This window comes from Microbacterium sp. MDV22-iso44, from assembly GCF_058629135.1.
In genome coordinates this window covers 1-115,343 of sequence record NZ_JBZVWS010000005.1, presented here as the reverse complement: position 1 = coordinate 115,343, position 115,343 = coordinate 1, and the positions used below count along the sequence as shown (strand labels likewise).

Below are 115,343 nucleotides of genomic sequence, written 5' to 3'. Positions count from 1 at the left end.
TCCCGGCAGTCGCACGCGGCCCGCCGGCGACGAGATGAGCGTCTGCGTCTGTGTGATCGTGAAGAAGGCGGATGCCGCGTCCTCCGCGACGACCCCGCGGACGTCGAGTCCGGGGTCGGCGACGTCCGCGTTCACCAGGCGGCCCGTGGCGACGAGGGGGCGCACCCGCTTGGCCAGGGCGACCCACGCGCCGACGGTCGCGGCATCCGTCTCGGACAGGGTCGTGACGTCCCATTCGATGCCGAAGTGGCCGAACAGAGCCACGGCGCCGCTGAGGCTGAGCGATACGGTGCGGCCGGTGGAGTGCACGTGCGGGGTGGTGAGGTGCATGCCCATCATCTCTGGCGGGACGACGAGCGCGGTGTAGCGCTGGTTCTCGAGGCGCTCGACGGGGTCGAGGCAGTCGCTCGTCCAGATGCGGTCGGTGCGGTCGAGGATGCCGAGGTCGACGCGCGCGCCGCCCGAGGCGCAGCTCTCGATCTCGAGGCCGGGGTGGGCGGCCTTGAGTTCGTCGATCAGGCGGTAGACGGCGAGGGTCTGCGCATGGACGCGGGCCGCACCGCCGGGGCCGGCGGCGGCGTCGACGAGGTCGCGGTTGTGGTCCCACTTGACGTACGAGATCGGGTACGCGGCGAGAATGTCGGAGATGACCTGGCGGATGTACGCGTACGCCTCGGGGTGCGCGAGGTTCAGCACCTGCTGCTGACGCGCGGACGGCGGTAGGTCGGTGCGCCCGCGGAGGATCCAGTCGGGGTGCGAACGGGCGAGGTCGCTGTCGGGGTTGACCATCTCGGGCTCGAACCAGAGGCCGAACTCCATCCCCTTCGCGACGACGTGGTCGGCGATGGGATGCAGGCCGTCGGGCCAGACGGTGTCGTCGACGTACCAGTCGCCGAGGCCCGCGGTGTCGTCGCGGCGGTGACGGAACCAGCCGTCGTCGAGGACGTAGCGCTCCACGCCGATCTCGGCCGCCGCATCGGCGAGGGCGACGAGCTTGGGCAGGCGGTGGTCGAAGTAGACCGCCTCCCACGTGTTGAGGGTGATCGGCCGGGGGCGGGTCGGGTGCTGAGGGCGTGCTCGCCACTCTTCGTGGAATCGCACCGCGAGCTCGTCGAGGCCGTTTCCCCAGGAGCCGAGCAGTTCGGGCGAGGAGATCTCCTCGCCCTGCGCGAGACGGATCTCGCCGGGCAGGTAGAGCTCGCCCGCCCCGAGGAAGGACTCGCCCGTCGGCATCCGCTCCGCGAAGATCCGGGAGTTGCCGCTCCAGGCGAGGTGCGCGCCGTGCACGGTGCCGCGCTCGAACCCGAACCCGGGCGTCCCGGCGGCCAACAGCAGGGTGAAGTCCGCCCCCGGACGGCCGCGACGCGACTCCCTCACGTGCGTGCCGAACGTGAGCTCATGGCGTTGCGCCGAGCGCTCCCGCAGGTGGCGCCCCGTCGTGTCGAGGATCTCGGTCGCGTCCCACGGCAGCGGCAGCGTCGTGTGCAGGGCCTGCACCGTGTAGACACCCGCGCCGTCGTTGCGGACCGTCGTCCGGGCCCGCACGAGACCGGATGCCGTGACCCGCAGCTCGTACCGGGCCGACAGCTGCATCTCGCTGTCCGTGAAGTGTAGCTCGAGGGTGTTCTCGGTCGCCCTCAGGTCGGTCAGCGCGAAGAGGGCGCCGACGTCCTCGCCGTCGCGGTGACCCTCCAGGGTCGGCGTTCCCGCCCAGCCGGATGCCGCGGTTCCGACCACGCCGAGGCGCACCGTGCGGTCGAGCCCGCCCGAGACCCGCTGCAGACGCGAGGCGGTCGCGAGCGAGACGAGCGTCTCGTGCGGCACATCGCCGAGATCCGCGCCCCAGTGGGCGATGGCCGGGGCGGTGTCGGGCTGCAGGTCGACGACGACGCTGGTGCCGCCGGAGCGGAGGTGGATGACGGTCTCGTCAGAGGGGAGAACGGGCATTCCTCAAGTCTGGCAGTCGCCGTCCGTGAACGTGCACACACTGCGCGTCTTCCGCCCGTCTGAACGCCCCGGGACACCCCGGGTGTAGGCGCAGCACAAGTCGCACAGACCACGTCGGAGGCCACGCTTGTCTCCCTTCCACAATGCAGTTGGCGTGCTGTTGGAGGACTCCTACGGTGAATGTCGAACTTCCCTGTCCCGTCGCCCCGACCGGGCGTCCTCAGAAAGGCCAGTGATGACCGACACCGTCGTCCGCTCCTCCACTCCCGCCGCCGACAAGCGCACCCCCGCCGGAGGCGCTCCGACCGCGCCGCACAGCGCCGACGAGGCGCACGAGCCCCGCATCGACATCGACGCCGTGGGCGCGATGCTCCGTGGCACCTGGGGCGAGACCCGCCTGACCGTCCGCGAGCTCCTCAAGGACCCCGCCTACTGGCGTGTCGACGGCCAGAGCGTCGCCGAGCATCGCGAGCGCGTCATGGGTCAGGTCAGGTTGCTGGCGAAGAACAGCGGGTCCACGCGTGCGCTCCCGAAGGAGTACGGCGGCGACGAGGACAACGGTGCCAACCTCGCCGGCTTCGAGGAGCTCGTCGTCGCCGACCCGAGCATGCAGATCAAGGCGGGTGTGCAGTGGGGCCTGTTCGGCTCGGCCGTCCTGCAGCTGGGCACCAAGGAGCACCACGACAGGTGGATCCCCGACATCCGCGACGCCAAGCTCCCCGGCGCCTTCGCCATGACCGAGATCGGCCACGGGTCGGATGTCGCGGCGATCGGCACGACGGCCACGTACGACCCCGAGACCGAAGAGTTCGTCATCCACACGCCGTTCCGCGCGGCGTGGAAGGACTACCTCGGCAACGCCGCCGTCTACGGCCAGGCCGCGACCGTGTTCGCGCAGCTCATCACGAAGGGCGTGAACCACGGCGTGCACTGCTTCTTCGTCCCCATCCGCACGACCGACGGCGAGCTGCTCCCCGGCGTGCAGAGCGAGGACGACGGCGTCAAGGGCGGGCTGAACGGCATCGACAACGGCCGCCTCGCCTTCGATCACGTGCGTGTTCCCCGGACGAACCTGCTCAACCGCTACGGCGACGTCGCTCCCGACGGCACCTACTCGAGCCCGATCGAGAGCACCGGACGCCGCTTCTTCACGATGCTCGGCGCCCTCGTGCAGGGCCGTGTCTCGCTCGACGGCTCGGCCACGATCGCGTCCTCGCTCGCCCTGCACATCGCGCTGACGTACGCCAACCAGCGCCGCCAATTCGACTCGGGCGCGGGCACCGACGAGGTCGTGCTGCTCGACTACGGCAAGCACCAGCGGCGCCTCCTGCCCCTGCTCGCCCAGAACTACGCGCAGTACTTCGCGCACGACGAGCTGCTCCGCACCTTCGACGGCGTCTTCAGCGGCAGAGTCGACACCCCGGCCGAGCGGGAGAACCTCGAGACCCTCGCCGCCGCTCTCAAGCCCCTCAGCACGTGGAACGCCCTGAACACGATCCAGGAGGCCCGCGAGGCCTGCGGCGGGTCGGGCTTCATGGCCGAGAACCGCCTCGTCGGACTCCGCTCGGACCTCGACGTCTACGTGACCTTCGAGGGCGACAACAACGTCCTCCTGCAGCTCGTCGGCAAGCGTCTGCTCGCCGACTTCGCGAAGCAGTTCAAGGGGGCGGATGCCGCGACCCTCGCGAAGTTCGCCGTCGGCCAGACCGCGGGCAAGGTCTTCCACGGGGCGGGCCTGCGGAGCCTCGGTCAGACTGTCGCCGACTTCGGGTCGACCGCCCGCTCGGTCGAGCTCGGTCTGCGCGCCGAACAGCAGCACGAGCTGCTCGCCGGACGCGTCGAGCAGATGGTCGCCGACATCGCGGGTGCGCTGCGCCCGGCATCCAAACTGCCCTCCGACAAAGCTGCCGCGCTGTTCAACCAGCACCAGGCCGAGCTCATCGAAGCGGCGCGGGCGCACGGCGAGCTGCTGCAGTGGGAGGCGTTCTCGGATGCCGTGAAGGGCACCGAGAACGAGAGCACGCGTCAGGTCCTCACCTGGCTGCGCGACCTCTTCGGTCTGCACCTCATCGAGAAGCACCTCGCGTGGCACCTCATCAACGGGCGGCTGTCGACTCAGCGCGGCGCGGCGGTGTCGAAGTACATCGACCGGCTGTGCGCGCGACTGCGTCCGCACGCGCAGGACCTCGTCGATGCGTTCGGCTTCGCCCCCGAGCACGTGCGGGCTCCCATCGCGTCGGGCGTCGAGCGTCAGCGTCAGGACGAGGCCCGCGCGCACTACGCGGACCTCGCGGCGCGCGGCGAGGCGCCTATCCCGGAGAAGTCGCTCAAGAAGAAGAAGTGAGCGTCGGAGGCCGTCGGTAGCCTGAGCGCGTGGACATGCGACTCGGGCCCGACGGCCTCCTTCGTTGCGGCTGGGTCGGGGACGACGCCGAGTATCGGAGATACCACGACGAGGAGTGGGGCCGCCCGCTGCGCGGCGATCGCGCTCTCTTCGAGAAGATGAGCCTCGAAGGGTTCCAGGCGGGGCTCTCGTGGATCACGATCCTCCGCAAGCGCCCGCGCTTCCGCGAGGTGTTCGCCGGCTTCGAGCCCGCGACCGTGGCCGCCTTCGACGAGTCCGACGTCGAGCGGCTCATGGGCGACGCGGGCATCATCCGCAACCGGGCGAAGATCCTCGCCACCATCGGCAACGCACGGCTCGTCACCGAGATGGCCCCCGGCGAGCTCGACGCGTTCATGTGGTCGTTCGCCCCGGCATCCCATCGCCGGCCGTCCTCGTTCGCCGAGGTCCCCGCAACGACGACGGAGTCCGACGCGATGTCCCAGGCCCTCCGCAAGCGGGGGTTCCGATTCGTCGGCTCCACGACGATGTACGCGCTCATGCAGTCCTCGGGCATGGTCGACGACCACGTCGTCGGATGCCACCGCGCCGCAGACTGACGACGTTGCAGAAGTGGGGAGGAGTCCCCATGGGCGACTCGGCGACGAGTCGGTAGCGTCGATGCCGATCGGGGGTGACGATGAGCGACGTGCAGTTGGACCTGGCGGAGTTGGCCGCAGCCAGAGACCGCGCGATCGCCGCATACGACACCTTCTCGTCGGCGGATGCGGTGAGCGGGGACCTCGCCGACCTCACCGGCGAGGCACGGCTGGCGGACAAGGTCCGAGACTTCGCGGCGAACTGGGACTACAACCGCGGAAATCTCGAAGACCAGCTCGTCACCGTCCGCGATCTGCTCACGGCGATCGTCGACTCCTTCACGGAGCTCGACGCAGAGGGGGGACGTCAGCCGTGAGCGCGTTGTCGGTGGAGTTCGAGGACCTCTTCGACGGCCGTCCCGACGACCTCGAGGGTCGGGCTCGGGACCTGGGCCGGACGGCCGAGGCGATCGCTTCGGCGGCCGTCGCGCTCCGGAACCTCGTGCAGCAGCAGCACAGCCTGTCGACGGATGCCGCGGGCACCGCCTCGAGCGAGGCTGCCGCCGGACTGCAACGCGCGCAGGATCGATATCAGGGGACGTCGACTGCGCTCGTGACCTACGCGGTGGAGTTGGGGGACATCCAGCGCGAGGCGCGCGCGGCCATCGAAGAGGGTGACGCGCACCTCAGTCAGATCCCGCTGCAGGAGGCGGAGGTCCACGACCTCGAGAACGCGCTCACGCTCGCCATCGCGAAGGGCGAGTCGACGAGCACCATCGAGGACCGCCTGGGGGAGGCGCGCTCGGCTCTCAGCACCGCGATGGGGGGCGCCGAGGATGCACGACAGGCCCTCAACTCGGCGCGGCGGCGACTGTGGGACGCCGCCGACCGCGCCGGCGAACAGATAGCCACGGCGATCGAGGAGGGCGCCGACTCGTTCGGCGACAACTGGAACCAGTTCTGGGAGGGCGTCGGCGAGGTGTTCGCCATCGTCCGGGACTGGGCCGAAGGGGTGCTCGCGGCGATCGTCTTCGAGCTGGCGGAGCTGGTCAGCGCTCTCGTCTCGGCCGCGGTCGTCGCGGTGATGATCCTCGTCGGCGTGCTGGTGCTCGGCTTCGTCTACCTGACGTTGGGCGGCGCGGGCCTGCTCCTGCTCATCGCTCTCGTCTCGGCATCCCTCATATCGATGGCGATCCGCGAGCTCATGGCGCCACCGGTCGTGCAGCGCACGGACCGCTTCGAGGTGTCCGACGACCTCGAACCCCGCGACTACCGCGACCTGTTCGGCGAACTGGCCGCGCAGGACGGTGCCGGCGGCGAGGAGTACACCGAGATCCGGGTCGTGGCGGTGCGGGACGGGTCCGGCGAGACCGTCGCCTGGCGTGTCCAGCTGCCGAGCACACAGCAGTGGTCGCCCTCCAACACCGACGGAGCGCTCAACGACCTCCGCACCGACGTGATGCTTTCGATGTTCCCCGAGCTGCAGACGCAGTACGAGCAGGCCGCCTGGCAGGCGATGACGGATGCCGGTGTCTTCCAGAGCGACGCCCCGATCATGTTCACCGGGTGGTCGCTGGGCGGGATGATGGCGGGCGAGATGGCGACGGACCCGCGGGTGTCGGACCGCGTCGAGTCCGTCGTGACGGCAGGCTCGGCGATCGACAAGCACTACAGCGACATGCCTCCCGACGTCCGTGTGACGCAGTTCAACAACGGCATCGATCCGGTGCACACGCTCGAGTTCTTCGGGCTCGGAATCGAGGACTACGTCCGGCTGGACCAGGACTGGCAGACGTACCGGCCCCTCAGCTGGCCGATGCACGATGCCACGATGTACGGCGATGCCGCCGAGCGGTATCTGCCCGAACCGCGGCCCGGGGACGACATCTTCTTCGCGGGTGCGGGAGACTCGGGCAGCGAAGAGGTCTACGTCGCCGAGTACACCCGAGGATCGTGAGGTTCGCATGCCCCGTCAGCGCCGCCCCCTGACCGTGTTCGCCGTCGCGGCGATCACGCTCTGCGCCGGAGCGCTCGGCCTCTCCGGATGCGCCGCATCCGCGGACCCCGACACGGCGGGGCTCGAAAGCGAGCTCGCGTCGGTCGGGGGAGTCAACGGCGCGTTCGTGTGGACGACGCATCCGAACGCACCGTGGGTGACCCGCGTGCAGGTGATGCTGTTCCTCGACGACCCCTCGGATGCCGGAGTCGTCGACGCCGTGCGCGCCGCCGCCCCCGTGCTGTCGGCCGATGATGCCGTCGCCGACGCGGATGCGGTGGCGCTGACGTTCATCGACGGTCAGCGCGGCGACTACACGGCCCGCGGTGAGGCGAACCGCGACGTCATCGGCCTCGCGCCCGAGATCGCGTCCACCCTCGGTGTGACCGATGCCGGCAAGCGTCAGCTGCTCGTCTCGCCCGACGAACTGCGGGCGCTCGCCGGTACGGAGTGAGCGTGATGGCACGGCTCGCCTTCGCTCTGCCGGGGACCTGGCTCGCGATAGATCCGCGAGACGAAGAAGCATCCTTCGACCGAGTGGATGCCGCCGTTCGAGACGTCGTGGGCGTGGCCGACGATGCCGCCGCGGCCCGTCGGCGGCTGCGCGATCAGCTCCGGACTGTGGTCGGGTCGGCCCGGGCGTCGGGGGCGCAGGGCGTCTTCCTCTGCCTCGAGGTCGCGCCGGGGGTGCGGTTGCCCGCGACGCTCACGGTGCACGCGCCCTCGGCGATGTCCATGACCCCCGCGATCGGCACCGCGTCGGCCGCCGTGCTCGACACCCTTCATCGCAGCCTCCAGACGCTGGAGGTGGCGGGTATCGACACCGCCGTTCGCGTGCCGACACCCGACGGGGGAGCGCTGCGCATCCACCGGCGCATCGACGAGACGGTCGAGGGGGCGTCCGTCGAGGCGCCGCCCGTCGAGACGCCAGTGCAGCGGCTGGAGGTCGATTACTGGTTCGCCGTCCCCGGGCTCCAAGCGCGTCGTGCTCGCGAGCTTCGGGGCGCCGCTCGGACACCTGCACGACGCGATGCTGAACCTCTTCGACTCGATGGCCGCAGCGGCGAGGTTCGAGTCCGCCGCGCCGAGCCTTGCCCCGTGAGGTCTGCTCCCGGGATCATGTGGAGACGGCGACCGGGAGGCAGACATGACGGGGTACGAGATCACCGAGATCGGCGGGCTCGATCAGTGGCGCGACCACTTCGGCGGCTTCGCGCCGGCGCGCTCGCGTGACGGTCGACGCGTCGTCGATCACGAGCTGGCGATGCAGTACATCGGGTTGACCGCCAACGCCCTCGAACCGGGGGAGGAGGCCGGCTACTGGCACACCCACTCCGAGGTCGAGGAGCTCTACGTCTTCCTCGAGGGTCGGGGTCAGATGGGACTCGACGACGACCTCGTCGAGGTCGGTCCAGGCTCCGTCGTCCGGGTCGGCCAGGGCGTGTGGCGCACGTGGCGCGCCCACCCCGAGAGCCCCGGTCAGCTCCGCTGGCTGTGCATCCGCGCCGGCGGGGAGGAGCTCCCCGAGGTGCCGTCGGATTCGACGCGCGCCGAGCGGCCGATGCCGTGGTCCGCGCCGGAGGCGTGAGCCGTGGCATCCGATCGTCACGTCGCCGACGCGCACGACGTCATCCGCGTCGTCGGGGCGCGTGAGAACAACCTCAAGGACGTCGACGTCGAGATCCCCAAGCGACGCCTGACGGTGTTCACCGGCGTGAGCGGATCGGGCAAGTCCTCGCTCGTGTTCGGCACGATCGCCGTCGAGTCCCAGCGCCTCATCAACGAGACCTACCCGACCTTCGTGCAGCAGTTCATGGCGCAGCTGAGCCGCCCCGACGTCGACGGACTCGAGAACATCAGTCCCGCGATCATCGTCGACCAGGAACGCATGGGGGCCAACGCGCGCTCGACGGTCGGCACCGTGACCGACGCCTATGCCATGCTCCGCCTGCTCTTCAGCCGCCTCGGCGAGCCGCACATCGGATCGCCGCAGGCCTTCTCGTTCAACATCCCCTCCGCGCCGGGATCCGACACCGTCACCGGTGGCATGTGCCCGCGCTGCGAGGGGCTCGGCGAGGTGAGCGACGTCGACCTCGACGAACTCTTCGACAGCTCGAAGTCCCTGTCGGAAGGCGCGATCACCGTGCCCGGCTACAACGTCGACGGCTGGATGGTGCGCATCTTCACCGAGTCCGGGTTCCTGGATGCCGCCAAACCGATCGCGTCGTATTCGCCACAGGAGCGCGCGGACTTCCTCTACAAGGAGCCCACCAAGGTGAAGCTCCAGAACATGAACATGACCTACGAGGGTCTCGTTCCGAAGATCACGAAGTCGTTCCTGCAGAAGGATCGCGAGGCTCTGCAGCCGCACATCCGTGCGTTCGTCGATCGGGCGGTCAAGTTCCTGCCGTGCCCGGAGTGCGGCGGCAGCCGTCTCAACGCCGGCGCCCGCTCGTCGAAGATCGGCGGGGTCGACATCGCCGAGGTCTCCGCGATGCAGATCACCGATCTGTCGGCCTGGCTCGACAGCGTCGACCCGACGTCGATCGGTCCGCTGCTGTCGTCGCTCAAACGGGTCATCGCCTCGTTCATCGACATCGGCCTCGGCTACCTGTCGCTCGACCGCTCGTCGGGGACGCTGTCGGGCGGCGAGGCGCAGCGCACGAAGATGATCCGTCATCTCGGTTCCGCGCTGACCGACGTGACCTATGTCTTCGACGAGCCCACCGCGGGCCTTCACCCGCACGACATCCAGCGGATGAACGACCTGCTCCTGCTGCTGCGCGACAAGGGCAACACCGTGCTCGTCGTCGAGCACAAGCCCGAGGTCATCGCGATCGCCGACCACGTCGTCGACCTGGGACCGCAGGCGGGCTCGCGCGGCGGGCAGATCATGTACGAGGGGGATGTCGCGGGTCTGCGCGCCTCCGGCACGCTCACGGGCCGGCACCTCGACCACCGCGCGGCGCTCAAGACGAGCACGCGCACCGCGACCGGCTCGCTGCCGATCCGCGGTGCGACCCAGCACAACCTCACGGGCGTCGACGTCGACATCCCGCTCGGCGTGCTGACCGTCGTCACGGGTGTCGCCGGCTCGGGCAAGTCGTCCCTCATCCACGGGAACGTCCCCGGATTCGATGACGTCGTCGTCGTCGACCAATCGCCCATCAAGGGTTCGCGCCGGTCGAGCCCCGCGACGTACACCGGCGTGCTCGACGCGATCCGGACCGCGTTCGCCAAGGCCAACGGCGTGAAGGCCTCGCTGTTCAGCGCGAACTCCGAGGGCGCGTGCCCCGCGTGCAAGGGGCTCGGCGTGATCATCACGAACCTGGGCTACACCCAGAGTGTCGAGACGCGCTGCGAGGTGTGCGACGGGTCCGGGTTCAGCGACGCCGTCCTGGAGTACACCCTCGACGGCAAGAACATCGCCGAGGTCCTCGCGATGTCGGCCGAGGAGGCCCACGGCTTCACGACGGGGTCGGCCAAGACGACGCTCGCCCGGATGATCGACGTCGGCCTCGGCTACATCACGCTCGGTCAGGCGCTCAACACCCTGTCCGGAGGTGAGCGCCAGCGGCTGAAGCTCGCGATCGCCATGGCGAAGAAGGGGGCGGTGTACGTCCTCGACGAGCCGACCACGGGTCTGCACCTCGCCGACGTCGACAACCTGCTGTCGCTTCTCGACCGATTGGTGGATGCCGGCAACTCCGTCATCGTCATCGAGCACCATCAGGCGGTCATGGCGCACGCCGACCACCTCATCGACCTCGGTCCGGGCGCGGGACGGGACGGCGGACGGGTCGTGTTCGAAGGGACGCCGGCGGCACTGGTGAAGGAGCGGTCGACGCTGACGGGAGAGCACCTCGCACGGTACGTCGGCGCGGTCTGAACCGCCTCGGCACGGCCGAACCCACGAGCATAGATGGGGAGAACTCCCCACGTCACGCGCTCGCCCGATATTCGTCTCTCGCTTAGTCTTTATGGCGTCCACACGCCGTGGCAGTCGGTCTTCTCACCGGCCGCCACGGTTCTGCATGCATGACTGCCTCGGGGGAAGTCAGAACACTCATGAAGTCGTTCACCTGGCTGCGTTCTCGGCCCAAGACGTTCGCCTCGATCGGTGCGGTGACGGCCGCGGTTGTCGCTGTCAGCGTCCTCGCCCTGACCTACGACGGTGAGCCGACGACCGAGGTCGAGCTCAACGACGGCGGTGTCTGGCTCACCAAGCAGACGAGCTTGCTCGTCGGACACTTCAACAACGAGTCGCGCGTGCTCGACGGGGGTCTTCGCACGCTGTCGGCGGACTACGACATCCAGCAGGCCGGCAACCGGGTCCTCGTCACGGACGAAGCAGAGAACACCGCCACCGCGATCGACCCGTCACGGGTCGTGCTCTCGGACAGCGCCGACATCCCCTCGGGCGCGAACGTGGTGCTCGGCGGCCCCACCGTCGCGACGATCGACGAGGACGGCGCCCTGCGTGCCGCCCCCTTCACCTCGATCGCCGCGGTCGGCAAGGAAGCCGGCGATCCGATCGCGAAGCTCGGTCGCGGCGCCGCGGTGACCGTCAGCACCGCCGGCGTCGTCTACGCCGTCTCGGCGAAGTCCGGCAAGATCTTCGCCTACGGCCCCAACGCCGAGGGCACCTACGTGCAGACCGCCGAGCGCGAGCTGGAGGGCATCGATAAGGACGACGAGCTCTCGATCACCTCCGTCGGCGGAGTCAGCGTGGTCCTCGACCAGACCACCTCGATGCTCTACTCGACCGACGGCCTCCAGGCCGAAGTGCCGGGCGACGCGGTTCTCCAGCAGCCCTCCAACGCGACCGACACCGTGACGCTCGCGACGCCGTCGCAGCTCGTCCGCGTGCCCCTGGGCGGCGGCGACCTCGTGACGAAGGATGCCGGCAGCGGCGGCGGTGCCCCGGCTCAGCCGGTGTACGTCGCGGGGTGCGCGTACGGTGCCTGGTCGGGCACCGGCGCCTTCGTGCGCGACTGCACGGGCGACGGCGACGACGTGCAGAAGACCATCAAGGGTGTCAAGAAGTCCAGCCAGCTCCGGTTCCGCGTGAACCGGGACGTTGTCGTCCTGAACGACATCTTCGGCGGATCGGCGTGGATGGCGAGCGACGCACTGCAGCAGGTCGACAACTGGGAGGACATCACTCCTCCCGAGGGCGAGGGTGAGGAGGAGGAGGAGACGACGGAGGAGACCATCCAGTCGACCCTCCCCGAGCGCACCGAGCAGAACACGGCTCCCGTCGCCGAGAACGACCGCTACGGCGTCCGTCCGGGTCGCACGACGGTCCTCCCCGTCCTCGAGAACGACCTCGACGCCGATGGCGACGTCCTCGTTGCGAAGGTGGTCACGCCCCCGTCGGTCGGGAAGGTGACGCCGATCTACGACGGCACCGCCCTGCAGATCGCCATGCCCGATGACGCGAGCGGAACCACCTCGTTCACCTATGAGGTCTCCGACGGTCGCGGCGGCAAGGACTCGGCGCGCGTCGCGCTCACCGTCCGGCCGTTGAGCGAGAACTCCCCGCCGGTCCAGAAGCGCAAGACCGCGATCACCGTGGAGACGGGGGGCGTGGTCTCGTACAACGTGCTGACTGATTGGGTAGACCCCGACGGGGACGACATCTTCCTGCAATCTGTCACCCCCGACGGCGGCGACGAGGCCGAGTTCACCTCTGACGGCCAGATCACCTACCGCGCGATCGGCGGCACGCAGGGGCGCAAGGACGTGCCCATCGCGGTATCCGACGGCAGCGAATCCGCCCAAGGCATCGCACGGTACGACATCCGCCCCCTCGGAACTACCCTCCCGGTCACGAACGCAGACCACGTCGTGACGCGCCCCGACCGGCCGGCCACCGTTCGGCCGCTGACGAACGACACGAGCACCGGCAACGAGCAGCTCCGCCTCACCCGCGTCGACGACGTCGAGGGCGGCACCGTCACCCGCGACTACCCCGACAAGTCCTTCACGTTCCAGTCGTCGAAGACGGGGACTTACTACGCGACCTACCTGGCGTCGGCCGGCGCGAACTCCGCCCCCGGCATCGTGCGCATCGACGTCCTGCCCGAAGAGGATGTCGACGTCGCACCGATCGCCGTCCGCGACGTCGCGCTCCTGCCGGCCGGCGGCGACGTGCTCGTCAATGTGCTGGGCAACGACACCGACCCGGCGGGCGGCGTTCTGGTCGTTCAGTCCGTGGCCGTCGATGAGGACGCGGGTGTGGCCGCGGCCGTGCTCGGGCATGAGACCGTCCGCGTCAGCGACCAGGCGTCGCTCGACAAGCAGGTCCGCTTGACGTACACGATCTCGAACGGATCGCAGTCGGCCGAGGGCGAGATCATCGTCATCCCGGTGCCGGCGCCCGAGAAGCTCCGTCCCCCCATCGCCGTCGACGACGAGGTCGTCGTACGTACCGGCGACGTCGTGACCATTCCGGTGATGGACAACGACTACAGCCCGAACAACGACGAGATCCAGATCTCGCCCGAACTCGTGCCGCCGCTCGTCGACGATGCGGACGGCGACCTCTTCGTCTCCGAGGACACGCTGCGCTTCCGCGCCGGGCCGGAGCCGAAGACGGTCAACGCGACGTATGAGGTCGAGGACTCCAGCGGCCAACGCGACGCCGGTTACGTCACGATCCGGATCCTGCCCCGCGACGACACGTCGAACGCCGCGCCGCGACCGCGCGACGTGACGGTCCGCACGCTCAGCGGGTCGGCGGTCACGGTTCCCGTCGACCTGAACGGGATCGACGCGGACGGCGATTCCGTCGAGCTCGTGGGTCTCGCATCCTCGCCGAAGAAGGGCCGGGTGTCTGCGATCGAGGCTGGCTCCTTCACTTACACCGCTTTCGAAGATGCGGTCGGTGTCGATCGGTTCCAGTACCGGGTACGCGACGCTCTCGGCAAGGAGGCGACAGCATCCGTTCAGATCGGCATCGCCCCGGCCCCGACGACCAACCAGGCTCCGTACGCAGTGCGCGACACGATCACGATGCGGCCTGGGCGCACGGTCGCCGTCGACGTGCTGAAGAACGACTCCGACCCCGACGGTGACAAGTTCACGTTCGCCAAGAACGCGGTGGAGGTCCCCGACGTCGCGGGGCTCAGCGCGAAGGTCTCAGGACAGCAGTTGCTCATCACCGCGCCTGAGAACCCGATGCAGACGAGTGTCGTCTACACGATCGCCGACGAGCGCGGGCTCCGCGCGACGACGTCCGTGCAGATCACGGTCGACCCCGATGTCCCTCTCGCCCGTCCGATAGCGCGAGACGATCGCGTCCTCCCCGACCAGGTGAAGGAAGACGGCACCGTGACGGTCGATGTCCTCGCCAACGACGATGACCCCGACGGCACAAGGTCTGCCCTTGAGGTGTCGCTTGGCAAGGGCGGAGAAAATGCGCGTGTCGGATCAGGCGGTCGCGTCAGCTTGACCGTGACCGATCAGCGTCAGCTCATCACGTATCTCGTCAAGGACGAGGACGACCAGGTCGCTGCAGCATTCATCCACGTTCCGGCGCTCGTTGATCTTCCGCCCACCCTTCTCTCGACCGAGGGCGTGACTGTCAAGAGCGGCGAGTCGATCGACCTGCCCCTGTCGAAGTACGTACGCGCTTCGGGTGGCGGCAATGTCGTGATCACCGAGACCGAGAAGGTCTCGGCGGCACACAGCAACGGGGCGAGCCTCGTCAAGGACGAGTCGACGCTCACCTACACCTCTGCGGAGCGCTACTTCGGCTCTGATGCACTGACCTTCGAGGTCACCGACGGCTCCGGGCCCGATGATGACACCGGCCGCAAGGCGACGTTGACCATCCCCATTACGGTGTTGCCTCCCGACAACGAGCCGCCCACGATGACGGGTGCGTCGATCTCTGTCGCCCCCGGCGAAGATGCCACGACTCTCGGTCTGCGGGAATTGACGTCGGACCCCGACCCGGGCGACATGGAAAAACTGAAGTTCTCCCTCGCATCCGATGCACCTTCGGGCGTGAATGCATCGATCGACGGGCAGACGCTGCAGGTCTCGGCGCAATCGGATGTCAAGAAGGGGACCCGGTTCTCTCTGACCGTTCGCGTCACCGACGGCGAGACCGAGCCCGTCGAGGCCAACATTCAGGTCACGGTCACTGCGTCTACCCGCGAGCTCCCCTCGGTCAACGACGACGTCGTGCGACAGGCAGACCAGGGTGAGACCGTCTCGGTCAACGTGCTCCGCAACGACGTCAATCCGTTCCCGGAAAAAGCGCTCGAAATCGTGAAGACCCAGATCGAAACGGGTGACGTCACGAGCGTGAACGTGTCTGGCCCCAACGTAAACGTGACCACGGCGAAGGAGTTCGTCGGCAACGTCGTCGTGCGCTACACCGTGCAGGATGCGACGGGCGATGCCGATCGACGCGTTGACGGCCGCATCCGCATAACCGTCCAGGGGCGACCGGACGCACCCGGCAAGCCCACCGTTACGACTGTCCGAAGCCGGACGGTGGTTCTCAGCTGGACCCCGCCGGTGGACAACGGCCGTCGGATCTCGGGGTACACGGTCACGTCGACAGCGGGTGGGTACGCAAGGGAATGCCCGTCCACGACGTGCACTCTCGACGGGCTCACGAACAACGTCGAGTACAACTTCGTCGTGACAGCGACCAACAGCGTCGGCGAGTCCGAGCCGTCGGTTCCGTCCGAGACCGCGCGTCCCGACGTCCGTCCAGACCAGCCTGCGCCTCCCGCGCTCGCGTTCGGCGACCGCAGTCTCGACGTCACGTGGAAGACGCCGGCCACCGAGGGATCGCCGGTCGAGAGCTACACGCTTGAGATCTCGCCCGCGCCGCCTTCGGGCGTCGCACAGAAGACAGGCGTGACCGGGAACAAGCTGAAGTGGGACGGTCTGCAGAACGGTACCGAATACCAGGTCCGGGTTCGCGCGCATAACCGCGCACCCGAGCCGTCGGACTTCTCACAGTGGTCCGCGGGAGAGATCCCGGCCGCGCCGCCCGCAGCAGCGGGCGCTCCAACGGTGGCCCGCCTCGAGCCGGTCGGCAACCGGGCGCAGATGCGTGTCTCGTGGAACGCACCGGCCAACAACGGCGACGCCATCGCGGGCTACGAGCTGAGCGTCATCCGCGGCGGCAGCGTCATCCAGAAGATCTCCGTCGCGGCCGGCCAAACCAGCCAGGCGGTCGTCGTCGACACTTCCGAGACGAACTACACCTACAGCGTCCGGGCGAAGAACAAGGCTGGGTGGGGCAAGATGAGCCCGCAGTCGGCTCCGCGCCGTGCCTTCACGCCGCCGGGTGCTCCGTCTGGTGTCACCGCGGGCGAGGGCGACAACCAGGTCACAGTCCAATGGCAGCCGGCCGCGTCGAACGGTGCCACCGCGAACGAGATCCAATACCAGTACAACGTGAACGGCGGCGGGTGGCGTGCCGATTGGGTCGCGGGCGGCGGTTCAGGAACGTCCGGCACGATCGGCAACGGTGTGGTCAACAACAACGGCACATACACCGTTCAGATTCGGGCTGTGGCCACCGCGGACGGCACGACCTACGAGGGACCCGCGTCGGCTGCATCCAACCAGGTCGCGCCGTACGGGCAGATCGGCAACCCGGGCGCATCAGCCTCTGCCGGCGCTACCAACGTCAACGTGAGTTGGTCCCTGCCGACTGCGAATGGGCGTCCCGTCTCCGCCACGGTCAACATCAGCGGTGCAGTCAACGAGACGTTCCAGGTGACCGGCGACGGGTCGCGCTCGTACAACCCCGGGTACAGCAAGAAGGTCGAGATCAATGTCGTCGCCCGGTCCGATGGGAGTCGGGACACGAGCGCGACGGCGTCGGCTACGACTCAGGACGCGCCGCCGCCGCCGAAGCCTCGCGTCTGGGTCACGCGCGGCGATTATGTCTCGGGCTGCGTGAACGGGTGCTACAAGTTCGTCGTCAACACGGAGAACTTCGACGGGGGACGGTACACCGTGGCCTGCAAGTACAGCGGCGGCAATGTCAGCGACAACTTCTACGCATACGACATCCCCTCTAACGGTTCGAAGCAGATCGAGTGCTGGCTCGGTGCCGACGGGTACGACGTCTGGGTCGACCTACAGGGCTGGGGTGGGGCCGTCGACACCGAGAAGCAACCCTGGCCGCGTGGATGACGTGACCAACGATTTCGAGAGCAAGGACTGAACGAATGAGCATGACCCCTGAACAGGCGGCCTGGTTCCGCGACACGTTCACGCGACTCGTCGACAACGTCGACCAGGCGCTGATGGGCAAGCGTGAGGTCGTGGGCCTCGTGCTGGCGGCGATGCTCGCCGAAGGTCACGTCCTCCTCGAGGACGCGCCGGGCACGGGCAAGACGAGCCTCGCGAAGGCACTCGCGGCGAGCGTGCAGGGGTCGTCGACCCGCATCCAATTCACGCCGGACCTGCTGCCCTCGGACGTGACGGGCGTCACGATCTACGACCAGCAGAACCACAAGTTCGAGTTCCACAAGGGTCCCGTGTTCGCCTCGATCGTCCTCGCCGACGAGATCAACCGCGCCTCGCCGAAGACGCAGTCGGCGCTCCTCGAGGTCATGGAGGAGTCCCGCGTGACGGTCGACGGCGTGCCGCACGAGGTGGGTCGACCGTTCCTCGTCATCGCGACGCAGAACCCCATCGAGCAAGCGGGAACGTACAAGCTCCCCGAGGCGCAGCTCGACCGCTTCATGATCAAGACCTCGATCGGCTACCCGTCTCTCGCCGTCGCCGAGCGGATCCTCGCCGGCGACGTCGACCGCAACCCGTCGGGCAAGCTGAGCCCCGTCATCACGACGAAGGCCGTCGCCGACATGGCCGACCTGGCCGCCACCGTCCACGTCGACCCGGCCGTCGCGCGCTACGCCGCGCAGCTCGTCGAGTCGACCCGCGAATCGGATGCCACGAAGCTCGGCGTCTCGGTCCGTGGCGCGATCTCGATGATGCGGATCGCGCGTGTGGTCGCGGCATCCCAGGGTCGTCACTACGTCATCCCCGATGACGTGAAGGCGCTGGCGGCACCTGTCTGGACCCACCGTCTCGTCCTCGACCCCGAGGCCGAGTTCTCGGGGACGACGTCCGAGTCGGTCATCGAGCGCGCCCTCGGCCAGGTCGAGGCGCCTCTCGCGAGGGCGTCCGCCGAATGACGATGACGCCGGAGACGGTCGCCGAGGCGCCGGACGCGCCCGGCCCCTCCGGCGCGCCCGCGGGCACCGCACCGGACGCCGCCGAGGACACGGCGCTGCTCGCGCCCCGCGAAGCGACGCGGTGGGAGAAGCTGCGAGAGGATGCCGGGGTGTGGGCGCGCCGCGCAGGTTCCCGCGCGCGGATCATCGCCGAGGTGATCCAGCTCACCGGATGGGTGGTCATCGCCGCCGCGATCATCCTCTGGATCACGGCATTCTCGCTCGGCTGGCAGGAGGCGTTCGTCGCGGCGATCGTGGCGACGGTGCTGGCGCTCCTATGCATCGTCTTCCTCTTCGGGCGGACCGCGTACGAGGTCGACCTCGACCTCACCCGCACGCGCGTCGTGGTGGGCGAGCGGGCCGTCGGTGCGCTGAAGCTCGCGAACCTCACGTCCCGCTCGCTGCTGCCCTCCGAGATCGTCCTGCCGGTTGGTTCCGGTCGCGGCGTCTTCCAGGTGCCGCGGCTTCAGGCGGGGGAGGAGCACGAGGACCTCTTCGCCATCCCGACGACCCACCGCGGCGTGCTCGCCGTCGGTCCGGTGAGCGTCCTCCGCGGCGACCCGCTGGGTCTGTTCGAACGCACGCACGACCGCCGTCAGGCCGTCGACCTTTTCGTACACCCGCGGACGCTGCCGCTCGAGGGGCTCTCGCTCGGGCAGATGCGCGACCTCGAGGGCCTGCCCGATCAGCACCTCGCCCGTGACGACGTCTCGTTCCACGCGCTGCGCGAGTACCAGCCCGGCGACGATCTGCGCCACGTGCACTGGAAGTCCACGGCGCGCACCGGCACGCTCATGGTGCGCGAGTACGAGCAGACCCGTCGCTCGCACTTCGTCGTGGCGCTGTCGACGCACCCCGGCGAGTACCGCGACCCCGAGGAGTTCGAGACCGCGATCTCCGTCGCCGGCTCCGTGGGCCTGCGCGCCCTCCGCGACTCGCGCACCCTGGACGTGCGCACGTCGGCCGGCAAGATCCGTGCCGAGACCGGTCGCCGGTACCTCGACTCGCTCTCCGCGCTCGAGAGCACGAAGCCGCGCGACGGCGGGATCGTCGCGCTCGCCGGCATCCTGGCCGCGCACTCCCCGGATGCCGCCGTCGCGGTCCTGCTCTGCGGGTCGACGGTCGACGCCGGACAGCTGCGCGTCGCCTGCTCGCGCGTGCCCTTCGGCGTGCGGACCCTCGCGATCATCGCCGACAGTCGCCTCGAATCGCCGGTCCTCCGCCGCGTGGGCGACGCTGATGTCGTCGCCCTCGGCCACCTCGATCAGCTTCCCAACGCCCTCCGCAAGGTCCTCTCGTGAACCGGCTCGCCTTCTTTCTGCTGCCGGGTGCGACCTGGCGGCGTCTCGTCGCCGACATCGCCGCCGTCGTGCTCCTGCTCGGCGTCGGGATCGTCGGGTTCGCCGCGACCTTCGACGGCCCGGCCTACCTCCTCGCGGCGATCGGCGCGCTGGTGTTCGGCCTGGCTCTCGCGTGGGTGGGTGCCCGGTGGCGCTGGGGCATCCTGTCCCTCGCCGGGGCGACGATCGCGCTCTACTTCCTGCTCGGCGGTGCGCTGGCACTGCCGAACACGACCTTCCTCGGCGTCGTGCCGACCCTCGAGACGTGGCGCCAGCTGGCGCTCGGCGCCGTCACCTCGTGGAAGGACCTCCTCACGACGGTGCCGCCGGTCGACCCGGGCGACGGCCACCTGATCGTCCCGTTCCTGATGACCCTCGTCGCGACGGTGCTCACGGCGTCCCTCGCGCTGCGCCTGCGTCGCGCGGCGTGGGCGCTGATCCCGGCATCCGTCTACATCGCCGGTGAGATCCTCCTCGGCACGGCGCAGACCGTGGCGCCGATCGTGCAGGGCGCCCTCTTCGTCGCCGTCGCCGTCGTGTGGCTCGCGCTGCGCACCATGTGGAGTCCGGAGCGCACGGCCGTCGAGGCCGCGACCCCCGGAGCCGACGCCTCGCGCGCCGCTCGGCTGCGCCGTCTGGTGTCGGGCGGGATCGTCCTGGCCCTCGCGACGGGTGCAGGGGCTGCGGTCGCGGCGACCGCCAGCCCGCCGACCCAGCGGTACATCCTGCGCGACTTCGTCGTCCCGCCCTTCGACATCCACGACTACGCGAGCCCGCTGCAGTCCTGGCGCAAGTACGTCCGCGACTTCAAGACCGACCAGCTGTTCACCGTCAGCGGGCTGCCGAAGGACGGGCGCGTGCGCCTCGCGACGATGGACGCCTACGACGGCGTCGTCTACAACGTCGCCGAGGACGGCGCCGGATCGTCGAGCGCCTTCACCTCGATCCGGTCGAACATGTCGCCCGAGGCGACCGGCACCGAGACCAAGGTGCGCGTCGACATCGAGGACCTGTCCGGCGTGTGGCTCCCCTCCGTCGGATCCGCGCGCGACATCGAGTTCCAGGGAGACCGGGCGACCGACCTCCGTCGCGGCGCCCACTTCAACGATGCGACCGGCACCGCGGTGGTCACCTCGGGCGTCCAGTCCGGTGATGCATACACGATCGACACGATCATCCCGCCCGTGATCAAGGACGAGCAGCTCGCCGAGACGCCCTTCGCTCCGCTGAAGATGCCCAAGCAGACCGGCATCCCGCAGGCGCTCAGCGAGATCGCCTCGGATGCGACGGAGGACGCCGAGACGCCCATCGACCAGGCGCGCGCGCTCGAGAGCTACCTGAAGACCGACGGATACTTCAGCCACGGTCTCGCCGACGACGTGTACTCGCCGTCCGGTCACGGCTCGGCACGCATCTCGATGCTCGTGAACAACGACCAGATGGTGGGCGACGACGAGCAGTACGCCGTCACGATGGCGCTCATGGCCACCCAGCTCGGCATGCCTGCCCGTGTCGTCATGGGCTGGCATCCCGATGAGGGTGAGAAGGATGCCGGGGGTGTCTTCACCGCGACGGGCGAGAACATGCACGCCTGGGTCGAGATCGCCTTCGAGGGCAAGGGGTGGATCCCCTTCGACCCGACTCCCGACGAGGACAACGAGCCGAGCCAGCAGAACACGAAGCCGCGCGCCAACCCGAAGCCGCAGGTGCTGCAGCCGCCGCCGCCTGCGCAGGAACCGGCCGATCAGCCGCCGGCACTCGCCGAGGAGCGCGATCAGGATGAGGACGAGGAGCCCGGCCCGGACTGGCTCGGACCCGTGCTCCTCTGGACGGGCGTGGGACTCGGCGGCATCCTGCTGCTGATGTCGCCGTTCCTGGTGATCGGGGGGCTCAAGGCGGCTCGTCGCACCCGGCGACTGCGCGCGGAGCGCACCGCCGACCGCGTGTCGGGCGGCTGGGACGAGCTGGTCGACCGCGCTGTCGACTACCGCGTGGCCGTGCCTCCCGGATCGACCCGCGCCGAGAGCGCAACGGTCGTCGGCGACGCGTTCGACGGTTCTCGCGTCGCGACACTCGCGCAGCAGGCCGACGCCGAGGTGTACGGCCCCGGTGACCCGACCCCTGAGGACGTCGACGCCTTCTGGCGCGAGGTCGACGAGATCGTCGCGGGCATGGCCGGCGGGGCCACGTTCTGGCAGCGTCTTCGGGCCCGGCTGAGCCTGCGATCGCTCCGACGCAGTCGGGCGGGTCGATCGGTGCGCCGGCGATGACCGTGGGTGCCCCCGCGACGATGCCTCACCGCGTCGGCGCCGTCGTCATCGACTCCGTCATCGCGGCGGCGGTCGTCGCCGCGGTCACGGGGGGCGTCCTGGCCGTGTCCGTCCTGTCGGCCGGCGTCGTGGGGATCCTGGTCCTGCTTCCCGCCGTGGCGGGCGCCTCGCTCGCCTGGTTCCTCGTCCACACCGCCCTGCAGGGCGGCCGGGGCTCGATCGGCATGCGCGTCATGGGGCTGCGGCTCGAGCGCGCCGACGAGGGCGACGGGCGGCTCGGCTTCGGCCGCGCACTCGGGCGCAACCTCGTGTGGACGCTCACCTGCAGTGTCGTCGTCGGTCTCTTCTCACCTTTGTTCGACTCGTCGCGGTGGCGGCGGGGATGGCACGACCTGGCCGTGGGTGCCGTCGTCGTCCACCCGGCCGACGTCCCGGCGGTGACGCCCGCCGCGCCTGTCGAGCCCGCGCCGGTCAGGCCTGCGCCCGCGACATCGGTCGAGCGTGCGCCCGCCCTCATCCCCCAGACATCGGGCGCCGCCCTTCCGGCGCCGTCGTGGGCTCCGGCATCCGTTCCGGCGAACCGGCCGATCCCGCGGACGCTGCCGGTCGACGTGATCTCGACCGTCCCCGGAGTGCCGCACCGCGACGGCCGGCCCGCATCGGCCGAACGGGTCTCGCCGCCCGTGATCGCGATCCTGCGCTGGGATGACGGGACGCGGCACACGATCTACGAGCCGACGCTGTTCGGTCGGGGGCCCGGCCAGCAGGAGGGGCGGCGCAGCACACCCGTCCGCGACGAGACCCTGTCGCTGTCGAAGACGCACTTCGAGGTCGGCGCCGACGAGCGGGGCTCGTGGGTCGTCGACCGTCACTCGCTCAACGGCGTCGTGATCGTCCGTGCCGGTCAGCCGCAGCGGCTCGTCCCGGGTGAACCGGCGCGCATCTGGTCGGGCGACGTCCTCGAACTCGGCGATCGACGACTGACGGTGGAGTCCGCGCGATGATCGCGATGGACGTGCAAGTCGGGGCGGCGACGCACCCGGGCCTCCGTCGACGCGTGAACGAGGACTCCCACCTGGCGGAGTATCCGCTCTTCCTCGTCGCCGACGGCATGGGCGGCCACGATGCGGGCGCCGCGGCGAGCTCCGCCGTCGTGGCCGAGTTCCGCGCCCTCGTCGGTCAGGACTCCGTCGGGATCGACGGGATGCGGGCGGTCCTCGCGCGCGCCCGCGCCGCCGTGCACCGCATCGGTCACGAGGGGCGGGCCGCCGGCACCACCCTCACCGGTGTCGCGGTCACCGAAGTCGGCGGCCACGGATACTGGCTCACCGTCAACGTGGGCGACTCTCGCACCTACCGCTTCGCGGACGGTGAGCTCGAGCAGATCAGCGTCGACCACTCCGTCGTGCAGGAGCTCATCGACGCGGGCGAGCTGACCGGCGAAGCCGCCGGACGGGATTCGCGCCGCAACGAGATCACCCGGGCGATCGGCGCGGGCAGCGGCGGCGAGGCGGACTTCTGGCTCATCGCGGCCGAGCCGGGCGATCGCATGCTGATCTGCTCCGACGGCCTGTCGGGCGAGGTTCCCGAGGACCGCATCAGCGACATCCTCCGAGAGGTCGTCGACCCGCAGGATGCCGCGACCCGCCTCGTGCACGAAGCGATGCTCCACGGCGGTCGCGACAACATCACGGCCGTGGTGGTCGATGCCGTCCGCGTGGCGGGGCAGGATGATGATGCGTACGACACGGCTCCCGCGGGGGGCGCGTCGTACGCCGAAGAGGACACACGGCCGCGAGCAGCGGCAGGAGGAGACGCCTGATGCGCGCAGTGCGATATCGGCCCGACGGCGCCCCGGAAGCCTGGCGTGCCGCCGTGACCGGCTCGGCGCTCGCCGTGCTGCCCCCGGCTGTGACCCCGCACGCCGTCGAGGGTGTGTGGCGCCGGCTCGAGAACGGCGGGATCGGCGCCGTCCTCGAATCCCTCACAGGGGCGTTCGGCACGTCGCTCGCGGCGATCCCGCCGTTCGGTCTCGCCGTCGCGGAGGGCGACGGGGTGCGCGTCGCAGTCCGCGGTCCGGTGACCCTCGTCGTCGAGACCGCCGACGGCGTCGATGCGGTCTCGGGTGCCGGCGTCGCGACGTGGACCGAGAGGTTCCTGCCGGGCGTCATCCGCGTGAGCGTCGACCTCGGGACGGCCGCGGATGCCGACCTGTTGCCGATCGAGTCGGGCGTCGTCCCTGTCGCCGAGATCATCTTCGACGTCGCAGAGCCCGAGACCGCCGCGCCGGTCGCAGCGCCCGTGACGGCGGGGGAGCCCCTCGCCGAGCCGGAGCCGGAACCTGTCGCCGAGCCCGAGCCCGAGCCTGTCGCCGAGCCGGAGCCCGAGCTCGAGCCCGAGCCCGCACCGGAGCCGGAGCCCGCACCGGAGCCGGAGCCCGAGCCGGAGCCGGAGGCATCCGCTGTGGCACCCGACGATCTGGGCGAGACCGTCGCCTCGCCGCGCACGCTGGCGAAGGAGCCTGAACCGGAATCGGAGCCGGAGACCGAGACGCCGGGGCTGGTCACGGGGGTTCCGCCGATCCACACGCTCGGCGGCTCGCCCGTCTCGGTCCCCGTGCCGCACGATGCGCCGCGGCCGCCGGACCCCGGCGAGACGATCTCCGGGCCGGATGAGGACGCCGTCCTCGGGGCGACGATCGTGAGTTCCCGGGTGGCGTCGCAGGGCACCGCGCCCGTCCCCGCCCTGCCCCCGTTCGTGCCGCCGCACCCCGCGCCGCCCCTCCCACCGGTTGCGGATGCGTCGGCGCTGGGCGACCACGACGGCGCGACCGTGTCCGTCGCCGAAGCGCGCGCGATGCGGTCGGCATCCTTCGACTCGATCGAGGACGTGCCGCCGCGGAGCCCGTCGCGGGGCCGCATCCGCCTCGCCGACGGCCGCATCGTCGAACTCGAGCGCACAGTCATCATCGGCCGCCGGCCGCGTTCGACGCGACCGGCCGAGAACGAGCTGCCGACCCTCGTCGCCGTGGACGGCCCGCAGCACGACATCTCGCGCAACCATGTCGAGATCCGCGCGGAGGGTGAGCACGTGCTCGCCGTCGACCTCGCGAGCACGAACGGCACCGTCCTGCTCCGGGGCGGCCACGACCCGGTGCGGCTGCACCCGAACGAGCCCACCATGGTGATCGACGGCGACGTGCTCGACCTCGGCGACGGCGTCACCCTGACCTTCGAGGACCTTCCGTGAGCTCGAAGCGAGCCCCCGCCGCGCCACCGGAGCTTCCCGGCTTCTCCTACGTCCAGGTGCTCGGCTCCGGCGGATTCGCCGACGTCTACCTGTACGAGCAGGCGTTGCCCAGGCGTCGCGTCGCCGTCAAGGTGCTCCTCGCCGACAAGATGACGAGCGGCGCGGCCGAGCAGTTCCAGGCCGAGGCGAACGTCATGGCGATGCTCTCGACGCATCCCGCGATCGTCACGATCTACCAGGCCGGTGTCGCCGGCGACGGCAGGTCGTATCTCGTCATGGAGTACTGCTCCAAGCCGAACCTGCAGGTCCGCGCCCGCTCGGCCCCCATCTCGGTGGCCGAGGCGCTGCGCGTCGGCATCCAGGTCGCGGCGGCGGTCGAGACCGCCCATCGTGCGGGCATCCTGCACCGCGACATCAAGCCGGCGAACATCCTCGTCACCGAGTACAACAGGCCCGCCCTCACCGACTTCGGCATCGCGACGACGGCGGACGGCATGGATCCGTCTGCGGGGATGTCGATCCCGTGGTCGCCGCCCGAGTCCTTCGCGGACGCGCCGGACTTCACCGTGCGCTCGGACGTGTGGGCGCTGGGGGCGTCGGTCTACAACCTGCTCGCGGGACGGTCGCCGTTCGAGGTGCCCGGTGGACGCAACGGCGGCGCGGACCTGATCCGCCGGATCGAATCCGAGCCACTCGCCCGCCTCGAGCGGGCCGACGTCCCCGCGTCGCTCTTCCAGGTGCTCGAACGGGCGATGTCCAAGCGCCCGACCGACCGTTTCGAGTCGGCCGTCGCGTTCGCCCGTGCGCTGCAGAAGGTGCAGATCGAGCTGGCCCACTCGGTCACCCCGATCGACATCCTCGACGACGCCCCGCCCGTCGAGGAGCAGGAGGAGGAGGGCGAGCTCACCCGCGTCCGCGGCATCGTCAGCATCGACCCGCACACCTCCCCGGCGGCAGGACCCACGTGGGAGCGGACCGCCCTCGCGGCGGGTCTCGCGACCGGGACGGATGCCACGCAGCACCGCGACACCTCGGGGTGGGCCCCCGGTGCCACGGCCTCCGCGACCGGCGTCGACTCGACCGTCCTGCGACCGCCGACCGCGATCCCGCCGTCGGCCCCCGCCACTGCGGTGTCCGGGCCGGATGACGGCACGATCGTCCGGGGTCCGCAGCGGATCGCTGCCGGCGAGACCCCGCCGGCGACATCACCGACCGCGCCGCCGGCGTCGGCCGGTGAGACCGTCGGTCGGACGGCCGCGCCGGCTCGGTCGCGTCGGGGACTGTGGGTCGGGCTCATCGCCGCTGCCGTTGTCGTCGTCGTGGTGGTCGGCGCGGTCGTCGTCGCATCGCTGCTCGCGCCTCCCGCGACGGAGGCGAAGCCCGCGCAATCCTCGGCCGCGGCTCCGAAACCCCAGGAACCCGACGCGGAGTTCATCGCGGCGCCGACCGACGGGTCGAGCCGCATCCAGAACGGCAAGGCGGTCTTCCGGTGGGTCAACCCCGACCCGCAGGACGGCGACACCTACCTGTGGCAGCAGGTTCGCCTCGACGGCGCCGAAGCCACCCCCGCGAACGCCCCCAAGGCGCGCGTGTCCGTTCCTCTCGGGGACGAGACCCAGATCTGCATCGACGTCAGCGTGCGCCGCGAGAACGGCGCGACGAGCGACCCGCTGCGCATCTGCGCGACATCCTGACGGCGGGGATCAGCCCCGGTCGAGCACCTTCACGATGACCGACCGGCGGCGGAGCTCCGCGACCGTGCGGGTCTCCTCGTGCGCGTCGCGGCCGAGGGCCTTCACGTCGGTGACGACGAGCACGTCGCCGGCGCCGAGGCGCCCGAACAGGCGTGTGAGACGTTCCTCCCAGGTCTCGCCGATGTCGGGGGCGGGATGCCGGAACCCCTCGATCGGCACGCCGAACTGCGCGAGCGCGTCACGCTGGGCGACGACGCTCGGCATGTCGGGCCGCGAGACGACGAGCCCCACGAGTCGTGAGCCGGCGGGGAGCGCCAGCCACCACTCCGGGCTGGGGTGCAGGGCGGCGAAGCCGGGGGCATCCGTCGTCGGATCGTCGGGGATCGCGATGAGGCGCGATTCCGCGTAGTCCCCGGGTGCCGGTTCGTCCGCGTGTGCGTCCACTGTGATCTCCTCCGCGAGCGACGATGCGGTCAGCCCCGTCGCAGTCCATTGTGACCGATCGCCCCATTCTGGCCGACGCGCGACCGTCCCGAACACGGTTCGCGGCACGAATGCAACCCGTGTGCCGTGACGTCCGGGGCGGAGTACGGTCCCGGGCATGACCTTCAACCCGAATGCCGACGTGCGGGGCAAGAGCGCGACTCGCCGCGGGGGCCGCGGCGCCGTCGTCGCCGGCGGGGCCGGAGTCGGCGTCATCGGCATCGCCGTCCTGCTGATCAGCCTCTTCACCGGTCAGGACTTCAGCGGGCTCCTGGGCGGGTCGCCCGGCGGGGGCACCGGCTCCGAGGGCGAAGCGCTGCAGAACTGCACGACAGGCGCCGACGCGAACAACGACGACGCGTGCCGGCTCGACGCCGGCGAGGAGGTCATCAACTCGTACTGGCAGAACGAAGTCGAGGGGTACCGCGCACCCGATCTCGTGCTCGTGGAGCAGCAGACGTCATCGCCCTGCGGCACGGCATCCAATCAGACCGGTCCGTTCTACTGCCCCACCGACGAGACCGTCTACATCGATCCGACGTTCTGGTCGATCCTCCGGAACCAGCTCGGCGCCGAGGGAGGCGAGTTCGCACAGCTGTACGTGCTCGCGCACGAGTACGGCCACCACGTGCAGCACCTCACCGGGATCTTCGAGGACCACCCGCGCGACGGGACCGGCGAGGACAGCAACGCGGTCCGCACCGAGCTGCAAGCCGACTGCTTCGCCGGGGCGTGGGCGGCTGAGGCGCCGAATCAGAAGGATGCCTCCGGTCAGTCCTTCCTGCAGAAGCCGACGCAGGCCCAGATCGACGATGCCCTGTCCGCGGCATCCGCCGTCGGCGACGATCACATCCAGCAGCAGTCCGGACGTGTGAACCCCGAGAGCTGGACGCACGGGTCGAGCGAGCAGCGCCAGCGCTGGTTCATGGCCGGATACACGGGCGGATCCGGCGCCTGCGACACCTTCTCCGTCTCGGGCCAGCAGCTCTGAGAGGCCGGTCCGGGAGCCACCTGATAGGCTGAAAGGGTTGCGGCGCCTTTCCTGGTGCCCCTCGCGTCGTAGAACGCATCATCCGCTGCCGATCCATCGATCGTCGCTGGCGACTCCTTCTCACGGCGAACCCGTCTGCGCACTCGCACTCGGGACACCGATCCGGGCGATCACGCCCGAGTTAGTTCTCTCATGACTGAACCCACGTTCGGCACGCTCGGCGTGCCCGCTCCCCTCGTCGCCGCGCTGGCTGCCGACGGCAAGACCACCGCGTTCCCGATCCAGATCGACACGCTCCCCGACACGCTCGCCGGTCGCGACGTGCTCGGCCGCGGTCGCACCGGCTCGGGCAAGACCCTCGCCTTCTCGATCCCCATGGTCGCCCGCCTCGGGCAGGAGCTCGCCGGCGGCACCCGCCGCCGCGGCCGCATCCTCGGCCTCGTGCTCGCCCCGACCCGCGAGCTCGCGACGCAGATCGACCGCGTGCTCGCTCCGCTGGCAGCCGCCTACGGGATGAAGACCGCCACCGTCTTCGGCGGTGTGAACCAGAACCGTCAGGTCGAGGCCATCCGCGCCGGCGCCGACATCGTCGTGGCCTGCCCGGGCCGCCTCGAGGACCTCATGCAGCAGAAGCTCGTGAGCCTCGACGCCGTCGAGATCACCGTCATCGACGAGGCCGACCACATGGCCGACCTCGGCTTCCTGCCCGGGGTCACCCGCATCCTGAACGCGACCCCGCAGGGTTCGCAGCGCCTGCTGTTCAGCGCCACGCTCGACAACGGCGTGGACAAGCTGGTCAGCCGCTTCCTGCAGAACGAGGTGCTCCACTCGGTCGACGAGGCGCACTCGCCCGTCACCGCCATGACCCACCACGTGTTCCACGTGCCCGGCTCCGACGAGAAGAAGGAGCTCGTGCGCTTCCTCGCCTCGGGCACCGGCCGTCGCATCCTGTTCCTTCGCACCAAGCACGCCGCGAAGAAGCTCGCCAAGCAGCTGACCTCGCAGGGCATCCCGTCGGTCGACCTGCACGGCAACCTGTCGCAGCCGCAGCGCGACCGCAACCTCGCCGCGTTCTCCGCCGGCACCGCCCGTGTGCTCGTCGCGACCGACGTCGCCGCCCGCGGTGTGCACGTCGACAACGTCGAGCTCGTCGTCCACGTCGACCCGCCCATGGAGCACAAGGCGTACCTGCACCGTTCGGGCCGCACCGCCCGCGCCGGCGCCGAGGGCGCCGTCGTCACGATCGTCCTGCCCGAGCAGCGTCGCGACGTCGAGTCGCTGCTGCGCAAGGCCGCGATCTCCGTCACGCCCGAGACCGTGACCGCGGCATCCGCCTCGGTCGTCGAGCTCGTCGGCGAGGTCGCCGCGCACGTCACCCCGGCACCCGAGCAGCCGCAGACCCGCGGCGGCGGTCAGAGCCAGGGCGCGAACGCGCAGCGCAAGCGCGCCGCCCGCGAGGGCCAGGGCGACCGCGGTCGCTCCGGCCAGGGCGGCGGACGCGGCGAGGGTGGCCGTGGCCGTGGCCAGGGTCGTGCCGCCGATTCGACGCGCCGCTCCGCCGACGCGCCGCGCCGTGACGGCCAGCCCGCTCGCACCGCCGGCTCCGGCCAGACCGCGTCGCACGGCGCGCCCAAGGCCGCCCCGGCCGGCGGCGCTCGTCGCACCGGTCGTCGCGCCAGCGGTGGCGGTGCGCTCACCGTCGGGTCGGTCGTCCGCCAGAACGGTGCCGGCCGCCGCAGCGGTCGCTGACCCGCAGCATCCAGGTCGAGAGCCGCACCCCGTCCACAGGGGTGCGGCTCTCGCCGTCTGTCCCGCACGACGGTGGGCGGGACAGGTCTCGAAAAGTCCGGGGCTCAGCCGGCGGCATCCATCAGCGGATCGATGACGGCGCCGGTGACGGTGACCATGCGGCCGGTGATCGAGGCGACGCGGAAGACGGTCGCCTGCGGCGGGGTCGAGGCGTCGAGGGGGAGGATGACAACCTCCACCCGGTAGTCGCCGACGGTCAGGATGCCGTGGCCGGGCGCATCGGCGAGGACCACATAGGTCCGCGCTCGAGCCCGCGCCCAGTCCTGCTCGGCGCGGGAGGAGGCTCTCGGGTCACGGGAGCGGGGGAAGATGCGGCGCAGCGGCGGAGGGTCGAGTCCGCTGGTCGGTCCGCCCAACACCCGCAGGGGGTAGAGGGCGAGGACCTGGCCGACGAACAGTTCGACGACTTCGTCGGGACCCTCGGATCGCGCGCTGTCGTCGCGCGCCGTGGTCACGCCGACTCGGAACGCAGCTCGCGGTCGTACAGCGTCTCGGCTGAGGCGACCTCGAGCGCACGACGCAGCTGGGTGCTCGAGGTGTGCGCCGTGTACGGGAAGTAGACGACCTCGACCCCGACCTCGGCGAACTCCCGTTCGAGACGGTTGCCCTTCTCGGTGCCGCGCCAGTCGTCGCCTTTGAAGAAGTGCGTGAAACCGACCTCGCGCCACACGGCCAGCTTGTCGGGCACGCGCTCGATGTGGACGTGATCCACGAAGCGGATGCCGCGCACGATGTCGGCTCGCTCAGCCGTCGGGATGAACGGGTCGACGCCCTTCACCTCGTGCAGCATCTCGTCGCTGACCACACCGGCGACGAGCATGTCGCAGTTGTCCCTCGCGTGGCGAAGGATGTTCAGATGTCCCACGTGGAACAGATCGAACGCCCCCGCGGCGTAACCGATACGCACAGTCATAGCAAGCTCCCCAGCCAGCTAAATCGAGCCCCAACTCGAACCGAGCCCCCAAAGCCCGATGCGGAGGACACTACACCACGACGGGCGCGGGCGTCACGATCCGGTGCGGGGGCGGTACTCGAGCACGGCGCGTTCGAAGGCGTCGCGATGGTGGGCACCCGCCGCCGCCCACTCGCGACGGGACAGATCCGGTCTCGCGCCGCGCATTCGAGAGTCGTTCCAGGCCCGCTCGATGTCATCCGCGGAGATCTCACCCTCGAACGTGTGGACCCAGCCGGGACCGCACTCCTCGGCGAGCGCACGGTTGACGGCGTTCTCGGGGACGAGCACCGGCCGGTCGAGCGACAGGGCCGCCAGAGCGGTTCCACTGTTGTGCATGTGCCGGTAGGGCAGCACGATGAGCTCCGACGCGCGGATCGCCGTCACGAAATCGGGCTCGTCGAGGAAGCGCGCATCGATCGATATCCGGTCGTCGGATGCCGCTGCCGTACGGAGACCGTCGAGGATTTCGGACGACGACGGCTTACCGGCGACGTGCAGGCTCACTCCTGCCCGGTCCCACTCCTTGAACGCCTCGACGAGGTCTTCGACCCCCTTGTACCGGCGGATCAAGCCGACGTAGCCGACCCGTCCGGCCACGCTGGGCGAGGGCTCCCGTACAGCGAACCAGTCGCGGTAATGCCCGTGCGGGATGGTGACCTGTGGCACGCCGGCGCGAGCAGGGGTGAGGTCGTTGAGAGCGATGTCGAGCGTGGTCGCCCGATCGATCCCGCTCAGGACGACGTGGTCGAACCATGAGATGCCCTGAGGTCTTTCCACGTTGTGCAGGGTCCTGACGACGGGTGTTCGCGTCACGAGCCACCGCAGAACCGTGAGCGCCGCGAGCGTTCGCCGCGCCGCGCGGCCGAGCGCTTTGTGACCGTCGACCATCAGCTCCGGCCAGTGGGCGTGAACGACGTCGTACTTCCCCAGCAGTGCGGTGCGGTAGTCGAACGTCAGGGTCGTGAGGCCCGGGGTCGCCCTCAGGCTGGCGTGGAGCTGCGCGATGTACGGGTTCGTGGTGACCTTCGGTGTACCGAAGGTCTCGAGCACGCGGATCGAGGGTGGATCCGTCGCGCGCAATGCGGTTCGGTACCAGCCGTCGACGAGGGCGGGGAGGCGATGGGCGGACCAGCGATCGTGGGGGCGACCGCCCGCGGTGGCTGCCGCGACGAGCTGGTGCGCGACGGCGCCGGGGAGGTCGCCCCGTAGATCGGCGATGTAGGCGTTGTCTCCCGCGAGCAGAGGCGGCCCACCCAGCGGCAAACACACGACCGGGCATCCCATGGTGCTCGCCTCTGCCGCGACCCATCCGGCCTGGTCATGCATCGACGGGAAGACGAACGCCTCGGCGCGCGCGATCGCATCGAGGACCTCCGGACGCGGTCGGTGACCGGCGAAGGCGACGCGGTCGTCGAGTCCCAGCCGGCTCCTCAGCCGTTCGAGTCGACGGCGTTCGTACCCGTCGCCGAAGATCGTGAGCGTCCAGTCCGCCGCCTGCGGGCGGGCGAGCGCCTCGATGGCGATCGCGGCTCCCTTCCAGGCGAGCAGCCGACCGGCGAAGACAGCGTGCCGTGGCTGCACGGCCGAGGTCACCCGGGCGGGCAGGTCATCCAGGCAGGCATTGGGTTCGACGACGACAGCGTCGTTGAAAGGCTGGAACATGCGGCCGACGTCCGGATTCTGAGCGACGATGAGCGACGCGCGTTTCGCGACCGGCGCCGCCCACAGACGGCGGAAGATGGTGGTCGTCAGGCTCCGGACGAGTTCGGTGAGCGTTCCCCTGACACCGAGCCACCGGCTCAGATGCCGGATCGGGAGGGTGCTCGACCCTCCTACGGGCCCCCAGACGAGGGGTACGTCGCGCAGAGCGGTCAGGCCGCACGGCATCCAGTCGTTCGCGAAGGTCACGTGGTGTGCGACATCGAAGCGCGTGACGTCGTGCAACGATCGCGCCCGCCGTCCGAGAGCGCGCTGCCAGAGGGGGTAGTACCAATACAGGTCCCAGCCTCGGCGCTTGCGGCGCACGACCTTCGGCGGCAGATCGAGGTAGGCGACATGGAGGCGTCGGCGCAGAGCGGCATCCGTCGCGAGGGCCGCGTCGATGGCCTCTCGGAATCGGGGCCGCGTGATGACCCAGACGTCGTGGGTGCGCGCCGCCGCGGTGGCGACCTGCCAGCCTGCGCTCGCTTCCGGTTCCGATACCGGACCGCACGCGTAGGCGCTGATCAGCACGCGAAGCCGTCCCTCGCGCGCACGATCGTCGATGTGTTCCACACGTCCCCCATCACCGTGGATAGACCGCGCCCGTCATCTCCCCAGACAGGCGTGGTGAAGGAATACTAACGACACCACGCGATTTGCACGTCATACTGTCCGTGGGGAGGGCGCTTTCAGTGCCCGCGAACGTCCGGCTACTTGGGGGTGGCGCGAATGACTTCGCTCGTGGGGGAAACGAGTACGGTGCGACCGGGGACACGCGGTGTCCGCGTCGTGATGCCGGTGCACAACGCTGCGGATTACGTGGTCGCCGCGCTGGAGAGCGTGCTGGCGGACCTGCCCAAGGATGGGGAGGTCGTCGTCGTCGACGACGGCTCCCGAGACGGCAGTGGGCAGCTCGTGGACGAGATCGTGCGGCGCGACGATCGGGTCGTCCTGCTGCGCAACGATGAACCGACCGGGGTGTCGCGCGCCCTGAACCGCGGGATGACGTTCGAGAACTGTCCGGAATTCGTCGCCGTCGCGGAGCACGACGATCTCGTGCTCCCCGGGCGCTTCGCCGCCCAGCTCGCGGCATTGCGGTCGGATGCCTCACTCGGAGCCGTCTCCGGTGAGGGCCGGTACCTCGGGCCGACGGGCCGGATCGCAGGACGTGTATCGGTCGGGCCGCGGACGGATGCCGAGTTCCACCGCATGCGCGACGAGGGTCGGGAGATCCTCATTCCTCACCCCGCGATCATGTATCGGCGAGACGCCGTGGTCGCTGCAGGACTGTACGACGCCGAGTTCGACGCGGCGCAGGACCTCGAGATCGTCAACCGGCTCGTCTACTCCGCCGGGTGGCAGGTGCGCACTCTTGCGGAGCCGCACGTGCTCTACCGGATCCACGACACATCGATGTCGTTCTCCCACATCGCGGCGCAGCGGATGATGACGCGCTACATCGTCTACCGCAACCACGCCCAGCTCGAGGGGGGAGCTTACGTCTCCTTCGCCGAGTGGCGGGAGGCGAACCGCCCCGACCGGCGAACCCGGTGGCGGTGGTACCGGAAGGACACCGGTGCGCTGCGATATCGCCAGGCAGGGCTCGCGTGGCTCAACCGGCGACCCGTCGCCTTCGCGGCCAACATGGTCGCGGCCAGCGTGCTGCACCCGCGCTGGGTGCTGATGAAGCTCCGTGTGGCACGCGGCCGATGACCCCCTCCGCATCGATCGATACGACACCGCCGGCGGTGATGGTCGCCGTGCCGACCTACCGCCGACCGGACGACCTGCGACGACTTGTCCGCTCTCTCGATCCCGTCGTCGTGTACGCCACGACTGTGGGCGCGGCATCCCGGGTGGACATCCTCGTCATCGACAACGACCCGGATGCGTCGGGGCTCGCCGTTCTCCCCGATGACGCCCCCGTGATCCGGGTGCACGAGAGGTCGCCCGGCGTCGCCGCTGCCCGCAATCGAGCCCTCGATGAGAGCATCGGTCACGACGTGCTGGTCTTCATTGACGATGACGAAACGCCCGCGGCGAGCGATTGGCTGGCACGTCTTCTGGAGACAGCGCGGGACCATCGTGCCGACGCGGTCGCCGGCCCCGTGCTGACGGTGGTCGATGGGGGGATCGACCCGTGGATCGAGGTGGGCGGCTTCTTCGCGCGTCGTCACACCCGCGGCATCCTCACCGGCGAGGTCATTCAGCGTGCGGCGACGAACAACCTGTTGCTGGACCTCGCCATCGTGCGAGCGAGCGGAGTCCGGTTCGACGACAGATTCGGCCGCACGGGTGGTGAGGACTCGCTGTTCACCAGCCAGTTGCACCGGGCAGGAGCGCGCATGGTGTGGTGTGCCGAGGCGCTCGTCCTCGACCACCTGCCCGAGACACGGCGGACCCGGGCGCATGCGCTGGGGCGCGTTCGGGGCATGTCCGCGGCCGGTGTGCGGGTCGGACTCGTCCTGGCTCCCACCCGCAGCGGGCGCGCCGTGGTCCGCGCGAAGGCGACCCTCGCGGGGGTCGCCCGCATCGCCGCGGGCGTCGCCCGGACCGCGACCGGCGCGCTCGTTCGCTCGGAGCGGCTGGATGCCACGGGTCGCCGGGACACCATGCGGGGTGTCGGGGCGTTGGAAGGCGCCGCCGGACACATCCGCATCCACTACGGAGAACCTGTGCGAGGAGCAAACCGATGACGACGACGGGTTCGACTCCGCCCACTCTCCCCGAGACCCTCGCTCGCCTGCGCGGCGCTCAGAAGGGGCATGCTCGGGGCGCCCCCGCCTACTCGGTGTACGTCAACCGACGGATCGGGCGGTTGTTCGCCGCCGTCGCCTATCGCTGGGGGCTCTCTCCCAATCAGGTCACGATGGTGAGCGCCCTGCACACGTTCGCCGGCATCGCGGTGATCGCGACCGTGCCTTCCTCGTGGTGGGCAGGAGTCGTCGTCGCAGCGCTGCTCGTGGCCGGGTACGCCTGGGACTCGGCCGACGGTCAGGTCGCTCGCCTGCGCGGCGGTGGCTCGATAGCCGGTGAGTGGCTCGACCACTTCGTGGACGCGGTCAAGATCGCCAGCCTGCATCTGGCCGTGGTCGTCGGGCTCTATCGGTTCGGTGACGTCGACGAGGTGGTCCTGCTCGTCCCGATCGGCTTTTCGGTCGTCGCCACGGCGACCTTCTTCGGGATGATCCTCAACGACCTCCTCAAAGCGGCTCGAGGTGTCGCGTCCACCCACGCTCGCGCCGGCGGTACCTTCGCTCGTTCGATGCTCCTGCTGCCGACGGATTTCGGTGTGTTGTGCCTCGCCTTTGTGCTGTGGGGTGCGTCGCCGCTTTTCATCCTGATCTACGGTGCACTGTTCGCGGTCAACGCTCTGTTCCTGTGCGCTGCTGCCGTCAAGTGGTTCAGAGAGATGCGCCGTGTCGACTGAAGGCGATGTGTGGGCCGTCGTGGTCGTCAATTACGGATCGAGTGCGCTGCTGGCCAGGAATCTCGTCGCGACCGTCGCGGAGGCGGACCCCGACCTCGTCGTGGTGGTCGACAATCCGACGACCGCCGCAGAGCGGGAACGCATGCGCGAACTCGCGGAGCGGGAGCGGTGGATCCTCGTGGAGCCCACCGCGAACACGGGATTCGGCGGCGGAGTCAATCTCGGGGTGGCAGCGGCGATCGAGCGCGGAGCGACGGGCTTCCTGTTGCTGAACCCCGACGCACGCATGGACGGGAACGCCGTGAGCGCGCTTCGCGAGGGGACCGTCGGCGCGCCGATGACCCTGTGCGCCCCTCGCATCATCACGCCCGCAGGGGCGGTCTGGTTCGCGGGTGCCGACGTGTCGCTCGTCGACGGCCGCACCCGCGGGCACTCCTCGCGCGCGAAGCACAGTGGCGAGGAGTCGTGGGAGTGGCTCACGGGGGCATGCCTGTGGCTCACCGTGACCTTGTGGGCCGCGGCCGGGGGGTTCGATGAGGAGTACTTCCTCTACTGGGAGGATGTCGATTTCTCGCGTCGAGTGGTGCTCGCGGGGGGAGGCCTCCGACTGATCGACGACGCCGTGGCGGTGCACGACGAGGGCGCGACCCATCGGTCGCGTCGCCAGAGCGACCGCAGCAAGTCCGAGACGTACTACTACTTCAACATCCGGAATCGGATGCTGTTCGCCACCCGCTTCCTCGACGAAGAGGGAGTACGGCGCTGGCGTGCCGAGGTGACGGCGTCGGCCCGCGAGGTCATCCTCCGAGGCGGACGCGCACAGCTGCTTCGATCGCTTGCGCCGTGGCGGGCCTACGTGCGCGGCTCTCGGGATGCGCGCCGGATCGCCGACGGGACGGTGGCGGCGAAGGCGATGTGAATGTCGGGCCGAGCGGTTAGTATCTGGCTGAATCGTGCGACACGTCCACTGGGGAGGACGGCACGTTCTTTGGGGAGGACGTCATCACAATGAAAGACGACGAAGCGTTCGCGCGCGACCGCGACGAGTTCGAGAGGGTGCTGGGCGAGGAGCCGCGACGTCCACGTCGGTGGATCGTCGTAGCCGCGGCGATCGCAGGCGTGGCGGTGATCGGCATCGCAGTCGCCATCGCGGTCGGAGGACTCGGGAGCAGCCAGGTCTCGGCGGCACCGGGCGGGGCGAAGGAGTCCACGGCGTCGACGCCGGCGGACGATCCGGACCCGACGGAGACGCCGAGCGGTTCCGCGGTTCCTCCGGCATCGAATGTGACGCCGACACCGGATCCCGAGGCCGATGAGGGCTCGACGGAGTCGGAACCTGATGCCCGCGAGACGCTGCCACCCGCAGAACTGACGGAGCCCGTGGCGCTGGACGGTGGCCCGCTCGTGTCGGTCAGTTCCATCCAGAGCGTGACCGGTGAAGCCATTCTGCCCGGTGAGGTGAGCGGCCCCGCCGTGCGGATCGCGGTCGATGTCAAGAACACGACGAAGAAGCCGATCGAACTCGCCGCGGCCGTCGTGACTCTTTACACCGGCAACGACGATCTGCAGGCCAGCCCGGTGTCCAAGCCGGCAGGGAAGGCATTCCCGGCAGAGGTCGCGCCGGGAGAAGTCGCCCGGGGCGCCTTCGTTTTCGAGCTGCCGAAGAACCAGCGCGACGGTGTACGAGTCGAAGTCGATCTCTCCCTTTCCGAACCCCTGATCGCCTTCGAAGGCGACATCGGGTGAACGCGTAGGGGCCGAATCTGAAAAACAGTTCGCGCGCGGCACCGCTTATGGCGTATGTTGTGCGAGAAATCCTTTGGGGGGATTTCTGGGGACCCGGCGGCACGACGCATTCTGCGTGTGTGCTGGCGCGTATATAGGGGATGCAAATCGTGGGGACGATTTCTGCGGGCCGTGCGGCTCTGTCGATGATGATTGCGACTGTCGTCGCGGCTGGACTCACGCTGGGGGTGGTGCCGGCAGCGGCTGTCGCTGCTAATCCACCCGTGGCGGCAGCGTCCGATGCCCTGCCTGAGACGGTGTCGGCGGACTCGTTGCCCACGGTCCAGATCGACGGAGGCGTGGTGTGGTCCCAGGTCATCGTGGGGAACACGGTCTACGCGGCGGGACAGTTCTCGAATGCGCGACCGGCGGGAGCCGCACCCGGGACCAGCCTCACTGCGCGTGGCAACATCCTCGCGTACAACCTGACGACGGGCGCGTTGATCACCTCCTTCGCGCCGACGTTCAACAACCGGATCAATGATCTCGCCGCCTCGCCGGACGGGACGAAGCTGTACGTCACCGGCTCGTTCACGCAGGTCAACGGTCAGACCCGGCAGCGCTTCGCCGTCCTCGACATCCCGAGCGGCAACCTCGTGTCGGGAACAGTCGGCCTCAACAACATCGGCAAGGCGATCTACGCCACCTCGAGCGGTGTCTTCGTCGGCGGCTACTTCACCTCGGTGTCGAGCCAGCCGCGACAGCGAATCGTGAAGCTGAACGCTGCGGCGACGGCTGTCCAGCCCTTCGCGATTCCGGTCGACAACGGTCAGGTGCAGAGCATCGTCGTGAACGGCGCCGGTGACCGCGTCGCTCTCTCGGGCAACTTCACCTCGGTCGGCGGTGGAGACACCCCCGGGTTCGGCCTGTATCTGGCCGATGCCACCTCCGGTTCCGGGTTGCCTCTCCCCGCGAACACTCAGGTGCGCAACGCCGGCGACGCCGCCGGATTCATGAGTTTGGCAACCGACGGGACGAAGTTCTACGGGTCCGGTTGGCACTACGGCGGCACGGGCAATGTCGAGGGCACGTTCGCCGTGAACTGGACGGATGGTTCGATCGCCTGGATCGAGGACTGCCACGGGGACACCTACGACATCGCCATCGTGGGCAAGATCGCCTACTCCGCCAGCCACAAGCACTACTGCGGCAACAGCGGCGGATTCCCGCAGACCGACCCGTGGTCCTTCTACCACTCCACCGCATGGACCACCGATGCTCGCGGAACCAACACCGGTGACATCTACGGGTACCCGGACCACCCGGGTACGCCACGTCCCGAGCTGCTCAACTGGTTCCCGCAGACCACGCCCGGCACATTCACCGGCACGAGCCAGGCGGTGTGGACGGTCACCGGCAACTCCGATTACGTCATCTACGGCGGCGAGTTCCCGAGCGTCAACGGCACCCGCCAGCAGGGCCTCGTTCGATACGCCGTCCGCTCGATCGCGCCGAACAAGCAAGGACCTCGCTTGTCCGCTGATGCGTGGAACTTCTCGGCGAAGTCCTTCGCCGCGGGTGAAGTCCGCGTCAAGTACCCCACCAACTGGGACCGGGACGACACCACGCTGACCTATCGCGTCTACCGCGATTCCGAGTCTTCGGCGCCCATCTCCGAGAAGACCGTCTCGACGGTGTTCTGGAAGCCTCAGTCGCAGACGTTCACCGACTCCGGGCTCACGGCGGGAAGCTCCCACCGATATCGGGTGGTCGCCTCCGACCCCTACGGCAACGTCGCGAAGTCGAGCTGGATCAACGTGACGGTGTCGGACGCGGTCCTCAGCGACTACGCGGACGACGTGCTGAAGGATGACGCCGCGCACTACTGGCGGCTCTCCGACCCCGACAACGCGACCGCCAGCGACTGGGCTGGCACGTCGGACCTCACGGTCAACGGCGCTGTGGAGTCTTCCGCAGGAGCGATCTCGTCGGACGCTGACACGGCGAAGACGTTCTCGAACGGTGCGTTCGCATCGATGACCGACTCCATCGAGGGGCCCACCACGTTTGCGGTGGAAGCCTGGGTCAAGACGACCTCGACCTCCGGCGGAAAGATCATCGGCTTCGGCAACAGTGCGACGGCGAACTCGGGAAGCTACGACCGTCACGTGTACATGGACAACGATGGACGGGTCTGGTTTGGCGTCTACCCCGGTGGCGTGAGGACCGTGAACTCCAACGCGGGATACAACGACGGCCAGTGGCATCACATCGTCGCGAGCATGGGCTCGGACGGGATGAAGCTCTACCTCGACGGCAAACGTGTCGCGCAACGCAGCGACACCACCACCGCGCAGGCGTACAACGGGTACTGGCGAGTCGGTGGGGACAACATCGGCGGGTGGCCGAACCAGCCGTCGTCGTCACACCTGAGCGGCACCATCGACGATGTCGCCGTGTACGGAACGCCGCTCACGCTCGCTGAGGTGCAGTCGCACTACCGCGCGTCCGGCCGCACGCTCGACGTGCCTGCTGCGCCGACCGACGCCTACGGTGCGATCGTCTACGAGGCCCAACCGGACATCTACTGGCGCTACAGCGAAACTTCGGGGACGAACGTCGCGGACAGCAGCACCTCGGGGTACGCCGGGGCGATCGCCGGCACGGTGACCCGCAACGCGCCGGGCGCGATCTCGGGGACGACGGACCCGGGCATCACCCTGTCCGGTGCATCGAACGTGTACTCCGTGGCTCAGTTCGGGACTCCCAGCGCCTACACGCTCGAGACCTGGTTCAAGACGACATCGACGCAGGGCGGCAAGATCATCGGCTTCGGCAACGCGCAGTCTGGCACGTCGTCCAGCTATGACCGGCATGTGTACATGCAGGACAACGGTCAACTCGTCTTCGGCACGTGGACCGGGCAGACGAACACGATCACGTCACCCAACGCCTACAACAACGGACAATGGCATCACCTTGTCGCGTCTCAGGGATCCGGCGGCATGGCCATGTACGTCGACGGAGTCCCCGTGGGGACCCATCCGCAGACGTCGGCGCAGGATTACGGCGGATACTGGCGCGTCGGCGGCGACACCACGTGGGGTTCATCGTCCGCGTTCCTCTCCGGGAATTACGACGAGACCGCGATCTACAGCCGTGTACTCAGCGCCGCCGAGGCAGCTCAGCACTTCACCGCGGGCACGACGGGTGAGGCGCCGAACATCGCGCCCACGGCTCAGTTCACCTACTCCCTCGATCACCTCAACGCGTCCTTCCAGGGCTCGGCGTCGTCGGACCCCGACGGCACGATCGCGGCGTATGCGTGGCAGTTCGGCGACGGCGAGACATCGACGGCGATCAGCCCGACGCACCGCTACGCCTCCGGCGGCGAGTACACGGTCAAGCTGACCGTGACCGACGACGACGGCGCCTCGCACACGTCGCAGGTGCCGATCACAGTCGTGGCCAACGCGGCGCCGACGGCTCAAGCCGCGTGGAGCGCGGTCGGTCTCGACGCGACCTTCTCGTCGTCCGGCTCGACCGACGCCGACGGCTCCATCGCCGCCTTCGAGTGGAACTTCGGCGACGGCAACACGGATGCCTCGCCGTCACCGAGCCACACCTACGCGCAAGCCGGGTCGTACACGGTCACCCTCAAGGTCACCGACGACGACGGTGCGACCGCGACGACATCGCTGGACGTCGTCGTCGCCGCACCGGTGAACTCCCCGCCGACCGCCGCCTTCACCCCCACCGTGACGGGCATGTCCGTGTCCGTCACCGGTGCGGCCTCATCCGATACGGACGGGACGATCTCCTCCTACGCGTGGGCGTTCGGCGATGGAGGCACCGCCAGCGGCGCTACGGCTTCCCACACCTACGAGCGTTCCGGCGAGTACACGGTCACGCTCACCGTGACGGACGATGACGGTGCGACGGACGTGAAGACCGCGACCGTGACGATCGAAGCCCCATCCGCGTCGACCCCGCTGTTCTCGGATGACTTCTCGCGAACCGCTGCAACCGGGTGGGGAACCGCCGACGTCGGTGGCGCGTGGTCGCTTCGATCGGTCGCCAGCCGCTACTCGGTCTCGAACGGCAGCGGGAACCTCATTCTTCCGAAGGGTGCGACGGTGTACGCCGATGCGGCCTCAGTGACTGCGGATCGCGTGCGAGTGGACGCGACGTTCTCCGTCGACAAGCTCGCCGAGGGCACCTACGTCGCTGTCACCGGACGCCAGGTCGGTGCGGACTTCTACGTGCTCCGTGTCAGGGTCAGTGCCGACGGCACCGCTCGTCTGTTCATCCTGCGCAACAACTCGGTCGCGATCGGATCGTCGCTCGTGCTGCCGTTCGCGATTCAGCCCGGGCAGAAGTACCACGCCATGTTCGAGGTGGCGGGCACGTCACCCACGTCGCTGAAGGCGAAGGTCTGGGCCGCGACCGGCTCCGAGCCGGCTTGGCAGCGCGAGGCCACCGACGCGACGGCTGCGCTGCAGGCGCCGGGCCGGATCGGGGTCTTCGGGTTCCTCCCGTCCGCCGTGACGAACGACCCCGTGACGGTGTCCTTCGATCGCATCGTCGCGATGAACCCGGATGCTGTGGTTCCCCCGGCGGGCAACTCCGCACCCACTGCGGCATTCACCCACACGAAGACGGGCTTGAAGGTCGACGTGAACGGTAGCGGTTCGACGGATGCCGACGGCAGTATCGCGTCGTATGCCTGGCAGTTCGGTGACCCCGCCGGGAGCACGGCCGTCGGAGCCACGGCTTCGCACACGTACACAGCGGCGGGGACCTACACCGTCCGGCTCACTGTCACGGACGACGACGGAGCGACCGCGACGGTGACCCACGATGTGACGGTGGATGCCCCGGCGGCCAACGTCGCGCCGACGGCCGCGTTCACGCGCACGGCTGCGGGACTGACGGTCGCTGTAGACGGCAGGACCTCGTCGGACTCCGACGGAACCATCGCCTCGTACGCCTGGACATTCGGTGACCCGGGTGCTGGCACGGCGACCGGATCGACGGCCTCCTACACATATGCAACGGGGGGTACGTATTCGATCACCCTCACGGTCACCGATGATGACGGGGCGACGGACACCGAGACTCAGGAGGTCACGGTCGCTTCCCCGCCCGCGGGGGTGCTCTTCGCAGACACCTTCACCCGCACGACGACCGGTGGGTGGGGGACGTCCGACAGCGGCGCGGCGTGGACGACGCGAGGCGCGGCCACCCGTTTCGCGACGGCGGGAGGTGTGGGGACCCTGACGGTGGGCGCGGGCACCTCGTTGTTCGCGGACACCCCCGTCATCGACAGCACCTCTACCAGGATCAGCGGCACGTTCACCGTCGACAAGGTCAACGAAGGCATGTATGTCGGCGTGATCGCCCGTCGGGTCGGGTCGACGCAATGGCTCATTCGTGCACGGATCGCGGCGGATGGAACCGTCAAGCTCAATGTCCTTCGCGGTGACAGCACGTCGGTCGGCGCTGCGGTCACCGTGACCGGACTGACGATCGCTGCTGGGCAGACGTACCGTTTCGAGGTCGACACGAAGACGACCACAACGACATCGATCTCGGCGAGGATCTGGAACGCGTCCGACACCGCTCCGACCACATGGCAGATCGAGCGGAGCGATGCGACCGCTGCACTCCAGGGTGCGGGTTCGGCGGGCGTGTATGGATACCTCCCGAGCGCCACGGCGAACGTCCCGGTCGCGCTGTCGTTCGACGACCTCCAGATCGTGGCGGCTCCGTGATCGTCGGATGCGTACGGGGAGGATGAGACCGGTCGCTGCCGAGAGAAGTGTCGTGCAGCTGTACGAGGTGGTGAGAAGCGCTCATCTGGAGCGGGCTGCGGACATGAGTCCGCGGCCCGTCATCCTCTACCGTCGCACTCGCTACGACTTCGATCCGGTGCTGGCGGAGGCGACGAATCCGCAGCGTAAGAGCTTCTGGGGGGCCGTCGCCTTCGCACTTTCGACCGACATCGACGTGATCGAGGTGAACGAGCCGCTCTCGGGTGACTCATCCCTCCCGAGCGTCGCCTTCGTGGCCGCGGCGCGACTGCGGGCCGCAGCCCGGCGCCGGGAACGGCCCTCCGTGACCACCTACGCGATTGAGAACCTCCACCCGGCCGTGACCGTGCGCCACCTCCCCGTCAAGGCGAGGTGGCGGTATCGGCTCCGCCACCTCGTCACACCCCTGCTCTGGCGGTGGATCGATCGGATCGCGTATGGCACCTCGGCTGCCGAAGCGCTCTACACGAGCGTGTTCGGTGCCTCGGCCCGACAACCGGTCCGCGCGCTGATCCCGGCTTTGCCGACCCCGGCGCGCGCCGCAGAAGGGGTGCGCGATCGGGTCATCCTCTTCCTCGGCGACCTCTCCGAGCGCAAGGGCTTCCCTGATGTGATGTCCGCCTGGCCCGATGTCAGGGCTGCGGTCCCCGACGCGCGGCTCGTCATCGTCGGCCGGGGAGCGGGGGCCGACGACGCCCTCACCCTCGCCGAGACCGACGAGCGGGTCACGGTCCTGATCGACCCGCCTCGTGCCGACATCGCGCACGTCTTGGGCGAGGCGAAAGTCCTGGCGCTCCCCTCACGACGCCGCCCCCTGTGGCGTGAGCAGGTGGGCCTCCCCATCGTCGAAGGTTTGGCGAACGGATGCCTCATCGTGACGACAGGGGAGACGGGGATTGCGGAGTGGCTATCCGCCCACGGGCACTGGGTCCTCTCCGAGCCGAGTGTGGGCGAGGACCTGTCGGCGGCGCTCGTCGCCGCGGTCACGAGCATCCGCTCTGTCGTCGAGGTTCACGCAGCCCTACCCGCCGTGGACGGTAGACGCGCGGCGCAAGAGTGGATGCACGGGGCGCGAGCGACTACGTCCGCGTGATGACCTCGGCGACGCGCGCCGCAAGATGCTCAGTCGTGAAGCCACCAGCGACGTGGGCACTCGCTGCCTCGCCCGCAGCGGCGCCTGCGACAGGGTCCTCCAGCAACCTGAGTGCCTCGCTGGCCAAGGCGTCTGCGTCGCCGACCTGGACCATTCGAGCGGCCGTAGTGCCGCCGAAGTAGTCGTCCATGCCGGGGGTGCGGGTGATCACGAGGGGCCGACCGGTGGCCATCGCCTCGAGTCCGACGGTCATACCCGATACGTGCAGGTTGGGCCGCGTCGCGATCACGACGACAGAGGCCCGAGCGTAGAGATCTCGCAATTCCGTGTGTGTGAGGTACGGGACGACGTTCACGCCTGCAGGCGGGTCGATGCTCGTCTTGCTCTGCACCACGATCTCGACGTCGGGTCGGACCTGCCGCAGCGTCGCCATCGCGCGGAGCAGGGTCTCGGGATCGCGATCTCGGTCACCACCGACACTCACGACGAGCGGGCGCATCGGGTAGGGGGCGTGCCGGAAGAAATCCTGGTCGACGCCGAAGCGAACGTAATGCACCGGAGGAGCGCCCTCGCCGAGGAAGGCGGCGAGGGGTGCGACCTGCGCGTCGGAGAGTACCCAGAGCCCATCCATTCGCCGGAGTGCGCGGCGCAGGCTCGCGAATCGCCCTCCGCCCTGCCGTGCGACACCGTCCGTCAACCAGACCACGCCGGAGTACCGCGCGCTCAGGCGGGTGGTGGTCGCCAGGAGCGCACCAGCGTTCTCATCCCATGTCACCCCGACGGGGTTCGAGGCCCGCCGGTCCGGCGGCAGCAAGGCGATCACGCGTCGCGCGACCCGCGTGATCGGTGTCGCAGCCGGCAGGTTCTTCGAGGTGACACCGGCGATGTGCGACTCGAGCCGATCGAGTCCATATGGCCATCGGTCGGGCGCGGATCCTGCCGCGTGACGCGCGGCCCACGTCTCCAGGTCTCGCTCTGCCGGATAGAAGACGACAGCTTTCGCACCGCTCCCCGAAGCCACGCTCACATCGTATGGCTCACGTACGGCGCACGGGTACGAACCTCGGTCACCGGCCCAGGGCGGGTGAGAACGCGCCGGGCCGCTTCGTTCCCGCTGCGACGCCGATGGAGGCTGCGACGTCCGACGGCAACCCGGACAGCGAGGCACGCGGTGAAGCGAGCACATCGCTGCGCACGGTCAACGAGGACGAGAGGATCGGCGTGCCTGTCCACAGTGCCGAATTCCTGTCGTTGCCCGTGAACGCCGTCAGCTCGGGGAGGGTCTTCACGCTTTTCGTGCCGTTGGCGCCATTCGCCCAGCACGCGAGGTTGGCGGGGGTCGAGGAGTCTCGCCGGAAGTAGACGTTGCTGTCCATCGCCACTCCCACTCCAGCGCCGACGAGTCGGCGTTCGGAATCCTGGGCGAGGATGGGGCAGGTGCTCGAGTCGGTGCCGTAGGAGATGACGTTGTTGCGGACGGTCACGTCGTCGAGGAGCCACGGGATGATCGACTTCAGACCCGACACCGGCTGGCGCCGCTCGTCCTGAGCGAAGCTGAGCGCGCGGGTGGCGGCGTCGATGGTGTTGTTCCAGATGTCGACCTCGCCGCTGTTCATGATCTTGGCGCCGAGAACATTTCTCGAGAGATGGTTGTCGGCGATGATCGCGTTCTCGCTCAGCTCGATCTGAACGCCGGTGGTCGTGTTGCCGGAGATCGTGTTGCCTGTCACACGGATGTCGCGTGAGTTGACGTCGAACCAGACACCCGAGCCGATGTTGTCGGAGACGATGTTGCCATCCACCCGGACCCCGTCCGCTTCTGTGATCTTCACGCCACCCGCGGCAGGCGCCGGCTTGAAGCGCTGCGCGTTGTTGCGCGCGATGACCGAATCCGTCAGGGAGACATCCGCTGCCTTGTTGACGCCGAGTCCCATCAGTCCGTTGCCCGTCACTGTCAGACGACGGAAGTTCTTGACGTCGTTCCATGCGTAGACACCGATGGTCGCGTTGTCGCGCACCACCATGTTCTCGAGCGAGATGTCATCGACCTCTGCGGTCACCGCGCCCATCATGGAGACCGTCGTCGCATAGCGCTCGACACCGAATCCCCGAAGCGTCGTGTGCTTGCCCTGCACCTTGAACGCCCGGGCCAGGGTGCTGGCCTCCACGCGCCTGCCGTTCGGGTCGGAGCCGATCACCAGGCGTCGGCCGCCTTCGTCGACGAAGAAGGTGCCTGCGGTGACCGCGCTCGCCGAGCCGACCTGTCTCAGAGCCTGATCGTCGATCCACACCTGATCGGGGTACCCGGCGAGCGGATTGGTGTCGTCGACGAACCGCGAGGTGTCGTCCCGACCCGCTGTGAACGACACGGAGTGATCGAATCGGTGGGTCCACCCCGTCTTCACCCACGTGTTGCCCGACCTCACCCAGTCGGTCACCGGCGAACTGCCGTCGAACCAGACCGCCTCCCCCGGGTAGGCCTGGATCGTGAGCGCCTTGTTGAATCCGACGTAGACGTACTCCCGGTAGGTGCCGCCGCGGAGCACGATGGTCGAACCCGAAGGTGCCCTCGAGACGGCGTACGCGGCACTCCCGTACGGATCGTTCGCCGTTCCCGAGCCTGTCTGGGTGCCTCTCGGCGCGACGAAGATCGCGCGGGCAGGGACGGGGTAGCTGGTGCTGCCGACCGGCGCGCTCCCCACCGAACCGTTCGCCACAGGGGGCGTGGGGGGCGGAGTCGGGGTGGGCGTGGGGGACGCGGCATCCGAGATGTCGACGTCATCGATGCGCACGGTGTTCGAGGGGGAGCTCGACGACAGATAGGTCGAGATGGCGGGGTAGCCCGCCCGTGCGATGCGCTGCGCGCTGGCGTCGTCGAAGGACGCCTGCCACTCGGGCTTGGTCGCGCCATCCGTCCAGATCCTCGCGCGGATCTTCACGGGAGACGTCCCCGTCAGCGAGAACTCGGCGCGAACGTGCGCGCCGGCGGGGAGCTCCTTGATCGGTTTGAGAGAGCGGAGCACGACTTCCCGGCCACTCGAACCGTCGAAGCGGCTGATCCAGAGGTTCACCCCGCTTCTGCCGAAGCCCACGCGCGCCTGGTACGAATACTTGCCGTCCGAACGGAGTGCCAGTGAGATCGTCGATCCATTGCCCGTGGTGGTCGCCTTCTCGGGCCAGACGGTCGCACTGAGGATCGAGTCCGTGGCTGCGAGGGAACGGATCGACTGAACCGTCGCCGTTCCGGGCGCTTGCAGGACCGCGGCGGCCCCGTCGCGCACGCTCGTGACACGCGAAGAGGAGGTCGTCCACGCGGCCCCGGAGGTCGAGGTCCCCCAGCCGGTCGCGACAGTGCGGCTGAAGGAGTCGGTGACGCGTGTCGCTGCCGCTGCTCCCGTCGCGGTGAAGACGGAGCCGGCTGCGACGAGGCTGAGCGCGACGGCAGCAGCGGTCATCCGCAATCGGGAACGAGTGAGGGCTGGGGGGAGTGACATCTCGGCGTTCGCCTTCGGGTAGGGGGCGCGGACGGAGACTCATCAGAACATGGGGCGTGCCCGAGGCCTTTCGCCATGAGACACTTTTCATCTGCGCAGGGGTGCGTGGGGTGCGCGGTTGGGGCTGCGTCGGTGATGGGGGGTCATCGTGTTCGGATCAGTGTGGCGGCGCGAGTCGACGCTTCCGCAGGGTCGTGTCGACTGGGTCGACGCCGGCAAGGGGCTGGCGATCGCCCTCGTCGTCCTCTTCCACTCCGCACGATGGCTCGCCGGTGTGGCGGGTGATGTGTCGGGATGGATCTGGCTCAACGATGTCCTCGCCACGATGCGGATGCCGCTGTTCTTCACGCTGGCCGGTCTCTTCGCCGCCAAGTGGGTCTCGGTGCCGCTCGCTCAGCTGTGGAACTCGAAGCTTCGGCTGTTCGTCTGGGTGTTCCTGCTCTGGGAGCTCCTGGGGCTCGGGCCGTACCTCCTCGGACAAACGGTTCACGGAGTCGAGATCAACCTGCGCCGAGAGGTCTTCGACACCGTGATCTCGCCCCTCATCCCGCGATTCGAACTCTGGTTCATCTGGGCATTGGCTCTGTTCTTCCTCCTCAACAGGGCGCTGCGCCGGGTCCCTGCGGCCGTCACGATCCCGGTCGCGGCAGCGGCGTCCATCGTCGCGTTCACCGACGTCCTGCCCCTTCCGTCGCCCAGCTGGACCGGCGCCTGCAAGTACTACGTGTTCTTCCTGATAGGCATGGTGGGAAGGCGGGCCCTGTTCTCCTACGCCGCGCGAAGCGGGTGGCTTCTTCGCGGCCTGGTCTTCACCGGCTGGGCGGCGGCTGCATGGGCTGTGACCGTCTTCGACCTCGGGCGCATCCCGGGGGTGTATCCGGCGCTCGCCTGTCTGGGGGTGCTCGCGGGCATCGCCATCAGCCAGGTGTTGCAGCGTTCCGCGCTTGTCGTGCGGCTCGGATCGCGTACCTTGCCGGTCTACCTCGCGCACACGCCGATCGTCATCCTCCTGACTGCAGGCGTCGCGCTCGGGGAGAACAGCGAGATCGTGCGGGCTGCCGCACTGTTCTTGCCGCCGGTCACCGCATGCGTGGCGATTGCGCTGTCTCTCGGCCTCCACCGACTATCGACTCGCCCGCCCCTCAGGTTCCTCTTTGATCCCCCGCGAGGTCTCCTGGTGGCGCATCCTGCCGACCCGACGAGCGCTGCGCGATGACGGCTGCTACGGGCACGGCCAGCACGACCAACGCCAAGGGAAGGGTTTTCATCGCCGAGACAGCCGGGCTGAACGCGAGATCCCAGAGGAGCCGCGTGGCGAGGTAGATCGCCAGCGCTGTGCACGCACCCTCGCGGAGGGCGCGCTCCAGGCCGAGCCCTGCGATGGCCGCGATCACTGCGCACGCCATGAGTCCGGGTAGCCCGAACCACAGCCAGAAGTCGCCGAGCATCGAATGGACTTCGATTCCCCCGCCGAACATGAATCTGTCGACGTAATTGTTGTGCGGGTCGTACCCGATGGCAGCCATCGAGGACTTTGCCGCTGTGATGTCGGCGCGCGAGGCGACGATTCCTGATCCCAAGCCGAGCGGGTGGAGCCGAATGAGGGCCTCGGATGCCGCGATCTCGGGTCGGCCGCCCAGGAGAAGCGATCCCGACTCATCGATCTGTGCCTGTGTGCGATCCTTCGTCGCTTCTCCGAAGAACCCCTCGAGGATGGCGGCCTGCGCGAGGAAGAAGACGGCCACTCCGAAGAGGATGACGCCCACGATGTTGCCGGCACGCCGTCGTGTGGTCCCCGTCGCCCGGCCGATTCGCTGCCAGATCAAGACGACTGCGGCCAGCATGAGCATGGCCGTGTTGGATCGCGCGTCGTTCACGGCACCGATCGCTGCGAGCAGGATGACCACGACGAGTTGAGGCACGAATCGATCTCGGCGGGCAGCCAAGGCCAGGAGCAGGATCGTCAGGGGGATCGAGAAGGTGAACCTCCAGCTGACGTTGCCGCCGAGGTCGCCCGCGATTCCGAGGGCCATCCCGGCCCCGTACGTGATGGCCACGGTCGACAGTCCCACGATCGTCCGGGCCCACAGGAGAGCTCCGACCGCCCCGAGCAGGCCGAGCGCGACGGCGCTGCGTTCGATGACCGCCGAAGGGAGGGAGACGCGTTCTGCCGCCATCCACCAGGTGAGGAGCACTCCTGCCGCGGCGGCTACGACCAGAAGGGCCGCCAGGGCGACGAAGAGACGAGCGCGGCGAAGTAGGGGGAGCCACAGCGGTATCAGAAGGAGTCCGAGGGCGCCGCCGACCGGAACGTTGAAAGGAAGAGTGAGTCTCAGCCCGATGACGACGCACACGACCATCGCCACGACGGATTCAGCCGTCCACTTCCTCTGGAGGAAGGTGGTGCTGTTCGGAAGGACCGCGCGGGTGCTCACGCCCGCGCCTTCGTTCTCCCGCCTAGACGCTCGCTCTTGCGCCATCGTGATGGTTGCGACGTCGCGTAGGCATTGTCGTGGTACGGGCTCGAGTCGACACGCTTGACGGCGTTGAGAACGATGCCGAGGATCCGCGTGCGCGTGGATTCGAGCTCGTCCAGGGTGCGTCGGAGAGCCTGGCGCTTCGTGAAGCGATGTCTGGCGACCACGAGGATGCCGTCGACGACGGGTGCGAGCCAGAGCGGGTCGCTCACGGCGAGGACGGGCGGGCTGTCGATCACGACCACGTCGAAGCGTGCACGTGCATCCTTGACCAGCTCTCGCAGGTGGTCGGACGTCAGAAGTTGGCCAGGATTCGGCGGGATGGTTCCGCTCGCGAGAACGCTGAGATTGCTCGTTCCCCAGTGCTGGATAGCGTCGCCGAAGCCGATGTCGCCCACCAGGATGGTCGTCACGCCGACGCCGCCCTCGAGCCCGGTCATCCTCGCGATCGAACCACGTCGGAGGTCGGCGTCGATGAGCAGAACGCGTTGGCCCTGTTCAGCAAGGATCAGAGCCGTCGAGAGGGCCACGGAGGACTTGCCCTCGTTGGAGGTCGCGGAGGTGACGAGGATGACGCTCGTGTCGCCGTCGACGTTGGCGAAGCGGAGTCCGGCGGCGACGCCGCGGATGGACTCGGCAGCCAGCCCTGTCTCTGCTCTGCGAACGGCATCGGGCAGTGTCGAGCCGCGTGCGACGCCGGTGACCTCGCCGAGCACCGGCGTCTCCGTTACCCCGGCGATGTCCTCGCGGGATTGAAGGCGGGTTGCGAGGAGCCGGCGGAGCCAGGCGTACACCATGCCGGCGACCAGGCCTGCGAGGGCGCCCACGATGATGAGCAGTCTCGTGTTGGGCGCGATGGGAACGCGTGACTCCGCGGCCGGGCTGATCGTCTCGATCCGGACGGCCGGGCCGGATGTGTTCGTCTGCGGGGACAGCCCCTCGACGGCGTCAGCGAGCTCGGTGGCGATCGCGTTCGCGATCCTCGCAGTCCCCGAGGGCGACCCTCCGGTCACCGTGATGTTCAGGACGGCGGAGTCGAGGGGTGTTTCGACGGTGACCTGTCCGGCGAGGGCGCGTGGTGATATCGAGAGCCCGAGTCGATCGATCACCGGTTCGAGCACGACCGGAGACGTCGCCACCAGCGCGTAGGTGTTGACGAGGCTCTGAACGTAGCTCGACCCTTGAACGAGCTCGGCTGTGCTGTCGCCGCGCGCCGGAAGGACCAGGACGGATGACTGTGCGCGGTACACGTCGGTCTGCGTCTGCGCATAGCCGTATCCGATCGCGGCGCCCAGGAAAGCGAGTACGAGGATGGCCAGCCACTGCTTGCGCAGGGCGAGGAAGTAGTCGTTGAGGCTCACCGTGCAGTCCTCGAAGCACCCGAGCGCACGTTCCCCGCGCGGACGACGTCATCCACCATGGCAGATCCCCCCAAGCATCCCGTCCGCCCCAACGGCCCCAGCGGACGCTTTTCTTTTCCGCATTCTACGGGGTCGCCCCCTCGTGCGATGTCGGAAGTGTGTGAATCGTGACGACGAGCGGTATCGTCTGACCTGGGGAATACGCAGACTTGGGGAGTCGCATGCGCACGAGTGGGTTTGGGGTCAGGCGTCTGGGGCGTCGGTTGTCCGAGGCCGTGGACGAGGTGTTCGCACGAGGCGTCGGCGCGGTGCGAAAAGGGCCACCCCGCAGCGTCGGTGTGGTGGGCATCTATCGGAACGCGGAGCCCATCCGCGCGGCCGTCACGGAGCTGAGAGCATCGCGCCACGAGGTGAAGATCCGCCTCGGGGCCATGGGGGACGTTCCGGCGGGGATGCAGGCGGATACCGGCGCCGACCACCTCGTCGCCGGCAAGTTCCAGAATCTCAACGTCTTGGTGCGGGATCTGCCCGAGGTGGATTGGCTCGTGATCATCGACGACGACGTCGTCCTTCCCCACGGGTTCCTGGATCTCGCGATCGAAGTGTGCGAGCGGCTCGACCTCGCCCTCGCGCAGCCGGCGCAGACGCGGTTCAGCAACGCGAACTGGGCGGTTGCGAAGCGTCGTCTGCTGAGTGTCGCTCGAACCACGAGGTTCGTCGAGATCGGTCCGGTCACGCTGGTGCGCGCGGATGCCGCACGGCTGCTGCTGCCGTTCCCGGCGGACCTTCGCTGGGGGTGGGGGCTGGACTTCCAGTGGGCCCGTCTCATGGAGGACGCCGGCCTGGCCATGGGAGTGATCGACGCAGCCGCCGTCGTGCACGCGAGTCGCAAGGTCGCGAGCACGTACTCCTGGGATGCTGCACAGGAGGAGGGGCGGGAGTTCCTTCGCGGCGTCGATCATCTGCCGAACGATGTGGCCAAGGGTCGGGGGCTTCGCACTTACCGCGTTCTGCCGCGCCGTCGATCGGCCGCGACGCTGATGGATGAGGCGGAACGCACCGCTCGTTCGACGTGACGGCGAACGGTCGCGCGGTAGGACTCGGGGGAGTGTCGTCGGAGGGCTTCGGCCCGGCTCCCCTCGACATCCGCTGTCACCGCCACCCACGACTCCGAGAGTGCCCGGAGCTGGGCTGAGATGGCCTCCGGCTCGTCGACGGGCACCATGCGCGCCGTGGCGTACCTGTCGGCGGCCTCGCGCAGACCACTGGTGTCGGCGACGATGACCGGGCGCAGGCCGAGGACGGCCTCAACGGCCGTGTTGCCGAACGGCTCGTCGATCCGCGAAGGCACGACGATGACATCCGACGCTGCGACATAGCTCCACACATCGGGCTGGAAGCCCGCGAAGCGGACCGACATCCTCCTCGGCGCGCGTGACGCTTGCTGCCTCAGCTCCGCTCCGAACCACTCGTATCCGGGGAAGGTGTCGCCCACGAGCGTGACATCGACCGGAAGGCCTTCTTGGGCGAGCAGAGACGCTGCGGAGAGGACCAGGTCGGGCCCCTTCCGAGGAGACAAGCGCCCCATGTACAGAACGCGGAGGGCCCCGTCGGTGTCGGCCCGAGGCGGCTCGGGCCGATCCGGGCCGACGACGCCGTTGAGGACGAGCTGCGCGCGGGAGGCGAGCTTCGGCAGCGCTTGTCGTATCGTCTCCTGGCTGAAACGACTGTTCACCAGTACTTCTTGAGCCAGCATGTGGGGCATGTACAGCATCCGGTTCACCAGGACACTCCCCGAGGCCTCGGCTTCGTGGACATGGCTGACGACCGGCACTCGGCGCAACCACGCGACCAGCGGCCACAGCGGGATGGTGATGGTGCTGACGTACACCGCGTCGGGTTTCACGCGGTGGATGAGCCGCCACGCCGAACCGAAACCGCGCAGGGCCTCTCTGACCAACCGCAACCACCCCGACGGTCGTAGGAGCGCCTTGCGGAGCACGAGGCCAGGAGCAATGACGACCTCGGCGCCGAGAGTGCGCAGCTCGTGGATCAGGGGACCGGTCGTGGGCACGACGACGACGACTCGTGCGCCGCCCTCGCGAAGCCCTGCAACGGACTCACGCAGCATCCGGTCGGAGCCGAACAACTCCGCCCCGGGGTGCGCCACGAGGACCGTTTGCAGCGTGGTCACAGCACTCCGGCCATCGTGAGGATCGACGTCATCGCTGTCGTTGCGGCTCGGGCATTGGGGGTCGGGTCATGCGACACGCGTTCGCCGCGTCGGGCGCGCACGGTCTCTGCCAGATCCTCGTCGCTGACGCCTTCGACGCGCGGGGGGACGGGGCACGCCGCGAAAGCCTCGGCGGTCTTCGCCACGCCGGGGGTGAGCACGGGGGTGCCGAACGAGCCCGCGACGATCGCTGCATGCATGCTCGTCGTGAAGACCACCCCCGCCGCGGCGAACACCGAGACGATCTCGTCCGCGTCGAGGCCGATGAGGGCGCCGACACCGGTTCGCTCGGCTGCCGCGGCCAGAGCGCGGTCCTCGCCGGAATAGGCGCCCAGTGAGAGGACAGCGACGGGGAGGCCGGCCAGAGACCGCAGGGCGGCTTCGATCCGGGCCTCAGGCCAGCCGTGGAACGCCGCGGCATGGAAGACGACGAGCGGCTCGTCGATGCCGAGTCGCCGACGGATGACCTGTCGGCCTCGGTCGGCTGAACCTTGGGGATCGGACAGTGCCGGGTGGGCGAAGACCATGTCGGGCGCCAGGACGATGCGCGAAGCGTCGACGCCCGCCGCCTGGAACTGCTGTGCGGCGTGTGACGTCCGCACCCATACGCCGCGCAGTCGAGTCACGACCGCTCGTGCTCGGGCATCGTGCGCCATCCGACGGGCTCCCACGGAGACCAGGACCGTCGGCGCGCCGCGGACCCAGTCGTCCTCCGGGAGCCACACTCCGGGGCCGGCGAGGAAGTGCCTTCGAGCGAACCACGCCGCTCGCAGTCGGAGGAGGCGCCCATGCCGTTCCGCCTCCGGTATGGCCATGTGGTCGAGAGCGACGGTGGTCGTATCGAAGCGCACGAGGTCCCCGCCGCCGACAAGCACAGCAGTGGCATCCGACCGCCTTATCTCGCGCAGTGGGCGGATCGGCTCGCCGGCCAGGGTGGTTCCCGCAAGAGGAGCGAAATGCGTGATCTCGGAGAGGAGCCCGATGCGGCGGAGCAGGTCAGCGGTCACACCCGGGTAGAGCTGATCGCCCCAATTGGACACGGAGTAGTCGCCGACTTGTGCGAGCCTCACGGGCGAAGTGCGAACGGGCGCCTCTTCTGACAACACGTCACTGATGGCGGACTCCTGTCTCTCGTGTCTCGTCGACGAGCGCGGCGCGACGCGCGCGCTGCCGGACGAGGATCATGTTGGGCGCCAGCTGGCAGATGACGACGGCGACGATGGAGCCGATGAGCGGCCCGGGTGCACCGAGGCTCGGTGTGAGGGAGATCGTCAACCCCAGGTTCACGGGAAGGAGCACGAGCGCGCAGACCGCCTGGAAGGCGAGACCTCTCGGATCGGTGAGCGCCATACCGTACGGCTGCTTGACCGCTTGGACGACGATGAAGATGGCCCCTGCCACGAGGATCGGCCAGCCGAGATGGATGCGCCCACCCGAGGCGAGTTCGGCGAGCCACCCTGAGAGCGAGACGATGAGCGTTCCGCCGATGAGCGCGAGCGCCGCGAACATCCCGGCCATCGCGTGCGGCGAGAAGGGTGTGGCGGTTCCCGTGGCGCGAGCCCGGGCGAAGACCGGCCACAGGGACATTCCCGCCGTGGTGAGAACCCCGAGTGCCGGGCCGAACATCTGCATCGTCAAGCTGTACTCGGTCAGGTCATCGAGCGAGGCGAGATGGCTGAGCACCAGACGGTCCGAGGACATCGCGATAGGAAGGGCGATCATCTGCACGAGCATCGGCCATGCCACGTTGAGCACGCGCTCTCCGCGCACGCGGGGGCTGAAGCTCTGACGGATCGCGATGCCGATCGTGGGCGAGGTCCGGCGAACGGCGACGACGAAGGCGATGACGCTGACCAGGAAGGTGCCCGCGTACGACGCCACGGCGATGTAGCCGCCGCCCGCGCCGGCCGAGATCGTCAGCCAGAGCACGAGGAGGACGATCGGCGTCTGCAGGGCTCCCAGCAGGACGACGAGGGTGTTCAGGCCCAACGCGATCAGGATGCGCTGCCCGAAGGAGACGAGCAGATTGAGGGCGAGGATGGCGAGGCAGAGCGTCGCGGCGAGGGCCCCCGAATCCAGGCTCAACCCGTCGCCGAGCAGAGCGTCCCAGTACCCGAAGGCGTAGATGCCCACGGCGACCGTCAGAAGTACCAGCGCGCAACACGCCAGAAGGCGGATGCACGAGACGAGGACACCCCGGAAGTTCAGGTCTGTGCGGGGGTTTCCGGCTGCGGATGCGGCATTCAGGATCGCGGCGGACAGTCCCAGGTCTGCGAAGGGCAGAAGTGCCGCGATGCCGACCAGGAGCGTGTACTGGGCGTACGTCGCTTCACCGTAATTGTCGAGGATGAGTCGTGTGACGACGATGCCCAGGAGCGCGCTGAGCGGCATCACCGTCAGGCGAGCGATCGCGCTGCCGCCGACGGACGCGAGCATTCCTCGTCGCGTTCCGAGCCGGCGTGCGACGTCGACGTCGATGTCAGGCGACTCTTCGCTCGCGGCGTCGCTGCGGGCACGGACGGTTTCGGCGGCCGTCATGCGGCACCGCCGACGGTCCGGGGGCGAGCGGTGATGAGAGTTCTCCCTTGGGGAAGGCTCGGTGCGCGGAACAGCCAGGAGACACTCCAGTGGCGATTCGCCAGCGCCAGGGGGACGCCGCCGAGAAGTGCGGTGGCGCAGCAGACTCCGACGATCCACAGTCCGAGCGCATCGGCGGTCTGTCGGGCGATCACGCACGCAATGATCATCAGCGGGAAGTGCGTCAGGTAGAAGACCACGGAATTGCGACCGATCCACGCGATCCCGCGCCGGAGGGGGCTTTTCGATGCCCGACGACCGAGCGCGTGCGCGACGCGGATGCTGAGCGCGATGAGCGCGAGCACGAAGACGATCGACGCGGGTGCGAACTCGAAGAAATGCGCTCCGGTCACCGCGGACAGCGTCACCGATGCCGCGGTGAAGGCCGCCGCGACGAGGCCGACGGCGCCGACGAGCGTGCGCGGTGCATTGAGGACGAACGGGATCAGCGTGCGGGCGTAGTGGCCGGCGAAGAAGAACACCGCGAAGAAGCAGATCTTCTGGGGCGACGGATGCGGGATGAGGATCGCGCCGACGGTGAATGCCGGGAGTGCGATCCACCACGGCGCGCGGACGACCAGCGGGGCCACCAGGTAGTAGGCGAAGAGATAGAGGATGAACCACAGGTACCCCGCGCCGAACCACGACATCGGGTCGCTGATCGCCTCACCGGATCCGGGGAAGAGCGACAAGTAGACAGCGGCCCACAAGGCGTAGGGCCAGAGCAGATTCCTCACCTTGCCGACGATGTAGACGGACGCGGGCTTGCGGAGCGAGCCCGCCAAAAGCAGCCCTGACAAGAACATCAGAGTCGGCATCCGCCAGGGCAGGAACGCTTCGTTCACAAGGAACAGCCAGGTCGGCATATCGAACCCGAATCGCACCGGGATGGACGATGCGTGCCAGACGATGAGGAGGAGTATGGCGGTGCCTCGAAGGGTGTCCATCCACTCGACGCGTCCCGTCGTCCGTGACGTCGGCGCCCACTCTGCCGTATGGCGTCCCGGCACATCATGACCCGGTGCGATGAGTGCGTTCCTCGCCTTCATCCGGTGCCCCTCAGGCTGTGCGCTCGGCTGTCGCGGCGAGCCCGGCGGCCTCGAGCGTGCATGGACTCCCCCTGGGCGAGACGCCTCGCCAGGTCTTCGTAATCGCTGGTCACGTCGTCCCACCGGAACGCTGCGGCAGCGCGCTCGCGGGCGTGCAGACCGAGTGCGGCGACCCTGACGGGATCGCTCTCGAGGGTGCTGAAGTGGCGGGTGGCCTCGCCGGCATCCGCGAAGAACAGGCCGTGCTCGTCGAGGGTCTCGTGGTTGAAGCCGACGTCGTAGGCGAGCACGGCGGTGCCCGCACCCATGGCGCGCAGGAGCGAGGGGTTCGTCCCGCCGACCGAGTGCCCGTGCACGTACGACGTCGCGTGGAAGTACAGCGCGTCGAGCAGGTCCTGGTCGTACACGCCGCCCAGGAAGCGGATGCGGGGGTCGTCGCCGGCCGCGGCGCGGATGCGCTGCGTGTACTCGGCGGCGTACGGCGCCGAGCCGACCACGACGAGCGGAGTGGTCGCGGAGCTGGCCCGATAGCCGGCCACGATCTCGAGCACATGGTTCTCGGGCTCGAACCGCGCGACGACCAGGTGGTACCCGCCGGGGGTGAGATCGAGGGCGCGGATGCCGTCGGTCGGTGCACCGTCCAGGATGGGTGCTCCGTAGCGGATCAGCTCCGTCGGGACCCCGAACTCGCGGTCGTAGTACTCGCGGATGCCGGGGGCGTCCGCGATGAGGGCGTCGGCCGTCCGCACGCCGAACTCTTCCGCCCAGCGGTAGTAGGCCTTGCCGCGCCGGCCCCACTTCGAGCGCTTCCATTCGAGACCGTCCATGTGGAGGGCGGTCGGGATGCCGCGGGCACGCAGGACCGGGAGGAACGGCGAGTTCGCGGCGTTGAACACGAAGGCCGCATCCGTCCGCCGGCCGAACACGGCGTGCACGGCGGAGAGCCCGGTGTGGCTGAGGGTCTCGAGCTGCTTCACGGGGACGGCCGGAAGGCGGACGACCCTCATGCCGAGGTACTCCGAGGTCCGGGTCCCCGCGCCCCGCGAGTAGACCGTGATGTCGTGGCCGCGTTCGACGAGGCGACGACCGATCTCCTCGACCGCCGTCTCGAAGCCGCCGTAGCAGGCCGGCACCCCCCGGGTGCCGATCATCGCGATGTGGAGCGTCCGCGTCTCGAGGGTCTGCGTCCGGTGCCGACCGCGGTCGGCGTCGGTGTCGAGCGGGCGCGGGATTTCGATGACCATCAGTACGCTCCCTCACGTGTGACCATGACTTTGGCGGTTCGCCACATCAGGACGAGATCGGTCATGACGGTCCAGTTCTCGACATAGCGGAGGTCGAGGCGGACGCTCTCCTCCCAGGTGAGGTCGCTCCGTCCGCCGACCTGCCACGGTCCGGTGATGCCGGGCTTGATGTAGAGACGGCGGAAGACGGTGCCGTCGTAGGCGGTGACCTCGGCGGGCAGCGGCGGGCGCGGCCCGACGACGCTCATGTCGCCGCGTAGGACGTTCCAGAACTGCGGCACCTCGTCGAGCGAGAACCTCCGGAGGATCTGGCCGACGCGGGTGACCCGGGGGTCCTGCTTCAGTTTGAAGAGCGGGCCCGAGCCCTCGTTGCGGGCGAGCAGTGCGGCGAGCTCGGACTCGGCATCCACCCGCATCGTCCGGAACTTCAGCATCGCGAACTCGTGCCCGTCGCGGCCGACGCGCGCCTGGCGGAAGAAGACCGGGCCGCCGTCGTTCGTCTTGATGGCGAGAGCGATGACCGCGGCCACCGGAGCGAAGGCGAGGAGGGCGGTGATCGATACCAGGATGTCCAGCGCCCGCTTGACGTAGAAGGAAGCCCCCTCGAAGGTCGGGATCTTCACGTGGATGAGCGGCATCCCCTCGACCGGCCGGAGCGACATCCGCGGTCCTGCGACGTCGGCGAGCCGGCTCGAGATCACGAGCTCGGCAGCCGTGCCCTCCAGCGACCAGGAGAGGCGCTTCACATACGTGGGATCGCCCGCCGGCTGGCTCGCGACGACGATCGTGTCGCTTCCGTAGATCTCCGACGCACGGAGGACGGCGTCCTCGCCGTGCATCACCGGGTAGTCGACGCCGTCGACGCTCACGCGCTCGCCGGCGCCTTCGAGGAGCGCGACCCCGACGACGAGGTAGCCGAGCTGGCCCGCGGGCCCGAGGGTGCGGATCGCGTACTCGACGTCATCCCGCGACCCGACGACGACGGTGCGCGAGGCGAACCTGCCCTCGGCGCGCTGCGCGACGAGCCACCGCCGCCATCCCCATCGCGAGAACAGGAGCGCGAGTGTCCCGAGGGGGAGAGCGGTGAACAGCTGCGCGCGGATCCCGCCCCACTCGAAGACGACGAACATGATCGCGAGAAGCCCGAACGCGAGCCCGGTCGCGTGAGCGACGCGGGCGTACTCGACCGAGCCCGAGCCGATGACGCTCGCCGACCGGGTGTTGAAGAGCATCAGCGCGACGAGCCAGAGCGTGCCGGTCGCGAGCGCGATCGCGATCGCGCTGTACGGGACCGGGGCGACGGCGCCCGATGCCGTCACGCGCACGGTCGCGAACGCGCAGGCCACTGCGACGATCGCCGTGTCGCTGGTTCGCAGCCGCACGCGGAAGCGACGCTCCCACTGCTGACGGCTGACCAGCGCGGCGGATGCCCGCGGCGCTTCGCCGGCCCACGTGCGCACGGTCGTCAGCGGGCTCAGCCCCGGCAGCGACAGGCCGGGCGAGATGCCCTCGACCGCGCTCATCGTGCGTCCCCACACACATCGGACGGTGTCCGCATCATGCCCCCAAGCAATGTGCGATCACTGCACCCGCCCCCAAGGCGGATGCATAGTTCCCCAATGAGCTTCGCGGTCCCCCAAGAACCTCCGCGCGACCCCCCGGCCGCGCGATCCACTCGATGGCAACTGTAGCGTGCGACGAACGGTCGTGCGAGCGCGGGGCGTTAACTCGATGTAAACCGACGCGTCATGTCGTCAGAGCCCCCGCGCCTGCGATCCCCGGCTGCGCCGCCGGGCGCCGAGCTCAGGCGCCGAAGGCGCGGGCGAGAGTCACGACGAGCGGGCCGATGCGGCCATCGATCCGGAACCGGGCGAAGCCCTCCGACACCGCGCGTCCCGTGCGCGAGGTCACGAACCACGGCGGTTTCGGCAGCACCGAGAAGCGCCCGCGGCCGAGGGAGCGGGGGAAGGGACGGAACGGTCCGCGGACGACGCTCCGCTCGACCTCGTCCAGCAGGAGTGCGTTATGAACGATCCCGATGCCGCTCGGCGCGTCGTCGACGGTGCCGCCCGGGAACGCGCCCCACGTCGCCGTGGGGGTGAGGAACCCGAACGCCGTCCACGCGTTGATGGCCACCGTGCCGTAGCGCAGGCGAGCCATCGCCTCGTCGAACGGGGAGCCGAGGCGGTGCTGGGTGACGGGGTCGACGAGGACGTTCGCGCCGAGGGTTCCGGTGAGTCGTTCGTTCGCGTGCGCGATGGCGGCATCGACGAACGCGGCGCCGGTGCCGGGCAGGTCGACGATCCCGAGGACCGGGGCGAAGTACTCGGTCGTCTCGATCTCACCGTCACCCACCGCGATCGCCCGCGTGCCGTCGGCGAACCACTCCGCATCGGGGTAGACCTCGCGCACGTGCTCGAGCCGCGCCGCCGCGTTCGGATACCAGACGGGCCGCTTCGGCGTCCGCGCGAAGGCGCGGCGCAGCTCGCGCTCGAAGTCCTCGCGCTGATCCCAGTCGCGGCTGAGGAGCACGACCTGACCGGCGATGCAGTTGTGCCCGCTGTTGTGCAGCCGCATCGTGGCGACGTGCTCGGCCTGGAACCGCAGGTCGGCCGCCGTCCAGCGCCCCGGCACGACGATGATCGGCGACACGCCGCCGAGCTCGGCCGTGATCGGCACGCGCAGGCGGTCGTCGCCGGAGCCGACGATGGCACGGAAGGTCGTCTCCGACCCGGTGATGTGGACGTGGTCGATCTCGGGATGCCGCGTCAGGTAGGCCCCGACGTCACCGCCTCCGCTCACGACTGCGGCGAACCCGGCCTCGATGAGGGGCGCGAACGCCCGCTCGAACACCGGCACGAGCGCATCCTGCGTGGGGTTCACCTTCAGCAGTGCGACGCGCCCCTCGGCGAGCAGCTCGTACAGCACGTCGAGGAAGGGGATCGAGGTCACGTTCCCCGCGCCCAGGACCAGGCCGACCCCGCCGCTGCGGAGCGGATGCCGCGAGGCGAGGCCCGCGGCATCCCTCGCCTCGTGCGCGGTGACGCCCGGCTGCAACCAGACCTCGGTCGTGTAGCCCGAGAGGAGGATCCGGTCGGCGGCGTTCAGCGGCGAGGTGTGGACGACGGTGCGACCGCCGGGCGCGGTGCCGGTGCGGACGCCGGCGAGCGGACTGCGCCCGCGGGCGAGCGCGTCGAGCGTCCCGATGTACGCGTCGAGCGCGACGATGGCGGCGTACGGGCCGGCGAGCCACTCTTCTCCGGCGAGCGGATGCCGCGGCTCGAGCCCTTTGCTCGCGGCGGCGATGCGCGCCCAATCGTCGGCGGCGCCGGCGACGGCGGAGCGGATGCGCCGGAGCAGATCACGACGCCCGGCAGCGGTGAGTGCGGTCCACTCGCTCGCACCGGCGCGCAACCGTGTGAGGGCGGAGTCGAGATCGGTGCGGGCCTCGGGGGAGTGCTCATGCGGCGTGGCCGGTGACGTCGTCGTCATCGTCGCTGTGCCGGTGGACTCAGATGAGCGACAGCTCGCGGAGCTTCGCCGCGACGTCGTCGTTGCTGGGCTCGACGTGATGCGTGGCGTCGGGGTACACGACGACCGGGATGTTGGTGCGTCCGGAGATCTCGCGGGCGATGTCGGCGGCGTCGGGCTCGGCCTCGAGGTCGACGTACCGGTAATCGACTCCGAGGCTGTCGAGCTGCGCCTTCGTGCGGCGGCAGTCGCGGCACCATTCGGCGCCGAACATCGTGATCTGAGTGGACGTGTCGGTCATCACTCCAGGGTACGCCCGCCCGCTGCTGCGGGCTCGGATTCCTGGGCCGCGACGGCACGTCCCGGCCGGCGCGGTGCGTAGACGACGAGTGCGTGGAAGACGAAGCGCAGGACGAAGGCGGCCACGAGCGTGAGAGCCGCGGCCAGCACGGCGGGGATGTGGGTGGCCTCGACGATGATCGACAGGACCGGGATGCGGATGATCGCTTCGAGGCCGTTGAAGGAGAACGACTTGAGGAACCGGGTGAGCATCCGCCCCGACTCGGACCTCATGTCGGCGAAGACGAGGTACTCGAGCAGCAGGAAGTTCGTGATGATCGTGATGACGCTCGCGACGATGGCCGCCGGCACGTAGTCCATCCCCAGCCGGATCAGACCCCACATGATGACGAGGTTCGCGATGGCGCCGAACCCGCCGACGAGGGCGAACGCCGACATCCGACCGAAGCGCAGCATGGCGAGCTGGGTCAGGAAGCGGACGCCCTGCGTGAAGGTCGCCTTCGAGGTGCCGGCGTGGCGGGAGGCGAAGTCGAAGGGGACCTCGTCGACCCGCAGCTGACGTCGCGCGAGGACTTCGAGCAGGATCTTGAAGCCTCGAGGGCGGAGCGCGCCGACGTCGACGGCGTGGGTGTCGAGCAGGAAGAACCCGGTCATCGGGTCGGAGCAGTTCGCGAGCTTCCGCGGGAACATCGCCTTGGTCAGCGCGGTCGAGGCGCGCGAGACGGCGGTGCGGGTCGCATCGGCGAGGCCCTTCGACGTGCCCCCGGACGCGTAGCGCGAGGCGACGACGACGTCGACGTCGCCTCGGTCGGCCCGCTCGATCAGCCGGGGGATGTCTTCGGGCGGATGCTGCAGGTCGCCGTCCATGACGAGGCACCAGCGCGAGGTGGCCGCCTGGAATCCCGCGACGACCGCGCCGCCGAGGCCGGCATCGGCGTTCTCCCGGTGGATGAGGCGCACGGGGAACGGGGCGCCCTTCGCCGCGGCCGCGATGACCTGCGGGGTGTCGTCCGTCGAGTCATCGACGAAGACGACCTCGAACACGCGCCCCTCGAGGCTCTCCCCGATGCGACGCAACAGCTCGTCGATGTTCGGACCCTCGTTGAAGGTCGGGACGATGATCGACAGATCCATGGCGGGGCTCGCGATGCTCGGCGGGCACGGGGACGTCTCAGCCTAGCCGGGACCGGGCGCACCGGACTGAGGATGTCCCCGGCGAACGACAGGGATCCGCTGACGGGGTCCCGGGCCGTCTGATAGACAGATCAGATGATCTGGGGGGATGCCGCTGCGCCGCGCACGCGTCGAGGCGCGAAGGCGGCCGTGATCGCGGCCGCGGTGGTGATGCTGTCGGCGGGATGCGTGTCGACGGTCGTGGAGCCCGCGGGAGAAGCCCGACCGACGGTGGAGGCGCCGGTGGTCGCGCCCGCGCCGGCGTCACCGACGGCCGAGCCGGCTTCGTCGGGCCCGTCGGTGATCGCGACGCAGGCGTTCTCGGGCACCGGGCCCGGCCCCGTCGCCCTCGACGTGCCGGCCGGCACCCAGTCGGTGCTCGTCCAGCTGACGTGCGACCCCGCGGAGCGATTCACGGCGGAGCTCGGCGACTCGATGATGCTCGGGCAGGCGCCGCAGTCCGGATCCTGCGATCCCGATCGCGTCCTCGCCTGGCCGTGGGAGGCCCGGTCGGCGCCGGAGCTCACGCTCGGCCTGGCCCCGGAGGCCGAGTGGGCGGCATCCGTCTCGTATTCATCGGTCCCGTTCCCGCAGGACGCCGCGCTCGCCGAGGAGTGCGAGCTGTTCTCGGGCGTCTACAGCCAGGTCACGAACGCCGACGAGGGCTACGGCTTCTACGCGGCCTTCGGCGCCGACGAGTGGAACCGCCGGGTGGATGCCGCGGCGGATGCGGCGGACACGCTCGCCGCGTCGTCGACGACCACTCTCGCGCCGTACCTGCGGTCGATCCACACGGTTCTCGCGGAGCGCTCGCCGATCCCCGGCGGGATGACCGAGGTGCAGGAGTTCTGGGACGCCCAGAACCCGATCGCCGAGATCTGCGCGGTGAACCACAGCGAGGTGTACGTCCTCGCCGAATTCGGCGGCTGAGCGCTCAGCCCACGGAGTCGCGCCACGAGTGCTGCGGCCGGTAACCGAGCACCCGCTGCGCCTTCGCGGTCGAGAACAGCGAGTCGTTGACCCCGAGGTCGCCGCGGAGCTCGACGCCGGGGAACACCTCGGCGACCAGCTCGTCGTTCGGGCGGCTCATGACGGTGTCGGCCGCGGCGATGAGGAAGTGGTCGAAGCCGGGGCCGGCGACCTCGAGCGCGCGTTCGATGGCCTGCGATCCGTCGCGGGCGTCGATGTAGCTCCACAGGTTCCACTTGCGCTGCCGCGCGTCGGCGTCGAACGAGGGGAACTCCGCGTAGTCCTCGGGCCACATGACGTTCGAGAACCGGAGGGCTGTGATGGATGCCGCCGGGTACCACCGCGTCAGCTCGATCGCCATCTGCTCCTCGAGGTGCTTCACGAGGGAGTAGACCGATTCGGGACGCGCCGGGTAGTCCTCGTCGACGGGGATGTAGGGCGGCGGTGTCTCGAACGGCAGCCCCTGCACGGTCTCGCTCGAGGCGTAGACGATCTTCGTGATGCCGAGACGGAGCGCTGCCCAGAACACGTTGAACGTGGTCGTGATGTTGTTGTGGAAGGTCGCGACGTCGGGCCGGATGCCGGGGGCCGGGATCGCGGCGAGGTGGACGAGGGCGTCGATGCCGTCGTGCTGATCGCCGACACCCGTCAGCGCGTCGACGACCTGTCCGTGGTCGGTGAGGTCGATCTGCACGAAGCCGGGGCCGCGGGTGCCGTGCTGGTCGAAGCCGATCACCTCGTGGCCGGCGGCGGCGAGTTCGCGGACGACGACGGACCCGAGTTTTCCGGACGAACCGGTGACGGCGATGCGCATCCCGTCAGCATGGCACGCGCGTCGGACAGCGAGGGCCGTCACCACCCGTGGGTGTTGAGCCATTCGCGACGACGCGATGCCTCGGCATCCGTCTCGTCCTCGTCCGAGCTCACGTGCTCCTCGAGCAGGCCGTCCACGAGGGGGACGAAGCGGTGGCAGACGGGGCACAGGGCGCGGCCGTGCGGCCACCCGTCCGCGAGCGCGGCGGCGGGGGAGCCCGGCTCGCCGGACCCGGGGCAGCGGGACGGGTCGGCCGCGGCATCCGTCCACATGATCGTGCGGTGGCGGTGCAGACCGGGGTGGTCGAGCGGGCGCGTGCAGCGGCGACCGGCGTTGCGACTGCGGCAGAAGCGGACGACGTCACTCATCAGTTGATGATCTCGCCGCCGGACTCCTCGATCGCGGCGATGCGGCGCTTCCAGTCCGCGAGCGCCTCGGGACTCAGGCGGGGCCAGCCGGTCTCTTCACCGACGACGCGGAGCGGGTCGGTGCTGCGGTACGAGCGCGTGGGGTTGCCGGGGAACTTCTTGTCGGTCACGTTCGGGTCGTCCTCGAACGGGCCGGTCGGCTCGACGCGGTAGACCCGCGGCTCGCCGTCGCCCGCGGCGAGCTCGGCGGCGAGGCCGGCGCCGTCGCGCTGCGCGGTGAAGTAGATGTGGTTCATCACGATCGACGGCCGGTAGTTCGAGCGTCGCCCCGCCGTGAGCAGATCGCCGACGTCGAGGTCGGCTTTCGTGCCGTGGAAGAAGGGACCGGTCTCGTCGGCTGCGCTCACCGCGCCAGGGTAGCGCGGCGGATCAGGCGTCGGAACGGGGCATCGGCGCGAGGCGCGTGAGCTGCGTGACGTGCCGCGGCTCGAGCTCGGCGATCGAGGCGACGCCGAGCAGCTTCATGGTGCGCTCGATCTCGCTGCGGAGGATCTCGATCGTCTTGTCGACGCCCGCCCGCCCGCCGGCCATGAGGCCGTAGAGATAGGCGCGGCCGATCAGGGTGAACTTCGCCCCGAGCGCCATCGCGGCGACGATGTCGGCGCCGTTCATGATGCCGGTGTCGACCATGATGGTCGCGTCCTTGCCGACCTCGCGCACCACGGTGGGCAGCAGGTGGAAGGGGATCGGCGCGCGGTCGAGCTGGCGCCCGCCGTGGTTCGACAGGATGATACCGTCGACGCCGTGGTCGATGAGGCGCTTCGCGTCGGCGACGTTCTGCACGCCCTTGATGACGATCTTGCCGGGCCAGATGCCGCGGATGATCTCGAGGTCCTCGTAGCTGATCGTCGGGTCCATGGCCGCGTTCAGCAGGTCGCCGACGGTGCCGCCGGTGGCTGAGAGCGACGCGAACTCGAGCTTCGGAGTGGTGAGGAAGTCGATCCACCACCACGGCCGCGGGATCGCATTGACGATAGTGCCGAGGGTCAGCTGCGGCGGGATCGAGAAACCGTTGCGCTTGTCGCGCAGGCGTGCGCCGGCGACGGGGGTGTCGACGGTGAACTGCAGGGTGTCGAACCCGGCCTCGGCCGCGCGCTTCGCGAGGCCGTAGGAGATCTCGCGCTCGCGCATCACGTAGAGCTGGAACCAGTTGCGTCCGTGCGGGTTCGCCGCCTTCACGCCCTCGATCGAGGTCGTGCCGAGGGTCGACAGGGTGAACGGGATGCCGGCGGCCCCCGCCGCTCCCGCGCCCGCGACCTCGCCCTCGGTCTGCATGAGCCGGGTGAACCCGGTCGGTGCGATGCCGAAGGGGAGCGCGGACGGTCCGCCGAGGATCTCGACGGACGTGTCGACGTTCTCGGCAGGCCGGAGGACGTCGGGGTGGAACTCGACGTCCTCGAACGCCTGGCGCGCGCGGGCGAGCGAGGTCTCGCCCTCCGCGGCCCCGTCCGTGTAGTCGAAGGCGGCCTTCGGAGTGCGTCGCTTCGCGATCGTGCGGAGGTCCGCGATCGTGAACGCGGCATCCAGCCGTCGCTTCGTGCCGTTCAGCTCGGGCTTCTTGAACTGCATGAGCTCGAGCAGCTCGACCGGCTTCGGGAATTGACGCTGCACCATGGCAACCATCCTCCTCTGGAGTGATCCGACGCGGGCCGGGATTAACGCAGGAACGCGGCGGCGACGCCGGAGTCGACGGGGATGTGGAGCCCGGTCGTGCGTGAGAGTTCCGGTCCGGTCAGCACGTAGACGGCGTCGGCGACGTTCTCGGGGACGACCTCGCGCTTGAGGATCGTGCGGTTCGCGTAGAACTGGCCGAGGTCCTTCTCCTCGACGCCGTATGTGGCGGCGCGGTTGGCGCCCCAGCCGGCGGCGAAGATGCCCGAGCCGCGGACGACGCCGTCGGGGTTGATGCCGTTGACGCGCACGCCGTGCTCGCCGAGCTCGACGGCCAGCAGACGCACCTGGTGGGCCTGGTCGGCCTTGGTCGCCGAGTAGGCGATGTTGTTCGGGCCGGCGAAGACGGAGTTCTTCGACGAGATGTAGATGACGTCGCCGCCCATCTTCTGCTCGATGAGCGCCTTCGCGGCGGCTTTCGCGACGAGGAACGAGCCCTTCGCCATGACGTCGTGCTGCAGGTCCCAGTCCTTCTCGGTGGTCTCGAGCAGCGGCTTCGACAGCGACAGGCCCGCGTTGTTGACGACGAGGTCGACACCGCCGAAGGCGAGGACGGTCGCATCGATCGCGGCCTGCACACCCGCGGCATCCGCCACGTTCGCGGCGACGCCGATGGCGACGTCGGTCCCGCCGAGCTCGGCGGCTGCGGCCTGTGCCTTCTCGAGGTCGAGGTCGGCGACGACGACGCACGCGCCTTCGGCGGCGAGTCGCGTGGCGATGGCCTTGCCGATGCCGGATGCCGCGCCCGTGACGAACGCGATGCGCCCCTGATGGGTCTTGGGCTTCGGCATCCGCTGCAGCTTCGCCTCTTCGAGGGCCCAGTACTCGATGCGGAACTTCTCGGCGTCGGAGATGGGGGAGTAGGTCGAGAGGGCCTCGGCGCCGCGCATGACGTTGATCGCGTTGACGTAGAACTCTCCGGCGACGCGGGCGGTCTGCTTGTTCGCGCCGTAGCTGAACATCCCGACGCCGGGGACGAGCACGATGAGCGGGTCGGCGCCGCGGATCGCGGGGGAGTCCGCCGTCGCGTGGGCGTCGTAATACGCCTGGTAGTCGGCGCGGTAGGCCTCGTGCAGTTCTCGGAGACGTGCGATCGAGTCCTCGACGGACGCGGATGCCGGCAGGTCGAGGATGAGCGGCTTGACCTTCGTGCGCAGGAAGTGGTCAGGGCAGCTCGTGCCGAGTTCTGCGAGCGCGGGAGCCTTCTCGGAGGCGAGGAAGTCGAGGACGACGTCGCTGTCGGTGTAGTGGCCGACCATCGGCTTGTCCGTCGACGCGAGCCCGCGGATCGTCGGGGCGAGCGCCGCGGCCTTCGCGTGACGCTCTTCCTCCGACAGCGCCTCGAAGCCGGAGCGGATGCCGCCGAAGGGCTGCGCCGCACCGTGGGCGTCGATGTGGGCCTGGGCGGTCTCGATGATCCAGAGGCTGTTGCGCTCCGCCTCTTCTGACGTGTCACCCCAGGCGGTGATGCCGTGTCCGCCGAGGATGCAGCCGATCGCGTCGGGGTTCTCGGCCTTGATGGCGGCGATGTCGAGGCCGAGCTGGAAGCCGGGGCGGCGCCAGGGCACCCACGCGACCTTCTCGCCGAAGATCTCAGCGGTCAGCTTCTCGCCGTCGGCGGAGGTGGCGATGGCGATGCCGGCATCGGGATGCAGGTGGTCGACGTGGGCGGCATCCACCAGTCCGTGCATGGCGGTGTCGATCGAGGGAGCCGCGCCGCCCTTGCCGTGGAGGCAGTAGTCGAAGGCGGCGACCATCTCGTCCTCGCGCTCGACGCCGGGGTAGACGTCGACGAGGGCGCGCATGCGGTCGAGGCGGAGGACGGCGAGCCCTTCGGGCTTCAGGGTGCCGAGGTCGCCGCCGGAGCCCTTGACCCACAGGAGCTCGACGGGCTCGCCGGTGACGGGGTCGGTGTCGGTGCCCTTCGCGGACGTGTTGCCGCCCGCGTAGTTGGTGACCTTGGGGTCGGATCCGAGGCGGTTGCTGCGCGCGATGAGTTCGGCGGCGGCCGTGGGCGTGGGGGACATCGACTCTCCTGCGAGGCTCAGACGTGAAAGATCTTGTGAAACCTTTCACAATCTAACAGGCTCAGCGGATGTCGACCAGCCCCCGGAAGACGGAGAGTCGCTCGTCAGCGGGGTCGAGCTCGGTCACGAGCAGGTCGACGTCGGTCCAGGCGAGGGCGCGCGCGACGGCGAGTCGCTCGAGTTTCGACGAGTCCGCGAGCACGACGGTCTCGTCGGCGTGTGTCGAGAGGACGCGCTTGACCTCGGCTTCTTCGAGGGTCGTCTCGCTCGTGCCGAACGCCGGGTCGAGGGCGGCGGCGCTCGTGAAGAAGCGGTCGTAGTGGAACCGGCTCGCGCTCTCGCACGCCTGCGCGCCGACGAAGCTCCCGGTGCGGGGTTCGAGGCGGCCGCCGAGGAGGATCGCGTCGACGCCGGGTCGCCCCTGCGCTGCGCGGAGGTTGTCGTACGAGTTCGTGACGACGAGGAGCTCGTCGCCGTCGTCGAGGGTCGAGATGAGTGCGCCGACGGTGGAGGAGGCATCCATCGCCGCGGCACCGCCGTGGGGGAGCAGGTCGTGCGCTTTGCGGGCGATCTCGGCCTTCGCGCCGCCGCGCGCGGCGATCCGGGCGGTGAAGTCCTGCGGGACGATGGCGGCGACCGCGCCGCCGCGGACCCGCCGCGCGAGCCCTTCGCGGACCAGGTCGTCGAGGTCGCGCCGGACGGTCATCGCCGAGACGCCGAGCGCCTCGGCGGCCGGCTCGAGTCGGACGCTGCCGGACTCGGCGAGCATCTCGAGGAGGAGCGACCGCCGTTCGGCGCTGAGCAACTGCGGCATGCGATCAGGGTAACCGGGTGCCGCGGCGACCTTAGGCTCGAATGGTGAGCGAGCGTCCGGGGGTCATGTGCCCCACCTGCGGGGATCCGCTGCGGTTCGAGATCCTCGACGACGAGCGGTTCACGGTCGCGTGGTCGTGCCTCAACTGCGGGCTCGTGCGCGTGACGGAGCCGCGCTGAAATCAGCGGCGGCGCTCGGCGACGATCGCCGCGACGGGTCGCGCTCCGCGCTCGGCTCGGCGGTGGACGGCGACGACGTCGAAGCCCGCACTCTCGAGAATGCGCTGCAGGTCGTCTGCGTTCCATCGGAACGCGCGCAGGACGGCGTGGTCGAACGCCTCCGTCTCGTCCGCGTCGAAACAGCCGAGCAGCAGCGATCCACCCGGACGCAGCACGCGCGCGAACTCGCCGAGCGGAACCGCGATCGTCGACGGCTCGTGGTGGATCGTCGAGAACCAGGCGAGGATGCCGCCGAGCGCGGCATCCGCCTCATCGATCGACTCGATGCTCTCGACGTCGAACCGGATGCCCGGGTGGGCCGCGCGGGCGTGGTCGATGAACTCCGGCACGAGATCGATCCCGCGGATGTCGGAGCCCCGCTCGGCGAGGTGCTGCGTCCAGTGCCCCGGCCCGCAGCCCGCGTCGATGAGCCGACCGGATGCCGCGGCTCCCCACCTCTCGATGAGGTCGCGATCCGCGTGGTGCATCGCGCTCACCGATCCCAGCGCGTCCGCGTACTCCGTGGCCCGACGGGAGTACGCGGCGGTGATGCGAGTCACCCTGCGAGGCTATCGAGGCCGGCCGCGTGAGACGATCCCGGGGTGAAGATCACCCAGGTGCGTAATGCCACGCTGCTGCTCGAGGTCGGGGGCATCCGCATCCTCGTCGATCCCATGCTGGGTGCGCGGGGCTCGCAGCCCGGCTTCGCCAGTGAGCGCCGCAATCCGCTGGTCGACCTCGTCGTCCCGCTTGCGGACCTTCTCGAGCCCGACATCGTGGTGGTGACGCACACGCATTCCGATCATTGGGATGCCGCGGCTGCCGCGCTCCTGCCTCGGGAGGTCCCCGTCCTCGTCCAGCACGCCGAGGACGCCGCCGTGGTCGGTGACGCGGGCTTCACGCAGGTGATCGTCCTCGACGAGCAGACGACGCTGGGCGGCGTGACCTTCACGCGCACGGGCGGGCAGCACGGCTCCGACGCGACGCTCGCCGCCGCCCCGCGACTCGGCGAGGTCATGGGGGTGGTCATCGCGCATTCCGCGGAGCCGACCCTCTACGTCGCCGGCGACACCGTCTACCACCCGGCCGTCGAGGCGGCGCTCGCCGCCCACCGGCCGGACGTCGTCGTCCTGAACACGGGCGAAGCCGTGCTCCCCGGCCTCGACCCGATCCTCATGGGCGCCGAGGACGTCGTGCGGGTGCACGGCCTCGCCCCCGACGCCCGCATCGTCGCCGTCCACATGGAGGCACTCGACCACTGCACCGTGACCCGCGCCGATGTGCGCGCGAGGGCAGAGGCGCAGGGGATCACCGCGGCCGTCCACGTTCCGGAGGACGGCGACACGCTGACTGTCTGATCAGCGGGGGCGCCCGAACGTCGGGATACGGTCGAGGACGACGGGCTGCTGCAGCCCGGTCCCGGCGATGCCCGACCGTCCCACCCGACGACGCTCCGGCTTGTGCCACTGCCACGGATCGGTGGCCAGTTCGCTCAGTACTCGCGCGCCCTTCGTGCGGTCTTCCCTCGCTCGAAGGAGCACCACCATGCCCTCGTCGACCCCGCCCCGTGCGGCCTCGAACACCACGACCGCGAAGGCGGCCCGTGACAGCAAGCTCCGGTGGATCTCTCTGATACTGGTCCTGGCGACTGCGATCATCGTGATCTCTCCGATCATCTGCACCCTCGCGGTCGCCGTTGCGATCACCGCGGGAGTCTCGCTCGGCAAGAGGACCCCGACGTTCCTGCGGTTCAGGACGCCGGCCACCGCCGCACGTGCGCTGATCATCTCCGTCGTCGTCGCCCTGCTGTCAGCCGGGATGGCGAATCTCGTCCTGCCGCGGGCGGACACGACGGTGGACGAGGCGCCCGTCGCCTTCGCGCCGGCATCCCCGGCCGCCGACGAGGCGGTCGCGGTCGGTGATGATCAGCCGGAGTACGCGGCTCCGGCCGACACCGTCACGCCAGAGCCGGGTACCGCTCTGGCGGCCCTCGAGACCCTCGAGGTGAAGGGGCGTGCCCCCAAGACGGGCTACGACCGCGACGAGTTCGGACAGCGCTGGAAGGACATCGACCGCAACGGCTGCGGGCAGCGCGACGACGTCCTCGCCCGCGACCTCGCGGGCGTGCAGAAGGACGGGCGATGCGTCGTGACCTCCGGCATTCTGGACGATCCGTTCACGGGCGAGCGCATCGCGTTCGAGCGCGGCGAGGACACCTCGTCGCTCGTACAGATCGACCACGTCGTTCCCTTGTCGGATGCCTGGCAGAAGGGCGCGCAGCAACTCACCGCGCACCAGCGCGAGACCCTGGGGAACGACCCGCTCAACCTTCTCGCCGTCGACGGTGCCTCGAACGCGCAGAAGAGCGACAGCGACGCCGCGACGTGGCTGCCGAAGAACACGGAGTTCCGCTGCTCGTACGTCGCGAGGCAGGTCTCGGTGAAGGTCGCGTACGAGCTGTGGGTCACGCAGGCGGAGCGCGACGCGATGGAGCGCATCCTGACGGGGTGCCCGACGGAGCAGCTGCGGACGTCGGACTACGCCGCGGACGCCATGGCGATCGCGGAAGAGCCCGCGGCGAAGCCCCGCCCGAGCATCGCGCCGGCGCCGAATCCGCAGCCCACGCATGAGTCGAAGCCCGCGCCGGCCCCGAAGCCTCAGCCGACGCAGGAGTCGAAGCCCGCCCCGCCGGCGAACGTGTACTTCAAGAACTGCACGGCGGCCCGCGAAGCCGGGGCCGCTCCCGTGCGCGTGGGCGATCCCGGCTACGCGAAGCACCTCGACCGGGACGGTGACGGCGTCGGCTGCGAGTAGCGACGGTCGACAGACGAGTCGGTGGCGACCACACTGGTCGCATGGATCCCCTGACGAGCGCCGTGCTCTTCGTCACCGTGTTCGCCGCCGGCTCGTACGTCCTCTACTGGGTGATCCGCAAGGCCGTCGCGCACGGCATCCAGGAGGCGCGTCGCGCCACGGAGGGTCAGCGGGTCGACGCGGGCTGAGTCCGGTCAGTGCGGGGTGCCTGCCGGAAATGGCCAAACCGCCGCGAATAGAGTCTTTGCTCGGGTTTCTAGAACCGTTGTACTAGCGATTCGCGTGGCTCCGACGGACGTCGATCCCGTGACCTCACGATTCCCAGTCGAGTGCGCCTAATGGGCGGGTAATCACGAGGACCAGTCCGGCGCGCAATCCCGAAAAGTCGTGCTCGTTGGTGATGGCTAGTTCTCGACGGATCCAACCGAGTTCCCAGCCCCGGGCCGGCCGGAAGAGAAGTCTCGCCGGCTCAGGTGCCCGATTGAAGACGTAGTTCAATGGCCCGTTCGATCAACCCCCGATTGACCGGGGAAGCTCCGTCGACGAATATTGTTCGCCTGAACTCCAACTCTCCCATCTCGAGAGCAAGCTTTCCCATAACTTCGTCGGCGAAGCTGGAGGACACCAAGGGGATGCCGCGAAGGTCGAGAACAATTTGATTTGCACCGGCCGTGACATAGTTTCGGATTCGGGTTCGAACCTCGGAACCATGCTGACGTGAACCGACAAGCGCCTCGAGCTCAGACGCGTCGATGCGGTAGTGGTTGTCCGCCGTCGTAATCGTGTCGAGGACAACGCTCTCCATCTCCGGACGGCCAAGCGCCTCGTTGATACTGACGGCCTTTGCGCAATCCAGACGCCAGTCCACGGTCGTTGAGTGGCTTGAGTTCGCGTCCAGCAGCGGTCGACGAACATCTATCGCAGTCGTGACAGCCGCGTCGCGATATCGCCAGGACCCACGGCCGGACCGCACGGATAGCTGGCCGCCGTTGATCTCGACCGCTCTTCGAAGGCCGTGGAGGCCGTTGCCTTGGTTGTCTTTGCCCTTGCTGGTCACCCCCTGTTCGAGGGCGTGTGCGATAGCGCTGTCAGCCGTTCGGACTCGCGTTGGGTCGACCGAGCTGCCGTGGGCCGCATCAACCATGGCGCGATGGATTCCTCGCCCCGTGTCGGTAACGCCCAGTACGCAGGTGCGGTTGCGGGTGTGAACCTGCATCATCACGAAGCCGCGATCGGCATGGCTGTGTTGGAAGACGTTGTCGAGCACTTCATAAATGCACCAGTTCAGCGTGTCGATCACGCCTGACTCACAGGCAACCAGATCGGTGAGGCTCTTCATGAAGGCGTCCGCAAGGAGCTGTGCCTCGTGCTCGCTGTCGTAGCGCCAGACAACATTGGTCGGGTAATCGTCCTTCGATAGCTCGGAGATAGCGCGAGGCGCGTGTAGCCAAGTTTTCGATTGGTTGACGTGGAGGTGATCGGGCAAGAACTTCATACCGCGATGGGTGCGCAGGTAGTCGAGAGCCGCGGCGAAGCTGACAGTCGTGTCCGGCCAGGTCGTGCGCAGACGTTGGAAATTGAGTATCACGGTGTCGCCGTCAGCCCACCCCTTCGACGCCGCGATGACGTCGTCGACAGCGTCCATGCTGCTCAGATTTCGAAGCGTGTGATGAACCAACCCCTGCATGCACCGAGGCTATCGTTCACTGAAGAGAACACCTTCTGGGCTGGCCCACAACCGATCCTAACGCGCGCGGTCCGCGGCTGAATGGATCGGCTTCGAGGGTTTCATCTCGATTCGCCCGTCCGGCACCCGGGGTTTCTCCCTTGCAAGCGCCACAGTAAGCCCCGGAAAAGGCGAAACCCCCGCGAATAGAAGCTTCGCGAGGGTTCCTAGAACCGTTGTAACGACGGTTCGTGTGGCTCCGACGGGCGTCGATCCCGTGACCTCACGATTTTCAGTCGTGCGCTCTACCAACTGAGCTACAGAGCCGCATGGCATCAGAAGTGCCATGTCCTAGACGAAAGGCCCGTGAATTCAACAGAAGCTGAAGACAAGGGCCTGTCGCTCGGAGCGACCCTGACGGGACTTGAACCCGCGACCTCCGCCGTGACAGGGCGGCACGCTAACCAACTGCGCTACAGGGCCATGCTTATTAAATTGTGGGAGTGACCCCAACGGGATTCGAACCCGTGCTACCGCCGTGAAAGGGCGGCGTCCTAGGCCGCTAAACGATGGGGCCGAGCGACCCCGGGGGGATCACGCTTACCGAGGGTCAAGCATATGCGATCCCTCGCGAATGTGCGAATCGAGGGCGCGCCCACCGTTCGGACAGGGGAATCGGGGGCAGGATGGCGGTGCCCCTCTCGGTCTCGACCTGTGACGAATGTGAACAGTGTTGCTACTGTGATGGGCGGATCAGCACGCCATCTGGCCGAGGGAAGGGTGTGTGCAGTGACCGACCTGCCCGAAGCGACCGGAGCCGACTGCGGCTGCGCGCCCACCGCCGAAGAGACGCGCTCGTTCTCGTCGCGCATCAGCCGTCGGAACGCGCTGGGCCTCGGCGTCCTCGGTGTGGCCGCGGCATCCACCGGTCTCGGATTCGCCCTGCCGGCGTTCGCCGCCACGTCCTACCCCAGCTGGGATGACGTCCAGAAGGCGCGTCAGAACGAGGCGTCCAAGGGCACCGAGATCACCCGCATCCAGAACCTCATCTCGTCTCTCGAGAACGACGTCACCGTCAAGCAGGCCGAGGCCGAGCGCTTGGGCGTCGAATACCAAGACGCTCTCATCGAGTACGAGGATGCCGCGGCCCGAGCCGACTCGCTCCAGGCACAGGCCGACGCCGAAGAGAAGCGCGCCAAGGCTGCCGCCGGCAAGCTCGGTGTTCTCGCCGCCGAGCAATACCGATCCGGCAAGGGTGATGCCACCCTTGAGCTCTTCTTCTCGGATTCCTCCGCGAGCGCCGACGACCTCCTCGGCCGCCTCGGCACGATGGATCGCCTCGTCGATGCCAACCGCGATGTGTATGCCGAAGCCGTCGGCGCCCGCGACAGCGCGAAGAGCCTCGCTGATCAGGCCAAGGTCGCCCGCGACGAGCGCGACAAGCGCAAGGTCGAGGCCGAGCAGAAGATGCAGGCCGCGCAGGATGCTGCGCAGGCCGCACAGGCTGCGCTGGCCGCGCAGAACGAGCACCGAGAAGTGCTCGAGGCGCAGCTGCAGGCCCTGCAGGACACCACCGCCAAGACCGTCACCGCCTACAAAGCCGGCGTCGAGGCCGAGCGCAAGCGCCGTGAAGAAGCCGCCCGCAAGGCCCGCGAGGAGGCCGCTCGCCGGGCCCGCGAGGAGGAAGCGCGTCGCCTCGCAGAAGAGAAGCGTCGCCGCGAAGAAGAGGCCAAGAACAACAACAACGGCGGCGGATCCAGCGGCGGCGGATCGTCGTCGGGCGGTTCCTCCGGCGGCGGAAGCAGTAGCGGCGGCAGCGGTGGAGTCGTGCAGCCATCCGGCTGGGTACGCCCCGCCCACGGCTACATCAGCTCCTGGTTCGGCGTCCGCGGCAGCATCTGCACGCCCAGCGGCTGCACGGCCAGCGGCCACCGCGGCATCGACTTCGCCAGCTCGTGCGGATCGCCCATCTACGCGGCTGCCTCCGGCACCGTCGTCTTCGCCGGCTACAGCGGCGGCTGGGGAAACTTCATCAAGGTGCGCCACAGCGACGGCACCATCACCGGCTACGCGCACATCATCGACGGCGGCTACGCAGTCGGATACGGCGATTACGTCCGTGCCGGCCAGACGATCGCCTACATCGGCAGCACCGGCGCCTCCACCGGCTGCCACCTGCACTTCGAGGTCTACCGCGGCGGCATCCGCGTCGACCCGGCACCCTTCCTGCGCGCCCGCGGCATCAGCGTCTGACGCTCAGCGTCCCGAAACGACGAAGGTCGGATGCCGCGCGGCATCCGACCTTCTCGTTGTGAGCCTCAGAGGCTGTTGGGCGCTTCGCCCTCACCCTGCGTGCGGGTCTCGCCCTCGTGCTCGTCGAAGCGCGTGAAGGCCTCGGACACGAGGCGCTCGGCCTCGGCCGCACCGGCCCACTCGTCGACCTTGACCCACTTGCCGGGCTCGAGGTCCTTGTAGCGCTCGAAGAAGTGGCCGATCTCACCCTTGGTCCACTCGTCGATATCGTCGACATCCTGGATGTGCGCCCAACGCGGGTCCTTCGCGAGGACCGCGACGACCTTGTCGTCGCCGCCGGCCTCGTCGCTCATCTTGAGGACGGCGACGGGGCGGACCTTGGCGAGCACGCCGGGGTAGATCTCGCGGTCGAGGAGGACGAGCACGTCGAGCGGGTCGCCGTCCTCGCCGAGCGTGTTCTCGAAGAAGCCGTAGTTCGCGGGGTACCCCATGGGGGTGAACAGAACGCGGTCGAGGAAGACGCGGCCCGTGCCGTGGTCGACCTCGTACTTCACGCGGCTGCCGCGCGGGATCTCGATGACGGCGTCGTACGCGCCCATACCTGTGCTCCTTTGAAAGTCCGGTGGGATGCGCCGACCAGCCTACTGGCGCGGCAGCGTGTGCCGTATTCAGTCCCCGCAGCCGCCGCACCCGCACGAAGCCCCGGAAAGACGCCGCGACCCCGCCCGCGGCGCGGCGCAGAGACTGAGGACGGAACGCCCGGCCGGATAGCGTTACCTCGTGCCGTCCCTGCATCCCGCTGTCGCCGAGGTCCGCCGTGCCGTCCGCTCCGCACTGACCGGCCTCCCGGAGGGCGCCGTCGTCATCGTGGGGCTCTCGGGCGGCGCCGATTCGCTCGCGCTCGCTGCGGCGGTCGGCTTCGAGGCGCCGAAGCTCGGGCTGCGCGCGGCATCGGTCACCGTCGACCACGGTCTGCAGCCGGACTCCGCCGAGGTCGCCTCGGCCGCTGCGCGTGCCGCCGCGACGCTCGGCGTCGATCCGCTCATCGTGCGGGTGGAGGTCGGCACGGAGGGCGGTCCCGAAGCGGCGGCGCGCGATGCGCGATACGGCGTGCTGCGGGATGCCGCGCGCGACGTGCGTGCTGCGGCTGTGCTCCTCGGGCACACGCTGGACGACCAGGCCGAGACGGTGCTCCTGGGCTTGGCACGCGGATCCGGTGCGGGCAGCCTGCAGGGGATGGCGGCGGCATCCGATCTCGACGGCATCCCTCTGCTGCGACCCCTGCTCGAGGTGCGCCGTGCGACCACCCGGGACGCCTGCGCGGCGCAGGGACTCGAGCCGTGGGACGACCCGCACAACCGCGACCCGAAGTACGCGCGGGTGCGCGTCCGCGAGACGGTGCTGCCGATGCTCGAGGCCGAACTCGGACCCGGCATCGCCGAGGCACTGGTGCGCACGGCGGCGCAGCTGCGCGAGGACGCAGAGGCCTTCGACGAGATGATCGACGAGACGATCGAGGACATCGTCGAACCCGCCGAGGCCGGCATCGCGGTCTCGGTCGCCGCGCTCGCCGCCAACCCGCCCGCGCTCCGTCACCGCATCATCCGGCACGTGGTCGCCAGCGAGTTCCACGTCTCGCTCACCCGCACGCAGACGCTCGAGGTGGCGCGACTGGTCACCGAGTGGGCGGGGCAGGGGCCGATCGACCTGCCCGGATGCCGCGCCCGCCGCGCGGGCGCCCTGATCGAGTTCACGGGGGCCGGATCCGGTCTTTAGACTTCTGCAATGCGCGCAGCCGAGATCGCCGACCAGCTCACCGATGTCCTCGTCACCGAGGAGGAGATCCAGGCGAAGCTCGAAGAGCTCGCCCGTCGGGTGGAGGCGGACTACGAGGGCAAGGACCTGCTGCTCGTCGGTGTGCTGAAGGGCGCGGTCATGGTGATGGCCGACTTCGCCCGTTCGCTGAAGCGCCCCATGGAGATGGACTGGATGGCCGTGTCGTCCTATGGTGCCGGCACGAAGTCGAGCGGCGTCGTGCAGATCCGGAAGGACCTCGACACCGACATCTCGGGCAAGCACGTCCTGATCGTCGAGGACATCATCGACTCCGGCCTGACGCTCAGCTGGCTGCTGGAGAACTTCGCCTCGCGCGGCGCGGCGTCGATCGAGGTCCTCGCACTGCTGCGCAAGCCGGAGGCCGCGAAGGTCGAGATCGACTGCCGCTACGTCGGTTTCGACATCCCGGTCGAGTTCGTCGTCGGGTACGGATTGGACTTCGCGGAGAAGTACCGCAACCTCCGCGACGTGGCGGTCCTCGCGCCCCACGTCTACTCCTGAATCCGCGCGGTACGCCCAAAACGAACGCACAGACCCCGCATAGCGCCGCGGGGGTAGCCTGAACGCACAATGAACGTCAAGAAGCTCTCCCGCAACCCGTTCCTCTACGTGGTGCTCATCGGCGTGCTCTTGATCATCGGCATGACGCTGATCTCGAACCTCACCGGCGCCAAGAGCATCACCACGCAGGAGGGCTTGAAGCTCCTCGACGGGTCGACGGTCTCGCAGGCCACGATCACCGACGGCGACAACCGCGTCGACCTCACGCTCAACAAGGCGTTCGAGGGTTCGACGAACGTGCAGTTCTACTACGTCACCGAACGTGCGGACGCGGTGGTGCAGGCGGTTGACTCGGCCGCCCCCAAGGACGGTTACAACGACGTCGTGCCGCAGACCAGCTGGTTCGGCAGCCTGATCTCGATCCTCCTCCCCATCCTCATCCTCGGTCTGCTCTTCTGGTGGTTGCTCTCGAGCGCCCAGGGCGGCGGCAGCAAGGTCATGCAGTTCGGCAAGTCGCGCGCCAAGCTCGTGACCAAGGAGACCCCGACGGTCACCTTCGCAGACGTGGCCGGCTCCGACGAGGCCATCGAGGAGATGCAGGAGATCAAGGACTTCCTGAAGGACCCGGCGAAGTTCCAGGCCGTCGGCGCCCGCATCCCGAAGGGCGTGCTGCTGTACGGCCCTCCCGGAACCGGTAAGACCCTGCTCGCGCGCGCCGTCGCCGGCGAGGCGGGCGTCCCGTTCTACTCGATCTCGGGTTCCGACTTCGTCGAGATGTTCGTGGGTGTCGGCGCGAGCCGCGTGCGCGACCTCTTCAAGGAGGCCAAGGAGAACGCTCCGGCCATCATCTTCATCGACGAGATCGACGCCGTCGGCCGCCACCGCGGCGCCGGCATGGGCGGCGGTCACGACGAGCGCGAGCAGACGCTCAACCAGATGCTCGTCGAGATGGACGGCTTCGACCCGAAGGTCTCGGTGCTCGTGATCGCGGCGACGAACCGCCCCGACATCCTCGACCCCGCGCTCCTCCGCCCGGGCCGCTTCGACCGCCAGATCGGCGTCGACGCGCCCGACCTGAAGGGTCGCCAGCGCATCCTCGAGGTGCACGGCCGCGGCAAGCCGCTCTCGCCCTCGGTCGACCTCGCCGTCATCGCGCGCAAGACGCCCGGCTTCACCGGCGCCGACCTGGCCAACGTCCTGAACGAGGCCGCGCTCCTGACCGCCCGCTCGAATGCCCAGCTCATCGACATGCGCGCCCTCGACGAAGCGATCGACCGCGTCATCGCCGGTCCGCAGCGTCGCACGCGGGTCATGAAGGACAAGGAGAAGCTGATCACGGCGTACCACGAGGGCGGCCACGCCCTCGCCGCCGCAGCGATGAACCACACCGACCCCGTCACGAAGGTCACGATCCTTCCCCGTGGCAAGGCGCTCGGGTACACGATGGTGCTGCCGCTCGACGACAAGTACTCCATCACCCGCAACGAGCTGCAGGACCAGCTGACGTATGCGATGGGCGGCCGCGTCGCCGAGGAGATCGTCTTCCACGACCCCACCACGGGTGCCTCGAACGACATCGAGAAGGCGACCGGCATCGCCCGCAAGATGGTCACCGAGTACGGCATGACCACCGACGTCGGGCCCGTGAAGCTCGGATCGTCGTCGGGCGAGGTCTTCATGGGACGCGACATGGGTCACGGCCGCGACTTCAGCGAGCGCATCGCCGAGCGCGTCGACGCCCAGGTGCGCGGACTCATCGAGCAGGCGCACAACGAGGCGTACGAGGTGCTGAACGCGAACCGCGAGGTCCTCGACCGGCTCGCCCTGGCGCTGCTCGAGAAGGAGACGCTCGACCACCTCGAGCTCGCTGAGATCTTCAAGGACATCAAGCGCCTGCCGCCCCGGCCGCAGTGGCTCTCGAGCAGCGAGCGTCCCGTCTCGACGCTTCCGCCCGTCGAGGTGCCCCGTCGTGCCGAGGCTCCGGTCGCGGCGAACACCGAGGCCGAGCAGCCGGCCCCCGAGACCTCGCCGGCGCGCCACGCGACCGGGCAGGCTCGACCCGCGACGGCCTGAGGCGGCGCGCATGGCGGTCGACCGCGAGCGCGTCTCCGAACTGGTGCGGGAACTGCTCGTCGCCATCGGTGAAGACCCGGAACGTCCCGGCCTGAAGCTGACTCCGCAGCGCGTCGCCGCCGCGTACGCGGAGTTCTTCTCGGGTGTGGGTGAGGATGCCGCAGCCCCGCTCGCGCATACGATCTCGGTCACGCGCGGTCCGGCGCCCGACACGCTCCCCTCCGGTGCGGTCATGCTCCGCGACATCCGCTTCCGCTCCGTCTGCGAGCACCACCTGCTGCCGTTCGCCGGGCACGCGCACGTCGCCTACCTTCCCGGCGAGCAGGTCGTGGGACTCGGCGCTCTGCCGAAGGTGATCGACATCCTCGCGGCGCGCCCGCAGGTGCAGGAGCGCCTGGGCGAGCAGGTCGCCGACACGATCGCCGGCTCGATCGACACCCGCGGCGTGCTCGTCGTGCTCGACGCGGTGCACGAGTGCGTGACGATGCGCGGGGGACGCCAGCCCGCGGCATCCACTGTCACCATCGCCGCCCGCGGCGTGTTCACCGACCCCGTGGCGCGCGCCGAGGCGATCGCCCTGCTGACCGGCGGTCGGACATGACCCTCGTCATGGGCATCGTGAACGTCACGCCGGACTCGTTCAGCGACGGCGGACGGTACGCCACGAACGAGGCAGCGATCGCGCACGGCCGCGCCCTCCTCGCCGACGGGGCTGACCTGCTCGACATCGGCGGGGAGTCCACTCGTCCCGGCGCGACGCGGGTCGCGCAGGGCGACGAGCAGGCGCGCATCCTGCCGGTCATCGAGACGCTCGCCGCCGAGGGGGCGGTCATCAGCGTCGACACGATGAACGCGGGCACCGCGGCTGCCGCGGTCGCAGCCGGTGCCCGGATCGTGAACGACGTCTCGGGCGGCCTCGCCGACCCCGACATGCTCGCCGTCGTCGCCCGCACCGACGCGGAAGTCGTCGTGCAGCACTGGCGCGGGCACTCCGACGACATGTACGGCACCGCCGTCTACGACGACATCGTCGCGGAGGTGGTCGGCGAACTCGCTGAGCGCGTCGCCGCGGCTCGGGCGGCCGGCATCCCGGATCAGCGCATCATCGTGGACCCGGGCTTCGGCTTCGGCAAGACGCCCGAGCAGAACTGGCAGGTCGTCCGGGGCCTCGACGAGCTCGTCGGCGCTGGGCATCGCGTGCTCATCGGCACGAGCCGTAAGCGGATGCTGGCGGTCGCCGCATCCGCCGCGGGTATCGAGCTCAGCGGTGAGTCGGACCTCGACCTCGCCACGGCCGTCACGAGCGTCCTCGCCGCGCAGGCCGGCGCCTGGGCGGTGCGCGTGCACGACGTCGCCGCGACGCGTCTCGCCCTCGCCGTGCGGACCGCGTGGGAGGGTGAAGGATGACGACCGACGAGATCGCGATCACCGGCATCCGTGCCACCGGATTCCACGGCGTCTACGAGCACGAGCGCCGCGACGGGCAGGAGTTCGTCGCCGACCTGGTGCTGTCGCTGTCGTTGGCCCGCGCCGCGGCGACCGACGACGTCACCGACACCGTCCACTACGGGGAGGTCGCCGAGCGCGTCGCCGCGATCCTCGCGGGCGACCCCGTCGACCTCATCGAGACCGTCGCCGAGCGCATCGCGACCGCCGTCCTCACGGGCTGGTCGCTCGTCGACGCGGTCGCCGTCACCGTGCACAAACCCGCCGCGCCGATCCCGGTGCCGTTCGGCGATGTCGCCGTCACGGTGAGGCGGTCCCGCGCATGAGCCGCCGCCTGGCCGAGGGGATGCCGCAGAAGGAGCCGCGCGCGCACGGCCCCGCCCACCGCGCCGTCGTCGCCCTCGGCGCGAATCTGGGTCAGCGCGCCGAGACCATCGCCGAGGCGATCGCCGACCTCGGCCGCCTGCCGATGACCGTGCTGGTCGCCGCGGCCGAGCCGATCGAGTCGGTCGCGATCACCCTCGGCGGGCCGGATGCCGACGCCCCCCGCTACCTGAACACGGTCGCGCTCATCGACACGCGTCTCGCCCCGTCGCTGCTCCTCGGTTATCTGCACGCGATCGAGGGCCGGCACGGCCGTGAACGGCGTGAGCGATGGGGGAGCCGCACGCTCGACCTCGACCTCATCACCTACGGCGACGTGCGTTCCGACGACCCGGCTCTCGTGCTGCCGCATCCCCGTGCCGCGGAACGCGACTTCGTGCTCGACCCGTGGCTGAGCATCGACCCCGACGCGGTGCTCCCCGGCGTGGGCACGGTCGCCGACCTGCGCGCCGCGTTGCCCGGAGGTGCGGGATGAGACGCACGAACCCACTCCTCCTCGTCGCGGTCGCCGTCGTTGCCGGCATCGCGGGGTTCTTCGTCGACCAGGTACTCACGGGGATGGGGCAGCCGACCTTCACCCCGTCCCCGCTGTTACCGATCCTGCTCGTCGCGCTCGGTGCCGCCGTCGTCCTCGCAGCCATCCCGGTCCGCCGGGCGACAGCCGGGACCGCAGCACCGGTCGACCCCTTCCGAGCGCTCCGCATCGCGATGCTGGCCAAGGCATCGAGCATCGTCGGAGCGCTCGTCGCCGGATTCGGCGGAGGGCTTCTCGCCTTCGTGCTCACACGACCCGTGTCGCCCTCGTTAGGCTCAACGGGTGCGGTGATCGCCGCGGTGGGGGGCGGGCTGCTCCTCGTCGCCGGTGCACTCGTCGCCGAACACCTGTGCACCATCCGGAAGGACGATGATGACGACCAGCCCGGACCCGACGAACCCGGCTACGGGCTCTCCCACTCCGACTGACGAGACGTTCACGAAGATCCTCGAACCGCGGGGTGCCTCGCGGCTCCCGCTGGGGGACGGCGCCTGGCGCCAGCTGTCGCGCAAGTACGTGATCGGGCAGGTCATCGGCTACGTCGTCGTGCTCCTGCTGATCGCGGCCGCGGTGCTGACGCTCTGGCTCATGTTCGAAGCGACGTGGCCGTTCATCCCCGGCGGCATCCTCTTCGCGATCTTCCTCGTGACGCTCGTCGTCACGCCGCGGCAGGCGCGGTCGATCGGCTATCAGCTGCGCGAGGACGACCTCGTCTTCCGACGCGGCATCCTGTGGCAGCGGATGGTGTCGGTCCCGTACGGCCGCCTCCAGCTCGTCGACATCACGCACGGCCCGCTCGATCGGATGCTGGGCATCGCGCAGTTGAAGCTCGTCACCGCGGCGGCATCCACCGGCGTCACGATCCCCGGTCTGCCGCAGCGCGACGCGGAGCAGCTGCGCGACACCCTCATCGAGGTGGCTGAGACCCGGCGGACCGGTCTGTGAGCGATCTCGACCCCCAGCCCGCGCCGCTCGAGCAGGCGTCCGCTCCGCCGCCCGCCGCGGTCCGCTCCGAGATGAGCGACGGCGAATGGCATCGGATGCATCCGCTGTCGCCGCTCCTGCGCGGCGGGCTGACGCTCATCGTGATCATCGGCATCCTGGTCGCGAACCTCCGCGACCGACTGATCTCGTTCTTCCTGCCCGAGAACTTCCGCTACGGCGAGGAGGACCCGGTCGACTTCGTCTTGCAGAACGGCATCGCGGTGCAGGCCATCGTCGCCGTGGCGGTCGGCCTCGTCATCCTGATCGCCCTCTTCTGGACGGCCTGGCGCTTCCACACCTTCCGCATCACGGGCGACGAGGTCGAGGTGCGCAGCGGCGTGCTGTTCCGCACGCACCGTCGCGCACCGCTCGACCGCGTGCAGGGCGTCAACCTCACGCGCCCCGCCCTCGCCCGCCTCGTCGGACTCGCCAAGCTCGAGGTGGTCGGCGCCGGCCTCGACGCGAACGTCAAGCTCGAGTACCTGTCGACCCGCAACGCCGAGACGGTCCGCGGCGACATCCTGCGCCTCGCGTCGGGACACCGGACGAAGGATGCCGCGAGCCGCCCGGCATCCGCGGGCGGGCCGCTGACCTCTCGCGTGACCGCCGGGATCAGCGAGATCATCGACGGTGTCGACGACGACGGTGCCGAACCCGAATCCATCGTGCGCGTGCCGATATCGCGCCTCATCCTCGCGGGGTTGCTGTCAGGCTCGACCATCTGGTTCGTGCTGGTCGTGGTGGCGGCGATCGTCGGGCTCGTGCTGCAACCGATCTGGATCATCCCCGCTCTCGGTGCGTCCATCCCCGCGGCGATCGGTTTCGGCGCGTACGCGGTGCGGCAGTTCATCAAGACGGTCCGCTACTCGATCGCGCCGTCGTCGGCGGGGGTGCGCGTCACCTTCGGTCTGCTCACGACGGTCACCGAGACGCTGCCCCCGGGTCGCGTGCACGCCGTCGACATCCGGCAGCCGCTGCTGTGGCGGTGGGGTGGCTGGTACCGGATCCGGGTGAACAAGCTCTCGGGCCGCTCGGCAAGCGACGCATCGGCAGCCCAGATGGGCGACGTGCTGCCCATCGGTACGCAGGCCGACGTCGAGCGGGTCCTGCGACTGCTGCTGCCGTCCCTCTCCGTCGACGCCGCGATGCTCGACGCGGGTCTCCGCGGTCCCCGCGAGGGTGACGGGTACGTCACGTCGCCTGCCCGGGCGCGGGTGATCGACCCGCTCACGTGGCGACGCAACGGCATCCTCGTCCTGCCGCAGGCGGTGCTGATGCGGACCGGCCGGCTGTGGCCGAAGCTCACGATCCTGCCGCTGGCCCGCATGCAGTCCGTGCGTCTCTCGCAGGGCCCGCTCGCGCGTCGCCTCGGGCTGGCCGCCATCACGGGACACACGGTCATGGGACCCGTGAACGGTGCCATCGAGTCGATCGACCACGCTCGCGCCTACGAGCTGTGGCGGGCGATCACGGATGCCGCGGTGGCCGCGGCATCCGCCGAGAGCGCTCAGCCGACCGACGGGAACGCGGTCGAGGTGGAGTGGCCGGAGGCGGCTTCGGTCGCGCCGCCGCTCGCGCCCCCTGCGCCGGTGCCGCCCTTGTGGGTGCCCCCCGCCCCGCCGACGGGGGAGCGATGAACCGCGAGGGGCGCCTCGGTGTCGGCGTGATCGGCGCCGGGCGGGTCGGGCCCGTCGTCGCCGCCGCTCTCGCCGGGGCCGGGCACGCGCTCACCGGGATCACGTCGGGCTCGGACGATGACCGGGTCGAGGCGATCCTCCCCGACGTGCCGAGGGTCAGCGCCGAAGAGGTCGTCCGACGCAGCGAACTCGTGGTCCTCGCCGTGCCGCACGACGAGCTGCCGGGGCTCGTGTCAGGCCTCGCCGAACTCGGTGCCTGGCAGGTGGGGCAGATCCTGATGCACACGGATGCCGCGCACGGCATACAGGTACTGGCTCCCGCCGCAGCGCGGGGCGCCATACCCGTCGCCATCCATCCCGCCATCGCCTTCACGGGGACGTCGACGGACCTTCGCGCCCTCAAGGACGCGTATGCCGCCGTGACGGCGCCCGCCGCGGTGCTGCCGATCGCGCAGGCGCTCGCGGTCGAGATGGGGTGCGAACCGGTCGTGGTCGCCGACGCCGACCGCGCGGCATACGGCGAGGCGATCTCGACCGCGACGGCCTTCTCGTCGTCGATCGTGCAACAGGCGGCCGGTTTGCTTCGCGGCGCCGGGGTCGAGGATCCCTCGCGGTACCTCTCGGCGCTCGTCCACACGACGATCGACCGCGCGTTGAGCGACGCCGCGCCTGCGGTCGGTGACGGGCCGCTCCTCCCGTGAGCGACGTGGAGCTCGCCCGCATCCCCGCGGGCAGCGTCGACCTGCACGACGCTCGACGCCGGCGGCGGTGGACCGTCGCGCTCGAGCCCTTCGAGATCGGCGTCTACCCCGTCACGCAGGAGCAGCTGTCGGAGGTGATCGGGGTGGCGGCATCCGACCCCCGCCGTCCCGCCGTCGAGGTCAGTTGGCTGCGCGCCGTGCGGTTCTGCAACGCGCTGTCGGAGTGGGAGGGGCTCGACCCGGCCTATGCCGTCGACGGCGAAGAGGTGCGGTGGCACGTCGACAGCGACGGCTTCCGGCTGCCGACGGAGGCCGAGTGGGAATACGCGTGCCGCGCCGGCTCGACCGGCCCGCACTACGGTCCACTCCTCGAGGTGGCGTGGACCGCCGGTGACGGCGTGACCTCGCCGCAGCCGGTCGGCGGCAAGCTCCCGAACCTGAATGGGCTGTTCGACACCCTCGGCAACGTGTGGGAATGGTGCTGGGACTTCCTCGACACCGAACGCTACGACGACTACCGGGTGTTCCGCGGCGGCGGCTTCGCTGACGACGCGTGGAACGTCCGCGCCGGCACCCGCCGCGGCGGCGGACCCCGCATGACGCACGACGACGTCGGGTTCCGCGTGGCGCGGGGCGGCTTCGATGCGGTCGACGCCGCACAGGGCTGGTCGGCCGCGATCGATGCCGAGCGTGCGGCCGGCGGCGACCCCCGCCCGCCCGGCTGGTCCCCGCGCCGCTGAGGCTTGGCCGTCGGGCTGTTCGCGGATGCAAGGGATCGTGCGCGACACCCCGGGGTGGGATGCCGTGCCGCGGCGTGTCGGCGTCGATCTCTTGCATCCGCGCACACCCGGCGCGCACACCACGCGCCCGCGCCGCCCGCGCCGAAACCGCCCGCCGCCCGTCGATAGACTGAAGGGTCGAATCCCCGAGGAGCCCCCGAACATGACCGACGCGTCCGCGCCCACGCCCGCCGAGACGACCGAAGAGGACGTCATCGAGCAGAAGGCGGTCCGTCTCGCGAAGCGGGAACGGCTGTTGAGCGAACGAGCGGATGCCGCGGGTGGCGCCTACCCCGTGACCGTGCCCGTCACCGACACGATCTCGGCACTGCGCGAGCGGTTCGCATCGCTCGAGGCGGGCGATGAGACCGGCGAGACCGCGTCGGTCGCCGGCCGGATCGTGTTCAGCCGCAACACCGGCAAGCTCTGCTTCGCAGCCCTGCAGTCCGGCGACGGAAGCCGCATCCAGGCGATGGTCTCCCTCGCCGAGGTGGGCGACGAGTCGCTGCAGGCGTGGAAGGAGCTCGTCGACCTCGGCGACCACGTCTCGGTCACCGGTCAGGTCATCTCCAGCCGCCGCGGCGAGCTGTCGATCATGGTCACCGACTGGACGATCGCCGCGAAGGCGCTGCTGCCGCTCCCGAACCTGCACTCCGAGCTGAGCGAGGAGAGCCGCGTGCGGTCGCGCTTCCTCGACCTGATCGTCCGCGACACCGCCCGCGAGACCGTCGTCGCCCGCGCCAAGGTGAACGCGTCGCTGCGGCGCACGTTCGACGCGCACGGCTTCCTCGAGGTCGAGACGCCGATGCTGCAGGTGCAGCACGGCGGCGCCGCGGCCCGCCCGTTCATCACGCACTCCAACGCGTTCGACACCGAGCTGTACCTCCGCATCGCGCCGGAGCTCTTCCTCAAGCGCGCCGTCGTCGGCGGCATCGACCGGGTCTACGAGATCAACCGCAACTTCCGCAACGAGGGCGCCGACTCCACCCACAGCCCCGAGTTCGCGATGCTCGAGGCCTACCAGTCCTACAGCGACTACAACGGCATCGCCGACCTGACGCAGGAGCTCATCCAGAACGCCGCGATCGCCGTCGCCGGCTCCACCACCGTCACGTGGGCCGACGGCACCGAGTACGACCTCGGCGGCCAATGGGACCGCATCTCGATGTACGAGTCGCTGTCGGATGCCGCCGGTCGCCGCATCACGCCCGAGACCTCGTTCGAGGAGCTCCAGACCTTCGCGGCCGAGTCGGGCGTCGAGGTGCCGGAGAAGATCGCCACCCACGGAAAGCTCGTCGAGGAGCTGTGGGAGCACTTCGTGAAGGGCGGCCTCGAGCGCCCGACATTCGTCATGGACTTCCCGCTCGACACCTCGCCCCTCGTGCGCGAGCACCGCACCATTCCCGGTGTCGTCGAGAAGTGGGACCTCTACGTCCGCGGCTTCGAGCTCGCGACCGGCTACTCCGAGCTCATCGACCCCGTCATCCAGCGCGAGCGTTTCGTCGAGCAGGCGAAGCTCGCCGCGCGCGGCGACGACGAGGCGATGCGTGTCGACGAGGAGTTCCTGCGCGCGCTCGAGCACGGCATGCCGCCCACCGGTGGCATGGGCATGGGCATCGACCGCCTGCTGATGGCGATCACCGGCCTCGGCATCCGCGAGACGATCCTCTTCCCGCTCGTCAAGTGAGCGCGGGCGCGGGCGCGGGCGCACGACGATGCGTCCTCGCCAGCGGAACCGTCTCGGCGATCCGAGCCGACAGCGCGTCGACCTCCGCGGGGCGGAACCGGAGTGCCCGGAAGGTGCGCGGCATCCCTGCGTAGAAGCACACGTCGGCGACGAGCGGATGCCCCGCGAGCCGGCTCGTGCCCACGATGTGCACGGCCGCGGCGGACAGCACCGTCTGCCGTTGCACGACGTGACTGACGAGGAGGACGACCCGGTTGGAACCTGCGTCGACCCGCAGTCGTGAACAGAGGACGACCGTGACGGGCCAGGCGATCGCGAAGACGATCGCACCGGTCGCGAGGACGAGCAGCGGCGGCCACCCCAGCCACGCGGCGACCCAGCCGGCGAGGACGGCGGCAGCGATCAGCCCGGCGAGCAGAACGACACCCGTACCGATGGCTCGGGCACCCCGATCGCCGGTGAGCAGGCGCGTCGACGGGTCCTCGTCGAACGCCTCGTGCAGCAGGCGTTCCACGACCCGGCGGGGGAGCGACGGGAGGAGGAGGTTCGTGCCGAGCTGCGCGGCCGAGTCCGTCGTCAGAAGCGACAGCCGGACGCGCCCGAGCAGCGTCTCGACGAGGTTGCGCTGCAGCACGACGCCGACCGTCGTCGCCCGCGAGACGCTCCGGGTGTGGGTGGAGAACAGGCCGTAGGAGATCACGATCCGGTCGCCCGGCATCCGTCGCACCTCGAACGAGGTGTAGCGCACCACCGTCAGCACGAGGCCGAGCGCGACGATGCCGACGGCGATCGCCACCGCCCAGACGACCGGGGGGAGCGGCAGCCACCGGGTGAGCGCCGCGTCGGCGCCGAACATGCCCAGCGTCTCGGACACCCCCAACGCCGCGCCACCGCCGATGAGGGCGAACTGGCCGTAGACGACGCTCGCGAGCAGCAGGTGCGTCAGCTGCACCCGGTAGAGCAGGATGCCGGGCGCCGGCCGCGCCTGCTCGGCAGGCTGCTCGGCGGTCACCTCCGCCTCAGTCGTCCCGAGCGCGTGCCCGGCGCGCGCCGTCACCTCGCGATGGAGGTCCTCGTCGACCGCCCACAGGTGGACCTTGGTCCGCTCGTCGCCGGCCTGAGACAGCGTGAGGACCCGCAGGTCCCACCGGGCGAAAGCCCAGGACTGCCTGCTGTCGACCGTTCCGATGTCGGCCCAGGCGAGGGACTGCTGGCGTCGCGTGAACGCACCGGTCGTCACCACCAGGTGCTCCGGGGTGAGCGCCACCCGGGTGAAGGTCCACCGCCAGATCGGTTCGCACAGGAGAACGGCGATCAGGGGGCCGAGCGCCAGCCACGCCCAGGCGCCCGGCCACACGGCCGGTCCGAAGAGATAGACGGCGCCGGCGATGAAAGTGCCGACGAGTTTGGGAGAGGACTCCAGGTACGACGCCGGAAGGTAGCGCAGCGGAAGACGCCGGGGGACCTCGTCGGAGGGGACGGTCACCGCGCCGGCTCCGCCTGCGCGTGGAGCACGGTCGTGCGGATGCGCTCCGCCGCGCGCGGTTCGAGCGGGCCGAGGCCCTCGACCTCGGAGATGCACGTGAATCTCACGCTCACGGCGTCGAACGCGCGCAGCAGCGGCCCCTGCACGACCTCGACGTTCAGGATCTGGGCCGTCGCGATGACGGTGGTCCGCCGCCAGAGCCAGCCGCGCGTGATGTAGACGTAGTCGGCGGTCGCGGTGTAGCTCGTGTTCTCGACCTGCTTGCGATTGAGCCAGGGCAGTTCGATCAGCAGGGAGACGACGGCGAGGATGCCGACGATCACCCAGAGCGCCGTGCGCCACCCTGGATCGGGGAGGAAGGCGATGGCGACGGCGAGTGCCGTGGTGACGAGGACCGTCGTCACGCCCTCGCGGACGTTGAGGTAGGTCAGGGTGCGGGGTGCCAGCACCGAGTCACCGCGGGTGCCGTGCGCCGGCGGGTATCCCGAGGACGGGGTGCTCGCGTAAACTGATCCCGCTTCATCTCGATCCGATTCGAAGCACCCCTGGCTGGCGTCTTGACCGAGACGCCAGCCAGACCCCTTTCCAGAGGGGGCGCCGGTCATTGCACGTCGGCCCGCTGATTGCGGGCGAATCCGATGGCGAGCGGGACGACCAGCCACAGCAGTCCGGCCGTCAGCGCCGGGCCGAGCTCGCCCGTGCCGCTGCCGGCCTCGGTGATGGCGGTCAGCCGGAACCACGAGCCGATGCCGTGCGGGATGAGCATGAGCAGCGGGTCGATCACGAATCCCTGCACGAGCGAGAACACGATGGCGATCGCGACGCGCTGCGTCGCCGCGCCGTACGCGATGCCCGACACGGTGCCGACGGCGGCGCTCCAGAGCAGGACCGCGATGCTCTCGGCATCCGCGTTCCACACGATGGTCGCCCCGGCGGCGAGGGCGAGGCCGGCGGTGAACACGACGGCCAGGACGGCGGCGACGGCGACGAGGACGGTGCACACGATGAGCGCCGTCAGCGCCTTGGCGAGGAAGACGATGTGCCGGCGCGGTTCGAGGGCGAACGTCGTCAGCACGTCTCGCGACTGCCAGTCGGCGGCCATGATGAAAATCGCCAGGATGGGGACGAACACGGTGACGGCCGCTCCCATGCCGAGGAGCGCACCGGAGATGCTCACCGATTCCGCGTCGACGAGCAGCGCGATCGCGGCGACACCGGCGCCGACGACGACCCAGAGCGCGGCGGTGAGGCCCAGCGCCCACCGCGTCCCCCGTGTCGTGCGGACGTTCCGCAGTTCGGCCCGCAGGCTGCGGCCGAAGCGGCCGGCCGTCTGCGGGGGGCTGTCAGCGAGGATCAAAGACGTCACCTTCCACTCGGTACTGGCCGCGCGTCAGGCGACGGTAGAGGTCGCTGATCGACTCGCGGTCCTCGGCGAGCTCGTCGAGCAGGATGCGGTCGGCGATGCAGATCTCGCTGAGGGAGCGGGGGTCGATGCCCACCGAGAAGCGCCCGTCCTCGGGACGCACACTGAACGGGATGCCGCGGGTCGTGAGCGCGCGTCGCAGCAGGTCGGTGTCCGCAGCGATCGCCGTCGCGTTCTTTTCGGCGGTGAGGTCGCCGACCTCGCCGGAGTAGCGGATGGCGCCCTCGCTGAGGACGACGATGCGATCGGCGAAGGTCTGGAGTTCCTGCAGGAGATGCGTCGAGACGAGGACGCAGCCGCCCGTCGTGTGCGCGTGATGGACCAGAGTCGATCGCAGCCAGTCGCCCGTCTCGATGTCGAGACCGTTCATGGGCTCGTCGAGGATGAGGTGTCGAGGCCGACCGACGAGCGCGACGGCGAGGGCGACCCGCTGCTTCATCCCGAGGGAGAGCGCGCCGAATCGGCGACGTGCGGCAGAGGCCAGGCCGAGCGTGGCGATGAGTTCGCCGACCCGCTCGCGCGGTGAGCCGGTCAGGATGGCGGCCGTCGCGAGGGTGTCCTCGACACTGCGCCCGGGGTGGTGGGCGCCCGGGTCGAGAAGGGCTCCGACGGTACGGCCCGGCTGCGCGAGATCGCGGAAGAGGACGCCGTCGAACGTGGTCGATCCGGCGTCGGCGATCGTCAACCCGAGCATCGTGCGCATCGCGGTCGACTTGCCGGAGCCGTTGGGACCCAGCAGGCCCGTGACGGTGCCCGCGGGGATGTCGAAGGAGACGTCGTCGAGGACGCGCTTGACGCCGTACGTTTTGGAGACGCCCCTCACGCGGATGCCGGTGTCCGGTGTCTGCGGCATAGGTCGCCTCTCCTTCTCTCTCAGGTGGTCGCGGTGTCCCGATGGGACGGCACGCACGTGTGCCGTCCCATCGGGACAGATCTCAGCCGATGCCGAGGATCCGCAGGATGTAGTCGACGATCGTCGCGAACGAGATGCCCGCGTTGATCCACTCGAGCACGCGACGCCAGTTGTTGCGTGCCCACGCGGTGATGCGTCCGACCTGGCCGGCGACGGCACGGCCCCAGCGGCCGATGTTCGCGATGACCCACGCGATGAACCTCAGAACTGCCCCCATGATGTTTCCTCTCGATCCGTTGGTGTTTGTCAGTGACGCTGCGTTCGTGACCGCGATCGCAGCGCCGGAAGTGACGCTACCGACGGCTCGGGCCGCCGCTCTTGAGTCGAAAGGCCCCAGCGTTCGTGCGGGGGACGCAATCCGCATCCGCCTTTAGACGCAACGGGACCACCCGGGGTGCCGCCCCCGGATGGAATGCGCTCTCGCGCCGTATCGAGGTGCGCAGGCCGCGGCTAGGCTCCGAGGCGTTCCCACCCACATCGACGCGCGGCAGACACACGGTGCCCGTTCGTCCGCGACGTAAGGAATCCCATGGCTGACAAGAAGCGGACCGCCGCGGACGGCGCGGCATTCGCCGCACTCTTCATCGTCGCGCTGACGGTCAACATCTGCCTGGCCGTCTTCACCGACGTCGAGGTGATCCTGCGCTGGGGGATCACCGCCGTGGCCGGCATCGCCGCCGCGGCGACGGCCTACGCGATCGTGTCGCGCCGGAGCCGTTCGCGCAGCTGAGGGACGCCGCCCCGCTCAGGGGAGTCGGATGACGCCGGTGGTCGCGGCGTAGAGGAGGACCTGCACCCGATCGCGCACGCCCCACTTCGTCATGATCCGGCGCAGGTGCGACTTGACCGTCGCCTCGGACAGGAAGAGGCCCCGCCCGATCTCGGCGTTCGACATCCCCTTGGCGAGCAGCTCGAGGACGTCGAGCTCACGACGGGAGACCTGTTCCGCGGGGCTCCGTGTGACGGTGGGCTGACCCGCCTGCGCGCCGATCCGCCGGACGAGATCTCGGCCGGCGACCGACGACAGGACGAAGCCGCCGTGGTGCGCGCTGCGGACGGCCGCCGTGATGTGCTCCGGTTCGGAATCCTTCACGAGGAAGCCGACGGCGCCGACCCGGAGGGCGCCGGCCACCGTCTCGTCGGATCCGTAGGTCGTGATCGCGATGGTCCGTGCGGACGGCAGGTCGACCGACAACTGCTCGATCGCGCGGATGCCGTCGCCTCCCGGCATCCGGATGTCCATCAGGATCACGTCGGGCTTCAGTTCGAGGCTCAGGCGGACAGCGCTCGGTCCGTCGCTCGCCTCTCCTACGACCGTCATCCCCGGTTCTGCGTTCAAGAACACCTGGAGAGCCCGTCGGACGAGAGCCTCATCGTCGGCGATGAGAACTCGGATGGGGTCCATGCGATCAGCATAGGTGCCGGTTTTGCGTCTTGCGGTGACGGGATTGCGTCTTGAGCAGGAGCGTCCCCCGGCGCTCCTCGCGTCAGGATGGGCGCAGGGCGTGCCGGGAGCTCCTTCCGGCACGAAATCGAGATGGGGAGAGAAAGAATGTTCCGATGGATCCCGTTCGCGAGTCAGCCGACAAATCTGTGGACGCACCTGTGCCGGGTGCTGCGCATCTGCAACTGACCCGCGGCATGCAAGGCGCGGGCGGAGCAGCCCGTGCCGTGCAGCGCGAGCTGTGGGACTACGTCCTCCCCCCGAAGGTCGCCCGCGCCATCCTGGCTCTGCTGCCCCTGCTCGCGGCGGTCGACGTCGTGTGGGCGCAGCTGACATCGGGGCCGTCGGTCTCGTGGCCGACGATCGCCGCCTCCGTGCTCACCAACGGCTCGATCATCGCGATGGCCTGGCGGCCCACGTGGGGAGCCATCGTCCTCGTGCTCGCCGGATTCGTCGCCGTCGTCGCGGGTCAGAGCGGTGAGTATCTGACCGCGGTCGCCATGAGCATCGGGGTCGTCTTCTACTGCTGCAGCGCCGTGTTCTCGACCGCGTACGGTGTCGCGGCCGTCGCCTGGGTGGCGGCGATCGCCACGGTGCCGCCGGGTCTCGACGTCGGCGGAGTCGTGGCCGTCTTCGTCGTCGGGCTCCTGTCGGCGACGGTCGGACGGGGCCTGCGTCGCGTCGTCCGCCGGAACGTCGTCCTCGCCTCGCAGGTCGACGCGCACGAGGCGCAGCTCGACGCGGCGCTGCTGGCGGAGCGCACCCGTATCGCCGACGAGCTCCACGACGTCATCGCGCACGAGATCTCCATCACCGTCATGCACGCCCGCGTCCTGGAGCGCACGGACGACCCCGAGATCCGCTCCAGCTCGCAGCGCGCGATCGTCGCGGCATCCGCTCAGGCGCTGACCGACACGCGTCGCGTGCTGCAGCTCATCCACGGCAGGACGGGGACGGACGGCGTGACGGATGCCGGTGCCCCCGGCATCCGCCGAGAGGTCGACTCCCTCGCCCAGAAGCTCCGCGACCTCGGGCACACGGTGCGGACGGAGGTCACCGGTGACGCGGCGCTCGCCGGCATCATCGAGACGACCCTCACCCGCGCCGCGCGGGAGGCGGTCACGAACATCGTGAAGCACGGCGCGCCGGCCATGACGATCGAGCTGTCGCTCGTGGTGACCCCGCACACCGTCGTGCTGTCGGTGATCAACGATCCGCATCGCCCCGTGTCGGGTCAGCGCCCCGGCCCCGCGTTCGGACTGGCCCGGCTTCGAGAGCGCGTCGAGGTGCTGAGCGGCACGTTCGCCGCAGGCCCTGACGAGGGTCGATGGCGCGTCCGCGTGGAGCTGCCCACGCGCTGATCAGCGTTTACGCCCGCGCCGACGCGCGTGTCAAGGTCTTGCTTTTTCGTCGCCTGAACCGGTTTAGTAGACCAGGTCCGCCACGAAGGAGTGACCGATGCCCCCCGAGACCCGCCCCACGATCGCGGATGTCGCGCGCGCGGCAGGCGTCAGCAAGGGCCTCGTCTCCTTCGCACTGAACGGTCGTCCCGGCGTCGCCGCCGAGACGCGGCAGCGCATCATGGACACCGCCGCCGAACTCGGCTGGACGCCGAGCCTGAGCGCCCGGTCCCTCAGCGTCGGGCGCGCCTTCGCCTGCGGACTGGTGATCGGGCGGAGCCCCGACGTCATCGCGGCCGACCCCTTCTTCCCCTCCTTCATCGCCGGGCTCGAAGACGAGTTCTCCGTCACCGGGCAGGCCCTCGTCCTCGCCGTCGCGAACCCGGGCCGTCAGGAGGAGGCCACCTACCGGGCGCTCGCCTCGGACCGGCGCGTGGACGGCGTCATCCTCACCGACATCCGCGTCGCGGACGCGCGCATCGCGCTCCTCGCCGAAGTCGGGATCCCCGCCGTCACCCTCGGCGTCCCCGACGTTGCCTCGCCGTTCGCCTCGGTCTCGACGGACGACGGAGCCGGCATCCGTCTCGCCGTCGAGCACCTCGCCGGCCTCGGCCACCGCCGCGTCGGGCACGTCGCAGGGCCCTCCGGCATGCTTCACGCCCAACGCCGCCGCGACGCCTTCCTCGATGCCGCGGATGCCGCCGGCCTCGACGTCGTCGTCGTGGAGACCGACTTCAGCGCCGCCGACGGCGCGCGCGCCACGGCATCCCTCCTCGACGAGGGGACCCCGCCGACAGCCATCATCTACGCGAACGACAGCATGGCGGTCGCCGGCATGGGGATCGCCCAACAGCGCGGGCTGAGCGTGCCCGACGACCTCTCGATCACCGGATTCGACGACACCGAGATCGGCCGCTGGGTGCACCCCGCTCTCACGAGCGTCGCGACCGACGCCCGCGGCTGGGGCGTGGCCGCCGCACGCACGCTGCTCGCCGCGATCGCCGGTGACGCGCCCACTCACCTCGACCTCCCCGATCCCACCCTCGCCGTCCGGGGTTCGACGGCACCTCCACGGGCGCGTGACGCGCGACCGACGACAGCAAGAGAGCACGAGTAACCGAACGAAGGAGCAGGACATGCAACGACGCATCCTCATCACGGCAGCCGGCGCAGCCGGTGTGCTGGCCCTCACCGCGTGCGGCGGCGGAGGCGGAGGTGGTGGCGGCGACCTCGAGAGCCGAGGCGACATCACCATCTGGTACTCCAACAACGAAGCCGAGATCGGCTGGGGCAAGAAGATGGTCGAGGCATGGAACGCCGACCACCCCGACGAGCAGGTCAAAGCGCAGGAGATCCCCGCCGGCGCCTCGAGCGAAGAGGTCATCGGGGCCGCGATCACCGCGGGCAACGCCCCGTGCCTCGTCTTCAACACCTCGCCCGCGGCGGTGCCGGGCTTCCAGCGCCAGGGGGGCCTCGTCGACCTGTCGACCTTCGAGGACGGCGACGACTACATCACGGCCCGCAGCGGCGACCTCGCCGACCAGTACCGCTCCGACGACGGCGATTTCTACCAGCTGCCGTGGAAGTCGAACCCGGTGATGATCTTCTACAACAAGGCCCTCTTCGAGAAGGCCGGGCTCGACCCCGAGAACCCGAAGCTGTCCACCTACGACGAGTTCCTCGAGACCGCGCGGACGCTCAAGGAGAAGGGCGTGTCCGAGTACGCGATCAACCCCGCCCCCACGAGCGAGTTCTTCCAGTCCTGGTTCGACTTCTACCCGCTCTACGCGGCGCAGACCGGCGGGACGCAGCTGCTCGAGGACGGCAAGGCGACGTTCGACGACGACAACGGCAAGGCCGTCGCCGACTTCTGGCGGACCCTCTACGAGGAGAAGCTCGCCGGCAACGAGCAGTACCAGGGCGACGCGTTCGCCGACGGGTACGCCGCCATGGCGATCGTGGGGCCGTGGGCGATCAGTGTGTACGGCGACTCGATCGAGTGGGGAGCCGTGCCGGTGCCGACGAAGGACGGCACCTCGGCGGGTGACACCTGGACGTTCAGCGACGCGAAGAACGTCGGCATGTTCACCGCGTGCAAGAGCAAGGGCACGGCCTGGGACGTCCTCAAGTTCGCCACCAGTGAGGAGCAGGACGGCGAGTGGCTGAAGGCCACCGGCCAGATGCCGCTGCGTCAGGACCTGACGGGTACCTATCCGGACTACTTCGCCGACAACCCCGCCTACGAGCAGTTCGGCGATCAGGCCGCGCGCACCGTCGAGGTGCCCAACGTCGTCGGATCGGTGGAGATCTGGCAGGCCTTCCGTGACGGCTACTCGAAGTCGGTCATCTTCGGTGAGACGCCGGTCGATCAGTTCCTCTCCGACACCGCGGCAGAGGTCGACAAGCTGGCGTCGGCGGGCTGAGATGACCGCCGTCGTCCCGGGTCGCGCCGGGTCCGATCCCGGCGCGACCCGCGGTGCCACCCCCGGGAAGGACGGGAAGGATGCCGCGCCTCGCCGCGGCATCCTCCACCGCCTCCTCGGCGCGCAGCCGCACGGGCTCCTCTTCTCGGCGCCCTACATCGTCTTCGTCCTGGTCGTCTTCGCCTACCCGGTGGTGTTCGCCGTCTGGATGTCGTTCCAGGACTACTTCTTCGCCGCCCCGGGGGCAGTGGTCGACCGGCCGTTCGTCGGCTTCGACAACTACGTCACGGCGCTCAGCGACCCCGAGGTCTGGCGGTCGTTCGGCAACGTCGGGATCTTCCTGATCATCAACGTGCCGCTGACGGTCGTGCTGTCGATCCTGCTGGCGACGGCGCTCGACCGCGTCACGAAGGCGCGGACCTTCTTCCGGGTGAGCTACTACGTGCCGTACGTAACGGCATCCGTCGCCGTCGTCGCGGTCTGGCTCTTCCTCTTCGCGCGCGGCGGACTCGTCAACAACGTGCTCGGACCGCTCGCGCCCGATCCGTCGTGGCTCGTGAACTCGTCGCTGGCGATGCCGACCATCGCGATCTTCGTGACGTGGAAGGGGCTCGGGTTCTACATCCTGCTCTACCTCGCCGCCCTCCAGAACGTGCCGCGCGAGCTGTACGAATCGGTGTCGATGGACGGCGGCGGGAAGATGCGGCAGTTTTTCTCGGTGACGGTGCCGAGCGTTCGGCCGGCGACGCTGCTCGTCGTCCTGCTCGCCACGATCACCGGGGCGAACCTCTTCACCGAGCCGTATCTGCTGACCGGTGGCGGCGGTCCCAACGGAGCCTCGACGTCGCCCGTGCTGCTCATGTACCAGCGCGGCATCGAGCAGCAGAACCCCGACGTCGCCGCCGCGATCGGCGTCGTGCTGATCGTGTTCGTCCTGGCCATCGCTGCCCTGCAGCGCAAGCTCGTGGGAGGTGAGGAGCGATGAAGCGCGCACTCGGGTCGAAGATCGCGATGTACACGGCGCTGTCGATCGGTGCGCTCGCGTTCCTGTTCCCGTTCTTCTACATGATCGTCGGCTCGTTGCAGACGAACGTCGATCCGACGCCGGCGGGGGCGTTCCCCAACCCGGCGAACCTGACGCTCGACAATTACGCCGCCATCAACGGGCGCATCGACCTGCTGCAGGGGCTCGCCAACTCGGGCATCTTCACCGGCGGGGTGATCCTCGGCACGGTCGTCTTCGGTGTCCTGGCCGGATACGCCCTCGCGATCCTCCGCTGGCGGGGGCGCGGGGCGACGTTCGCCCTCGCCCTCCTGGTGCAGGTCGTACCGTTCCAGCTGCTGATGATCCCGCTCTACGTCATGATCGCCCGGGATTACGGCCTGGCCGACAGCTACCTCGGCATGATCCTGCCGTTCTTCATCAACTCGACGGCGGTGGTGATCTTCCGGCAGTACTTCCTGCAGCTGCCCAAGGAGCTCTTCGACGCCGCGAGGATCGACGGCTCGAACGAGTTCCGTCTGCTGTGGAGCGTGGCGCTGCCCCTCGTGCGACCGGCGCTGCTGACGGTCGTGCTGCTGACCTTCATCGGGCCGTGGAACGAGTTCCTGTGGCCGTTCCTCATCACGAAGGATGCCGAGATGCAGCCGCTCGCGGTGTCTCTCGCGAACTTCATCTCGAACATCGCGGCATCCACCGCGAACCCGTTCGGGGCGATGATGGCCGGTGCCGTGGTGCTGGCCGGCCCCGCCGTCGTGCTGTTCCTCGTGTTCCAGCGCTACTTCACGTCCAACGACCTCGGATCCGGAGTGAAAGGTTGACCATGACCACCGAGACCCACGTGCCCTACCGACTCACCCGCATGGGGGTCGTGATGACCCCCGCCGCGGGCGATCCGAACGAGGTCGAGGGGGTGTTGAACCCCGGTTCCGGCCGCGGCCCCGACGGGGAGCTCTACCTGCTGCCGCGACTCGTGGCCGACGGCAACGTGTCGCGCGTGGGCCTGGCCCGCGTCGTCGTGGAGGACGGGGTGCCGACCCGCGTCGAACGCGAGGGCGTCGTCCTCGAACCCGACCGAGGGTGGGAGCGCGGGGTCGTCAACGCCGGCGTCGAGGACCCCCGGGTCACCTGGATCGAGACGCTCGGGCTGCACGTCATGACCTACGTCGCCTACGGGCCCCTCGGCCCGCGCACGGCGATCGCGGTGTCGAGCGACCTGCGCGAGTGGCGCCGACTCGGGCCGGCGCTGTTCCGGTACCAGGACGACCTCGACATGGACCTGAACCTGTTCCACAACAAGGACACGGTGTTCTTCCCCGAGCCGGTCACCGCGCCCGACGGGCGGGAGGCGCTCGCCGTCCTCCACCGCCCCATGTGGGACCTCGGCGAAACGAAGCCCGGCCAGGGCGTCCGCCTCCCGGCGGGCGTCGAGGACGAACGGCAGTCGATCTGGATCAGCTACATCCCCCTCGCCGACGTCCGCGACGACCTCGCGGCGCTGACCCTGTGGGAGCAGCACCGCTTCGTCGCCGGCCCGGAGTTCCCGTTCGAGGCGCTGAAGATCGGCGGGGGACCGCCGCCGCGCCGCATCCCGGAAGGCTGGCTCGTCCTGCACCACGGTGTGACGGGCGTGCTCGAGAGCGCCTTCGCGCAGCAGCAGAAGGTCAACTACGCCGCCGGGGCGCTCATCCTCGACGCCGACGACCCCTCGACGGTCGTCGCCCGCACTCCGGAGCCGCTGCTGGCACCGGAGACAGACGACGAGCGGAGCGGCATCGTGCCGAACGTTGTCTTCCCGACCGCGATCGAAGAGGTCGACGGTCGCCTGTTCGTGTTCTACGGCATGGCCGACTCGAAGATCGGCGTCGCCCTGCTCGAACGCACCGACTGATCGCGTGCCGAGTGCAGGTCCCCTCGGCCATCGGGCGCCCTGAAGCGCTCCGATCCGACTCTGGACCTGCACTCGGCACCGCAACGAAAGGAATCCCCCCGTGAACACCTCCGCACACCGTCGTGCGAGGACCGTCGGCCTCACCGCGCTCGCTGCGCTCGCCCTGACCGTCCCGCTCGGCGTCACCGCCGCTGCCGCGGCGCCCGCCGACCCTCCCGTCACGAACCTCGCGCACCTCGACTTCCTGCTCGACGAAGCGACGCCGCCCGCCGACGTCGACGGGCACAGCACCTACCGACAGGCCGAGGAGCCCGCGCTCGTCATGCCCTGGACCTATGCCGATGCCCGGGACGGTGGGACGTTCGAGCGGGTCGGCGGCGGACCCCTCGACCCCGAGACCGGCTACTGGGGCCAGGGGGCCTACAACGCCGACGACATCACCCGTGCCGCCGTGGTCTACATCCGCCACTGGGAGCTCACCGGCGACGACGACAGTCGCGACACCGCGTATGAACTGCTCCGCTCGGTCGCGTACTTCCAGACGAACGATGGTCCGGATGCCGGCAACGTCGTCCTCTGGATGCAGCCCGACGGCACCTTCAATCCCTCTCCCGAGCCCGTCGAGCTCCCCGACCCGTCCGACAGCGGGCCGAGCTATTGGCTCGCCCGCACCCTGTGGGCGCTCGGCGAGGGCTACGCCGCGTTCAAGGACGAGGACCCCGCCTTCGCCGCCTTCCTCGACGACCGCTTCGACCTCTCTCTCGGCGCGCTGAACCGCCAGGTCCTGTCCAGGTACGGCACCTGGACGGTCTCGGACGGCAAGCGCGTGCCGGCCTGGCTCATCACGAACGGGGCGGATGCCTCGGCTGAGGCCGTGCTCGGGTTGGCGGCGCGTGTCGCCGCGAGTGCCGACCGGGCCTCGGCGACGGCGCTCCGCCAGCTCGCGAAGGGCATCGCCGCCATGTCGGACGGGTCGACGCGGGAGTGGCCGTACCGAGCCGTGCTGCCGTGGGCGGAGTCTCCGGCGATCTGGCACGCGTGGGGCTCGCAGATGCCGGCGGCGCTGGCCGCGGCATCCGTCGTCCTGAAGGACCGTGCGCTCGCTCGTCCCGCCGTCGCGGATGCGACGAGCTTCACGACCACCCTGCTCACGGCGGGTGGACCCGACAACGGGTGGAACCCGAGCCCGGTCGACCGGGTGCAGATCGCCTATGGGGCCGACTCGCGGGTGCAGTCGCTCCTGGCGGTCGCCGACGCGACCGAATCGGAGGGGTTCGAGGACCTCGCGGCGATGCAGGCCGCCTGGTTCTTCGGCGCAAACCACGCCGGTCAGCGCATGTACGACCCGGCGACCGGCGTCACCTACGACGGTCTGCAGCCGGACGGCACCGTCAACCGCAACAGTGGTGCGGAGTCCACGATCCACGGGTTGCTCACCGCGCTCGCGCTCGACGCCCACCCGGACGTCCGGCGTCATGCCCTCTCGCTGACCGAGGTCGGCGACCGTGAGGGGCTCACGTGGGTCGAGGCGGAGGATGCCGCCCGCACGACGGGTGAGATCTCGACGCCGGAGTCGTGGACGGGCGAGTCGAGCTGGTCGGGCGACAAGCTGACGCTGTCGCGCGGTGAGACCGCGGTGTTCGACGTCGGTACGGCGGGCACGGATCGATGGATCGAGCCCGTGGTCTGGTCGGAGGTCGGCGAACGCACGTCGTCGACGTGGACGAGCGACCGCGGCCGACTGGGGAGCCTGCAGCTCACCGGTCCTCGGCAGGGGATCTCAGCGACACCGGGTGCGATGCATCCGCACACGCTGCAGAAGGCCCTGCCCGGTTCGCGTGACGAGCTGCGCGTCGTGTCGACGCGCGGCGAGGTGCAGCTCGACGGCATCCTCGTCCGGCCGTTCGTCTCCCGCCTCGTGCTCGAGGGCGACGGCGGTGCGCGCACCGAACTCGTGCACTCGGCGGCGCGCTCGCCGCAGAAGGTCAGGGTGGGCGCCGGCGACCTCGCGGTCTACGACGACCGCGGGCGCGAAGTGCGCGCCAAGAAGGACCGCACGGGCGTCCTCACCCTGCCCGCCGGCGGCTTCGCGATCGTCGAGCGGTGACGATCCGACCGGGCCGTGGGATGCCGCGGCCCGGTCATCGCCGGAAGGCCCAGTCGGGCAGGTGGGCGTGCGCCACGAACGATCGCACGATCTCGCCGAGTCCGTGCTCGCGTTCGAGGCGCAGCGCCGCCGCGGCGTGACGATCGGCGTGGGTCGAGCGTCCGAGCGCCCAGGCGAGCCATGCGGCAGTCGCCAGCGGACCCGCCCGGTGGGCCTCGGGCGTGCGGGCGGCCACGTGCCGCACCAGCTCGAGCGCCGCCTCGAGCCGGGTCGGGTCGGGCCGTTGGCTCTCGCCCCACATGACCGACGCCAGGTCGGCGGGGTACTCCTCGCCGTCCTCCCACCGGCGTTGCGCGTCGAGGGCGGCATCCCCTCCGGCCCGGTCGGTCGCCCACTGCACGATCCCGACGTCCCGGAGCGACGGACGTGCGAGGCACCACGCGAGCACGGCCGTCCGCATCGGGTCGAGGTGCGCGGCATCCCACGTCAGGCAGGTCTCGAACAGGGCGGGCAGGTCGTCGAGCGCGCAGCCCGCCTCGAGCGCCGCCGGATCGATGCGCGTCGGGGCATCCGCCAGGGCCGGGATGCCGCACAGCACGGCCAGCGCCGACTCGAGCGACTGCAGGGCGGCGGCGACGTCCGCGATGACGACGGGGTCCGCGGTCGGCAATGCGGCGCCGTCGTGCTGGTCGTGATCCAGGCGGGGCAGGTGACGCTCGAGTTCTGCGAGCGCGCGGCCGCCGCGGGGCAGCCGCTCGTCATAGTGCGAGCCCCAGCCGTCGCTCGCGACGGTGAGCGCGTCGACGATCCCGAGTCCGCAGGTCGCCGCCGCCCGTTCGAGCGCCTCGGCCAGGTCGCCGTGGGGGAGTCGGCGACGAGCGGATGCCGCCGTGTAGACGACCGCGGTGAAACCATCGGCATCCGACACCCGGCAGATCATGCCGACGACGGTCGACGCGACGGGATCGAGCGGAGCGCCCCGGGGTGGCAGGTCGATGCGCAGGGCGCCGAGACTGCGCCCGCGGGTCATCGGGACGACGACGAGGCTCTCGGTGGGGGTGAACCCGAGCAGGCGGGGGACGAGGGCGAGGAAGTGCGCGGAATCCGCGGCGGTGACGATGGTCGACATGGCCCCACGGTCGTTGAGCGGGACCCCTCGCGGACGCGAGGATGCGAGGCTGTGGACGATCCGCCGAGGATGCCCGCGGTTAGGGGAGCTCCGCGCCGTCCGGCCGCACCGGCACATTACGATGGAGACATGGATGAGGTCTGGAGCGCGGTCATCTGGGGACTGATCCCCACGATCGTGGTGGCCGGGCTCTTCGCCTTCGTGATCCGCAGCATCCTTCGCATGGACCGCACCGAGCGAAAGCTCTTCGCGCAGGTCGAGGCGGAGGAGCGGAGCAAGCGAGGTCTTCCTCCCCGCGACGAAACCGCCGATCGATCCGCGAAACGATAGGCTGACCCCACACTCTCTGGGGGCCTCGTGATCAGCATCAGCGTCGACTGGACGTGGACGTGGTGGATCGTCCTCGTCCTCACGTTCGACATCTCGGTGCGCGCCATCGCGGTCTTCATCATCCCGCGCAACCGCCGCCCGACCGCAGCGATGGCCTGGCTGCTGGCGATCTACTTCATCCCGGTCTTCGGCATCCTCCTCTTCCTCCTCATCGGCAATCCGCGTCTTCCGCGCAAGCGCCGCAAGGAGCAAGAGTCGATCAACGACGCGTTCCGTGCTGCGAGCGAGGGTCTCGACTTCGGGACCCTCCGCCCCGACGCCCCCGAGTGGTTCACGCAGCTTGTCGGCCTGAACCGCAAGCTCGGCGCTCTTCCCATGGCCGGGGACAACGGGGCGCAGATCATCTCGGACTACCAGGGCAGCCTCGACACGATGGCGTCCGAGATCGACCGCGCCCAGCGCTACGTGCACGTCGAGTTCTACATCCTGCAGTCCGACGGCGCCACCGACGGCTTCTTCGCCGCGCTCGAGCGCGCGGCCGCCCGCGGGGTGAGGGTTCGAGTGCTGCTCGACCACTGGGCGAACCGCTGGAAGCCGAACTATCACGCGACGCTTGCGCGCCTCGAACGGATGGGTGCGGAGTGGCACCTGATGCTCCCGGTGCAGCCGCTGAAGGGCAAGTACCAGCGGCCCGACCTGCGCAACCACCGCAAGCTGCTCGTGATCGACGGCGTCGTGGGCTTCGTCGGATCGCAGAACGTCACCGACCGCAGCTACAACCTGAAGACGAACCTCCGCCGCGGGCTGCAGTGGGTTGACCTGATGGTCCGCGTCGACGGGCCGGTCGTGGCATCCCTCTCGGCCGTGTTCCTCTCGGATTGGTACGGCGAGACCGGCGAGGTGTTCGCGGTCGAATCCGACTTCCTGATGGATGCCGGGACCGGCGACCTCGACTGCCAGATCGTCCCGAGCGGGCCGGGGTTCGAATACGAGAACAACCTGAAGCTGTTCCTGAGCCTCATCTTCGGCGCGAAGAAGAAGATCGTCATGGTCAGCCCGTACTTCGTGCCCGACGAGGGACTGCTCCTCGCGATCCAGACCGCCTGCCACCGCGGCGTCGAGGTCGAGCTGTTCGTGTCCGAAGAGGGCGATCAGGCGATGGTCTACCACGCGCAGCGCAGCTACTACGAGCAGCTGCTCGCGACCGGTGTGAAGATCTGGATGTACAAGCGGCCCTACATCCTGCACTCCAAGTCGATGTCGATCGACGACGAGGTCGCCGTGGTCGGGTCGAGCAACATGGACATGCGCTCGTTCGGCCTCAACCTCGAGGTGACGATGCTCGTCCGAGGGGCGGAGTTCGTCGAGCAGCTCCGCACGGTCGAGGACCAGTACCGCGGCATGTCGCGCGAGCTGACGATCGCTGAATGGGAGAAGCGGCCTATGCGATCGGTCGTGCTCGACAACCTCGCCCGTCTGACGTCGGCGCTGCAGTAGGGGTTCCTCCCCGGCGGGCGAATTTCCGCCGTTGCGCACACAGGGCGGGGCGTGGCATCCGTTCGCCTTTCGCATCAGCGACCGTGACGGGATGCGCGCGCGATCCCTCCCCGACGGGCTCGGGGAGCCGTTCTCGGTCGCGCAGGCGCGCGCGGCGGGAGTGAACCGGTCGCGACTGCGGGCCGCGGACCTGACACGTCCGTTCCGCGGCGTACGGTCGACGGCTGTTCCCGACGGCGACCTTGCGCAGATGGTCGCGGCCTACGCCTGCGCGATGAGCCCGCACGTCTTCTTCAGTCACGTGACGGCCGCGGAATTGTGGGGGATGCCGCTTCCCTCCTCCGCGGGTGGGCCGCTGCACGTCTCCGTGCGCGCGCCGCATCGCGCGCCAGCCGGGGCCGGTGTGGTGGGACACGCGGTGCACCCGTCGATGGTGGGGGTGGTGCGGCATCCGCTGTTCGGGGTGCCGGTGACGTCGCCCGCGACGACCTGGGCGATGCTCGGGGGTGCGCTCGGGAACGTGCGCGATCTGGTCGCGACCGCGGATGCCGCTGTGCGCGAGCCGATGCACCCGGCCGATCCGCCGCCGCTCACGACGCGGACGCAGCTCGAGCGGGCGGTGGCGGCTGGCCGTCGTGTCGGCGCCGCGCGTCTGCGCGAGGCGTTGCCGCGGGTCTCGGTGCGGTCGAGGTCGCGGCCCGAGACGTGGCTGCGCCTGATCGTGGTGGACGCCGGTTTCCCGCCTCCGGCCGTGAACCATGACGTCGTCGCTCGGGGGATGTGGTTGGCGCAGGTGGATCTCGCGTACCCGGCTCGGCGCGTGGCGCTCGAGTACGAGGGCGAGCATCATCTGACCGATCCGGCGCAGTGGGCCGCCGACCTCGCGCGCTACGACCGACTGGTCGAGGCCGGGTGGCGGGTGCTGCGGGTGACGAAGGGCGACGTGTTCGGAGACCCGCGTGACCTGCTCGCGCGACTGGGGCGGGCTCTGGCCTGAGGTGTGCGGCTGGGTGCGCGGCGGTGCGTGGTCGGTCGCGCGGCGCGGGCGTTCGGTCGCGCCGAATGGCGGGTGCGCGGGCGCGAAGGTCACCGTTCGGCGCGACTGAATCGCGAGGCGTGTGTTCAGTCGCGCCGAATGGCGGGTGCGCGAGCCTCGAGGTCGCCATATGGCGCGAGTGAATGTGCGGGTTGCCCGGGCATGCGAGATGCGGGTGCGGGTGTGCTCGCCCGAGCTCAGTCGCGCCGTATGGCGGGTAGACGGGTGCGGAGGTCGCGACATGGCGCGAGTGAATCCCGGGGCGTGCGTTCAGTCGCGCCGTATGGCGGGTACACGGACGCGGAGGTCGCCATTCGGCGCGACCGAACGCGCAACGCCACACGACGCGCGGCGGGCTCAGTCCGCGCGCACGAGCAGCTCGCCGACCTCGCAGTCGAGGGCGCGGCAGATGGCCGACAGGGTCGAGTACCGGATCGCGCGGGCGCGGTCGTTCTTGAGGATCGACAGGTTCACAACCGAGACCCCGACGATCTCGGAGAGGCGCGTCAGCGTCATCCCGCGTTCGGCGAGCAGTTCGTCGAGTCGACAGTGGATGCCGGTGAGCTCGTCCTCCTCGGTCGGACTCACACGAGCCCCTCGGTGTCGCGCTGCAGTCGCTCGCCCTGCGCGAAGGCGCTCGCCAGCACGGCCGCGGCGACGGCGACCAGCAGGATCGGCAGCAGGGGCAGCAGATCGAGCATCGACAGCGTCTCGAACCGGATGCCGAGGGATTGCATCGCGTGCTGTCGCCCCATCCCGTCGACGATCGGCCACGCGAACACGGCCGCCGTCAGCGTTCCGGCGATCACCGCAAGCGCGCGGGTGGCGCCCCCGGCGAACACGCGTCCCCGGCGCACGGCGAGAGCGACGCGCATGAGCGCTGCGGCCACGACCACGCTCGCGACGGCGACGAGCAGGACCGCCGCGATCATCCAGGAACGGCCGCCGACGCCGAGATCGGGCGCCCGGACGCTCACGGTATCCACCGTCGTCCCCACCGAGAGTCCCAGTGCAGCGGATGCCGCATCCGCCCCGACCGTCACGGCAGGGCCCTCGGGGCTCAGGATCTCGGTGATGCGGAACACAGCGACGGCCAATGCCGCGAGGGAGGCGGCGACGCCGTAGACGACGAGGTCCAACGCGCCCGTGGTCCGGGTCCCGGCGGCCATCAGACGAGCCCCGTCACGTCCCGCTGGAGGCGGGAGCCGTAGCGGAAGAACGCAGCCAGAGCAGCGAGGCCGAGGCCTGCCGCGATGGGCCAGAACGGGAAGGTGATGAGGAGGTTGGCCTGCGGAACCCAGGCGGCGAAAGGGTCTTCGATCCCGGGAATGTCTTTCCAGGATCTGCCCGTCACCTCGAATACCTGCGACGACGCCACGCTTCCCGCGATGTCTCCGAACACCTGCGCAAGAGTGCCGCCGGCAGTGACGCACACGGCCGACACCGACGCCATCCGCGCAACCACCGGAGCGAATCCGCGGCCGGACAGGAGGTGGGAGCACGCAACGGCGACAAGAGCGGCAATCGACGCGGGCACCAGCCAGGCAGCGACCTGACTGATCGCCCAGGTGATCCGTGCGGCAGGGTTCAGACCCGCCACGTCGAGCGTCACGGAATCGAAGCCGCCGCTCACGCGCGTGGCCTCCGTCGGCTCGGCGCGGACCTGGCTGGGCAGTTCTGGCCAGAAGCTTTGAATCGGCATGGTGATCGACACTGTCGGCGAGAGGAGGATGAACAGGAGCGTGACGAGTGCGCCGACGGCCGACACTCCGGCCCACACGACAGCCACGATCTGGGTGACGCGCACCAAGGACGTCGGGTCCTTCTGTTCGCGTCGACGCTCACCCGCAGCAAGGACGAACGCGAGGATCATCGCCGCGATCAGGATCACGACGAGCATCGCGGCCATGCCGATCATCCAGGTGAATCCGCCCACGTCACACCAACCCTTCGGTCTCGCGCTGCAACCTCGCGCCCTGCTGGAAGATCACGCTCAACGCCCCGAGCCCCAGCGCCACACCGAGAGGCCATACCGGTGGGTTCAGGCTGAACGCCCTCGGCGCCGTCACAGGGGAGTCGGCGATCGGCTCCGCCAGGACGGATTGTGCAACCAGGAACGAGCCGACGTCATTGAGGAGAGACCCGAGCGTGCCGGCCACGAGCACGACGATCGCGCTGACGAGCAGCCACCGCGCGGAGCGAGCGGCGAACGGCGCTCGTGTCAGGGCGCGCTGGCCGAGGACGGCGATGACTACTCCTGGGACCGCCGCGACGAGCAGAGAGAGGACGCTCCCGAAGCCGAGCAGCGCACGCAGTCCGCCGTCGAGGCCACTGACCGTGGCGCTCGCCGAATCGGCGACCGCGCAGTGCAGCACAGCGCCCTCACCTGTGATCCCGCCGCCGCGCGACTGGCACGGGAGCTCGGTCGGCCACCTGAGCGAGACAGGCATCTCAGTCAGGTCGTATGGGCCGCCGGACACCCAGCGGATGATCGTCACGACGATCCCGAGCACCACGATCGCCACCCACACGCGGGCCATTGCAGCGATCACGTCGAGCAGGACCGACGGAGACTTCCGGCGCCGCGCATCCCACACCATCAGCCCGACGATCGCCGCGACGATCGCGAGCCCGATGGTGCCCCACAACAGCACGCTCGGCATGTCCGTCCCAGAAACCATTCCCGCCCCCATAACGACATTCGTTGTTATCGACAAACGTTATGCCCACGGATGCCGCGGCCGCAAGCCCCGGCATCCCGTATGCCCACGGCGAACACGGGCATACCGGCATCCCGCCGTCGTTAGCCTCTACGTAAGACGCCGCCAGTGCGTCGAGTGGAGGTGGAGACGATGTTCGAGAGATTCACAGACCGTGCACGTCGTGTGGTGGTGCTCGCCCAAGAAGAGGCGAAGATGCTGAACCACAACTACATCGGCACGGAGCACATCCTCCTCGGCCTGATCCACGAGGGTGAAGGCGTCGCCGCCAAGGCCCTCGAGAGCCTGGGCATCTCGCTCGACGCCGTGCGCGAGCAGGTCCAGGACATCATCGGGCAGGGGCAGCAGCAGCCTACGGGTCACATCCCGTTCACGCCGCGTGCCAAGAAGGTGCTCGAGCTGTCGCTGCGCGAAGCGCTGCAGCTGGGCCACAACTACATCGGCACCGAGCACATCCTGCTCGGGCTCATCCGCGAGGGTGAGGGCGTCGCCGCGCAGGTTCTCGTCAAGCTCGGCGCCGACCTGAACAAGGTGCGCCAGCAGGTCATCCAGCTGCTCAGCGGCTACCAGGGCAAGGAGCCCGCGGGCGTCGCTTCCGGCGCCGGCGAGCAGGCCCAGGCCACGGCGCAGGGCGGCTCCGCCGTCCTCGACCAGTTCGGCCGCAACCTTACGCAGGCAGCGCGCGACAACAAGCTCGACCCCGTCATCGGGCGCGAGAAGGAGATCGAGCGCGTGATGCAGATCCTGTCGCGCCGCTCGAAGAACAACCCCGTCCTCATCGGTGAGCCCGGTGTCGGCAAGACCGCCGTCGTCGAGGGCCTCGCTCAGGCGATCGTCAAGGGCGAAGTTCCCGAGACGCTCAAGGACAAGCAGGTCTACTCGCTCGACCTCGGTTCGCTGATCGCCGGTTCCCGCTACCGCGGTGACTTCGAGGAGCGCCTCAAGAAGGTCACCAAGGAGATCCGCACGCGCGGCGACATCATCGTCTTCATCGACGAGATCCACACCCTCGTGGGTGCGGGTGCCGCCGAGGGCGCGATCGACGCCGCCAGCATCCTGAAGCCGCTGCTCGCCCGCGGTGAGCTGCAGACGATCGGTGCGACGACGCTCGACGAGTACCGCAAGCACTTCGAGAAGGATGCCGCGTTGGAGCGCCGTTTCCAGCCGATCCAGGTGGCGGAGCCGAGCCTTCCCCACGCGATCAACATCCTGAAGGGCCTGCGCGACCGCTACGAGGCTCACCACAAGGTGCAGATCACCGACGGCGCCATCGTCGCCGCGGCGAACCTCTCCGACCGGTACGTCTCGGACCGCTTCCTGCCCGACAAGGCCATCGACCTGATCGACGAGGCCGGCGCACGCCTGCGTCTGTCGATCCTGTCCAGCCCGCCGGAGCTGCGCGAATTCGACGAGAAGATCGCCAAGGTCCGCGAGGACAAGGAAGCCGCCAGCGAGGAGCAGGACTTCGAGAAGGCAGCCTCCCTGCGCGACGAGGAGAAGTCGCTCCTGGCCGAGCGTCTGCGCCTCGAGAAGCAGTGGCGCTCGGGTGACGTCGCGTCGCACGCGGTCGTCGACGAGGGTCTGATCGCCGAGGTGCTGGCGCAGGCCACCGGCATCCCCGTCTTCAAGCTCACCGAAGAGGAGACCAGCCGTCTCGTCTTCATGGAGAAGGCCCTGCACCAGCGCGTCATCGGTCAGGAGGAGGCCATCGCGGCCCTCTCCCGCACGATCCGTCGCCAGCGTGCCGGACTCAAGGACCCGAACCGCCCCTCGGGCTCGTTCATCTTCGCCGGCCCCACGGGCGTCGGTAAGACTGAGCTCGCCAAGGCGCTCGCCGAGTTCCTCTTCGACGACGAGGGCGCGCTGATCTCCCTCGACATGTCGGAGTTCGGCGAGAAGCACACGGTCTCCAGGCTGTTCGGTGCCCCTCCCGGGTTCGTCGGCTTCGAAGAGGGCGGCCAGCTCACCGAGAAGGTGCGCCGCAAGCCGTTCTCCGTGGTCCTCTTCGACGAGATCGAGAAGGCACACCCCGACATCTTCAACTCGCTGCTGCAGATCCTCGAAGAGGGTCGACTGACCGATGGTCAGGGCCGCGTGGTCGACTTCAAGAACACCGTGATCATCATGACGACGAACCTCGGTTCGTCGGCGATCGCCGGTGGTCCGGTCGGCTTCCAGGTCGAGGGCAACTCGCAGACGACCTACGAGCGGATGAAGGGCAAGGTCGACGAGGAGCTGAAGCGTCACTTCAAGCCCGAGTTCCTCAACCGTGTCGACGACGTCATCGTCTTCCCGCAGCTCAACAAGGCCGAGCTGCGCCAGATCGTGACGCTGTTCACGAAGCGCCTCAGCGAGCGTCTGCTCGACCGTGACATGACGGTGGAGCTGACGGATGCCGCCAAGGACCGCCTCATCGAGATCGGGTTCGACCCGACCCTCGGTGCCCGGCCCCTGCGCCGCGCCATGCAGCGCGAGGTCGAGGACCAGCTCTCCGAGCGCATCCTCCGTGGCGAGCTGAACGCCGGCGACCACGTCGCGGTAGACGTCCAGAACAACGCCTTCGTCTTCGCGACGACCCGCCAGGAAGGCCGCGAAGCGGTCGGTGTGGGCGCCGCGGGCGAGATCACCGCGAGCCCGGACATCATCGCCGGGTCGTAAGCGACACGAACGACAGGGGTCGGATGCCGAGAGGCATCCGACCCCTGTCGTCGTTCAGGCGCGGCGCACGAGAAAGACGTCGACCTCGTCCTCGGTCTCGAGTGCGAAGCTGTGGCGCTCGTACAGTCGCCGGGCAGGGCTGCCCTGCAGCACGTTCAGGCGCCAGGGGAGCGGGTGATTCTCGGCGAGCGTCGCCCGCAGGACCTCGGTGCCGATGCCGGCGCCGTGGACGTGCTCGGCGAGGTAGAAGTGCTCGAGCCAGGTGCCGTCGGCTGCGGGCCGGACGGCGATCGATCCGGCATCCGCTCCGTCGACGGCGATGACGCGGGTGAGAGTCGGATCGAAGGCGTCGAGGAACCGCTGCCGCACGCGGGTCTCGTCGTAACGGCCGAGGCGCTCGAGGTCCGGCCGCAGGACCACCGCGCGCAGCTCGGCGATCCAGGTCGCGTCGTCGGGCGTCGAGGGGCGGAGGGTCCAGCGCATCCGTCCATTCAACCGCGGGCGTGCGTCAGCGGATGCAACGGATGCCGGGCGACACCCGGCATCCGCGTCACCGTCGTCCGGGTGTCGCGTCGGATCCGTTGCAGCCGCGAGCGGGAGAAGATGGGAGGGTGCGCGCATCCGTCACCGTCCGCCCGGCAGGTCTCGACGCGCCCGACCTCGCCGCGGTCGCCTCGATGCTGGCCGATTATCATGCACAGACCGAGCGGGAGAAGGTCGAGCACGGGCTCGCCGAGCCCGGACCTCTGCCCGAGCGTTACGCGGTCGAGGTGCGCGATCCCGCGGCCTCCTTCGCCGGCGGCGAGGTGCTCGTCGCCGAGCGCGACGGAGCGGCCATGGGGATGGCAGTGATGCACCGCTCGGGGAGCGACGTCGAACTCAAGCGTCTGTGGGTCGCCCCTGCGGGGCGTCGGTCCGGTGCGGGGTCGGCCTTGCTGGCGGATGCCGCGGATCGCGCACGCGCCCTCGGTGCGACGGGGCTGCGCCTCTCGGTGTGGGACTGGCGAGCGAACGCCCTCGCGCTCTACGCGCGGCAGGGCTTCGTCGCCGCGCCGTCTTGGGAGTCGCGCGCACAGCTCGTGTGCCTGCGCCTTCCCCTCTGAGCCGCCGTCAGCGGATGCAATGGATGCCGGGCGACACCCGGCATCCGCGTGACGGTCATCGGGGTGTCGCGTCGGATCTGTTGCATCCTCGAGCGGGCCGGGTCAGGTGAAGCCGCCGGGTGCCAGCAGTGCGACGCACGGGCCGAGGACGAGGATCCAGGCGGCGGCCGTGACGATCAGGATGCCGGTGCCGATGGGTCGCGTCCGTGCGGAGAACATCAGCGCGATGCCGACGACGGCGATGATCACGAACGGGATGAGGAAACCGACAAGTCCCGTGGAGATCAGCGCGATCGCGAGCAGCCCGCCGAGGACGTAGGCGCCGCATCCGATGCCGGTGCCGATCCCCACACCGGCGCCGAAGCTCCGGGGTCGTGGTCCCGCGGCCTGCGCATAGCCCGTTGGTTCCGGCGAGATCCCGGGGTACGGCGGGGTCGGGTACGGCGGCCCGGCCTGCGGCGGGGTCGGGTGCGGCGGCCCGGCCTGCGGCGGGGTCGGGTGCGGCGGACCGGCGGGCGGCTGTCCGG

The 115,343-nt window shown here is 69.5% G+C and carries 99 protein-coding genes, 3 tRNA genes and 1 pseudogene (1 of these 103 running past the window's edge); 58 read left to right on the top strand and 45 right to left on the bottom strand.

Annotated elements, in window-relative coordinates:
• On the bottom strand, nt 1-1,947 hold the 5' portion of the coding sequence (locus AC4NN1_RS14165; protein WP_491955683.1) for an alpha-galactosidase. Its footprint begins 192 nt before the window's first position; the window shows 1,947 of its 2,139 coding nt (coding positions 1-1,947); its start codon is at nt 1,945-1,947; the stop codon falls past the left edge of the window.
• A 235-nt stretch (nt 1,948-2,182) separates the two neighbouring features.
• Here AC4NN1_RS14165 and AC4NN1_RS14160 point away from each other — a divergent pair, with 235 nt between their 5' ends.
• The 5 genes from AC4NN1_RS14160 to AC4NN1_RS14140 all read left to right on the top strand — a co-directional run bounded on the left by AC4NN1_RS14160 (nt 2,183) and on the right by AC4NN1_RS14140 (nt 7,319).
• Entirely contained in the window at nt 2,183-4,291 is a 2,109-nt protein-coding gene (locus tag AC4NN1_RS14160; RefSeq protein ID WP_491955682.1) for an acyl-CoA dehydrogenase family protein, read from the top strand.
• A 35-nt stretch (nt 4,292-4,326) separates the two neighbouring features.
• A complete protein-coding gene (locus tag AC4NN1_RS14155) occupies nt 4,327-4,890 on the top strand; it encodes a DNA-3-methyladenine glycosylase I (protein ID WP_036324347.1) in 564 nt (187 codons plus the stop codon).
• A gap of 80 nt (nt 4,891-4,970) precedes the next feature.
• A complete protein-coding gene (locus AC4NN1_RS14150) occupies nt 4,971-5,246 on the top strand; it encodes a hypothetical protein (RefSeq protein WP_491955681.1) in 276 nt (91 codons plus the stop codon).
• The gene (locus AC4NN1_RS14145; protein ID WP_491955680.1) at nt 5,243-6,826 is read left to right on the top strand and encodes a hypothetical protein; all 1,584 of its coding nucleotides are present in this window, start codon (nt 5,243-5,245) and stop codon (nt 6,824-6,826) included. Before AC4NN1_RS14150 ends, AC4NN1_RS14145 begins: the two co-directional genes overlap by 4 nt.
• 7 nt (nt 6,827-6,833) lie before the next feature.
• Nucleotides 6,834-7,319, top strand: a complete 486-nt coding sequence (locus AC4NN1_RS14140) for a hypothetical protein (protein WP_116227914.1) — start codon at nt 6,834-6,836, stop codon at nt 7,317-7,319.
• A 154-nt stretch (nt 7,320-7,473) separates the two neighbouring features.
• Here the strand turns inward: AC4NN1_RS14140 and AC4NN1_RS14135 are convergent, their stop codons facing one another.
• On the bottom strand, nt 7,474-7,644 hold the full coding sequence (locus tag AC4NN1_RS14135; protein WP_491955679.1) for a hypothetical protein: 171 nt from the start codon (nt 7,642-7,644) through the stop codon (nt 7,474-7,476).
• A gap of 368 nt (nt 7,645-8,012) precedes the next feature.
• Here AC4NN1_RS14135 and AC4NN1_RS14130 point away from each other — a divergent pair, with 368 nt between their 5' ends.
• The 10 genes from AC4NN1_RS14130 (at nt 8,013) to AC4NN1_RS14085 (ending at nt 26,640) form a co-directional block, all read left to right on the top strand.
• Entirely contained in the window at nt 8,013-8,453 is a 441-nt protein-coding gene (locus AC4NN1_RS14130) for a cupin domain-containing protein (protein ID WP_018185816.1), read from the top strand.
• Between the two features lie 3 nt (nt 8,454-8,456).
• Nucleotides 8,457-10,754 carry an ATP-binding cassette domain-containing protein gene (locus AC4NN1_RS14125; protein ID WP_336125607.1) on the top strand — a complete coding sequence of 766 codons (2,298 nt, stop codon included), beginning with the start codon at nt 8,457-8,459 and terminating at the stop codon, nt 10,752-10,754.
• Between the two features lie 179 nt (nt 10,755-10,933).
• Nucleotides 10,934-17,038 carry an Ig-like domain-containing protein gene (locus AC4NN1_RS14120; protein WP_491955678.1) on the top strand — a complete coding sequence of 2,035 codons (6,105 nt, stop codon included), beginning with the start codon at nt 10,934-10,936 and terminating at the stop codon, nt 17,036-17,038.
• Between the two features lie 35 nt (nt 17,039-17,073).
• Nucleotides 17,074-18,048 carry an AAA family ATPase gene (locus tag AC4NN1_RS14115; protein ID WP_018185813.1) on the top strand — a complete coding sequence of 325 codons (975 nt, stop codon included), beginning with the start codon at nt 17,074-17,076 and terminating at the stop codon, nt 18,046-18,048.
• Nucleotides 18,045-19,388, top strand: coding sequence for a DUF58 domain-containing protein (locus AC4NN1_RS14110; RefSeq protein ID WP_491955677.1), 1,344 nt, complete (start codon nt 18,045-18,047; stop codon nt 19,386-19,388). The genes AC4NN1_RS14115 and AC4NN1_RS14110 overlap by 4 nt, the downstream gene beginning before the upstream one ends.
• Nucleotides 19,385-21,697, top strand: coding sequence for a transglutaminase TgpA family protein (locus AC4NN1_RS14105; protein WP_491955676.1), 2,313 nt, complete (start codon nt 19,385-19,387; stop codon nt 21,695-21,697). Before AC4NN1_RS14110 ends, AC4NN1_RS14105 begins: the two co-directional genes overlap by 4 nt.
• Nucleotides 21,694-22,701 (top strand): RDD family protein, encoded by a 1,008-nt coding sequence (locus tag AC4NN1_RS14100; protein ID WP_491955675.1) that lies wholly within the window; start codon nt 21,694-21,696, stop codon nt 22,699-22,701. The genes AC4NN1_RS14105 and AC4NN1_RS14100 overlap by 4 nt, the downstream gene beginning before the upstream one ends.
• Nucleotides 22,698-23,519: a PP2C family protein-serine/threonine phosphatase gene (locus tag AC4NN1_RS14095; protein ID WP_018185809.1), complete on the top strand. Its 822-nt coding sequence runs from the start codon at nt 22,698-22,700 to the stop codon at nt 23,517-23,519. Before AC4NN1_RS14100 ends, AC4NN1_RS14095 begins: the two co-directional genes overlap by 4 nt.
• Nucleotides 23,519-24,946, top strand: a complete 1,428-nt coding sequence (locus AC4NN1_RS14090; RefSeq protein ID WP_491955674.1) for an FHA domain-containing protein — start codon at nt 23,519-23,521, stop codon at nt 24,944-24,946. The genes AC4NN1_RS14095 and AC4NN1_RS14090 overlap by 1 nt, the downstream gene beginning before the upstream one ends.
• Entirely contained in the window at nt 24,943-26,640 is a 1,698-nt protein-coding gene (locus tag AC4NN1_RS14085; protein WP_491955673.1) for a serine/threonine-protein kinase, read from the top strand. The genes AC4NN1_RS14090 and AC4NN1_RS14085 overlap by 4 nt, the downstream gene beginning before the upstream one ends.
• A gap of 9 nt (nt 26,641-26,649) precedes the next feature.
• On the opposite strand, the gene AC4NN1_RS14080 is transcribed toward AC4NN1_RS14085, so the two are convergent.
• Nucleotides 26,650-27,084, bottom strand: coding sequence for a recombinase family protein (locus AC4NN1_RS14080; RefSeq protein ID WP_018185806.1), 435 nt, complete (start codon nt 27,082-27,084; stop codon nt 26,650-26,652).
• Nucleotides 27,085-27,241: 157 nt separating this feature from the next.
• Here AC4NN1_RS14080 and ypfJ point away from each other — a divergent pair, with 157 nt between their 5' ends.
• Nucleotides 27,242-28,114, top strand: a complete 873-nt coding sequence (gene ypfJ / locus AC4NN1_RS14075) for a KPN_02809 family neutral zinc metallopeptidase (protein ID WP_018185805.1) — start codon at nt 27,242-27,244, stop codon at nt 28,112-28,114.
• A 192-nt stretch (nt 28,115-28,306) separates the two neighbouring features.
• Nucleotides 28,307-29,863, top strand: coding sequence for a DEAD/DEAH box helicase (locus AC4NN1_RS14070; protein ID WP_491955672.1), 1,557 nt, complete (start codon nt 28,307-28,309; stop codon nt 29,861-29,863).
• 104 nt (nt 29,864-29,967) lie between these two features.
• Here the strand turns inward: AC4NN1_RS14070 and AC4NN1_RS14065 are convergent, their stop codons facing one another.
• From AC4NN1_RS14065 to AC4NN1_RS14055, 3 genes are all read right to left on the bottom strand, one after another.
• Entirely contained in the window at nt 29,968-30,378 is a 411-nt protein-coding gene (locus tag AC4NN1_RS14065; RefSeq protein WP_491955671.1) for a hypothetical protein, read from the bottom strand.
• Nucleotides 30,375-30,836 carry an FAD synthase family protein gene (locus tag AC4NN1_RS14060; protein ID WP_018185802.1) on the bottom strand — a complete coding sequence of 154 codons (462 nt, stop codon included), beginning with the start codon at nt 30,834-30,836 and terminating at the stop codon, nt 30,375-30,377. The genes AC4NN1_RS14065 and AC4NN1_RS14060 overlap by 4 nt, the downstream gene beginning before the upstream one ends.
• A gap of 93 nt (nt 30,837-30,929) precedes the next feature.
• Complete coding sequence (locus AC4NN1_RS14055; RefSeq protein WP_491955670.1) at nt 30,930-33,152, bottom strand: glycosyltransferase; 2,223 nt, start codon at nt 33,150-33,152, stop codon at nt 30,930-30,932.
• A gap of 168 nt (nt 33,153-33,320) precedes the next feature.
• Here AC4NN1_RS14055 and AC4NN1_RS14050 point away from each other — a divergent pair, with 168 nt between their 5' ends.
• The 7 genes from AC4NN1_RS14050 (at nt 33,321) to AC4NN1_RS14020 (ending at nt 44,640) form a co-directional block, all read left to right on the top strand.
• Entirely contained in the window at nt 33,321-34,292 is a 972-nt protein-coding gene (locus AC4NN1_RS14050) for a glycosyltransferase family 2 protein (protein WP_491955669.1), read from the top strand.
• The gene (locus AC4NN1_RS14045) at nt 34,289-35,275 is read left to right on the top strand and encodes a glycosyltransferase family 2 protein (RefSeq protein WP_491955668.1); all 987 of its coding nucleotides are present in this window, start codon (nt 34,289-34,291) and stop codon (nt 35,273-35,275) included. The genes AC4NN1_RS14050 and AC4NN1_RS14045 overlap by 4 nt, the downstream gene beginning before the upstream one ends.
• Nucleotides 35,272-36,009 carry a CDP-alcohol phosphatidyltransferase family protein gene (locus AC4NN1_RS14040; protein ID WP_491955667.1) on the top strand — a complete coding sequence of 246 codons (738 nt, stop codon included), beginning with the start codon at nt 35,272-35,274 and terminating at the stop codon, nt 36,007-36,009. Before AC4NN1_RS14045 ends, AC4NN1_RS14040 begins: the two co-directional genes overlap by 4 nt.
• Complete coding sequence (locus AC4NN1_RS14035; protein WP_491955666.1) at nt 35,999-36,928, top strand: glycosyltransferase family 2 protein; 930 nt, start codon at nt 35,999-36,001, stop codon at nt 36,926-36,928. Before AC4NN1_RS14040 ends, AC4NN1_RS14035 begins: the two co-directional genes overlap by 11 nt.
• Nucleotides 36,929-37,065: 137 nt before the next feature.
• Nucleotides 37,066-37,755, top strand: coding sequence for a DUF4352 domain-containing protein (locus tag AC4NN1_RS14030; RefSeq protein ID WP_491955665.1), 690 nt, complete (start codon nt 37,066-37,068; stop codon nt 37,753-37,755).
• A gap of 263 nt (nt 37,756-38,018) precedes the next feature.
• A complete protein-coding gene (locus AC4NN1_RS14025; RefSeq protein ID WP_491955664.1) occupies nt 38,019-43,508 on the top strand; it encodes a PKD domain-containing protein in 5,490 nt (1,829 codons plus the stop codon).
• 103 nt (nt 43,509-43,611) lie between these two features.
• Nucleotides 43,612-44,640, top strand: a complete 1,029-nt coding sequence (locus tag AC4NN1_RS14020) for a glycosyltransferase (RefSeq protein ID WP_491955663.1) — start codon at nt 43,612-43,614, stop codon at nt 44,638-44,640.
• On the opposite strand, the gene AC4NN1_RS14015 is transcribed toward AC4NN1_RS14020, so the two are convergent.
• A complete protein-coding gene (locus AC4NN1_RS14015) occupies nt 44,627-45,661 on the bottom strand; it encodes a glycosyltransferase family 4 protein (RefSeq protein ID WP_491955662.1) in 1,035 nt (344 codons plus the stop codon). The two genes, AC4NN1_RS14020 and AC4NN1_RS14015, sit on opposite strands and share 14 nt — an antisense overlap.
• A gap of 46 nt (nt 45,662-45,707) precedes the next feature.
• Complete coding sequence (locus AC4NN1_RS14010; RefSeq protein WP_491955661.1) at nt 45,708-48,095, bottom strand: right-handed parallel beta-helix repeat-containing protein; 2,388 nt, start codon at nt 48,093-48,095, stop codon at nt 45,708-45,710.
• 187 nt (nt 48,096-48,282) lie between these two features.
• Here AC4NN1_RS14010 and AC4NN1_RS14005 point away from each other — a divergent pair, with 187 nt between their 5' ends.
• Nucleotides 48,283-49,350 carry an acyltransferase family protein gene (locus AC4NN1_RS14005; protein ID WP_491955660.1) on the top strand — a complete coding sequence of 356 codons (1,068 nt, stop codon included), beginning with the start codon at nt 48,283-48,285 and terminating at the stop codon, nt 49,348-49,350.
• Here AC4NN1_RS14005 and AC4NN1_RS14000 read toward each other — a convergent pair.
• Nucleotides 49,277-50,569 carry a hypothetical protein gene (locus AC4NN1_RS14000; protein ID WP_491955659.1) on the bottom strand — a complete coding sequence of 431 codons (1,293 nt, stop codon included), beginning with the start codon at nt 50,567-50,569 and terminating at the stop codon, nt 49,277-49,279. The two genes, AC4NN1_RS14005 and AC4NN1_RS14000, sit on opposite strands and share 74 nt — an antisense overlap.
• Complete coding sequence (locus AC4NN1_RS13995; protein ID WP_018185789.1) at nt 50,566-51,972, bottom strand: tyrosine-protein kinase domain-containing protein; 1,407 nt, start codon at nt 51,970-51,972, stop codon at nt 50,566-50,568. The genes AC4NN1_RS14000 and AC4NN1_RS13995 overlap by 4 nt, the downstream gene beginning before the upstream one ends.
• 341 nt (nt 51,973-52,313) lie before the next feature.
• On the opposite strand from AC4NN1_RS13995, the gene AC4NN1_RS13990 reads away from it, so the two are divergent.
• Nucleotides 52,314-53,048 (top strand): hypothetical protein, encoded by a 735-nt coding sequence (locus tag AC4NN1_RS13990; protein WP_143015768.1) that lies wholly within the window; start codon nt 52,314-52,316, stop codon nt 53,046-53,048.
• Here the strand turns inward: AC4NN1_RS13990 and AC4NN1_RS13985 are convergent.
• The 9 genes from AC4NN1_RS13985 to AC4NN1_RS13945 all read right to left on the bottom strand — a co-directional run bounded on the left by AC4NN1_RS13985 (nt 52,973) and on the right by AC4NN1_RS13945 (nt 63,980).
• On the bottom strand, nt 52,973-54,166 hold the full coding sequence (locus AC4NN1_RS13985; RefSeq protein WP_491955658.1) for a glycosyltransferase family 4 protein: 1,194 nt from the start codon (nt 54,164-54,166) through the stop codon (nt 52,973-52,975). The two genes, AC4NN1_RS13990 and AC4NN1_RS13985, sit on opposite strands and share 76 nt — an antisense overlap.
• On the bottom strand, nt 54,163-55,275 hold the full coding sequence (locus AC4NN1_RS13980) for a polysaccharide pyruvyl transferase family protein (protein WP_311858653.1): 1,113 nt from the start codon (nt 55,273-55,275) through the stop codon (nt 54,163-54,165). Before AC4NN1_RS13980 ends, AC4NN1_RS13985 begins: the two co-directional genes overlap by 4 nt.
• A gap of 37 nt (nt 55,276-55,312) precedes the next feature.
• On the bottom strand, nt 55,313-56,743 hold the full coding sequence (locus tag AC4NN1_RS13975; protein WP_336125648.1) for a lipopolysaccharide biosynthesis protein: 1,431 nt from the start codon (nt 56,741-56,743) through the stop codon (nt 55,313-55,315).
• The gene (locus AC4NN1_RS13970) at nt 56,740-57,729 is read right to left on the bottom strand and encodes an acyltransferase family protein (protein ID WP_491955657.1); all 990 of its coding nucleotides are present in this window, start codon (nt 57,727-57,729) and stop codon (nt 56,740-56,742) included. Before AC4NN1_RS13970 ends, AC4NN1_RS13975 begins: the two co-directional genes overlap by 4 nt.
• A gap of 98 nt (nt 57,730-57,827) precedes the next feature.
• A complete protein-coding gene (locus AC4NN1_RS13965) occupies nt 57,828-59,075 on the bottom strand; it encodes a DUF1972 domain-containing protein (RefSeq protein ID WP_491955656.1) in 1,248 nt (415 codons plus the stop codon).
• On the bottom strand, nt 59,075-60,598 hold the full coding sequence (locus AC4NN1_RS13960; protein WP_491955655.1) for a sugar transferase: 1,524 nt from the start codon (nt 60,596-60,598) through the stop codon (nt 59,075-59,077). Before AC4NN1_RS13960 ends, AC4NN1_RS13965 begins: the two co-directional genes overlap by 1 nt.
• 280 nt (nt 60,599-60,878) lie before the next feature.
• Nucleotides 60,879-62,567 (bottom strand): aldehyde dehydrogenase family protein, encoded by a 1,689-nt coding sequence (locus tag AC4NN1_RS13955; RefSeq protein WP_491955654.1) that lies wholly within the window; start codon nt 62,565-62,567, stop codon nt 60,879-60,881.
• A 19-nt stretch (nt 62,568-62,586) separates the two neighbouring features.
• On the bottom strand, nt 62,587-62,847 hold the full coding sequence (locus AC4NN1_RS13950) for a glutaredoxin family protein (RefSeq protein ID WP_028497448.1): 261 nt from the start codon (nt 62,845-62,847) through the stop codon (nt 62,587-62,589).
• Entirely contained in the window at nt 62,847-63,980 is a 1,134-nt protein-coding gene (locus AC4NN1_RS13945) for a glycosyltransferase (protein ID WP_020097763.1), read from the bottom strand. The genes AC4NN1_RS13950 and AC4NN1_RS13945 overlap by 1 nt, the downstream gene beginning before the upstream one ends.
• Before the next feature lie 135 nt (nt 63,981-64,115).
• Between AC4NN1_RS13945 and AC4NN1_RS13940 the strand changes: the two genes are divergently transcribed.
• Nucleotides 64,116-64,949 carry a hypothetical protein gene (locus tag AC4NN1_RS13940; RefSeq protein WP_491955653.1) on the top strand — a complete coding sequence of 278 codons (834 nt, stop codon included), beginning with the start codon at nt 64,116-64,118 and terminating at the stop codon, nt 64,947-64,949.
• A gap of 4 nt (nt 64,950-64,953) precedes the next feature.
• Here AC4NN1_RS13940 and AC4NN1_RS13935 read toward each other — a convergent pair whose 3' ends face one another.
• The 6 genes from AC4NN1_RS13935 to AC4NN1_RS13910 form a co-directional block, all read right to left on the bottom strand.
• Complete coding sequence (locus AC4NN1_RS13935; RefSeq protein WP_491955652.1) at nt 64,954-65,802, bottom strand: NAD-dependent epimerase/dehydratase family protein; 849 nt, start codon at nt 65,800-65,802, stop codon at nt 64,954-64,956.
• 38 nt (nt 65,803-65,840) lie between these two features.
• Nucleotides 65,841-66,170, bottom strand: a complete 330-nt coding sequence (locus AC4NN1_RS13930) for a hypothetical protein (RefSeq protein ID WP_491955651.1) — start codon at nt 66,168-66,170, stop codon at nt 65,841-65,843.
• Complete coding sequence (arr, locus tag AC4NN1_RS13925) at nt 66,170-66,577, bottom strand: NAD(+)--rifampin ADP-ribosyltransferase (RefSeq protein WP_491955650.1); 408 nt, start codon at nt 66,575-66,577, stop codon at nt 66,170-66,172. Before arr ends, AC4NN1_RS13930 begins: the two co-directional genes overlap by 1 nt.
• A 22-nt stretch (nt 66,578-66,599) precedes the next feature.
• Nucleotides 66,600-67,844, bottom strand: a complete 1,245-nt coding sequence (locus AC4NN1_RS13920) for an alpha-hydroxy acid oxidase (RefSeq protein WP_116227947.1) — start codon at nt 67,842-67,844, stop codon at nt 66,600-66,602.
• 41 nt (nt 67,845-67,885) lie between these two features.
• Entirely contained in the window at nt 67,886-69,928 is a 2,043-nt protein-coding gene (locus tag AC4NN1_RS13915; RefSeq protein WP_491955649.1) for a bifunctional aldolase/short-chain dehydrogenase, read from the bottom strand.
• 61 nt (nt 69,929-69,989) lie between these two features.
• Nucleotides 69,990-70,742 (bottom strand): DeoR/GlpR family DNA-binding transcription regulator, encoded by a 753-nt coding sequence (locus AC4NN1_RS13910; RefSeq protein ID WP_491955648.1) that lies wholly within the window; start codon nt 70,740-70,742, stop codon nt 69,990-69,992.
• 44 nt (nt 70,743-70,786) lie between these two features.
• On the opposite strand from AC4NN1_RS13910, the gene AC4NN1_RS13905 reads away from it, so the two are divergent.
• Nucleotides 70,787-70,921 (top strand): hypothetical protein, encoded by a 135-nt coding sequence (locus AC4NN1_RS13905; RefSeq protein WP_256335408.1) that lies wholly within the window; start codon nt 70,787-70,789, stop codon nt 70,919-70,921.
• 2 nt (nt 70,922-70,923) lie between these two features.
• Here AC4NN1_RS13905 and AC4NN1_RS13900 read toward each other — a convergent pair whose 3' ends face one another.
• Entirely contained in the window at nt 70,924-71,520 is a 597-nt protein-coding gene (locus AC4NN1_RS13900; protein ID WP_491955647.1) for a class I SAM-dependent methyltransferase, read from the bottom strand.
• Nucleotides 71,521-71,562: 42 nt separating this feature from the next.
• Between AC4NN1_RS13900 and AC4NN1_RS13895 the strand changes: the two genes are divergently transcribed.
• The gene (locus AC4NN1_RS13895; protein ID WP_491955646.1) at nt 71,563-72,318 is read left to right on the top strand and encodes an MBL fold metallo-hydrolase; all 756 of its coding nucleotides are present in this window, start codon (nt 71,563-71,565) and stop codon (nt 72,316-72,318) included.
• On the opposite strand, the gene AC4NN1_RS13890 is transcribed toward AC4NN1_RS13895, so the two are convergent.
• A complete protein-coding gene (locus AC4NN1_RS13890; RefSeq protein WP_491955645.1) occupies nt 72,319-72,504 on the bottom strand; it encodes a hypothetical protein in 186 nt (61 codons plus the stop codon). It lies immediately after the preceding gene.
• Between the two features lies 1 nt (nt 72,505).
• Here AC4NN1_RS13890 and AC4NN1_RS13885 point away from each other — a divergent pair, with 1 nt between their 5' ends.
• Complete coding sequence (locus tag AC4NN1_RS13885; RefSeq protein WP_491955644.1) at nt 72,506-73,774, top strand: GmrSD restriction endonuclease domain-containing protein; 1,269 nt, start codon at nt 72,506-72,508, stop codon at nt 73,772-73,774.
• A gap of 41 nt (nt 73,775-73,815) precedes the next feature.
• Nucleotides 73,816-73,962, top strand: coding sequence for a hypothetical protein (locus AC4NN1_RS13880; RefSeq protein WP_018185766.1), 147 nt, complete (start codon nt 73,816-73,818; stop codon nt 73,960-73,962).
• Nucleotides 73,963-74,243: 281 nt separating this feature from the next.
• Here the strand turns inward: AC4NN1_RS13880 and AC4NN1_RS13875 are convergent, their stop codons facing one another.
• The 4 genes from AC4NN1_RS13875 to AC4NN1_RS13860 all read right to left on the bottom strand — a co-directional run bounded on the left by AC4NN1_RS13875 (nt 74,244) and on the right by AC4NN1_RS13860 (nt 76,017).
• Nucleotides 74,244-75,419 (bottom strand): STAS-like domain-containing protein, encoded by a 1,176-nt coding sequence (locus tag AC4NN1_RS13875; protein ID WP_491955643.1) that lies wholly within the window; start codon nt 75,417-75,419, stop codon nt 74,244-74,246.
• A 275-nt stretch (nt 75,420-75,694) separates the two neighbouring features.
• A tRNA-Phe gene (locus tag AC4NN1_RS13870) sits at nt 75,695-75,767 on the bottom strand.
• 82 nt (nt 75,768-75,849) lie between these two features.
• Nucleotides 75,850-75,923 (bottom strand) — tRNA-Asp (locus AC4NN1_RS13865).
• A 21-nt stretch (nt 75,924-75,944) separates the two neighbouring features.
• Nucleotides 75,945-76,017, bottom strand: a tRNA-Glu gene (locus tag AC4NN1_RS13860).
• 212 nt (nt 76,018-76,229) lie between these two features.
• Here AC4NN1_RS13860 and AC4NN1_RS13855 point away from each other — a divergent pair.
• Entirely contained in the window at nt 76,230-77,693 is a 1,464-nt protein-coding gene (locus tag AC4NN1_RS13855) for a peptidoglycan DD-metalloendopeptidase family protein (protein WP_491955642.1), read from the top strand.
• A 65-nt stretch (nt 77,694-77,758) separates the two neighbouring features.
• On the opposite strand, the gene AC4NN1_RS13850 is transcribed toward AC4NN1_RS13855, so the two are convergent.
• A complete protein-coding gene (locus tag AC4NN1_RS13850; protein ID WP_018185764.1) occupies nt 77,759-78,292 on the bottom strand; it encodes an inorganic diphosphatase in 534 nt (177 codons plus the stop codon).
• Nucleotides 78,293-78,473: 181 nt separating this feature from the next.
• On the opposite strand from AC4NN1_RS13850, the gene tilS reads away from it, so the two are divergent.
• The 13 genes from tilS (at nt 78,474) to lysS (ending at nt 90,256) form a co-directional block, all read left to right on the top strand.
• On the top strand, nt 78,474-79,469 hold the full coding sequence (gene tilS, locus AC4NN1_RS13845) for a tRNA lysidine(34) synthetase TilS (RefSeq protein WP_491955641.1): 996 nt from the start codon (nt 78,474-78,476) through the stop codon (nt 79,467-79,469).
• Between the two features lie 9 nt (nt 79,470-79,478).
• Nucleotides 79,479-80,030, top strand: coding sequence for a hypoxanthine phosphoribosyltransferase (gene hpt / locus AC4NN1_RS13840; RefSeq protein WP_018185762.1), 552 nt, complete (start codon nt 79,479-79,481; stop codon nt 80,028-80,030).
• Between the two features lie 69 nt (nt 80,031-80,099).
• Complete coding sequence (gene ftsH, locus AC4NN1_RS13835) at nt 80,100-82,103, top strand: ATP-dependent zinc metalloprotease FtsH (RefSeq protein WP_491955640.1); 2,004 nt, start codon at nt 80,100-80,102, stop codon at nt 82,101-82,103.
• A gap of 10 nt (nt 82,104-82,113) precedes the next feature.
• The gene (gene folE, locus AC4NN1_RS13830; protein ID WP_491955639.1) at nt 82,114-82,704 is read left to right on the top strand and encodes a GTP cyclohydrolase I; all 591 of its coding nucleotides are present in this window, start codon (nt 82,114-82,116) and stop codon (nt 82,702-82,704) included.
• Nucleotides 82,701-83,510, top strand: a complete 810-nt coding sequence (gene folP, locus AC4NN1_RS13825) for a dihydropteroate synthase (protein WP_491955638.1) — start codon at nt 82,701-82,703, stop codon at nt 83,508-83,510. The genes folE and folP overlap by 4 nt, the downstream gene beginning before the upstream one ends.
• The gene (gene folB / locus AC4NN1_RS13820) at nt 83,507-83,875 is read left to right on the top strand and encodes a dihydroneopterin aldolase (protein WP_116227958.1); all 369 of its coding nucleotides are present in this window, start codon (nt 83,507-83,509) and stop codon (nt 83,873-83,875) included. The genes folP and folB overlap by 4 nt, the downstream gene beginning before the upstream one ends.
• Nucleotides 83,872-84,408, top strand: coding sequence for a 2-amino-4-hydroxy-6-hydroxymethyldihydropteridine diphosphokinase (folK, locus tag AC4NN1_RS13815; RefSeq protein ID WP_491955637.1), 537 nt, complete (start codon nt 83,872-83,874; stop codon nt 84,406-84,408). The genes folB and folK overlap by 4 nt, the downstream gene beginning before the upstream one ends.
• A complete protein-coding gene (locus tag AC4NN1_RS13810) occupies nt 84,405-84,896 on the top strand; it encodes a DUF3180 domain-containing protein (RefSeq protein WP_018185756.1) in 492 nt (163 codons plus the stop codon). The genes folK and AC4NN1_RS13810 overlap by 4 nt, the downstream gene beginning before the upstream one ends.
• A complete protein-coding gene (locus AC4NN1_RS13805) occupies nt 84,841-85,413 on the top strand; it encodes a PH domain-containing protein (protein ID WP_018185755.1) in 573 nt (190 codons plus the stop codon). The genes AC4NN1_RS13810 and AC4NN1_RS13805 overlap by 56 nt, the downstream gene beginning before the upstream one ends.
• Complete coding sequence (locus tag AC4NN1_RS13800; protein ID WP_116227961.1) at nt 85,410-87,089, top strand: PH domain-containing protein; 1,680 nt, start codon at nt 85,410-85,412, stop codon at nt 87,087-87,089. The genes AC4NN1_RS13805 and AC4NN1_RS13800 overlap by 4 nt, the downstream gene beginning before the upstream one ends.
• The gene (locus AC4NN1_RS13795; protein ID WP_491955636.1) at nt 87,086-87,790 is read left to right on the top strand and encodes a DUF2520 domain-containing protein; all 705 of its coding nucleotides are present in this window, start codon (nt 87,086-87,088) and stop codon (nt 87,788-87,790) included. Before AC4NN1_RS13800 ends, AC4NN1_RS13795 begins: the two co-directional genes overlap by 4 nt.
• The gene (locus AC4NN1_RS13790; RefSeq protein ID WP_491955635.1) at nt 87,787-88,530 is read left to right on the top strand and encodes a formylglycine-generating enzyme family protein; all 744 of its coding nucleotides are present in this window, start codon (nt 87,787-87,789) and stop codon (nt 88,528-88,530) included. The genes AC4NN1_RS13795 and AC4NN1_RS13790 overlap by 4 nt, the downstream gene beginning before the upstream one ends.
• A 202-nt stretch (nt 88,531-88,732) precedes the next feature.
• On the top strand, nt 88,733-90,256 hold the full coding sequence (lysS, locus tag AC4NN1_RS13785; RefSeq protein ID WP_491955634.1) for a lysine--tRNA ligase: 1,524 nt from the start codon (nt 88,733-88,735) through the stop codon (nt 90,254-90,256).
• Here the strand turns inward: lysS and AC4NN1_RS13780 are convergent.
• The 5 genes from AC4NN1_RS13780 to AC4NN1_RS13760 form a co-directional block, all read right to left on the bottom strand.
• A complete protein-coding gene (locus AC4NN1_RS13780) occupies nt 90,249-91,742 on the bottom strand; it encodes a PH domain-containing protein (protein WP_491955633.1) in 1,494 nt (497 codons plus the stop codon). The genes lysS and AC4NN1_RS13780 overlap by 8 nt on opposite strands.
• Nucleotides 91,739-92,191, bottom strand: a complete 453-nt coding sequence (locus AC4NN1_RS13775) for a PH domain-containing protein (protein ID WP_491955632.1) — start codon at nt 92,189-92,191, stop codon at nt 91,739-91,741. The genes AC4NN1_RS13780 and AC4NN1_RS13775 overlap by 4 nt, the downstream gene beginning before the upstream one ends.
• Before the next feature lie 152 nt (nt 92,192-92,343).
• Entirely contained in the window at nt 92,344-93,108 is a 765-nt protein-coding gene (locus AC4NN1_RS13770; RefSeq protein ID WP_491955631.1) for an ABC transporter permease, read from the bottom strand.
• Complete coding sequence (locus tag AC4NN1_RS13765; RefSeq protein ID WP_018185748.1) at nt 93,086-94,018, bottom strand: ATP-binding cassette domain-containing protein; 933 nt, start codon at nt 94,016-94,018, stop codon at nt 93,086-93,088. The genes AC4NN1_RS13770 and AC4NN1_RS13765 overlap by 23 nt, the downstream gene beginning before the upstream one ends.
• Nucleotides 94,019-94,100: 82 nt before the next feature.
• Nucleotides 94,101-94,295: an aureocin A53 family class IId bacteriocin gene (locus AC4NN1_RS13760; protein ID WP_018185747.1), complete on the bottom strand. Its 195-nt coding sequence runs from the start codon at nt 94,293-94,295 to the stop codon at nt 94,101-94,103.
• 312 nt (nt 94,296-94,607) lie between these two features.
• On the opposite strand from AC4NN1_RS13760, the gene AC4NN1_RS13755 reads away from it, so the two are divergent.
• Nucleotides 94,608-94,808: a hypothetical protein gene (locus AC4NN1_RS13755; RefSeq protein WP_018185746.1), complete on the top strand. Its 201-nt coding sequence runs from the start codon at nt 94,608-94,610 to the stop codon at nt 94,806-94,808.
• Nucleotides 94,809-94,823: 15 nt separating this feature from the next.
• Here the strand turns inward: AC4NN1_RS13755 and AC4NN1_RS13750 are convergent, their stop codons facing one another.
• Nucleotides 94,824-95,483 (bottom strand): response regulator, encoded by a 660-nt coding sequence (locus tag AC4NN1_RS13750; RefSeq protein ID WP_491955630.1) that lies wholly within the window; start codon nt 95,481-95,483, stop codon nt 94,824-94,826.
• Nucleotides 95,484-95,638: 155 nt separating this feature from the next.
• Here AC4NN1_RS13750 and AC4NN1_RS13745 point away from each other — a divergent pair, with 155 nt between their 5' ends.
• The 7 genes from AC4NN1_RS13745 (at nt 95,639) to AC4NN1_RS13715 (ending at nt 104,343) form a co-directional block, all read left to right on the top strand.
• Nucleotides 95,639-96,883 (top strand): sensor histidine kinase, encoded by a 1,245-nt coding sequence (locus AC4NN1_RS13745; protein ID WP_491955629.1) that lies wholly within the window; start codon nt 95,639-95,641, stop codon nt 96,881-96,883.
• Between the two features lie 97 nt (nt 96,884-96,980).
• Nucleotides 96,981-98,039, top strand: coding sequence for a LacI family DNA-binding transcriptional regulator (locus tag AC4NN1_RS13740; protein WP_491955628.1), 1,059 nt, complete (start codon nt 96,981-96,983; stop codon nt 98,037-98,039).
• Between the two features lie 19 nt (nt 98,040-98,058).
• Nucleotides 98,059-99,345, top strand: a complete 1,287-nt coding sequence (locus AC4NN1_RS13735; RefSeq protein ID WP_491955627.1) for an extracellular solute-binding protein — start codon at nt 98,059-98,061, stop codon at nt 99,343-99,345.
• 1 nt (nt 99,346) lies between these two features.
• On the top strand, nt 99,347-100,330 hold the full coding sequence (locus AC4NN1_RS13730; protein WP_491955626.1) for a carbohydrate ABC transporter permease: 984 nt from the start codon (nt 99,347-99,349) through the stop codon (nt 100,328-100,330).
• Nucleotides 100,327-101,166 (top strand): carbohydrate ABC transporter permease, encoded by an 840-nt coding sequence (locus AC4NN1_RS13725; RefSeq protein ID WP_018185740.1) that lies wholly within the window; start codon nt 100,327-100,329, stop codon nt 101,164-101,166. The genes AC4NN1_RS13730 and AC4NN1_RS13725 overlap by 4 nt, the downstream gene beginning before the upstream one ends.
• A gap of 2 nt (nt 101,167-101,168) precedes the next feature.
• Nucleotides 101,169-102,236 carry a glycoside hydrolase family 130 protein gene (locus AC4NN1_RS13720; RefSeq protein ID WP_491955625.1) on the top strand — a complete coding sequence of 356 codons (1,068 nt, stop codon included), beginning with the start codon at nt 101,169-101,171 and terminating at the stop codon, nt 102,234-102,236.
• Nucleotides 102,237-102,336: 100 nt separating this feature from the next.
• Entirely contained in the window at nt 102,337-104,343 is a 2,007-nt protein-coding gene (locus AC4NN1_RS13715; protein WP_491955624.1) for a hypothetical protein, read from the top strand.
• Between the two features lie 34 nt (nt 104,344-104,377).
• Here the strand turns inward: AC4NN1_RS13715 and AC4NN1_RS13710 are convergent, their stop codons facing one another.
• On the bottom strand, nt 104,378-105,472 hold the full coding sequence (locus AC4NN1_RS13710) for a DUF4192 family protein (RefSeq protein ID WP_020097795.1): 1,095 nt from the start codon (nt 105,470-105,472) through the stop codon (nt 104,378-104,380).
• Nucleotides 105,473-105,601: 129 nt separating this feature from the next.
• Here AC4NN1_RS13710 and AC4NN1_RS13705 point away from each other — a divergent pair, with 129 nt between their 5' ends.
• From AC4NN1_RS13705 to AC4NN1_RS13695, 3 genes are all read left to right on the top strand, one after another.
• Nucleotides 105,602-105,802: a hypothetical protein gene (locus AC4NN1_RS13705; protein WP_491955623.1), complete on the top strand. Its 201-nt coding sequence runs from the start codon at nt 105,602-105,604 to the stop codon at nt 105,800-105,802.
• Nucleotides 105,803-105,829: 27 nt separating this feature from the next.
• The gene (gene cls, locus AC4NN1_RS13700; RefSeq protein WP_491955622.1) at nt 105,830-107,299 is read left to right on the top strand and encodes a cardiolipin synthase; all 1,470 of its coding nucleotides are present in this window, start codon (nt 105,830-105,832) and stop codon (nt 107,297-107,299) included.
• A gap of 91 nt (nt 107,300-107,390) precedes the next feature.
• A complete protein-coding gene (locus AC4NN1_RS13695) occupies nt 107,391-108,296 on the top strand; it encodes an endonuclease domain-containing protein (RefSeq protein ID WP_491955621.1) in 906 nt (301 codons plus the stop codon).
• Between the two features lie 396 nt (nt 108,297-108,692).
• Here AC4NN1_RS13695 and AC4NN1_RS13690 read toward each other — a convergent pair whose 3' ends face one another.
• Genes AC4NN1_RS13690 through AC4NN1_RS13675 form a run of 4 tightly spaced genes read right to left on the bottom strand, consistent with a single transcriptional unit; the run spans nt 108,693 to nt 111,016 of the window.
• Nucleotides 108,693-108,923 (bottom strand): helix-turn-helix domain-containing protein, encoded by a 231-nt coding sequence (locus AC4NN1_RS13690; RefSeq protein WP_018185733.1) that lies wholly within the window; start codon nt 108,921-108,923, stop codon nt 108,693-108,695.
• On the bottom strand, nt 108,920-109,504 hold the full coding sequence (locus tag AC4NN1_RS13685) for a hypothetical protein (protein ID WP_491955620.1): 585 nt from the start codon (nt 109,502-109,504) through the stop codon (nt 108,920-108,922). The genes AC4NN1_RS13690 and AC4NN1_RS13685 overlap by 4 nt, the downstream gene beginning before the upstream one ends.
• Nucleotides 109,504-110,271: a hypothetical protein gene (locus AC4NN1_RS13680; protein ID WP_018185731.1), complete on the bottom strand. Its 768-nt coding sequence runs from the start codon at nt 110,269-110,271 to the stop codon at nt 109,504-109,506. Before AC4NN1_RS13680 ends, AC4NN1_RS13685 begins: the two co-directional genes overlap by 1 nt.
• Nucleotide 110,272: 1 nt before the next feature.
• A complete protein-coding gene (locus AC4NN1_RS13675) occupies nt 110,273-111,016 on the bottom strand; it encodes a hypothetical protein (RefSeq protein ID WP_311868850.1) in 744 nt (247 codons plus the stop codon).
• Between the two features lie 171 nt (nt 111,017-111,187).
• Here AC4NN1_RS13675 and AC4NN1_RS13670 point away from each other — a divergent pair, with 171 nt between their 5' ends.
• On the top strand, nt 111,188-113,713 hold the full coding sequence (locus AC4NN1_RS13670) for an ATP-dependent Clp protease ATP-binding subunit (protein WP_026302767.1): 2,526 nt from the start codon (nt 111,188-111,190) through the stop codon (nt 113,711-113,713).
• Between the two features lie 54 nt (nt 113,714-113,767).
• Here the strand turns inward: AC4NN1_RS13670 and AC4NN1_RS13665 are convergent, their stop codons facing one another.
• A complete protein-coding gene (locus AC4NN1_RS13665) occupies nt 113,768-114,196 on the bottom strand; it encodes a GNAT family N-acetyltransferase (RefSeq protein WP_396661869.1) in 429 nt (142 codons plus the stop codon).
• Between the two features lie 128 nt (nt 114,197-114,324).
• Between AC4NN1_RS13665 and AC4NN1_RS13660 the strand changes: the two genes are divergently transcribed.
• Nucleotides 114,325-114,816: a GNAT family N-acetyltransferase gene (locus tag AC4NN1_RS13660; RefSeq protein ID WP_491955619.1), complete on the top strand. Its 492-nt coding sequence runs from the start codon at nt 114,325-114,327 to the stop codon at nt 114,814-114,816.
• 102 nt (nt 114,817-114,918) lie between these two features.
• On the opposite strand, the pseudogene AC4NN1_RS13655 reads toward AC4NN1_RS13660, so the two are convergent.
• Nucleotides 114,919-115,343: pseudogene (locus tag AC4NN1_RS13655) on the bottom strand (hypothetical protein); the annotation flags it as partial.

Bases quoted from the DNA above. Each gene is read 5' to 3' on its own strand.
- AC4NN1_RS14160 (WP_491955682.1), top strand. From the start codon at position 2,183: ATGACCGACACCGTCGTCCGCTCCTCCACTCCCGCCGCCGACAAGCGC.
- AC4NN1_RS14155 (WP_036324347.1), top strand. From the start codon at position 4,327: ATGCGACTCGGGCCCGACGGCCTCCTTCGTTGCGGCTGGGTCGGGGAC.
- AC4NN1_RS14150 (WP_491955681.1), top strand. From the start codon at position 4,971: ATGAGCGACGTGCAGTTGGACCTGGCGGAGTTGGCCGCAGCCAGAGAC.
- AC4NN1_RS14140 (WP_116227914.1), top strand. From the start codon at position 6,834: ATGCCCCGTCAGCGCCGCCCCCTGACCGTGTTCGCCGTCGCGGCGATC.
- AC4NN1_RS14130 (WP_018185816.1), top strand. From the start codon at position 8,013: ATGACGGGGTACGAGATCACCGAGATCGGCGGGCTCGATCAGTGGCGC.
- AC4NN1_RS14120 (WP_491955678.1), top strand. From the start codon at position 10,934: ATGAAGTCGTTCACCTGGCTGCGTTCTCGGCCCAAGACGTTCGCCTCG.
- AC4NN1_RS14115 (WP_018185813.1), top strand. From the start codon at position 17,074: ATGAGCATGACCCCTGAACAGGCGGCCTGGTTCCGCGACACGTTCACG.
- AC4NN1_RS14110 (WP_491955677.1), top strand. From the start codon at position 18,045: ATGACGATGACGCCGGAGACGGTCGCCGAGGCGCCGGACGCGCCCGGC.
- AC4NN1_RS14100 (WP_491955675.1), top strand. From the start codon at position 21,694: ATGACCGTGGGTGCCCCCGCGACGATGCCTCACCGCGTCGGCGCCGTC.
- AC4NN1_RS14095 (WP_018185809.1), top strand. From the start codon at position 22,698: ATGATCGCGATGGACGTGCAAGTCGGGGCGGCGACGCACCCGGGCCTC.
- AC4NN1_RS14090 (WP_491955674.1), top strand. From the start codon at position 23,519: ATGCGCGCAGTGCGATATCGGCCCGACGGCGCCCCGGAAGCCTGGCGT.
- ypfJ (WP_018185805.1), top strand. From the start codon at position 27,242: ATGACCTTCAACCCGAATGCCGACGTGCGGGGCAAGAGCGCGACTCGC.
- AC4NN1_RS14070 (WP_491955672.1), top strand. From the start codon at position 28,307: ATGACTGAACCCACGTTCGGCACGCTCGGCGTGCCCGCTCCCCTCGTC.
- AC4NN1_RS14060 (WP_018185802.1), bottom strand. From the start codon at position 30,836: ATGACTGTGCGTATCGGTTACGCCGCGGGGGCGTTCGATCTGTTCCAC.
- AC4NN1_RS14045 (WP_491955668.1), top strand. From the start codon at position 34,289: ATGACCCCCTCCGCATCGATCGATACGACACCGCCGGCGGTGATGGTC.
- AC4NN1_RS14040 (WP_491955667.1), top strand. From the start codon at position 35,272: ATGACGACGACGGGTTCGACTCCGCCCACTCTCCCCGAGACCCTCGCT.
- AC4NN1_RS14020 (WP_491955663.1), top strand. From the start codon at position 43,612: ATGAGTCCGCGGCCCGTCATCCTCTACCGTCGCACTCGCTACGACTTC.
- AC4NN1_RS14010 (WP_491955661.1), bottom strand. From the start codon at position 48,095: ATGACCGCTGCTGCCGTCGCGCTCAGCCTCGTCGCAGCCGGCTCCGTC.
- AC4NN1_RS13975 (WP_336125648.1), bottom strand. From the start codon at position 56,743: ATGACGGCCGCCGAAACCGTCCGTGCCCGCAGCGACGCCGCGAGCGAA.
- AC4NN1_RS13970 (WP_491955657.1), bottom strand. From the start codon at position 57,729: ATGGACACCCTTCGAGGCACCGCCATACTCCTCCTCATCGTCTGGCAC.
- AC4NN1_RS13965 (WP_491955656.1), bottom strand. From the start codon at position 59,075: ATGGTCATCGAAATCCCGCGCCCGCTCGACACCGACGCCGACCGCGGT.
- AC4NN1_RS13960 (WP_491955655.1), bottom strand. From the start codon at position 60,598: ATGAGCGCGGTCGAGGGCATCTCGCCCGGCCTGTCGCTGCCGGGGCTG.
- AC4NN1_RS13955 (WP_491955654.1), bottom strand. From the start codon at position 62,567: ATGACGACGACGTCACCGGCCACGCCGCATGAGCACTCCCCCGAGGCC.
- AC4NN1_RS13950 (WP_028497448.1), bottom strand. From the start codon at position 62,847: ATGACCGACACGTCCACTCAGATCACGATGTTCGGCGCCGAATGGTGC.
- AC4NN1_RS13945 (WP_020097763.1), bottom strand. From the start codon at position 63,980: ATGGATCTGTCGATCATCGTCCCGACCTTCAACGAGGGTCCGAACATC.
- AC4NN1_RS13940 (WP_491955653.1), top strand. From the start codon at position 64,116: ATGATCTGGGGGGATGCCGCTGCGCCGCGCACGCGTCGAGGCGCGAAG.
- AC4NN1_RS13935 (WP_491955652.1), bottom strand. From the start codon at position 65,802: ATGCGCATCGCCGTCACCGGTTCGTCCGGAAAACTCGGGTCCGTCGTC.
- AC4NN1_RS13930 (WP_491955651.1), bottom strand. From the start codon at position 66,170: ATGAGTGACGTCGTCCGCTTCTGCCGCAGTCGCAACGCCGGTCGCCGC.
- AC4NN1_RS13920 (WP_116227947.1), bottom strand. From the start codon at position 67,844: ATGGTGCAGCGTCAATTCCCGAAGCCGGTCGAGCTGCTCGAGCTCATG.
- AC4NN1_RS13915 (WP_491955649.1), bottom strand. From the start codon at position 69,928: ATGTCCCCCACGCCCACGGCCGCCGCCGAACTCATCGCGCGCAGCAAC.
- AC4NN1_RS13910 (WP_491955648.1), bottom strand. From the start codon at position 70,742: ATGCCGCAGTTGCTCAGCGCCGAACGGCGGTCGCTCCTCCTCGAGATG.
- AC4NN1_RS13885 (WP_491955644.1), top strand. From the start codon at position 72,506: ATGCCCTCGTCGACCCCGCCCCGTGCGGCCTCGAACACCACGACCGCG.
- AC4NN1_RS13880 (WP_018185766.1), top strand. From the start codon at position 73,816: ATGGATCCCCTGACGAGCGCCGTGCTCTTCGTCACCGTGTTCGCCGCC.
- AC4NN1_RS13875 (WP_491955643.1), bottom strand. From the start codon at position 75,419: ATGGACGCTGTCGACGACGTCATCGCGGCGTCGAAGGGGTGGGCTGAC.
- AC4NN1_RS13850 (WP_018185764.1), bottom strand. From the start codon at position 78,292: ATGGGCGCGTACGACGCCGTCATCGAGATCCCGCGCGGCAGCCGCGTG.
- hpt (WP_018185762.1), top strand. From the start codon at position 79,479: ATGCGCGCAGCCGAGATCGCCGACCAGCTCACCGATGTCCTCGTCACC.
- ftsH (WP_491955640.1), top strand. From the start codon at position 80,100: ATGAACGTCAAGAAGCTCTCCCGCAACCCGTTCCTCTACGTGGTGCTC.
- folE (WP_491955639.1), top strand. From the start codon at position 82,114: ATGGCGGTCGACCGCGAGCGCGTCTCCGAACTGGTGCGGGAACTGCTC.
- folP (WP_491955638.1), top strand. From the start codon at position 82,701: ATGACCCTCGTCATGGGCATCGTGAACGTCACGCCGGACTCGTTCAGC.
- folB (WP_116227958.1), top strand. From the start codon at position 83,507: ATGACGACCGACGAGATCGCGATCACCGGCATCCGTGCCACCGGATTC.
- folK (WP_491955637.1), top strand. From the start codon at position 83,872: ATGAGCCGCCGCCTGGCCGAGGGGATGCCGCAGAAGGAGCCGCGCGCG.
- AC4NN1_RS13810 (WP_018185756.1), top strand. From the start codon at position 84,405: ATGAGACGCACGAACCCACTCCTCCTCGTCGCGGTCGCCGTCGTTGCC.
- AC4NN1_RS13805 (WP_018185755.1), top strand. From the start codon at position 84,841: ATGACGACCAGCCCGGACCCGACGAACCCGGCTACGGGCTCTCCCACT.
- AC4NN1_RS13795 (WP_491955636.1), top strand. From the start codon at position 87,086: ATGAACCGCGAGGGGCGCCTCGGTGTCGGCGTGATCGGCGCCGGGCGG.
- lysS (WP_491955634.1), top strand. From the start codon at position 88,733: ATGACCGACGCGTCCGCGCCCACGCCCGCCGAGACGACCGAAGAGGAC.
- AC4NN1_RS13765 (WP_018185748.1), bottom strand. From the start codon at position 94,018: ATGCCGCAGACACCGGACACCGGCATCCGCGTGAGGGGCGTCTCCAAA.
- AC4NN1_RS13760 (WP_018185747.1), bottom strand. From the start codon at position 94,295: ATGGGGGCAGTTCTGAGGTTCATCGCGTGGGTCATCGCGAACATCGGC.
- AC4NN1_RS13755 (WP_018185746.1), top strand. From the start codon at position 94,608: ATGGCTGACAAGAAGCGGACCGCCGCGGACGGCGCGGCATTCGCCGCA.
- AC4NN1_RS13750 (WP_491955630.1), bottom strand. From the start codon at position 95,483: ATGGACCCCATCCGAGTTCTCATCGCCGACGATGAGGCTCTCGTCCGA.
- AC4NN1_RS13745 (WP_491955629.1), top strand. From the start codon at position 95,639: ATGGATCCCGTTCGCGAGTCAGCCGACAAATCTGTGGACGCACCTGTG.
- AC4NN1_RS13740 (WP_491955628.1), top strand. From the start codon at position 96,981: ATGCCCCCCGAGACCCGCCCCACGATCGCGGATGTCGCGCGCGCGGCA.
- AC4NN1_RS13735 (WP_491955627.1), top strand. From the start codon at position 98,059: ATGCAACGACGCATCCTCATCACGGCAGCCGGCGCAGCCGGTGTGCTG.
- AC4NN1_RS13730 (WP_491955626.1), top strand. From the start codon at position 99,347: ATGACCGCCGTCGTCCCGGGTCGCGCCGGGTCCGATCCCGGCGCGACC.
- AC4NN1_RS13725 (WP_018185740.1), top strand. From the start codon at position 100,327: ATGAAGCGCGCACTCGGGTCGAAGATCGCGATGTACACGGCGCTGTCG.
- AC4NN1_RS13720 (WP_491955625.1), top strand. From the start codon at position 101,169: ATGACCACCGAGACCCACGTGCCCTACCGACTCACCCGCATGGGGGTC.
- AC4NN1_RS13710 (WP_020097795.1), bottom strand. From the start codon at position 105,472: ATGTCGACCATCGTCACCGCCGCGGATTCCGCGCACTTCCTCGCCCTC.
- AC4NN1_RS13705 (WP_491955623.1), top strand. From the start codon at position 105,602: ATGGATGAGGTCTGGAGCGCGGTCATCTGGGGACTGATCCCCACGATC.
- AC4NN1_RS13695 (WP_491955621.1), top strand. From the start codon at position 107,391: ATGCGCGCGCGATCCCTCCCCGACGGGCTCGGGGAGCCGTTCTCGGTC.
- AC4NN1_RS13685 (WP_491955620.1), bottom strand. From the start codon at position 109,504: ATGGCCGCCGGGACCCGGACCACGGGCGCGTTGGACCTCGTCGTCTAC.
- AC4NN1_RS13675 (WP_311868850.1), bottom strand. From the start codon at position 111,016: ATGGTTTCTGGGACGGACATGCCGAGCGTGCTGTTGTGGGGCACCATC.
- AC4NN1_RS13670 (WP_026302767.1), top strand. From the start codon at position 111,188: ATGTTCGAGAGATTCACAGACCGTGCACGTCGTGTGGTGGTGCTCGCC.
- AC4NN1_RS13665 (WP_396661869.1), bottom strand. From the start codon at position 114,196: ATGCGCTGGACCCTCCGCCCCTCGACGCCCGACGACGCGACCTGGATC.